The following is a 115,343-nucleotide window of genomic DNA, read 5'->3' as shown; positions in this document are numbered from 1 at the left end:
CAGGACGATGCTGATTCCATGCAGGATGTAAACCGCGGTGGTGATTCACAGGCCAGCAAGCTCTATCCACAACGCAGAAATGAGGTTTTCAATATCGAGTTCGATGGTGTGATACAGGCTGAAGGCGTGTTGGAAATGATGCCCGACGGTTATGGATTCTTACGCAGCAGCGACTACAACTATCTTTCCTCTCCCGATGACGTGTATGTAAGTCCTTCACAGATAAAATTATTTGGTCTGAAGACAGGGGATACGGTGCATGGCGCCGTTCGTCCTCCGAAGGAAGGTGAAAAATATTTTGCCTTGTTGAAGGTAGAGACGATCAACAGCAAAGGTCCCGAAGAAGTGCGTGACCGCGTACCTTTCGATTACCTGACACCGCTGTTCCCTTTCGAAAAGCTGAACCTTTTCACAATACCCAGCGACTACTCCACGCGTATCATCGATCTGTTCACGCCTATTGGTAAAGGCCAGCGTGGCCTGATCGTGGCGCAGCCCAAAACGGGTAAGACGATGTTGCTGAAAGCCGTGGCAAATGCCATCGCGGCCAATCATCCGGAATGTTACCTGATGATCGTGCTGGTAGATGAGCGTCCTGAGGAAGTTACGGACATGGAGCGCAGCGTAAAAGCGGAGGTGATCGCTTCCACTTTTGACGAGCCTGCTGAAAAGCATGTAAAAGTTTCTACCATTGCCCTGCAAAAGGCCAAGCGCCTGGTTGAGTGCGGCCATGATGTAGTGATCCTGCTGGATTCCATCACGCGTCTGGCCCGTGCGCACAATACGGTGGCTCCCGCTTCCGGTAAGGTCCTCTCCGGTGGTGTCGAAGCCAATGCTATGCAGAAGCCCAAACAATTCTTTGGCGCCGCCCGTAAGATCGAGAATGGCGGCTCGCTCACTATCCTGGCTACGGCCCTTATCGACACGGGTTCCAAGATGGACGAAGTGATCTTCGAGGAGTTCAAGGGAACAGGTAATATGGAATTGCAGCTGGACCGCCGCCTGGCCAACAGGCGTGTCTATCCGGCGATCGACCTCGTGTCCAGCTCTACCCGTCGTGACGACCTGCTACTGGAAAGGGAAGTATTGCAACGGATGAACCTCTTACGGGTTTACCTGAACGATATGAATCCGGAGGAAGCCATGAATGAGCTGCTGAAGCGCATGCGGGGAACGAAGAGCAACGAAGAGTTCCTGGCGAGCATGAATTCGTAAGATCTGAAATTTATCATAGGAAACCACTCCCCTACGGAGTGGTTTTTATTTTGTCGATCTTTTTAGCCAGGGCGCGGTCTTTATCGGTGACGATGTTACCTGCGTCATGCGTGGATAACCAGATCTCGACCTGGTTGTAGACATTTGTCCACAAAGGGTGATGGTCCATCTTTTCCGCCGCCAGGGCCACCCGGGTCATGAAGGCAAAGGCTTCCGAGAAGTCTTTGAACTCGAATTTGCTATAGAGGCTGTTGTTTTTTTCTTCCCACATACTAATAGCGTTTAATTTTAAACCCGCAAAAGCTTCGAGCTTCGAGCTGTGAGCCGCGAGCCTGGATTTAAAGGTACAAGGTTCGAGCCAGAAACAGCTGTGAGCTACAAGCTACAAGCTGCAAGCGACTAGCCAGGGACTTAATTAAGCCAACTTGTAGCTTGTAGCTTGCCGCTTGCAGCTAAAAGATCAGGTGTCCTTTATTGCGGATCTTGTCCTGTACCAGCTCGGTCACTAATTGGACGGCGGGCATGGACTTAATGCAATTGATCAGGTCGTTCAGCTTTTCGTCTGTCACCAGATCGCCTTTGAGGAGCCATAAAAAATCCAGGTGCTTGAATTCGGGCAGCAGGTACTCTCCGTCGCACTGGTTGTTATAAAGAAAATGCTGCAGGGAATTATTCGTCTCCTGGAACTCGTAGACACCGAAGAAATATTTCCGCTGTTTTTTTGTGAGCTGGATCTCTATGTCGTGGTTGATGCGAAAGTCAAACCGCAGCCGGTTGTTCAACTGCCAGCAGAACTGATAGTCCTTCACGGGCGCGACCACGCCCAGCAGGCGGGTGCCTTCGAAGAACTCTCCCGTCATGTCCTCTATGTTTAATTTCAGCTTCATGTCGTGTTGCGGTCAGAATTGTACGGCTGCCTGGAGGACCTCATTGCCACGCCGGTATTTTACAGTGGTGGTATCTCCTTTCTGGAATTTCGAGAGGGCTTCCATGTATCTTTCCATTGAAGGTACCGGATAATCTCCCAGCTGCACGATGACGTCGCCAGCTTTTATTCCAGCTTTCTGGGCGGGCCTTCCTTCGCTGATGCCATCGGCCCGGACGCCGCTGCCGCTGAAGGTGTAATCCGGCATGATGCCCAGGGTGACGGTGAACCGGGGTCCGCCCATCTGCATCTCTTTGGTTTTCGTGAAAGCCAGCTTGCCTTTTTTGTTGAGTGCTTCCACTACCTCGTACACAAACTTCACCACCTGGAGCTCGCCGGTGTAATTGATCTTATCGGCATCGTCCGTTGGTTTGTGGTAATCTTCGTGAAGGCCGGTGAAAAAGAACAGGACGGGGATGTCTTTCCTGTAGAAGGACGTATGATCGCTGGGCCCTACCCCACTGCTGTCATAATGAAAGGCAAAGAATTTTTTGTCCTGCGCGTTGTTGCAGGCCTCGGCCCAGATGGGGGAGGTGCCGTAGCCGCCGATGTTCAGGGCATGGGTGCTGTCCTTCAGCCGGCCGACCATGTCCAGGTTGATCATATAGTTCACCTTAGCGAGGTCGACGGTGGGATGGTCTACAAAATATTTCGATCCGAACAGGCCCAGCTCTTCGCCGGAAAAGGCGATAAAAAGATAATTATTGGCTTTCAGGGTGGATGCTTTCAGCAGCCGGGCCAGTTCGATGACGGCTGCCACGCCGCTGGCATTATCGTCGGCCCCGTTGAAAATTTGTTTTTCGGTCCCTCTGTACAGGCCGTTGCTGTCCTCTCCGTATCCCAGGTGGTCATAGTGCGCCCCGATGATGACCGTGGTGGCGGCTCCGTTGTCCAGGTAGCCGATGATATTATGGCCGGTGCGCTTTTTCTCAGTAAATCCCACCTTCAGTCGTATCTCCAGGCTGGCGGACTCGTCCTTCAGGTATTTTCTCCTTGCTTCCCGGGTGATGTAAAACAGGGGGAAGACGGCCGGTTCGGAGCGGTCTTTCGGATCGAAGGCCAGGTTATCGGCTATTTTGGAGGTATTATACAGAATGAGGGCGGTGGCTCCCTTTTTGGCGCATTCCTTTGCCTTGGCGCGGATGGCGGCAGGCAGGTCGAAATGCGGATTGCCTTTATTGGTCTCCAGCAGCTCTTTCAGGTCCAGGAACCAGGGGTCTCCCTTTTCCTGCAGGGCAATGGCGGGGCTGCCGGAGACGGCTCCCTCAGCGCTGTAGGCCAGCGGAAAATATTCTTTGTTGAGGATCAATGCTTTGTCGTCGATGGTAAAAGAGGTCTGGTCGCTGATCTGCCGGCCTTCGTTGACTTCGAAGGACTGTTTCCAGCCATTATTGTCTCCTTTCGGCTGGAGGCCGGACCTGGCAAAACCGATGCTGATATAGTCGCCTGCAGCCAGTTCGCCGGGAGTACCCGTGCGTCGTCCTTCGAGCTTGTCGTCGGCCAGGAACCGGATGTGGGTATCCAGGTTGGCAAGGGTGACCTTATCGGCTTTTTTCAACTTTTGGGCAGATAGGGTCAGGAAGGGTAAAATCAGGGTAAGTGTGACGATCTTGATACGAAAAAGCATAAAAATCGGTTTAACAAGATGTTCTGGGAATTTTACATCCGGTCTGGCAAAGGTAGGGGTCCGGCGGCCTTCCGGGTTAACCCAGGATTAATAATTGGTCAAAACTTTTCTACACTCGTCTTTTTTCCTTTAGTTTTGCAGATTGCCCTTGCCGGATTGGGACGGGAGTTACTCTCTCCGAAGAAAAAGGGTATATTGTCAATCAACGATATGGCATTACCGCACCTTATTAAGTATGTGTACACCAATGGGACCGACGAAGTGATCCGCCGGGGGAAAAAGATCCATGCTATTGGTTATGTCGAACTGGTGGAATACGATGAGCTATTCGAATCGGTGACCTTCCGGGTGAAGGACGATAGCTATTCGACGTATTACAAGGTGTACGTGCAGAAGTTCAAGGACGCCAAGACGCTTTCCATCCGATGTAGCTGTCCGTATAACCTGGGTGATATCTGCCGCCATGAAGCCGCGGCCCTTATCCAGCTGCAGGAGCTGTTGGACAGGAACATGCTGAAGGCGGAGGAGGTATTATACGACCAGCAGCATACGGTGGTGAAGATGAAGTTCATCGACCTGAAAAGCATCCGGCTGCTCTGCAGTGCGGAGTCCCTGGGGGAGGCGGAAAAATACCTGCGTACGCAGAAGGCCAAGATCGAATATGCCAAGGAGGAGACCGTAAAAGCTACGGTAGAGCTGGATGGGTCGGTGTACCAGGTGGTGCTGCGGAAGAACGAGGAGCGGAATTTCGATACCAGCAGCGATTACCCGGATACGGCGCACCCGTTGTGCCTGCCTAAGGTGATCGTTTTCCTGCAGCTGCTGCACGCGCACGGCGCCCATTATTTCGACAGCATCCGCAACTGGGATAAGGAAAAGAACAAGCTATTAGAAGCATATGGGTATTCTCTTTCGGATGACCTGAAAGGGAAATTTGAATTTACCTACAAGGACGGCAAGCCATTCCTGCGGGTGCTGGACATGTCCATCAAGCGGGTGGCGCCTATTGCTTCAGGCCGTGCCAGGCCGGTGGAGGCGGAACAGCCTGCCACCCTGGTGACAGAGGAAGAAAAGTCCGTCGGAGTGGCCCAACGGCTGGGCATTGTATTTAATTTTAATCATGCCAGCTTCCCGGGTTTTGCGCTGGATGCCATTGCGGGGGAAAGTAACGAAGAGCAATCGGCCTATTCTGGGAAGGTGGAAAAGATGGACCTCACCAAGTTCGTCAATACGGACTCGTTCTCCGAGTTCGATAAGCAGCTGATCCCCTCCCTCCGTAAGATGCAGGGGCCGGAGATCAGCAAATATCTCAACCGTAACTCTCCTTTCAGCGGTATCTGGGAAAATATCATTCATCACGAGGAGGACGATCTTCCCGAGGAGACGAAAAAGCTGATGGTGGAATACCTGCATCCCAAGCTGAAGAAGCTGTTTGCGGAAGTAAATGCCAATCCTTTCATTTTCTTTCTCAACGGGCACAAGCCTTTTAAAACGACCAATCTCCAGCCCATCGGGCTTTCCGGGGACGCTGTCACGCCTTTCTTCAGCGTATCTGCCGGGAAGGACGGCTTTGAGCTTACCTGCTATGTAAAGATCAACGGGCAACCGGTGGAACTGGCTCAAAATGAGTGTAAGAGCAGCCTGGTCTTTTCCTACAACAACAACCTGTATTGCTGGAACAAGCCGGAAGATATCGCGCTGATCGAAAGGTTCTCCGGGAAGGAGAAATGGGTGATCGAAAAAGCGGACTGGGCAAAGCAATTAAAGGAATTCATTCTGCCCCTGACCCGGGAGTACCATGTGGATTTCGACAATGCCCTGGTGAAAGAGGTGAAGGACGGGGAGCCGGAAAAGAAGCTATTGTTGCAGGAGAAAGGCGATTACCTGGTGTTCCAGCCGCTGTTCTCCTATAAGGGCTTCGAGACCCGGCCGGGAGGCAAGGACGAGATCATCGTGCCTGACGGCGACCAGGTGCTGATCGTGCATCGCAACAGGGAGGCGGAGCTGCAGTTCTTCCGCAAGCTGGAATCCCTGCATTCGCAGTTCCTTCACCCGGAAAGCGCCCATTCCCTGGCGCTGAAGGGGGCTGACGTGCTGAAGAATAACTGGTTCTTCCTTTTCGTGGATGCCATGGAGGAAATGAAGATACCGGTGTATGGATTTGAGGCGTTGAAGAACTTCCGGTTTAATACCGCCAAGCCGCAGACGAAGATACATATCAGCAGCAATACCGATTGGTTTGATGCGCGGGTGGACATTGTCTTCGGTGACCAGAAGGTGACGATCGCGGACGTAAAGAAGGCGTTGGCGAATCGCCAGCAGTTTGTGCCGCTGGATGACGGTACGTTAGGGGTCCTTCCGGAAGAATGGATAAAAAAATACTCTCTCCTGTTCCGCGTGGGTGAAGGAAAGAGCAACCAGCTTCGACTGTCGAAATATCATATGAGCGTCATTGACGAGCTGTATGACAATCGCAACGAGGAAGAGCTGATCATCCGCCTGGAGGAAAAATATGAGCAGCTGCGGGAGTTCAACCGGATCCGGGAGATCCCTGCGCCGGCTCACCTGGAGCCCATTCTCCGGCCATACCAGGTACATGGGTTCCACTGGCTGAATTATTTGCAGGAGGTGAATTGGGGCGGCATCCTGGCGGACGATATGGGTCTTGGTAAGACGATCCAGGCCCTTTCTTTCCTGCAGCATTACAGGGATGCGAATGGCCGGCTGAGCGCCCTGGTGGTCTGTCCCACCACCCTGATGTTCAACTGGGAGAATGAAATAAAGAAGTTTACCCCGGAGCTGACCTACCATATCCATCATGGGGGCGACCGGACGAGGAATAAGCAGGCGTTGAGCGAATACAACGTCATCATCACCACCTACGGCACTTTGCGCAGCGATATCAAGCTGCTGCTGGAGATTGCTTTCGACTATGCGGTGCTGGATGAATCGCAGGCGATCAAGAACCCGGGCAGCAAGGTGACGAAAGCGGCCTGCCTGCTGCATGCCAAACACCGGCTGTGCATGAGTGGTACACCTCTTCAAAATAACACGTTTGATATATTTGCCCAGATGAACTTCCTCAACCCGGGGATGCTGGGCAGCATCGAATTCTTCCGGCAGGAGTTTGCCGTGCCCATCGATAAGTTCGGGGAGCAGGACAGGAAGGATCATTTGCGCAAGCTGCTCTATCCCTTTATTCTCCGGCGAACCAAGGAGCAGGTGGCGAAGGACCTGCCTGAAAAGACGGAGACCATTCTCTTTTGCGAGATGGAAGACGAGCAGCGGAAGGTGTACGACGCTTACCGCAATGACTACCGGGACAAGATCCTGGGCACCATCGAGACGCAGGGTATCCAGCGGAGCCAGCTCACCATCCTGCAGGGCCTGATGAAGCTGCGGCAGATATGCGATTCTCCGGCGATCCTCAATGAGCAGGACCGCTATCCCAACCATTCCATCAAGCTGGACGAGCTGGCCCGCGAGATCACGGAGAACATCGGCGATCACAAGGCGCTTATCTTCTCCCAGTTCCTGGGTATGCTGGCGCTGATCCGTGAGCGACTGAAGGAGCTGGATGTTAAGTTTGAATATTTTGACGGCAGCACATCGGCAGTGGAGCGGGAAAGGGCGATTCAGAGCTTCCAGGGAGATGACAGCTGCCGGGTATTCCTGATCTCTCTCAAGGCCGGCGGCGTGGGTCTGAACCTCACGGCCGCGGACTATGTCTATATTGTCGATCCATGGTGGAACCCTGCCGTGGAGCAACAGGCTATCGACCGGACCCATCGTATCGGTCAGACGAAGAATATCTTTGCCTATCGTATGATCTGTAAGGACACGATCGAGGATAAGATCCTGCAATTGCAGGAAAAGAAGCGAATTCTCGCGAAGGATCTTATTGCAGATGACGATGGTTTTGTGAAGAGTCTGACCAGGGCGGATGTGGAATATCTATTCTCTTAGTATGGAATAAGTATCTGGTTTATTGCATTAATATTGAGCCCAATTGGCCAAGCCCAATTGGGCTCAGCCATCTAATGTCTGAGTCCATCGTCGGAGCTGCTTCGACACGCTCCTCCTCGGCAGAGCTACGGTCGCAACACTGTTGCGACCTTGCCCGCAACCTTCGCCCTGCTCGGTTGCCTTCGCTGCTCTCGGTTACGGACAACGAACCTCCGGTTCGTTCTATTCACCGACAAAAATTGGAAGATGTTGGTACGGTTCACCCTGCCGGCAGGCTATTTTGCCATTGGTATATCCCCGATTGCAGGGGAGTAAACCGGCTATTACTTTTGAGGTCCATGAGAAAGCACCGCTAAATAAAAGAAAGGATATGATCAAGTATTTACTTTTTGTAACAATAGCTTTGTGTTTTCTTACAACCGCTTCATTTTCACAGACTAAGATCAAGGGGTCCGTGAAGGGCACCCTTGTGGACACGGTGGGGGGATCCCAGGTCCTCGGCAATGCCACGGTGGCGCTGACGCCTGCCAAAGGGGATTCCACCGATACGGATTTCATTATCACCGACAAAAAAGGAACTTTTGCGTTCAAGGGGCTGGATTCCGGCGTCTATCGCCTGGAGATCTCTTACCAGGGATATGCTCCTATCCGCAGGACCATTACCATCGATGCGGCGACACCGGACCATGACCTGGCGGTGCTGTATATGAGCCGCAGCAATGATATGATGGAGGCAGTGGTGGTGCAACGGCCGCCTATCAGCATTAAGAAAGATACGGTGGAGTATACCGCCGGGATGTTCGCGACGAAGCCCAATGCGGTGGCGGAAGACCTGTTGAAAAAGATGCCGGGTATCCAGGTGGATAAAAGCGGCACTGTCACGGCGCAAGGCGAGACGGTCTCCCGGGTGCTGGTGAATGGCAAGCGGTTCTTTAGCGATGATCCGAAGATGGCGACGCGCAACCTGCCGCCGGACATCATCGACAAGATCCAGGTCTTCGACGATCTCAGCGACCAGAGCAAGTTCACGGGTTTTGACGATGGCAACCGGGTGAAGACGATCAATATTGTCACGAAGAAGGATAAAAGACAGGGCTATTTCGGGAAGGCGGTGGCGGGAGCCGGGACAAATGAGAACTATGATGCCAGTGTCAACATGCATCGGTTCGATGGGGAGCAACAGATCTCCGTCCTGGGACAGGCCAATGACATCAATAAGCAGAATTTTTCCCAGGCGGATATTTTTGGATCAGGTGGCGGACGTCGTGGTGGCGGCGGGGGTTTTGGCGGCGGCGGTGGCGGTGGTAGCAGCGGAGGAAGTGGTATCACGACCGTTTGGGCGGGCGGGGCCAATTACCGGAATGCGCTGAGCCCCAAGACTGATCTGACGGCCAGTTATTTTTTCAATCAGCAACACGTCTCCGTCGCGCAGTCGGACAGTGTCATTAAGCCCATCAATACGGACACCACTCAAACCAGCGCGGGCGGCAATTATAGTTTATCGAGAAGTGAGAACCACCGGATCTTCATGAACCTGGAAGAGCGATTTGACAGCAGCAATTCGCTGGTGTTCCGGCCGAACGTCACTTTCCAGCACAGCAGTCCCACTGCTACTTCCTCCAGCTATGCGGTGGACAATTTCGGCAACCCGATCAACCGGAGCGTCTCCCGGAACAACAGCTATACGCATGGGTTCAATATCAATGGCACGAACCTCCAGCTGCGGCATAAATTCAAAAAGCCGTTCAGGACGATGTCGCTGGACCTGAATGTCTCTTCCAACGTGAATAACGGCACGGGTTTCAACAATGCGGTGAATACCCTGTACAAGCTGGGTGAGGTGGACACGCTGAACCAATATTATGTCAATTCTTATCACGGTACGACCCTCAGCCCCACCCTGTCGTACACAGAGCCCATTGCCAAGGACCAGATCCTGGAGTTCAATTACAACCATTCCTATACGAATAACAAGACCCTGAACAATACCTTTGATTTTTCCGATTCGACGCACAGCTATAGCAGATTTGACAGCCTCTTCAGCAATTCCTACAAGTTCGTATCGAACTCGGACAGGTTTACCCTGAACTACCGGATCCAGAATATCAAATATAATTTTTCCGCCGGGTCGGGGATCCAGTTCACCCATTACAATAGCGACAACCTTACAAAGGGCATTACCGTGGCGCGCAATTATGTGAACCTCACTCCTACGATGAATTTCCAGTATCTCTGGTCCCGGACCTCCCACCTTCGGGTGAACTATTCCGGCAGGACGGGGCAGCCATCGGCCTCGCAGCTGCAGCCACTGACGACCACGGGCGACCAGATCAGCTATACGGTGGGTAACCCGGACCTGAAACCGCAGTTCACCCATAGTCTGCGGGTGCTGTATACGAATTTCCAGCCCGCCAACCAGCGGGTGCTATTCGCCACGGTGAATGCCAGCACCACGGTGAATGATATCCAATCCCTCTTCTGGTATAATGCAAAGGGCGGTCAGACCACCACGTATGTCAACCTGGGGGGGACCTGGAATGTATCGGGCTATTTCAATTATGGATTTCCCCTGAAAAAGCCGAAGTCGAATGTGAACTTCATCACGAATATCAACTATTCGCAAAGCCAGTCTTTGTGGGCGCAGGATTCCCTGGCGGCGTTGTCTCACGAGGTACAGCATCTTTTTGTGCACAATACCACCATGACGGAGACGGTGAGCTGGACGACGAATATCAAGAAGAACTTCGACATGAATTTCAGCTCTGCCACCACGTATAATATCGCCAGGAGGCAGTCGGCCATTATTGCCAAGAATGCGGGCGGGGAGAACAACAACAACCTGAATTATTTTACGGAGGTCCTTTCGGCGGAGATCACTGCTTATACCAATAGCGGGTGGCTGATAGCTACTTCTTTCGACTATACCTATACCAATAACCATTCCAGCGGGTATAATGCCAGTGTACCTTTGCTGAATCCCAGCATTGCCAAACAGCTGTTCAAGAAGAAGAATGGAGAGCTTCGGCTGACGGTGTTCGATCTGCTAAACCAGAATGTCTCCGTTACCAAGTCGGTGGGGAACACCGGGCAGATCACGTACAACAGGACCAACGTGCTGACGAGGTATGCCATGCTGACCTTTACGTATAATCTCAACAATTTTGCCGGGTCCAACCAGCGGCGAATGCCCGGGTTCTTCCCTGGCCGCAGAGGTGGCGGTGGATTTCATGATGGAGGGGGAGGCGGGTTCCGCGGGGGGCCGCCGGAATAAGCTTATGTAAGAAATTCCAGGAGGTGAAACGTATAAAAAACCCCGCTTTACGGCGGGGTTCCTGTTTTAGTATCTTTTTTGTGTCACCGGCGATTGGCCAACCAGGATGACGGACAATATCGTACCCAGGAATCTGGAGATCTTAGAAGAAGGGCGATATATGTCCTTGTAAATCTTTGTGTTACGTGTGTCGAAAGACATATGGGTCTTGTTCATCGGCATTGGGTTTAAGATTGTTTTTTAGTAGTTTGATCAGAGTTTAACGCTATATAACGGTGAATATACGATTTTATTGTACATTTTATCCACAATAGTTTGTTAAACGCCGTAAATTTCCTATTGCGGGGGGATAAGAATATTTGTACTTTGGCTGAAATCCTTTCTATGAGAAACACCATTCTCACGATGGTTGCGGTGTTACTTTCGGGTGCACTGACAGCGCAGGGGGTTTTTTCCAACAAGACCCAATCCATACTTGAAAAAGTCATCCAGGATTATCCCAATCATTTTCATAACATCAGGGGTGAGCTGGTGAGCCAGGCTCATCAGACGGCGACATACCGGTCTACCGTGCAGCTGCCGGGCAGTCCTTCCTGCATGGTGCTGCTGACCGGCGGCGGCTCCAATGGGACAGCGGCGGGTGAAGGGTATAGCTGGGCCTGTACGGTAATGGAGGCTGAGAGCTTCGAGAAGGCGCGGGAGCGTTTTCACGATATCTATGGGCAGCTGAGCAATAGTATTATCCATTCGGGTGCGCAGAAGACGTTTATATTGAGCGGGCAGTATGAGGAGCCGTCGGCTGAGCGGAAAGATACGCATGTCGTGTTCTCGCTGTTGCCGGGCGTCGGGGAGATGAAGCAGCTGCGGGTGGAGCTGTTGCTGCAGCAGGATGCAGCGGGCAGGTGGAAGATCCTGCTGTCGGTGAATGACCGGGAGCCAATGATGGGGGTGGTGACGGTGAATTAGGCTTTTGGGGTTTATATAGGTTTTTCTGGTTTTCTTGCTGTTTCGGCAGCTATATGGCCTTCCGTCGCTGTACTTTCCATCTCCGATGAAAATTATTACTACTGGGAACGATAACTATAACCAGGCATCAACATATGACCGCTACCGTAGGAAAGTAAGGCGCCTTCAGGCATATAGCTGCCTAAGGATTTTCTGTCAGGGCGTGCTGCAGCTATTCCTTTAGCTGGATTGTTTAGGTGCCCCTTTTTAACCTTCCTTAACCTTAAATCAAAGCTGGTTAACCCGATGCGGGGGTGGGAGCCGCTACATTCGTTGCTTATACGGCAACGATATGAACCACCTTTACCTTTTACCTTTTTTATTATGTATTATGGCGGGTCTGCCGGCTTTGGGCCAGGCTGATGGTAGTGTGCGGGGCACGTTGAAAGACACGGCTGCGCATGTGCCTGTCGGCGATGCCACGGTGACGGTGTTGGATGTGCGGGATTCTTCGCTGGCGGGCTTTGGCCGGAGTTCGGCGTCCGGCGGTTTCGAGGTATCGAGGCTGCGCAGGGGGGCTTACCGGCTATTGATCTCGCATGTAGGCTACCGGCCGGCGAGCCGGAATTTTGAGATTACGGAGCAGGCGAAGGAGGTGGCGCTGGGGGAGATCGTCCTTACGGACAAGAGTAGTACGTTGGATGCTGTCACGGTACAGCAGGAAGCGCCGCCGGTGTCGATGCGGCATGATACCATCGAATATAATGCGGGGTCGTTCCATGTCAAGCCGAATGCAGTGGTGGAGGATCTGTTGAAGAAGCTGCCGGGCGTGCAGGTGGATAAGAATGGAAATATCAAGGCGGGCGGGGAGCAGGTGAAAAAAGTGCTGGTGGATGGGAAAGAATTCTTTGGCAATGATCCGAAGATCGCGTCGAAGAATCTTCCGGCGGATGCGGTGGACAAGGTCCAGGTGTTCGATAAGAAGTCGGACCAGAGCCAGTTCACGGGGTTTGACGACGGCAATAGCCAGAAGACGATCAACCTGACGATCAAGAAGGACAGGAAACATGGCTTGTTCGGGAAACTGACGGCAGGGGGTGGCCGGGATGCGGGGAATGCCGCGGGAGGTTTTGGGGATGATGCTGTCCGGGATAGCCGGTGGGAAGCAAAGTTCAACCTGAATCAATTCCAGGAGAACCGTCAGCTCTCGGCGCTGGGTATGTGGAACAACACGAATAAGCAGGGTTTTTCTTTCCTGGATGTGCTGGGTTTCAACAACGGGGGCGGTATAGGCGGCGGCATGGGAGGCGGTGGCGGCAGGACCTTGTTGGACGGCGGCTCGGGCGTTCCGCTGCAGGACCTGGCACAAAGCAGCCAGGCAATTACCACCACTAAGGCCGGGGGACTAAATTTTTCCGATTCCTGGCGGGGCGGGGCGGAAGCCGGCGGCAATTATTTTTTCAACCGGGCAGACGACAAGGTACGGCAAAAGGAAGCGAAACAATACCTGTCGCCGCAAAACAGCTACAACCAGGACCATGCCGGTGTTACAGACCGGAGCAATGAGAACCAGCGGCTCAATGTCTTTTCCGACATCCGGCTGGACAGTTTCAACTCGGTGAAGTTTACCAGCGCATTTACCTATCAGCGCAGCAACAGCCTGTCTTCGGCCATTGACAGCTCCAGGTCCCGGGATGGCAACGAGCTGCTGAATACCAGCGCATCCAATACGCTGGCGAATAACAGCGGGTATAACTGGAATAGCACTGCGCTGCTGCGCCATCGATTTGCCAGGAAGGGCCGGACCTTCTCGGCGAACCTTTCCTTTGGGCTCAGCGACAATTCGGGCGGCGGAAAGCTGTATTCCGTCAATCACTTTTACAAGGCAGGCGGAGCGGATACGTTGAACCAGGTATATGATCTGTCGGGTCACGGCAATAATTATGGCGTTGTCCTCAGCTATACGGAGCCATTGTCGAAAAGATCCCTGCTGGAGGCGAACTATAGCTTTTATCAAAGCCATAACCTGACAGCCAAGCAAACCTTTGACGCGGACCTCAACGGTAAATTTACGCAGCCCAACCAACAGCAGACGAACGACCTGCGGAATACGTACACCTATCACCGGGAGGGGCTGGCTTTCCGGCATCAGCGGACCGGTTTTAATTTTGCGTTGGGCGCCACGCTGCAGCAGGCCGCGTCCGTGAACAGCTTTGGGTATATCGCCAAGGATAGCCTGTTGCGGCAGTCTTTCCGGAATGTGTTGCCGAACGCGCTGCTGCAGTATGAGATCACGAAATATCAGCATCTGCACCTGCAATATATTACCTATACCAACCAGCCGTCCCTGACCCAGCTGCAGCCTGTGCCGGACAATTCCGATCCATTGAATATCAAGGCGGGCAACCCGGGCTTGTTGCAGGAGTATTATCATTCATTGCGGCTGAACTATGGCTCTTTTGACCCTTTCCGGCGCACCAGCTTTATCGCCATGCTGGGCTACAACGGGATCAGGCACCGGATCGTGAATGACGACGAGCTCGACAGTGTTGGCGTTCGCACTTCCCGGCCTGTGAACCTGGATGGGCTTTACCAGGTGAATGGCTTTATATCCTGGGACTTTCCCCTACGTTCCATCCGGAGCACGGTGAACCTGAAAAGCGACCTGAGCTATGATCATAACGCGAGCCTGGTGAACGGAGCGCGGAACAACGGGAATACCTGGACGGTGGGGCAGGGCGCGGATCTGCAATTTTCCTATAAGGGGCTGCTGGATATCAGCGGGGGCGCCAGGGTGGAATACAATGATGCCCGGTATTCGCTGCAGCCGGGGCAAAACCAGCATTACTGGACGGAGACCTATACGCTGGACTTTAACTGGTACCTGACGAAAGTGTTCAGTCTTGCCAGTGACCTCGACTACACGCATCGCAGCGGTTTGCCGGCGGGCTATAACAGCAGCCCGCTGGTGTGGAATGCGGGGGCGGCTGCGCAGGTGGGTAAGCATAAGCGGGGGATGTTCCGGCTGCAGGCGTTCGATATCCTCCGGCAGAATACGGGATTCTCCAGGAATACGAGCCAGAACTACATTGACGACGTGTCCTACCAGGTGCTGAACAGGTATTGGCTGCTGAGCTTTACATATAGTATCAGCCGGTTTGCGGGGAAGGCGGTGAAGGGCGGGATGGAGAGAATGGGGCCGGATATTAAGTTCGTAAGGTAGGAGTGACAGGGGGAATAAGTCCGGAGAAGATGGGAGGTGGAAGATGTAAGTCAAGGGATGTCCAGTGACCGGGGAAGAAATATTCGCGTAATTTCAGGGTACAACCTGCTATTATGCTCAAGCATTATTTCAAGATCGCCTGGCGCAAGATCAGCCGGCATAAGATCTATACTGTCATCAATGTGACGGGACTTGCGCTGGGGATCTGCACCTGTATTGTGGTCTTTTTGATAACGGACCATGAATTCAGCTACGACAGGAACCATCAGGAGGGAGATCGGATCTACCGTGTCATATCGGATATCCGGCTGCGCGGGGGCAAGGAAATGCATCTCAATTCCCCCTATTATAATTTACCCGCCGGATATGAGAACGAGCTGCCTGGTTTTGAAGCAAAAGCCGCTTTTCGCAGCTATGGCGCGGCGGCGCGGATCCCCGATGGGAACAACCCGCTCAAAAAATTCGATGGCAGGATGGCGGGCACCTCTTCGCCTGCCACCATCATCACCTCTCCTTCCTATTTCGATATATTCAGATATGACTGGCTGGCGGGGAACCCGGCGTCGCTGAACGAGCCGTTTAAGGTAGTGCTGTCGCAAAAAAGGGCCCGGCAATATTTTGGAGATGTCCCGATCGGCCAGATGATGGGACGAAAGGTGATCTATGGCGACAGCCTGCAGGTGACCGTATCCGGCATTGTAGCGGACTGGCCTGGGCTCACAGATCTTGGTTATACGGATTTTATCTCTCTCCGGACAGCCGCGCATAGCGCTTTAAGAAGTGTGATTGCTTCCGAGCGCTGGACCGATGTGTGCAGTGATTCGGCCATGGCCTTTGTCAGGCTGTCGAAGGGGACGCCGGTGGAGTCGGTGAATCAACGGATAGCGGCCTATATAAAACAAAAAGCGGATTACGGCACCATGGTCGCTTCCGTCCATATGTGGCTGCAGCCATTGTCCGACATTCATTTCACCAGGGACTTTCACCGTCCCAATGACGGAGACGCTTTTCGCAAGGCGTACCGGCCGACGTTGTATGTGCTGACGGGCGTTGCCATCTTTATCCTGCTGCTGGCGGCAGTGAATTTTATCAATCTGTCCACGGCTGTGGCCATCCACCGGGCGAAGGAGGTCGGCGTGAGAAAGGTGCTGGGTGGCAGGAGGCGCCATATCATTTTCCAATTCCTGGCGGAGACATTTATCGTCACGCTTTTCGCTGCAGGGGTCTCCGTTGCATTGGTCATTCCGGTGTTTCACGCTTTCAGGGATTTTATCCCGGAAGGATTGGTCTTTTATCCTTTCCAGATGAGGACGCTGCTTTTTCTCCTGGTGACGGTGACAGCGACTACCTTATTGGCGGGTTTTTATCCGGCCAGGGTGCTGGCTTCCTGCCTGCCGGCGCTCACGCTGAAGGGCGTTGGTCCGGGAGGAAGCAGAGAGAGAATAGGACTACGAAAGAGCATGATCGTATTTCAGTTCACCATTTCCCTTCTATTCATTGTTGCGGCCATGACCATTGGCAAGCAAATTAATTTTATGAAGCGCGCCGACATGGGATTCAGCCCGCATGCGATCATTACGATCGATGCCGGGTTTGGTAAGTATGGGCAGCTCGCCGTGCTGGCACAACGCATACGGCAGCTGAAAGGGGTGGACCAGGTACTCCTGCAGGGCAATGCCCCCATGACCCATGACAGGGTATTGATCATGCATATGAGCTATAACGGAAAGGAGAAAATGGAGGTGGAACCGATCCTGGAGGCCAGTGAGAAAGGGTATATTCCTTTTTACCGGATGAAGCTGATCGCCGGCAGCAATCTCCCGGATGACGACAGCCTGAAGGAAGTGGTGGTCAATGAAACGCTGACAAGGATCATTGGTTTCCGGCGGCCGCAGGATGCCGTGGGCCAGCTGCTGCATTCCGATGGAGGTCACAAAACGCACCGGATCGTAGGCGTCGTGGCGGATTTTCATCAGCGGTTCCTACATGATGCCATTGCACCTGTGGTGATCGGGCACGCGCCTGCATTTGTACGCGGTGTCGCCATCAGGCTGACGGCATCCGATAGAAATGCCATGGACGTCAAGGCTGTTTTATCCGGCCTGGAGCGGGAATGGAAGCAGCTGTTCCCGGAGGAAGCTTTTCAGTGCAGCTTTCTGAACGAATCGATCGCTTTTTTATATGGGCAGGAAGAAAAGACGGCATGGCTGACCAATGTGGCCATGGGCATCACCATTTTTATTTCCTGTATGGGCCTTTTCGGCCTGGGGATGTTCACGGCTGAAAGGAGGACAAAGGAGATCGGCATCCGCAAGGTGCTGGGAGCAAGCGTGGCGGATATTGCCCTTATGCTGAACCGGGATTTTGTGATCCTCGTACTTATTGCCTTTATTATTGCCGCCCCTGTTTCCTGGTATTTCATGCACCGGTGGCTGCAGGACTTTGCCTACCGGACGTCGATGTCCTGGTGGATCTTTGCCGTGGCTGGTCTGTCGGCGCTTGCGATCGCATTGCTGACCGTTGGCTTCCAGGCGTTGAAAGCGGCTGTGGCCAATCCGGTGGACAGTCTGCGCACGGAGTAGGGACCGGGCAGGCGTCTTCATTAGTTGGTATGATGGGAGCCGGACAGCCAGTGTATCGCCAGCGGACAGGTATTTTGATTTGATCCGGCACATTTCATTGACGGACAAGATGCTACCAATCCGGCATTTTTTTCGTGGGACCTGGGCAGGGAGCCCACTACTATGATTAAAAATTACTTCAGGATCGCCTGGCGCAATATCAGCCGGCATAAAGTTTATACTGCCATCAATGTCACAGGGCTGGCTTTAGGGATCTGTGCCTGCATGGTGATCTACCTGGTAACGGCTTATGAGTTCAGCTTCGACCGGGACCACCCGGATGGCGACAGGATCTACCGTATCGCGGGGGAGGCGAAAATGCCCGATGGCAATACATTTTTTCTGAATTCGGTGCTCGGCGACATGGGCATGGGGGGGCTTGAAACGCAGATCCCGGGCTTCGAGGCAAAGGCGGCTTTTTACGACTATCCGGCGGGCGTGAGCATTCCGGATGGCAAAAACCCTCCGAAAAGATTCGACAACCGCATCGCGGGCTCGTATGCGGCCACCACGATCATCACTAATCCTTCCTATTTCGAAGTTTTTCACTATCAATGGTTGGCGGGCGATGCGGCAGTGCTGAATCACCCTTTCACGGTGGTGCTGTCCAAAAAAAGGGCGGAAAAATATTTCGGGGACCTGTCTCCGGAGAAGATTGTCGGGAAAACGGTGATCTATGACGACTCGTTGCAGGTGACAGTAGCCGGCGTGGTGAATGACTGGGCCGGGAATACCGACTTTGGCTATACGGATTTTATTTCCATCGGGACGGCCACGCATAGTTTTTTAAGGGCCCGGATCCCTACGGAAGATTGGAGCAGCCTGAGGATCCACTCTTCCATGGCGTTTGTCAGGCTGGCAAAGGGTACGAAGGCGGCAACGGTGAATGCCCGCATGAATGCGTATGTAAAAGATCATTTCCCTGGTCAGGGTCCGAAAATAAGCCTGTGGCTGCAGCCTTTGTCGGATATTCATTTTTCCAGGGCCTTCCACCGGGGGGATGATGGAGATGATTTTCGCAAGCCGTATCTGCCCACCTTGTACATGTTGATGGGAGTGGCACTTTTTATCCTGGTCATCGCGGTAGTGAACTTTATCAATTTATCCACGGCCCAATCCATCCAACGGGCCAAGGAGGTAGGGGTGCGGAAGGTGCTGGGCAGCCGGAGAAAAAATATCATTTTCCAATTTCTTGCGGAGACCCTGGTTCTTACCATTTTTGCCGTGCTGCTGTCTGTAATGCTGGTGAAGCCTGTGCTGCATGCTTTTAAGGATTTTGTCCCTGAAGGAGTGAGCTTTCATCCTTTCCAGACAAACACATTATTGTTCCTGCTGATCATCACTGGGGCGACTGCTCTTATGGCAGGCTTCTATCCTGCCAGGGTTTTGTCCTCTTATTTGCCCTTGCTGAGCCTGAAAGGGGCGGGAATGCATAAGGGGACGGAAAGGGTCGGACTGCGGAAGGCGTTGATCGTATTTCAGTTCACTATATCCCTGATCTTCATTATAGCCGCGCTGACCATCGGCAAGCAAATGAATTTCATGAAGAATGCGGATAAGGGGTTTAACACGGATGCGATCATTACCATTAATAAATGGGGCGACAAGCAGGGCAGGCTGAAAATGTTTGCAGCGAATATTCAGAAGCTGAAAGGCATCGATAAGATCGTGTCACAGGGAAATGCACCCATGGGTTTTGCGAAAATGACCATGGGCCTGACCTATAAGGATATAAGGGAAGTAAAATTTGAGGCTGTGGGAGAATCCGGTAACGAGGGCTATATCCCTTTTTATAAGATGAGATTAATTGCCGGCAGGAACCTTTTGCATAGCGATAGCCTGAAAGAATTTGTCGTGAATGAAACGCTGACCAAGACGCTGGGTTTTAAGCATCCCGCGGAAGCGCTGGGTAAACGACTGAATGTGGGAGACAGGTCCTATCCCATCGTGGGCGTTATCGCTGATTTTTACCAGGGGTCGTTCCATGACGCCATTCAGGCCGCCGTTGTTGGAAATATGCCAGAAGAGCAGCATAGTCTGGCTATAAAGCTAACGACGGCTGAAAGGAATTCGAAGGATGTAAAAGCGCTGTTGGCCGGCATGGAGAAGGAATGGAAAAAAGTATTTCCATCGGATGATTTTCGGTATAGTTTTCTGAACGAGTCGATCGCCTTTCTTTATGGCCAGGAGGAAAATACCGCCTGGCTGATCAATGTGGCGATGAGCATCACCATTTTTATTTCCTGCATGGGCCTCTTCGGGCTGGGGATGTTCACTGCCCAAAGGAGGACGAAAGAGATAGGTATCCGCAAGGTGCTGGGGGCGAGCGTTTCGGATATTGCCGTCCTGCTGAACAGGGATTTTGTCGTCCTGGTAATTATCGCCTTTATCATTGCCGCCCCTGTCTCCTGGTATTTTATGCATCAGTGGCTGCAGGATTTTGCCTACCGCACACCGCTGTCCTGGTGGGTGTTCGGGGTGGCGGGAATCGCTACTGTACTGATAGCGCTGTTGACGGTGAGCTTCCAGGCTTTCAAGGCGGCTGTCGCCAATCCCGTGGACAGCCTGCGGACAGAGTAGCTTTATTGCCGGATGATGCGGATAGTGGGCCTGCCGCCGGGTCCGCCATCGCCGAACTGCTCTTCCATCATTTTTTTGAAAGCTGCGCGGGTGATCTTTTTACCATCGGTAGGCGCCTGCACCAGCTTGCGGTCGAATGTGCCGCTGATCTCCACGGCCGTGTAGACCATTTCTCCGTCATTGCTGTCAAGCTGAAGGATCAGGCCGGGCAGGCCGCCGTAGACTTCGGGGCCGGAGGGTGACTGCAGGTCTTCGGCGTACCAGGCGACGATGGCGTTGCCTTGCTGACCCTTGCAGGCGGCTTTCTTGCAGAGATGGCCATGGATGGTCTGGGTGTCGGCCTCCAGCTTCCAGGTTTGGCGGGGGAAGCTGTCTTCAAAAATGTATTTTTTGGGGCCCATCTCCCGCTGCTGGATCATTTTTTCTTCGCTGTAATTTTTGTATGTCTGGTCGTCGCCGCCGCCGAAGCGCATACGGATCATGGGGCCGTTGTTGTCCTGTCCTGCCTGGTCGCGGATGTCCTCTTCTTCCTTGATATTGCGCCAGAGGGATTGATCCGAGGAAAAGAGCAGCTCCACTTTGGAGATACTGAATTCCGGCACCATGCTTTTCATGCTGGGGTCTTCCAGGCGGCGGTGCATGTTCACTTTCCGCTGATATACGACGCGGCCTTCTTTTACCTGGGCGTGTGCGGCCAGGAGGCTGGGGAAGAACAGGACAGTCAGCAGTAATTTTTTACCAGGGGTCATGAGTGTGGTTTTAAGTCACAAATCTATTTTTGGGACGGGGTAAAGGAGGTTAAAGGCCATTGGTTTAATGTTAATTAAGGTTAATGCTTTGACGGCGGCAAGCGCCTTTTTTCTACTTTTAGCAAAAGGAACCGTAGGTTCGTTGTCCCGTGAACAAGCTCAGGATATCCATAACGCTGATGGTGCTCACGATCGCTGCGATCGTGCTTTTCCAGGCATACTGGCTGAAAAAAAGCTATGCGGAGGAGAGCAAGGTGCTGACCCTGCGTACCCAGCTGCTTTTCCGGGAGACCCTATTTAAGCTGCAGGCCACCAAGCTGCATTTCGATACTACCTTCCATATCATGCCGGATCCTTCGGGTCTGCAAAATATGGCGACTGTCATACGGGACAAGGTGACGATGGACAGTGCGGGGAAGAAACGTCGTGCCGTGGTGGTGAGCGTCAGTGGAAGGGCCGGGGCGAGTGAGGGCGTCGATGATCTGCCGGATTCAGGTATGCACCGGATATTCTACCGGGCGTCCGGTCCTGGAGGCGGCGCCGGAATAAGCGTCGCCGACTTCCTGTCGGGAGTGGATTCGCTGCAGGATTCTGTTACGGTGAAGGAGATCGACGCAAAGTTCAGACAGGTGCTGGACCGTGAAGGTATCCGGACGCCTTTCACGGTGCTGGTGGGTCCGGTGGACAGGAAGAAGAATATTTTTTTTCAGGACAGTGCGGAGCAGCGGGTGATCCTTGGATTTGCCAATCCCATGAGCTATCAGCTGCGGCTGGGCGATACTTTCTGGCTGACGGCGCGGCGGCTGGGTCCGCAGGCGTTGTTCTCCCTGGTGCTGGTGGGAGTCACCATCTTTTCTTTCCTTTTACTTTACCGCAACTGGCGGGGGCAGCAAAAGCTGATCCTGCTGAAGAATGATTTTATCAGCAATATCACCCATGAGCTAAAGACGCCTATTGCGACGGTGAGTGTGGCGGTGGAGGCGTTGAAGGAATTCGATGCCCTGAAGGATCCGGTGCGTACCAGGGAATACCTGGAGATAAGTACGCATGAGCTGCAGCGGTTGTCCCTGCTGGTGGATAAGGTGCTGAAGCTGTCGCTTTATGAAAGGCAGGAGATCGAGCTGAGGAAGGATGAGTTCGATATGAAGGTGCTGGTAAAGGATGTAATGACTTCGATGCGGCTGCAATTCGAGAAATCCAAGGCCACGGTCCGTTTGACAGCGGGACCTGAAGAGCCGGGAATCAGAGTGGTGGGACCGGGAAGGAATAAGATCGGGGACGACGGGGGGAAGGCGGCGGAAGGCGCTGAAGAGAGCGGCGATACGGGAAAAGGAAAAGTGGAACCTGCGCATATCCGTACGGACAAATACGTTCTGCGAGCGGATAAGCTGCATTTTACCAGTGTCATTTTCAACCTGCTGGACAATGCTTTGAAGTATGGAAAGGCTGCTCCCATCATGGTGCTGATCAATATCCACTGGGAGCCGGACTTTCTTCTGCTGACCGTCGGGGACAATGGCATCGGCATTCCCGCGGACTATAAGGACCGGATCTTTGAAAAATTCTTTCGTGTGCCGATGGGGGATCAGCATAACGTCAAAGGGTATGGTCTCGGCCTCAGCTATGTGGCGTATGTCGTACAGCGGCATGGAGGAGAGATCATGGTCCGCAGCAAGGAAGGCGTCGGAAGTGAGTTCACTATTAAAATTCCCCGTGGATATGCGTAAAATAAAAGTGCTGTATGTTGAAGACGAGCTATTCCTGGGCAAGATCGTAAAAGAGAGCCTGGAAAGCCGGGGGTTCGAGGTGGTCATGGAAAATGACGGGGCGAAGGTGCTGCCTTCCTTTACGAAGCTGCGTCCCGATGTATGCGTACTGGATGTCATGCTGCCCAATAAGGATGGCTTTGAGATCGCGGAGGAGATCCGCGGCCTGGACAAGGAAGTGCCGATCCTTTTTGTTACGGCCAAGGGGAGGACAGAGGATGTGGTGAGGGGGTTTACCCTGGGGGGTAATGATTATATCCGGAAGCCGTTCAGCATGGAGGAGATGATCGTACGGATCCACAACACGCTGCGAAGCAAAGGAGGTGCTGCTGTTGCGTTATCGGATGGCCCGGTGAGCATTGGAAAATACCGGTTTCTCTGGAAGCGGCAGGTGCTGGCGCTGGGTGATGCGGAGCGGAAGCTATCTTTCCGGGAGAATGAGCTGTTGAAATTCCTGTATGCGCACCGGGATAAGGTGATCGACCGGAAAGATGTCCTGCAATTGCTCTGGGGCAATGACAGCTTTTTCAACAGCCGTAACCTGGACGTATATATCACCAAGATAAGAAGCTACCTGAAAGAGGATGATTCGCTGGAGATCATTACTATCAAAGGGGTAGGCTACCGGTTCATACTATGAACGGCGGTCATACCATGAGGATGTAGGCGCGCAGCACTTCGTCGATCTCCTCCAGGCGGAAGGGCTTGGAGATATAGTTATTCATGCCGGCGTCCAGACATTTTTCCCGGTCGCCTTTCATCGCATCGGCGGTGAGGGCGACGATGGGGATATTGCAATAAGGCTCCGGCATATTGCGGATGGCGCGGGTGGTGGCATAGCCATCCATTTCGGGCATATTGACGTCCATGAAGATGATGACGGGCTCACAGTGGGGCAGTCTGTCGAGAGCGTCCCTGCCATTGCTGACCTGTATGACCTCGAAACCCATCCTGCGCAGGACTTCGGAGATGAGCAGCATATTGATGGGGTCGTCATCGGCCACCATAACGCTGGTGGGTTCGGTGATCTTTTCCACGTTGTTGGGGAGGGAGGGGTGCAGGCTGTCGTTCTGCAAGTTCTTTTCGAAGAGGGAAAGGAGGGTGGCGTGCAGCTCATGCATTTTCACGGGCTTCGAGAGAAATTTATTGATACCAGCTTTTACCGCCTCGCTTTGGTAGATGTTTTTTTCCGGGGATGACAGCATCAGGATGAACGACTGTTCCTGGCCGCGGAACGCCTTTTTCATTTCTTTCACCAGGGTGATGCCATCCATTCCCTGCATGAGGTGGTCGGTGACGACGAGATCATAAGGTTCCTTTTTCTCTATGGCTTCTTTCATACAGGCCAGAGCGGCGGCGGCGTTGGGGACCGCATCGGCGGGGATGTTGAAATATCCGAAGTTCTCTTTCATGAGCTCCCGGTTGGAGCTATTATCATCCACGATGAGCACTCTTCTCAGCAGCGGATCTTTCGGCAAGAGGACTTCGGGCTGCTGGTTGGCTACTTCCAGGGTGAGGTGCAGCGTAAACGCGCTGCCTTTAGCGGGCTCGCTTTCCACTGTCAGGTGGCCGCCCATCAGCTCCGAGAGGCTCCTGGAGATGGTGAGGCCCAATCCCGTGCCGCCGTATTTGCGGGTGGTGGAGGTGTCGGCCTGGGTGAAGCTTTCGAAGATCTTCTGCAATTTCTCCTTGCGGATGCCGATGCCGGTGTCTTGTACCCGGATGGACAGCTTCATATACTGTTTGCCTTCGTGCTGATAAGTCTCCCCTGCCTTTTGGATGGACACGAGGATCTCCCCGTCGCCGGTGAACTTGATGGCATTGCCCAGGAGATTTACCACGATCTGCCGGATGCGGACGGGGTCACCCAGGAATTGAGAGGGGATGGAAGGGTCGACCTTGTACAGCATTTCCAGCTTTTTTTCAAAAGCTTTAAGGGTAAGCATGTCGATGGTCTCTTCTATCAGCTCGTCCAGCTTGAAGAGGATATGATCGATGAGCAGCTTGCCGGCTTCGATCTTCGAGAAGTCCAGGATATCATTGATGATGCCCAGCAGGCCATACGCCGATTTCTTTACATTCTGCAGATAATCGCGCTGGGCTTTTTGCAATTCGGTGGTCAGCACCAGGTCCGTGAACCCGATGATACCGTTCATGGGCGTACGCAATTCGTGGCTCATATTGGCCATGAATTCGCTCTTGGCATGGCTGGCGGATTCGGCCAGCTCTTTTGCCTGCACCAGCTCCACCTCGATCTGTTTACGCTCGATCGCTGCGGCAAGGGAGGAGGCATAAGAGCGGAGGATGGAAAATTCTGCCTCGGACCATTCCCTTTCCTTTTTCAATTCGTCGAAACCTACAAAGCCCCAGAACTCGTCCTTCAGAAAAATCGGGACGGCGACGGAGGACAGGACGGTGCTGCGGTTGTAGATCTCCACCAGCTGGGGATCTCCCTCTTTGCTCTTGTAGCTGACGAAGGGTCGTTTGGCCAGCAGGGGCTGGATGATCATTTTTATGCTGTCGAAGGGGATATCCTTTACGTTGGACTGGTGAATGCGGAGCTTTGCGGGGTCTTCCGTCCATTCGTAAGTCTCAGTGGTGAACCATTGCTGTTGAGGAGCGTCGAAATGGTTCTGGAATACGTAGACCCTGTCGACAAGGGCTTTGTTACCCAGGGTCTGGATGGATTCTTTGATGGCCTGGTCCAGGTCGGTGTTGATCAGCAGCGAGTGGGTGGCCTGCGCTACGGCATGCAGCAGCTGATCTTTTTTCTTCAGCTTTTCCTGCGCGATCTTCCGGTCCGTGATATTGCGGGAGGTGCAGATGACCTTCACCAGCTCTTCTTCATCCACGATGGGCTTGATGATGGTCTCGAGCCAGATGTAGCTGCCATCACTGCGGAGAATGCGGTAACGAACGATGATGCTGTCCTGGCCGGAGAAGGAGGGCATTTGATCCGCCTTGAGGAATTTCTGGCGGTCGTCGGGATGGACATAATATTCGAAGGACCTTCCGATGACGTCGTCCACTTCATAGCCCAGGACGGTCTTTACGGAGGGCGAGAGGTACCAGATGGTGCCGTCGATGGCATGAACGCTGATGATGTCCTCGGAGTTCTCCGCCAGCAGGCGGAATTTCTGCTCGCTGTTGAGCAGGGCATTTTCCGATTCTTTCTGGGAAGTGATGTCCTGTGCGATGCCGAACTGCACCTGTTCGTCCGTCACCCTGCCTTTTATGGAAAGGTACCGCATCCATCCCTGTTTGGTGATGATGCGGCAGGAGAGGGCGTTCTCGTAACCCGTGTTCTCTTTGTGCTGCATGGCCCTTGCCAGCTCATCGGACACCAGGGTGAAGTCTTCCGGGACTACGTAGGTGTTGAGGAAGGTGTCCATAGAGATCTTATCGGGATCTTCTTCGTCCATGGCCAACAGCGCTTTGAATTCCTTGCTGAGGGAAAGCTCGCCGGTGACGAAGTCCAGCTTCCAGGAGCCCATTTTTGCGTAGGTCATGGCGTAGGAGAGCGTGCGGATGGCGTCTTCCTTTACCTGCTGCGTTTGCAGCTTTTCCGAGACATTGAGCCCGATGCCCTGGATCTCGTTGACCTGTCCATCTTCGTCCTGGAGGGCGAGGAATTCCCATTCTGTCCAGAGGAACTGGCGGGACTGGCCGATCGGCTTGCGGATCAGCAGGCGGGAGATCTTCCCGGGATTGTTCCAGCATTCGTTGGCAACCTGCTTGCAGCGGGCCAGATCCTTTGGAAAGATGGTGTTGTAGAAGAGAATATGCTGCAGGTCCTGTTCCGTATATCCGAAGGTTTTGCGAAAAGCAGGATTGGTATAGGTGAAATGGCCGTTCCGGTGGATGCGGATGACATAGTTGGTTTGGGATTGCAGGATAGAAGCCAGGAATTTCTTTTCATTCAGCAGCTCATTGCGGGCTTTTTGAAGCTCATTATAATTGGTTTCTCCTTTTTTGAACGCTGGCTCCAGTACCAGGAGGGCCATGCAGATGATGGCGATGACCAGGGAAATGAACTTGCCGGTGTCGATGGTAGACACCTCGCTGTTCTTATCGTTCGCCAGCGCTGAATAGTAGGCGGTGACCTGCTCCATCAAGGCGCTGTATTGCTCCTCGCTGTGCAGCAGGTCGCGCAGGTAGAGGTGTTTGTTGATGGCTATCAATGCCGAATCGCCCTGGGCAAGCTCCTGCCCGACGGCCATCAGGGATTGATAGGACTGCTGGGAGCTGGATAATAACAGCTTGATCTGGAAGATCTTATCCGGGACGGGCGGCTTGGCGCCGCCGGCTTGCTTTTGCAGGAGCTCCCGCCCTGCCTGAAAGGCGGCCAGGTGGCGGGAAAGAGAATCCCGGAGTACGGGCATCGCTTTTTTCCCGGGATCGTTCAGCAGCAGGATGCATTCCCTGGTGATGAGCTGGCTAAGGGACTGTTGCCGGCCCGACTGGTTGATGGCCTCTGTTAACTCCCTGTTTTCTAATGATTTAAGGTGATTTATGTAGTACCCGAAGAAATTGAACAGGAGTACCAGCACAAACAAAATGACCGATATACGTATAAGTTTGCGGAACGGGCTTTTCATGGATATTGTAAAGCTGTTCTTAACAAACGTAAAATTCTCCGTTTAAGTTTCCGGAACTACAAAAAAACAAGGGTAAATACTTAGCCCATGACTGTTAGTAGTTTATGACCTGCTCTTCCATGGCTGCCGGCAGGGGACGCCATTCGTATTGCTGGTTGCGCAGCTGGGGCTCGAAACCTGCTTCCCGGATAGCCTCCTGGATACCTTTGGCGGTGAAGCGGTGAGGGGCGCCTGCGGCGCTTACCACATTTTCTTCCAGCATGATGCTTCCGAAGTCGTTGGCGCCTGCGTGCAGGCACAGCTGGGCGGTCTGCTTGCCTACAGTGAGCCAGGATGCCTGGATATTCTTAACATTTGGGAGCATGATGCGGCTGAGCGCGATCATGCGGATGTATTCTTCCGGGGTAGTGAGATTGTGTACGCCCCTTATGCGGGTGAGCAGGGTATCGACGTCCTGGAAGGTCCAGGGTATAAAGGCAAGGAAGCCTTTTGCTTCGGCGGGTTTCCTGGACTGGACCTCCCGGATCTTCACCAGGTGTTCGAATCGTTCGTGGAGGGTCTCTACGTGTCCGAACATCATGGTGGCGGAGGTGGTGATATGCAGCTTGTGGGCTTCGTGCATGATGTCCAGCCATTCCTGCGAACCGCATTTGCCTTTGCTGATGAGGCGTCGTACCCTGTCCACGAGGATCTCGGCGCCTGCGCCGGGCAGTGAGTCCATTCCTGCTTTTTTCAGGGCAGTCAGCACGTCATGGTGGCTCATTTTTTCTTTCTTGCAGATGTGGGCTACCTCGGGAGGTCCCAGCGTATGCAGCTTCAGGGTGGGGTAAAGCTCTTTCAGCTGGCGGAACAGGGTCGTATAGAATTCCAATCCCAGCCCTGGGTGATGTCCTCCCTGCAGGAGAAGCTGATCTCCTCCCCAGCGAAAGGTCTCTTCTATTTTCTTTTTGTAGGTAGCGATGTCGGTGATGTAGGCATCGGCATGACCGGGAATGCGGTAGAAGTTGCAAAATTTGCAGTTGGCGATGCAAACGTTGGTGGTATTGACATTACGGTCGATCTGCCAGGTGACCTTTCCGTGCGGAACCTGCATTTTACGCAGCTCGTCTGCCAGGTACATCAGCTCGGTGAGGGGAGCGTTCTGAAAAAGGAATACGCCTTCTTCGATGTCTAAGAATTCGCGGTCGTAGGCTTTTTTATATAGGTCGGGAAGATGCATTGCCAGATGAATTATTTTGTAAAGGTAGGGCAGGGATATGGAATTGCAAGGTGTCGGCAAAGACGGCTGGTCCATGGGTGGGAACCTTGTGTCCATTGAAAACAGCAGTTCGTAGAAAAATGCATGTCGGCTGAAGTTTATTGAAGCCAGGCTGCACGCGGTTGAAGGCCGATTTACGCCTGTTTAAAAAGAGGATGAATGGCTTGTCATAACGGTAAAATGGTGATATATTTAGTCTTCCGAATCACGCCAGCTATGCTTTGCCAGAAAAAACACCTTTTCTCCATGCCTTATCATCCGATCAGATTTTTCCGGTGTCTCGTGTTCTTTTTAATCCCATCGGTCTTTTTTTCAAATCGTCCCCTGCAGGCACAGGAGAAATTCGTGCCGCCGCCTGCCAAGCTGATCACCAGCTTTCCTTTTACCGTATTTACGGGCGGTGTGATCCTGATAAGGGCTTGCGTCGGTGATTTCCCGGACAGCCTCAATTTCATCCTGGATACCGGGAGCGGGGGCATCTCGCTGGATTCGGCTACCTGTCAGCGGCTGAAGATAGTTTCTCTGCCTTCCGATAAGACGATCCTGGGCATTGCCGGCGTGCGCCAGGTGAAATTCATATATAATGAGACGCTGCACCTGCCCGGCCTGCGGGTGGACAGTCTCAACTTTCACGTGAACGATTACGATATACTGAGCAGCGTATATGGGGAGAAGGTAGACGGCATCATTGGCTATAGCTTTTTCTCCCGTTTTATCGTCCAGATCAATTATGACAGCTCCAAGGTCTATGTATACAGCAAAGGGACTTTCAAGTATCCGAAGGGCGGCCACCTCCTGAAACCTGTCATTGCCAGCCTGCCGATCCAGGGCGCAACGGTGCGGGATGGAGAGACCATCGACGCGCGTTTTTATTTTGACACGGGGGCGGGGCTTTGCATGCTGCTGTCTTCCGATTTTGTGAATGACAGCAGTGTATTCGATCCCAAGCGGAAGTTCTTCAAGACCCAGGCCCAGGGACTGGGCGGCAAGGCGAATATGACGCTTACCACTTTGAAGGAGGTCAGGTTAGGCCCATACCGGTTCCGCAAAGTGCCTACCTATGTTTTTGATGACGATTATAATGTGACCTCCTATCCCAACCTGGGGGGCCTGCTGGGTAATGATATCCTCCGCCGGTTCAACGTGACCCTGAATTACGACCGGAGGGAGATCTTCCTGTTCCCCAATAGCCACTACCGGGATCAGTTCGATTATTCCTATACGGGACTGGGCATCTACTGGCTGGAAGGGGAGATCCGGGTCGGGGATGTCATGCCGGATTCGCCCGCGGAGAAAGCGGGCCTGAAGCTGGATGATGTGGTGATCGCCGTGAACAACAACTTCAGTAATAATATCCAGGTCTACAAGAACATCCTGCAAAGCGTGGGCGAAAAGGTGAAGCTCATCATCAAGCGGGATGGGGATCTTCAGGAGCATGTCATGCGCGTGAAGAGTATTCTTTAAACTTTCCGTAAATTTGCCCTCCCCCTAGCAAACCAAGGGTAAAGGAAAGGAATCATTTATGATACAATACGATCGATTTCAGCTGTCCAATGGACTGAGGGTTTTGGTACATGAGGATCATTCCACTCCCATGGCGGTAGTGAATGTGCTGTATGATGTAGGGGCCCGGGACGAGGATCCGAAGAAGACAGGCTTTGCCCATTTATTCGAGCACCTGATGTTTGGCGGCTCCGTGAACATTGAAGATTTCGAGACGCCCCTGCAGCTGGCGGGGGGAGAAAACAACGCATATACCACCAACGACTTCACCAACTATTATATCCAGCTGCCCGCAGAAAATATCGAGACGGCTTTTTACCTGGAGAGTGACCGGATGCTGTCCCTTGCTTTTAGCGAGAAGAGCCTGGAAGTGCAGCGGAAGGTGGTCTGTGAAGAATTCAAGGAGCATTATATCAACAAGCCCTATGGGGATGTATGGTTTAAGATGCGGGAGCTGGCCTATAAGCAGCATCCTTACCGTTGGATGACCATCGGCAGCAAGCTGAGCCATATCGAAGATGCGCGACTGGAGGATGTGCGGCAATTCTTCTTTAAGTACTACCGCCCTGTGAATGCCATCCTGGTAGTGGCCGGTAAAGTGAAGACGGAACAGGTGCGCACCCTGGCGGAAAAATGGTTTGGGGATATTCCTTCCGGAGAGAAGTATGTGCGCAATCTGCCGAAGGAGCCTCGCCAGCAGGAGGTAAGAAAGCTGGAAGTGACGGCCGACGTGCCGTTGGACGCCTTGTATAAATCCTATCACATGGCTTCCCGGCTGGAGCAGGGCTATTACGTGGCAGACCTGATCACGGAGGTGCTGGGTGGAGGAGGTTCTTCCCGCCTGCACCAGGCTTTGATCAAGGAAAAGAAATTATTCAGCCAGATCGAGTGTTATCACACGGGCTCCGTCGATGAGGGCCTGGTGGTCATCGAGGGTAAGCTGATCAAAGGCGTGAGCCTGGAAGCCGCGGATAAGGCGGTAGAGGAAGAGTTATTGAAGATGCAATCGGAAAAGATCTCTGAAAAAGAGCTGACGAAAATAAAGAACAAGACGGAGTCCGCCATTGTCTTTGAAGACATGAGCGTGATGAACCGCGCCAATAGCCTGGCTATTTATGAGCTGCTGGGCGACGCAGGGATGATGAACACGGAGCTGGGAAGGTACCAGGCCGTCACAGCCGAAGAGATCCTTTCCACCAGCCGGCAATTATTTGATCCCAACAACAGCAACACCCTTTACTATCACAGTGGTCAGCCCAAAGGAGGGGTTTCCCATGCTCAATAGAACGATCGCACCCCCTATCAAGGATGCAAAGGATTTCAATTTGCAATTGCCGCTGTATCGCAAGCAGGTGTTAAGCAATGGCGTGGAGGTATATCTCATTGACCTGGGCACCGAGGATGCCCTGATGATCGGCTGGATCTTCGATGCGGGCAACTCGCATGAGTCGCGGAACGGGGTGGCTGCGGCGGTCAGCGCCTTACTGAAGAACGGCACTTCTACCCGCAGCGCTTTTAACATCAACGAGCATTTCGAATATTATGGCGCTTACCTGAGCCGTGCCGCCCATCATGAGACGGCGGATATCACCTTGCATTGCCTGAACAAGCATGTATCCGAGCTATTGCCTGTGGTGGCGGAGCTGATCTCGGACTCTGTCTTCCCGGAAGAGGAAGTGGCTATCTATAAGAAGAATGGGCAGCAACGTCTCCAGGTGAACCTGAAAAAGAGCGATTTTGTCGCGGGCCGGCTGATCGAGTCCTATCTATACGGGCCGGAGCATCCCTATGGAAAATATTCCCGGCTGGAGGACCTCCAAAACCTGCAACGCGACGAACTGCTGCGCTTTTACCACCAGCACTATAGTCATGGCGCCTGCCGGATCATTGTTGCCGGGAAGCTGCCCCCTACCCTTTCCGAAGAGCTGGAGCGTTATTTCGGGGTGTTGCCGCTGCGTGCCCCTGTAGCCCCGGACCCTGCCGCATTGCCTGTCATTACGCCGGCGACGCAGCGGAAGTATGATATCGTGAATGATCCGGAAGGCGTGCAGGCCTCGATCCGGATCGCGCGGAATTTTCCCAACAGGCATCATCCGGACTTTCAAAAGGTGCAGGTGCTGAACAATGTCTTCGGGGGATTTTTCGGGTCCAGGCTGATGACGAATATCCGTGAGGATAAAGGATATACCTATGGCATCCACAGCTATCTCCTGAACAACCGGCAGGAGAGCGCGCTGCTTATCACGACGGAGGCGGGAAAAGAAGTATGCAGAGCCACTATCGAAGAAGTATATAAAGAGATGGAGCTCTTACGGGAGGAACTGATCGATGAGGAAGAACTGGCGATGGCCCGCAACTTCACGATCGGCAGCATCCTGGGGGACCTGGATGGACCTTTCCAGGTGGCCAGCAGATGGAAGAACCTGCTGCTGAATGGGCTCGACGAGCACTATTTCTATGAGGGCATCCGGATCGTCAAGACGATCACTCCCGAAGAGCTGCAGGAGCTGGCGCAGCGATACCTGGACCCTGAAGCTTTCTTCGAGCTGGTGGTGGTGTGAGGAGGTACCGGCGAGCGGCAAGCGACGAGCTGTGAGCTGCAAGCTTCAAGCTACAAGCTGCAAGCGGTGGGCTATGAGTTGTGAGTTGTGTTATGAATAGGAAGTGATAGGTGCTGAAAATGAAATAGTTAAGATGCTGTTCCTGGTTGCTTCCAAATAGATTGGAAGAATATTGCCTACAAGTGTTAAATTGAATGCAAATAAGATTTGCATGAACTTTCTCCTCCGCATCCTTATAACGGCCATCGTTGCTTTCGGCCTGTCTGCGGTGATGAGAGGTGTCTATATAGATACCTTTTGGACGGCGCTGGTATTTTCCCTTGTGCTGGCCATCCTTAACGCATTGCTAAAGCCGATCCTGATCATCCTTACCTTACCGATCACGATCTTTACATTCGGATTGTTCCTCTTTGTTATCAATGCCGCCATTGTTCTGCTGGCCGGGAATTTTGTAAACGGATTCCGGGTCGCCAGCTTTGGGTGGGCGCTTTTGTTCAGCCTGTTATTATCTATTCTTACGTCTATTCTGTACAAGGATGCGAGAAGGGAGCGGCGGGAAGATTAGGTCCCATGCAGGCTGGTAGACGGCTTTTATAATTATCGTATGAATTTTGACAGAAAGAATTTTAACAACGACGAGCTTATTCATTTTTACAGGAGCATTTTACTGCCGCGGATGATAGAAGAGAAGATGCTGTTGCTGCTGCGCCAGGGAAAGATCAGCAAATGGTTTAGCGGCATCGGGCAGGAAGCCATTGCCACGGGCGCTACTATGGCGATGGAGGCGGATGAATGGATCATGCCTTTGCACCGGAACCTGGGGGTGTTCACTACCCGGAAAATGCCATTGGCCAGGCTGTTCCTGCAGTGGCAGGGAAGCAAGGATGGATATAGCAAGGGCCGGGAGAGGAGCTTTCATTTTGGCAGTAAGGAATATGCTATTTGTGGGATGATCTCGCATCTGGGGCCTCAGCTGGGGATTGCGGACGGCGTGGGATTGGCGTATAAGCTTGGCAAAAAGAATAAGGCGGCGCTTGCATTCACCGGGGAGGGCGGCACCAGCGAGGGAGATTTTCATGAGGCGTTGAATACGGCATCGGTGTGGGACCTGCCTGTCATTTTCCTGGTGGAGAATAACGGCTATGCGCTGAGCACGCCTGTATCGGAGCAATACCGCTGCGAAAGCCTCGTGTATAAGGCTGAAGGGTATGGGATGCAGGGGGTGCGGATCGACGGGAACAATATCCTTACGGTCTATGATACCCTGCGGGGCGTCAGGGAATACTGTATAAAATATCAACGGCCCTACCTGGTGGAATGTATGACGTTCCGGATGCGGGGGCATGAGGAGGCCAGTGGTCTCAAATATGTTCCGCCGTCCTTGCTGGAAGACTGGGGGCGTAAGGATCCGGTGGTGAATTTTGAGGGTTTTTTAAGGGAGCAAGGTGTGTTGAATGATGATAGGGTGGGCAGTATACACGAGGAGATACGGCAATATATAGAAACCGAGCTGGCCGTGGCGTCTGCTGATACGATGGTGGTGGTGCCTGATACGGGGGCTGAGCTGAGGGATGTGTATGCGGGGGAGCTGCGAGCGACGAGCGATGAGCTACAAGCTGCAAGCGACAAGCTGAAAGGGGAAGGGGAGCTACAAGCTGCAAGCTACAAGCTGCAAGGGGAAGAGGAGCTGCAAGCTGCAAGCGACAAGCTACAAGTGGAGATTAGTGAAGCGTCGGATGGGGATGGTATGATAAAGGGCGATGAAGGTGATCTGTCGGCGGGGACCGGGTCTCCTTATGAGCGGTCGACTTTCCGGAGGAAGCCGATCCGGGAGATGGCAAAGTCTGCTGCGGTGCAGGCGCCCGCACCTGTGGCTGTTGCGGCGGCGTCCGTGCCGAGGTCTGCCCTGGCGGTCGAGTCTTTGCCGGCGGCTTCTGCGTCGCCTATGGGGCCTGTTTCCGAGAAGCGCCTGCTGGATGCTGTCCGGGAAGGGCTGCGTCAGTCCATGCAACAGCATGCCCGGCTGATATTGATGGGGCAGGACATTGCCGAATATGGCGGGGCATTCAAGATAACGGAGGGGTTCCTGGAAGAATTCGGGAAGGAAAGAGTGAGGAATACGCCGCTGTGCGAGAGCGCCATCGTTGGCTGTACCCTGGGGTTAAGCCTGGAAGGATATAAGAGCGTGATGGAAATGCAGTTTGCCGATTTTGTGACATCGGGGTTTACGCAGATCGTCAATAACCTGGCTAAGATACACTATCGTTGGGGACAGCAGGCGGACACGGTGATCCGGATGCCGACGGGTGCGGGCGTAGGGGCCGGGCCTTTTCATTCGCAGAGCAATGAAGCGTGGTTTATGCATACGCCGGGATTGAAGGTAGTGTACCCGGCTACGCCGGAGGATGCCAAGGGCCTGCTGATCGCGGCGATCAATGATCCAAACCCCGTCCTTTATTTCGAGCATAAGATGTTGTATCGTAGCATCAGCGGCCCTGTGCCGGAGGCTTACTATGAGACGCCGATCGGGAAGGCCCGGCGGGTGCGATCCGGTGGGGATATTGCGATCATCACCTATGGTGCGGGGGTGCATTGGGCGGTGGAATATGCGGAGGCGCATCAGGATATTTCTTTCGAGATCCTCGATCTGCGGACGTTGCTGCCTTTGGATCATGATGCGATCCGTGCGTCGGTGGGAGTGACGGGAAAGGTGCTGGTGTTGCATGAGGATACCCTTACGGGTGGGGTTGGTGCGGAGGTGGCTGCATGGATCGGGGAGCATTGTTTTGCGTTGCTGGATGCGCCGGTGCTGCGATGTGCGTCGTTGGATACGCCGGTGCCTTTCAATATTGAGCTGGAGAGGAATTTTTTGGCGAAGTCGAGGTTGGATGAGTATGTGAGGAGGTTGATGGAGTATTAATTCCTGCCGGGGACCTTTAGCGCATATTCTCCTGCAACACTCTTATAAAGTTCCCGCCTAATATTTTCTTTATGTCCGTTTTACTATAACCGCGCTTTAATAATTCCCGCGTGATCAGCGGATACGTCGTCACGTCATCCAGCTCGCGGGGGGCGGATTCGATGCCGTCGAAATCGGATCCCAGCCCTACGTGGTCTGCGCCGATGAGCTTTACGATATAATCGATGTGATCGATCAGCAGGGACAAGGGCGGCCTAAGGGCGCTGCTCTCCTGTGGATAGGTGTGTGCGAAGTATTCGTTGATGGCATAGTCGGGCGTCCTGGCTGCTGTCAGGGAGTCCAGCTCTCTCCTGTGGGAAGCGGTGAAGGCCTGCATTCTTTTCATGTAGGTACTGTCGAGGAAGCCGGAATAAAAATTCACCTGGATCACGCCTCCATTTTTGCCGATGGCTTTTATCTGGTCGTCTTTCAGATTGCGGAATACGGGGCACAAGGCGTAGACGGAGCTGTGCGATACCAGGACGGGTTTGGTCGTGGTGTGGATGGCATCCCAGAAAGTTTGTTCGCCGACGTGGGAGAGGTCTACCAGCATGCCCAGCTCATTCATGCGCCGGACGATCTTTTTGCCTTTGTCGGTAAGTCCGTAAGGGGTGACGGTCCATGCGTGGTTTGTCTCGTCCCTGGCGGAGGTGGCCCAGGAGGTGCTGTTGTTCCAGGTGAGGGTCATGTAGCGAACGCCTCTTTTAAACAGGCTGTCCAGGTAGTCCAGGTCGTCCTCGATCATGTGTCCGCCCTCAACGCCCATCATGGCGGCCAGCCTATGGTGGCGGATAGCGTCCCGGAGGCCTGCGGGATCTTTGACGATCTCCATGGTGCGGGGATTGCGGCCGGCAATGGCATACAGGGAGTCTATTTCCTGCAGCGCCCGGCGAAAGGCGGTGCCTTTACCGAAGCGGTCGTCGCAAAAAACAGAGAATACCTGTACATCCACGCCTCCCTTGCGGAAACGGGCGAGGTCAGAATGGGTCCGGCCGGTGAGGTCCTTTTCGATATCCATTCCCTGCATGACGACGCCGGAGAGTACATCATTGTGGGTATCAACGAGAATGGCTTTATTATGCAGCTTCTGGTAAGATTGGGCAGAAATAGGTCCGGAGAAGAACAAAAGGAAGAGGAAGCGAAAGTTCATGAACCGCAGGTTTGGTAGCATTAAAAATAAGCAAACGTTTGCATAAGTGGAAGTTTTGCACTTTTCTTGCACAATTCTTGAAAATTTCTTGCAATTCAACTATTTTTAACGCTAATAGGATAAGGTTTAATGGTAATGGAACTGATTAGAGCAACCTCCCCAACGGGGAGGTTTTTCTTTCCGGAAAATCATTCCCCACTCCCCTTCTCTCCCACGAACCATTGTTCTTTATTACGAAACAGCACATTGAAGGTGGTGAAACTGCCGTAAATGCGTGTGATATATTGCTGCAGATTGATCTTTTCCTCATCGCTCAATCCTTTGTGGCCATTGATCTGCTGCTCCAGGACCCGGAGCCTGTCGCGGGCCATGACGATCTTATGGAAGAAGGCGTCGATGGGAACTTCTTTTGGCTTAATGGAATTGTCGGAGGACTTCAGGATCAGGGTGCCGCCGCGCCACTTATCGCCGAGAGGGACATTCTCGGAGATCCCTCCCCAGAGGCGCAGGATCTTTAGCAGGGACCGTTCTACATCGGAATGGGTTTCGATCTCTTCGGTGACATTTTCCGGAATGATCTCGTCCAGGTGGGTGTCATTCTTGTCGACTTCCTTGATACCGTGATTGATGAATGAAATGAGATAGGTGGCGAAGCGGATGCCGACGATCACGCCGGGTCCGTACTGGGTATGCTGCAGCCGGGTGCCTATGCCGAGGGTTAGCTGGTCCATAAGTTCGGAGGGTTTTTTGTGACAAATATAAGCGCTAGGGGCGTTTGATGAATTCGTAAGGGGTGTACTCCACGAAGTCGGCCACTTTCACGGTAACGGATCTTACCTTATTGCCCTCTACAGCAAAGGGGAAGACGGCTTTGCTGAATTCGGGGTCTGAGAATGTTGCGTAGAAGCGGTTGCCACCCAGGGGTTCCAATCGTGCAAACATGTCGGGGTGGTGGGCAAACACCATACGCAGCTGGCCTTTCTCCAGCACTACCTGCATGTCCCCATAGACCTCGCTGGCATATTGTCCCGCATAGGCCGCCAGGGGAAGCGCCGGGGATCTGTGGAGGGCGACGGAATCGCGGTAGCTTTTATCTTCTTTCGCCTCGGCCTCTCTTTGCCGCAGGCTGCGCTGCAGGTAGACCTTGCTGTAGTTGCGATAGGGTAATTTGAGCCAGGCGTCGAGGATCTCCCATTTCAAGGCTTCGTAGAAAGCATTCTGGTCGGTGTTAGTGAGCACGACGATGCCGAGGTTCTCCTCGGGCAGGAGGGTCACGCTGGTGACGAAGCCGTTGACGCCGCCCGTGTGGGAAACGATCTTTCGCCCGTCATATTCTTCCAGGAACCAGCCCAGGCCATAAAGGGCGAAATGTCCTTCATTGTACTGGTGTCCGCCGTTGCCCAGGATGGAATGGGGCCAGCGGGTCTGTGCGATGGCCGAGGAGGGAACCACCTGTCTGCCTTCATATTTCCCTTTGTTCAGCTGCATGATGACCCATTTACTCATGTCGCTGACGGAGGAGCTGATGCTGCCTGCCGGGGCGAGGTTGTCGATGCTGCAATAGGGGATCCGCATTAGCTTTCCATCGGCCATGGTATAGGGGGCGCATTTGTTGGGGGCGCCGGGAAGGTCTTTACTAAGTGCGAGTGAATGGGTCATGCCCAGCGGCGTGAAGAGGCTGTCCTGTATGAATTGTTCCCAGGTGCGGCCACAGGCTTTGGGGATGATCTGGCCGGCGGTGAGGAAGGCGGCATTGGTGTAGCCCCAGGTGGTCCGGAAGGGGTAGACTGCCTTGATATGGGACATCTTTTCGATGACCTGCTCCCGGGTGAGGTTGCTGGTCCAATACGTGAAATCGCCCTGGAAGGTCATAAATCCCAGGCGATGGCAAAGGAGATCCCGGATGATGGCCTGTTCGCCGGCGGCCTTGTTGTCCAGCCTGAATTCAGGCAGCCATTGGGTGACCTTGTCATCCAGCGAAAGTTTTTTACCGGCGTCCAGCATGGCCAGGGCGGTGGCCGTGAAAGCCTTGGTGTTGCTGCCGATCATGAATAAAGTGTTGGTGTCTACCTTGTCGGGCCTGCCCAGCTCTTTTACGCCGTAGGCTTTCATCAGCACTACCTGTCCGTCCTTTACCACGCAAACGGCGACGCCGGGGATCTCCCAGTCGGTGAGGGCCCGCCCGACGTAGGTGTCGAGGCTGTCGCGGAGGAAGGACGGGAGGGTGTCAGTGGCAGGGGAAGAGAAGTGAACGGCAGCGATAGGGTTGCACCAGGAGCGGATGGCAAGGGCGGTTGGCTGGCCGTAAAAGCAGGCCGCGACCAGCAAGGTGAGGAGCGGCCGGCAGAAATGCTTGTTCATGGGAAAGTGTTTTGGTTTCGCTAAGGCTGGTCTTTTCGATCGACCTTATATTGTTTGAATGCGATCTTAATATAGTCAAAGAAATCGTAATCGGTGGCTTTGACACAGAATTCATAGGAGGGCCTGTATTTTACCATAAAGCTGTCCAACTCGTCGCCTGTGAGATGCGTGATCTTTTTGACGGTGTATTCGGTGAAACGGTGGTCCACAAATTTTTCTTTTTCCTCATCCACGAGCCGGCCCTGGAAAGCCAGCATGCGCCGGGTGCGCTGGCGGCGAAAGACGTTGATCAGCTCGTCGAGGTCCACTCCCGCACCCAGGCCGCCGCTGGTGGTGGGGCTGGTGAGCTTGAAGCCGGGTTTCCTGAAATCGAAGACCTTGGCGTAATCCTTCCGGTTCTGGAGGGAGTCCATATGATAGTTGTGGGGCATGACCCTGACCTCTTTCAGCTCCAGGGGATCCACGTGGAGGGCGATGTCGAAGCCTGTAATGCTGTTGATGTCTTTGACGGGGAACATCTGCGTGGCCCTGCCCAGGTAGGAGAAAGAGATGGAGTCGGTGAGCGAGAGCTGGATGGAGTAGTTGCCGTTGGAGTCGGTAGCCGTGCCCTTCCCCGAAGCGGCCATTACGCTGACTCTTTCCAGCGGCCGGGTCCTGTACATATTATATACGGTCCCGTGGATCGTCACCTGTTGGCCCCAAGCCTTCCCACAGGCGAGGAAGGTGAAGGATAAAGTCAGAACCAGTAATGCTTTATGGGTAGAATGGGCCAAAAGACGATTATTTTTGCGGTGATATTACTACCAAATCGGGAAATAATGGTGCAGGGGTCGTTGGTTTAACGTTTTTTTGATCAGCTGTCGCCCAGAAGGACCTGCTCGATGATCCGGGGAAAATGTTCGTGCTCCAGCAAGTGCACTTTCTGTGCCAGGGTCTCGGGGGTATCGTCTTCGTCGATGGAACAGGAGGCCTGGAAGATGGTCTGGCCATGATCGTATAATTCGTCGACATAATGAATGGTGATGCCGGATGCTTTCTCTTTTGCGGCAATGACGGCTTCGTGCACGAGGCGGCCGTACATTCCTTTCCCTCCGTATTTGGGCAGGAGGGCCGGGTGGATATTGACAATTTTGCCTTTGTAGGACTGTACGAGCGCGGAGGGAACCTTCCACAAAAAACCTGCTAGTACAATGAAGTGGATGTTTAGCTCCTTTAGCACAGGCACGTACGCATCGCCCCGGAAGAACCTTTCCTTTTCGAGCAGCAGCGTTGGAATATGCTCCCTGGCGGCAATATTCAACACGCCGGCGTCAGGTTTGTTACAAACGACCAGGCTTATTTTAATGGAAGAATGATGCCGAAAATGGTCTATGATACGGGCTGCGTTTGATCCGGCGCCCGAAGCGAAAATGGCAATCTGCTGCATCTGCAAATGTATGGAGCAGGCGGAAAATAAAAGCGTTTATGTAACGTTTCTGGGAAAGTCCCGTATTTTTGGGACTGCTTCATCGATTGCCGGAACTAAAAAAGTTCCCCTTCCCCTCCCGATTTGAACATTGAATTTTGTTCAAAAATCCCGCTGACAGTAATATGACAGAAGGTCATAGATCGTTTGTACAATTCGCTGAAACCCACGCCAAATACGGGAAAAAAAATTTCGACGATGTTGATATATTGTTAAAATCCTGGCTTATTTTTGCAACCTGTTACAGATGCCTGGGGCTCTGCAAAGAGATTTTTCCACATTATACAACAGATTGTATATATGATCCATCATAGACCGATTGTAAAAACGTTTATCTTCAGTATCCTCCTCTCCTCGCTGGTTTCAATGGGTAATACGGGTTATGCACAGGATGCGACAAAGGGTAAGACCCTTTTCCAAACGAATTGTGCTTCCTGTCACAGCCCCGTAAAGCAAGTTCTCGGACCGGCTCTGAAAGGAGTGACGGAGCGGGTGCCGGACAAGAAGCTCCTGCATGACTGGATCAAGAACAACTCAAAAGTGCTTCAAAGCGGCAACCCGTATTTTACTGCCCTCTATGCGCAGTTCAATAAGGCGGCGATGAACACTTTTCCCAATCTGTCTGATGCGGACATCGACGACATTCTGAAGTATGTGGAAACGTACCAGGCTCCTACTGCAACACCGGGAGAGGGCACGCCCACCCAGAAGGAAGAAGGGGATAATACGCTGCTGTATGGCATCCTCACCCTGATCCTGGCCATCATCATGATGGTGCTGTTGCAGGTGAACAGCAGCCTGAAGAAGCTTTCCGACGATAAGGAAGGCATTCCCGCGCACGAGCCCATCCCATTCTATCGCAACAAGGTCTATATTACTTTCGTCATACTCATCCTCTTTATTCTTGGTGGATACTGGGTTGTTCAGGGCGCCATCGGCCTGGGACGTACGAAGAACTACCAGCCAGTGCAGCCGATCTTCTATTCGCACAAGGTGCATGCGGGGATCAACCAGATCAGCTGTCTTTACTGTCATACCAATGCCTGGGAGAGCAAGCATGCTACCGTACCTTCTCTCAATGTTTGTATGAACTGTCACGCGGCGATCAACGACTACACCAAGGGCCCGAAGCTGTACCGTGAGGACGGCAGCGAAGTGAATGGAACGGATGAGATCCAGAAGCTCTACAGCTACACCGGCTATGATCCCAAAACGCAGCGTTACTCGAATGCGGCAAGCGCCAAGCCTGTAGAGTGGGTGAAGATCCACAGTCTCCCTGACCATGTATACTTCAACCATTCCCAGCATATCCGTGCCGGCAAGGTACAATGCCAGACTTGTCATGGTCCTATCCAGGAAATGGACGAGGTGAAGCAATTTGCCGACCTGAGCATGGGCTGGTGTATCAACTGCCACCGTACCACGAAAGTCAATTTCGGCGATTCCACGGGCAATGGCAACAAGTTCTACAGCATTTACGAGAAATTCCATAAGGATTTGAAGACAGGCAAGATGGACAGTGTCACCGTTGAGAACATCGGTGGTACGGAGTGCCAGAAATGTCACTATTAGTCTCTGCGCAAAGCTTAAGAAGAAGATCAAGACCTATTATATATATAATGTAAAATTCAAGCCCCTTAAGGCTCTGTCCGGGATCGTCCGGAGACCGGGGTGAAATTTCTCAAATATGAGCGACAAAAAGTACTGGCAAAGTTTCGGAGAGCGCAATAACAGTGAAGCGTTTCAGAAATCAACGGAGAATGAATTCAAAGAGGATTTACCGTTGGAAGGCCTGGATGGAAAAGGATTGCTCGACGCGAAAGCCCCCCGGAGGGATTTCTTGAAATATTTAGGGTTCAGCACGGCTGCTGCGACGTTGGCTGCCAGCTGCGAGATCCCTGTTAAAAAGGTTGTACCCTACCTGAACAAGCCCGAGAATATGGTGCCTGGTGTGGCTGACTGGTATGCCACTACTTACAACGTCGGCGGGGATATCGTTCCTGTCGTCGCCAAGGTAAGGGATGGCCGGCCCATCAAGCTGGAGGGTAATGAGATGTCGTCCATTACCAAAGGCGCTACTTCCGCCCGTGTGCAGGCTGCCGTACTGGACCTGTATGATACGGCCCGTCTCCGCTTCCCCGTGCAGATCGTCGATGGCAAGCCCCAGGAAGTAAGCACATTCGAGGCTTTCGACAAGCTGGTGAGCGATGCGCTGGCAGGTGCTGCCGGAGCTCCCCTGGTCCTGCTGACAGGAACCATCACCTCCCCTACTACCAAACAGATCATCAGTGAATTCTTAGCAAAATATCCCGGCAGCCGTCATGTGCAGTATGATGCTGACAGCTACAGCGGTATGCTGCTGGCCAACGAGACCACTTATGGTAAAAAGGCGCTGCCTTCCTACCGATTTGAGAATGCAAAGGTCATTGTGAGCCTGGGCGCCGATTTCCTCGGTACCTGGGGTGCCCACCTGGAGTATAGCATTGGATATGCCAAGAACAGGAAGATCGACGAGAAGAACCCGTCGATGAGCAAGCACTACCAGTTTGAAAGCCTTCTGTCCATGACGGGCGCCAATGCGGATGACCGCTACACCCACCGTCCTTCCGAGGCTGGCGCTGTGGCGTTGGCCCTGGCGGCTGAGCTGGGCGTAGGCGTTACTGCTCCTGCTCTCGATGAGAAGCTAAAAGCGGGTGTGAAGAAAGCAGCGAAGGACCTGTTGGAGAACAAGGGCAAGGCCCTGGTCGTCAGCGGCAGCAATAATCCTGATATACAAGTGGTGGTGAATGCCATCAACGAAGCGATCGGCGCCGGCGGTTCGACCATTGACTGGTCGACGCCCCTGCAGACCCGCCAGGGTATTGACAGCGAGATGAACACGCTGGTTGCCGACCTGAATGGCGGCAGGGTCGGTGCGCTGCTGATCTACGGCGTCAATCCTGTGTATGACTATTACGACGGCGCCGGCTTCAAAGCTGCGCTGGCGAAAGCGAAGGTCTCTATATCTTTCAACGATCGCCTGGATGAGACTTCCGAACTGGTGAAGTTCGTGCTGCCTGCCCCTCATTTCCTGGAAAGCTGGGGTGATACTGAAGCGAAGCCCGGTCATTACAGCTTTATCCAGCCGACCATCTCTCCCCTGTTCAAGACCAGGGCTTTTGAAGATTCCCTGTTGAAATGGAGTGGAAGCGCCACTACTTACGAACATTATTTTACACAATATTGGACGAGCAAGCTGGGCAGTGTCGAGGCGTATGAGAAGGCCCTGCAGGAAGGTGTGGCGGAGCCTGCCACGGCTGCTGCTGCTGCCGGTGCCGCCTTCAGCGGCGCCAAGCTGGCCGAGGCTGCTGCTGCCATCGGCAATACTAAAAAAGGCGCTGGCTTCGAGCTGGTGATCTACCAGAAGATATCCATGGGCACCGGCGCACAGGCCAACAACCCCTGGCTGCTGGAGCTGCCGGACCCTGTTACCAAGGCTACCTGGGACAACTATGCTGTCGTGTCCCCCAAGTTTGCCAAGGAGAACTGGAAAGATATGGACCTCGCAGACCGTCGCCAGGCCGACGCGTATGAGGTACATCCGAAAAAACAGCTGATCAAAATAAAAGTAGGCAATAAGGAGATAACCTTGCCTGTGGTGGTCGTGCCCGGCACGGATAATAACGTGATCGGGGTGGCAGTAGGTTTTGGCCGCAGCAGCGCCAAGCCAGAAAATACCGCTGATTTTATCGGAAAGTCTGTCGTGGGTGCGGGTTGGAATGCTTTCCCTCTGCTGAGCTTCAACGGGACCACAGTGGAATGGAGTGCGCCTATTGCCGGTATCGAAAAGCCCAAAGATAGTTTCTATGACATCGCGCAGACGCAGATGCACAACACGTATGAAGAGCGTACCCAGGTGGTGAAGGAAATTACGCTGGACCAGTTCGTCAAACATCCTGAAGAGCTCCAGGAAGAGCGGGAGAAGGAGCTGAAGCCTTTCGGCGGGATCGAAAACTTTGATAAAGAGGGGACTTTGTATCCCATGTATGACAAGCCCGGCATTAAATGGGGCATGTCCATCGATATGAATGCCTGCTATGGCTGCGGCGCCTGTGTGGTAGCGTGCCATGCGGAGAACAACGTCTCTGTTGTCGGCAAAAGCGAGGTGCTGCGCTACCACGATATGCACTGGATCCGGATCGACCGTTATTTCAGCGGCGACCTGGACGACCCGAACAGTATCCAGACGGTGTTCCAGCCGATGCTTTGCCAGCATTGCGACAATGCCCCCTGCGAGAACGTATGTCCTGTGGCTGCAACGAACCACAGCAGCGAAGGGCTGAACCAGATGGCTTACAACCGTTGTATCGGTACCAGGTATTGCGCCAACAACTGTCCTTATAAAGTACGTCGTTTCAACTGGGCTGATTACACGGGGGCCGACAGCTTCCCGAACAACCAGGACCAAACGACTGTCGGCAAGCTGGATCCCACAGTGTTCCAGATGAACGACGACCTGACCCGCATGGTGCTGAACCCGGATGTTACCGTGCGCAGCCGCGGGGTGATGGAAAAATGTTCCTTCTGCGTACAGCGTTTGCAGGAAGGCAAGCTGAAGGCCAAGAAGGAGAACCGTCAGCTGAAAGATATGGAGGACGTACGGACGGCCTGCCAGCAGGCATGTTCTTCCGACGCCATCGTATTCGGCAATGTCAACGACCATGCGAGCCTGGTGAGCCGGACGAGGAAGGAGAATGCGCAACGCCTGTTCTATGTCATCGAGGAAGTGCATACTTTGCCCAATGTCAACTACCTGGCCAAGGTCCGTCATACGGATGTGATCAGGGGCGTAAAAGAAGAGCTGCAGGCAGCGGAAGAGAAGCATGCTTAAGCAGTATAAAAAGGTATTATAACCAGAGAAGAATTAAACAGCGGGCCCCGGGCCTGGCTAAAAGCTCAAAATACTATGGCATCATTAAGGTACGAATCACAGGTAAGACCAGCCTTGGTTGAAGGTCAGAAAGGTTATCACGAAGTCACGGAAGATATTGTGCGTCCAATAGAGGCCACTCCTTCCCGTGCATGGTGGATCGGGTTCCTTATCTCGGTGGGTTTGCTCATTTTCGGTATCATCTCCGTCACGCATGAGGTGATCTTCGGGGTCGGTCAGTGGAACCTGAACAGGACCATCGGCTGGGGCTGGGATATCACCAACTTCGTGTGGTGGGTCGGTATCGGTCACGCCGGAACCCTGATCTCTGCGATCCTGCTGCTGTTCCGTCAGGGATGGCGTACAGGGGTGAACCGTGCGGCGGAAGCCATGACGATCTTTGCGGTGATGTGCGCCGGCCAGTTCCCTATCTGGCACATGGGCCGTGTGTGGATGGCTTTCTTTGTAATGCCTTATCCCAATACGCGCGGACCCCTGTGGGTGAACTTCAACTCACCGCTGCTGTGGGACGTATTCGCTATCTCGACTTACTTCACCGTATCGCTGCTGTTCTGGTATTCCGGCTTGCTGCCTGACCTGGCAACGGTGCGGGACAGGGCCAAGCTGAAATGGAGGAAGATGTTCTATGGCCTTACTTCTTTTGGCTGGACAGGTTCTGCCAAGCACTGGCAGCGTCATGAGGCTTTGTCGCTGGTGCTGGCGGGTCTCAGTACGCCCCTGGTACTTTCCGTACATACCATCGTATCCTTTGACTTCGCCACCTCTGTCATTCCCGGCTGGCATACGACCATCTTCCCGCCTTATTTCGTTGCGGGCGCCATCTTCTCCGGGTTCGCCATGGTGCAAACGCTGCTGCTGGTGACCAGGAAGGTATTGAGCCTGGAAGAATATATTACGCTGGAGCATATCGAAGTGATGAATAAAGTAATTGTACTGACGGGCTCTATTGTGGGCGTTGCCTACCTGACGGAGCTTTTCATTGCCTGGTATGGCCAGAACCCCTTCGAGAACTGGGCCTTCATGCAGAACCGCGTGAACATCTTCAGTCCCTATGGCTGGAGCTACTATTTGATGATGGGCTGTAACGTGCTGTCTCCGCAGATCTTCTGGTTCAAGAAGATGAGAAGGAACCTTACCGTGACTTTCTTCATGTCCGTGATCGTGAACATCGGGATGTGGTTCGAACGTTTTGTGATCATCGTTACTTCCATCTACCGGGATTATCTTCCCAGCTCCTGGTCTACGTATTACAGACCTACTATTTGGGAGATCGGTTTCTACATGGGAACTTTCGGGTTGTTCTTCACCTGTTATTTCCTGTTCTCGAAGTTCTTCCCTGTCATCGCCATCGCCGAGATCAAGCATATCCTGAAGAAATCAGGGGCTATCTACAAGGAAAAGATGGATGGGATCGAAAAGGTGTCCGTGGAAGAGTTTGCGAGCGAGCATGCGCACGTGCATGAGCATGCTCCTCATGCGGCGCACTAATGCTTTTGCTTAAATAAGAAGATGATCATTATATAATAAAAGATTATGGCAGTAAAAAAATTTGTAGTAGGATATTTCGAGGATGAGCCGGAGCTGTTCGCCGGAGTGAAAAAGATCCGTTCCGCTGGCTATAAGATCCATGATGTATATACGCCCATGCCGATCCACGGATTGGACAAAGCGATGGGGCTGCGGGATACCAGCCTGCATACGGCGGGATTCATTTACGGCATCACCGGGACTACGACAGCGCTGAGCGGCATCGGGTGGATCTTCAATTCCGACTGGCCTATCAATTTCGGCGGTAAGTCGCATTTTGACCTGCCGGCATGGATACCTATTACATTCGAGCTGACCGTATTGTTCTCTGCTGTAGGGATGGTGATGACATTTTGTTATCTCTGTAACCTGGCGCCTTTTGTCCGCAAGCATCATTTCAATCTGCGGAGCACGGACGACCAGTTTACGGTGGTGCTGGAGCTGACGGCTAAGAGCAATGAAGGGGAGATCCAGGCCTTTCTGGCATCCATCGGCGCCAAGGGGATCAATACACAGGTGGCGGAGTCGGGCTGGTGGCTGGGCCGTTATGATAAGGATAAGACGCCGATCGGGACGTCGTTAGCTTAAGTAAATATTGAAAAAAGGACAGTAAGACATTAATTGCAGATGAAAAAAATATCCATTTTATCGTTTTTAGTAGCCGCGGTTGTGCTGATGGCCAGCTGCGACGGCGTAAGGCGCAAGCCCGGTAGAGTCTATATGCCTGATATGGCCTACAGCCGTGCTTATGAGACTTATTCCGTCACGGAAGAGGTGAAAGCGGAACTGTTAAAGAAAGGCATTCATTTCAGCAATGCGCCGGTGGCTGGCACGATCAAGAGAGGCGAGCTGTTCCCTTTCCTGCTGAAGAAGGATGCAGACGGGGATAGCACGAACTATGCGGCTTCCCGGCTGGTGAAGAACCCGCTGACCTCCATGGATACGGTGGAAGCTGCCCGTCTGTACCTGGTGAACTGCGCTATTTGCCATGGCGCCAAGATGGACGGCAATGGCCCGCTTTACAAAGGCGGTGATGGTCCTTTCCCTTCCAAGCCGGCGCAACTGGTGGGAGACGCTCGCTATGAGGCGATGCCCGAAGGTCAGATGTTCTATTCCGCTACTTACGGAAAGAATAAGATGGGAAGCTATGCTTCGCAGCTGAACACGGAGCAACGGTGGATGGTGATAGGTTATATCAAGTCGCGACAAGGGGCGGGTAAGACGACGGCTGCATCGGCCAATGCGCCCGTACCTGTGAAGAATGCCGATTCAACTGCCGCCAAGAAATAATAAGGATTAAAGAATACATTAAAACATTCTCGAATGTCATCGATTAAAGAGCATTTTGAAATACCCGGACGGTTCAAACAGTGGTCCCTTGGTCTGATGGGCGTGGGTATACTTTCTCTGATCATTGGGTTCATCATGTATGGTAATGTCGATCACGGAACACGTTTCTGGGCTACATTGCTGCAGAACAGCGTATACTTTTTGCTGATCGTCAATGCGGCCATGTTCTTCATTTGCGCGACCACCCTGGCCTGGGGTGGTTTCCAGATGACATTCCGCCGGGTGACGGAAGCCATTTCCATCTCTGTGATCCCCATCGGCATAATCACATTCATTATACTGATGTGTATTGTTGTTGGCGGTAAGGAAACCATTTACGAATGGCTGAACAGAGATCATGTCGCTCATGACGAGATACTCAAAGGGAAGAGCGGCTTTCTCAGCCCTACCTTCTTCACTGTCTGGAGCATTCTGACCATCGGACTGTGGATCGTTCTGGGGATGAAGATGCGCAGTCTTTCCCGCAGCATCGACAATACGCCGCTGACCATCGAGCAAGGCAAGAAATATATGTTCAATAATACCGTATGGGCGGCGATCTACATCGTATGGTTTGCCCTGACCGTGGCTTCGGTGACACCCTGGTTGTGGCTGATGAGCATTGACGCGCATTGGTTCTCCACGATGTACAGCTGGTATACGTTTGCGAGCTCTTTTGTTTCCGGCATGGCGTTGATCACGTTGTTTGTGATCTACCTGAAGAATAAAGGCTACCTGGAATTAGTGAATGAGGAACACCTGCATGACCTGGGCAAATTCCAGTTTGCGTTTTCGATCTTCTGGACCTATCTCTGGTTCGCGCAGTTTATGCTGACCTGGTATGCGAATATTTCCGAAGAGACTATTTATTTCAAACCCCGGTTGATCGGTGCGTACACGGGGATCTTTTATCTGAACCTTATCATCAACTTCCTTGCCCCGCTGCTGATCTACATGAGCAGGAACGCCAAGCGGAACTATGCAACGGTGACCTTTATGTCGATATTGATCATTTTCGGACATTGGCTGGATTTTTATCAGATGGTTTTTCCGCATCATTATCCCGACCATGTTCCTATGAACCTGTTCGATTTCGGTATCGCGCTGGGATTCGTAGGGCTGATCATGTGGCGGACAGGGCTGGCATTGGCCAAGTATCCGTTGCTGGCGAGAAATCATCCTTTCCTGAAAGAAAGTATCATCCACCATACTTAAAAATCGTTTAATAGATTATCATGTCAACTCTTTTTCTGTTACTGATCCTGTTATTAGGTTTCCTGATCACCTTTCAGATCGCGAAGGCAAGTGAGTATGTGGGTGTATTGAAGGGCGAAAAGAAAAATTTTGAGGCGAATAACCGTATCAACGGCTTCCTGATGATCGCATTCCTGGTGCTGGGTCTGATCGGAGTATACTGGTGCAACGAGCTGTACAGGGGCAAGATCCTTGGAGAGTCCGCCTCCAAACATGGCGAGCAGATCGACACCATGATGTATATCACGATCGCCATCACGGGTGTGGTATTCGTCATCACCCAGATCCTGCTGTTCTGGTTCGCATATAAATACCAGTATTCCGAGAAAAGGACGGCGTATTATTTTCCCCATGACAACCGCCTGGAGATCATCTGGACGGTGGTGCCGGCCATTGCGCTGACGGTCCTGGTGGGTTTTGGCCTGTTCTACTGGTTCCGCATCACGGGCGAGGCTCCTGCCGATGCCGCGCAGGTGGAAGTAACGGGTAAGCAGTTTGGATGGATCTTCCGTTATCCGGGCAAGGACGGCGTATTCGGAAAGAAATATTATAAGAACATCGACGAGGCGGCGGGTAATTCCCTGGGACTTATCTGGGATGATCCTTCCGGGCATGACGATGTGGTGGTCGGAAATGAAATGTATATCGAAGTACTCAAGCCGATCAAGCTGATCATCAATTCCCGTGACGTGGTACATGACGTAGGCCTGGTACATTTCAGGCAGAAGATGGATGCGGTGCCTGGCACGCCCACGACGATGTGGTTCACTCCCAAGTTCACGACGGATGAGATGAAGAAGAAGCTGGGCAATCCTGACTTCGAATATGAGCTTTCCTGCGACCAGATGTGCGGAAAGGGCCACTTTACCATGCGCGCTGTCGTAAAGGTGGTGACGCATGACGAGCTCATCCTGTGGAAGGCCAAGCAAAAGGCGGCTTATGTGCTGGCGTTCCCCGATAAGGATCCTTCTGCGCAGCCGAAGATCGACACATTGCCGAAGAACCCTTCCACTGCGGGGATCAATTAGGCAATAAAAGAAAAAGAAAGAATAAGCTATCATAGCAGCGACGGGTTATCAATAAAATTTTTTCTCATGAGCAACGAAGCAACATTACACGGACACGCAGCTACATCGCATGATGCCGATGTGCACCATGACGAGCATGGCCATCACCACAAAGAAACCTTTATTACCAAATATGTGTTCAGCCAGGATCATAAGATGATCGCCAAGCAGTTCCTCATCACGGGGATGATCTGGGCGATCCTGGGCGGGTTGATGTCAGTGTTGTTCCGTCTGCAGCTGGGGTATCCTGATGCGCATTTCCAGATCCTGGAGGACCTGCTTGGCAGCAAGTGGGCCAAAGGCGGTCAGATCCAGCCGGAATTCTATTATGCGCTGGTGACTATGCACGGTACGGTACTGGTGTTCTTCGTATTGACGGGTGGATTGAGCGGCACGTTCGCCAACTTCCTCATTCCCCTGCAGCTGGGCGCCAGGGATATGGCTTCTCCCATGCTGAACATGCTGTCCTACTGGTTCTTCTGGCTGGCCAGCGTGACGATGCTGTCTTCGCTGTTCGTAGAGACCGGTCCTGCCAGCGGTGGATGGACGTCTTATCCTCCTTTAAGCGCCCTGGGTGATGCATCGGAAGGCTCCAAGATAGGGATGGACCTGTGGATCATCTCGATGGCGTTGTTTGTTGTCTCTTCGCTGCTGGGAGGTCTGAACTATATCTCCACGATCCTCAACCTGCGTACGAAAGGTATGAGCATGACGCGGATGCCATTGACGATCTGGGCGTTGTTCTTCACCGCCATCCTGGGCGTCCTTTCATTCCCCGTACTGCTGTCCGGCTTTATCCTGCTGTTGTTCGACCGTCATGGCGGCACCAGCTTCTACCTGAGCGATATTTATATTGCTTCCGGCAAGGCACTGCCCAACGAAGGGGGCAGCGCTATCCTGTACCAGCACTTATTCTGGTTCCTGGGTCATCCGGAAGTGTATATCATTATATTACCCGCGATGGGTCTCGTGTCCGAGGTGATGTCCGTGAATGCACGGAAGCCCATCTTCGGTTATATGGCCATGGTGGGATCCATGTTCGCCATTGCCGTCCTTGCGTTCCTGGTATGGGCGCACCATATGTTCGTAACGGGGTTGAATCCTTTCCTGGGATCGGTGTTCGTGCTGCTGACGCTGCTGATCGCCGTGCCTTCCGCGATCAAGGTATTCAACTGGCTGACGACATTGTGGAAGGGGAATATCCGCTTTACGCCGGCCATGCTTTTTGCCATCGGCTTTGTAAGCATGTTCATCTCCGGTGGTCTGACGGGTATCTTCCTGGGTAACTCTACGCTGGACATTCAATTACATGATACGTATTTTGTTATCGCGCACTTCCACATCGTGATGGGGGTTTCGGGGATACTGGGCATGTTTGCCGGTATCTACCATTGGTTCCCGAAGATGTATGGAAGGTATTTGAACAATACCATGGCGTACATCCATTTCTGGATCACGCTGGTGGGTGCGTACCTTATTTTCTGGCCTATGCACTATGAGGGTCTGGCCGGCATGCCGCGCCGTTATCTCGACTACAGCGGCTGGCTGTCGTTCAACCAGTTCGGTGGCCTGAACAGGTTCATCTCCACGGTGGCGATGATCGTCTTTGCCGCACAGCTGCTGTTCGTGTTCAACTTCTTCTATTCCATTTTCAAGGGAAGGAGAGTGATCACGCAAAATCCCTGGGGAGCAACGACGCTGGAATGGACAGCGCCGATCCGTCCGGGACATGGCAACTGGCCTGGCGAGATCCCCGAAGTGCATCGTTGGGCTTATGATTATGCCAAGGACGGGAGGGATTTCATTCCCCAGACCGAGCCGCTGGGCAGCAATGAAAGCGCTCATTAATGGGCGCGTCAAGCTCTTTCAAATTATCCGGCAAGCTGCAGGATTACAAGCTGCTGATCAAGTTCAATCTCAGCTTTATGGTGGTGTTCTCGGCGCTGATCAGCTATTTGCTGGCGCCGAAAGTAAAGGAGTATGACCTTGTCTCGATCCTGCTGTTCTTTTTGGGCGGGATGCTGGTGACGGGCAGCGCCAATACGATCAACCAGGTGGTGGAGAAAGATACGGATGCGGTGATGAAGCGGACGGCTAACCGGCCGGTGGCATCCGGAAGGATGAGCACGGGAGAGGCCTGGGGCTTTGCGGTTTTTGCGGGGCTGGCAGGGGTGTTGATCCTCTGGTGGCATTTCAACCTGCTTTCCGCCGCACTGGCTGCCTTCAGTCTTTTTGTATATGCGTTCATTTATACGCCGCTGAAGAAAGTGAGCTCGATCTCTGTGCTGGTGGGCGCCGTACCGGGTAGCCTACCCTGCCTGATCGGCTGGGCGGCGGGAAATGATGATCTGAGCGTTGGCGGCTGGGTCCTGTTCGCCATCCAGTTCTTCTGGCAGTTTCCCCATTTCTGGGCAATTGCCTGGATCGCTCATACGGATTACACGAAGGCCGGCTTCAAGCTGTTGCCGTCCAATGAAGGGCCGACGAAGTATTCCGCCATACAGGCCATCATCTATTCGTTGCTGCTGCTGCCTGTGGGCGTACTGCCTTACTTCACGGGGATGAGCGGGATCGTGAGCCTGGTGGTGGTGTTGATCGCCAACCTATTCATGGTGGGACAGTGTGTAAGGTTGTACAGGGAGATGACGGTGAAGGCGGCGCGGCGGGTGATGTTCAGCAGTTATATTTATTTACCAGTAGTATTACTGGCCTTATTAGCGAATAAAGTTTCCTGAGGTGATTGAAGCAAACATAAAAGTGAACGAACAGAGAAAGAAAATACATCCCCATAAATTCACGTTATGGGTAGCACTGGGCAGCATTGTCATGATGTTTGCGGGGCTCACCAGCGCCTATATCGTCAAGCGGGATGCACCGGGCTGGACGACGTTCTCCATTCCCCGGGCGTTCTGGTATTCCACGGGGGTCATGCTGCTGAGCAGCGTGACGGTGCAGATGGCGCTGAAGGCGTTCAAGGAGCGGGAGATGATGAGGTACCGCAACCTGATCACCTTGACGGCTTTCCTGGGGGTGGCTTTTGTGGGACTGCAGTGGATAGGGTTCAAGAGCATCTGGAACAGTGGTATTACGCTGAAGGGTTCGGGAGGCGGGCAATTCCTCTACATTATTGCAGGATTGCATGCGCTGCACGTGCTGGGTGGGATCGTTGCGCTGATCATATTGTTTATCAAAGCCTTTGCGTCAAAGGTTCGCCGATATGACAGTATCCCGATTGAGTTGATGAGCACTTATTGGCATTTTGTGGACTTGTTATGGATCTATTTGTTCATTTTCTTTATGGGCATAAAATAATATTCGTCAATAGTTAAATAACTTTACAAACCAACTAAAATAGCAACATGGCACATAGTGTACCAGCAGGACAAAAATGGTGGAGCGGCGGGAAGAGTCCGTTCAATGTGGAGTATGGGAAGCTGATGATGTGGTATTTCCTGATGAGTGATGCTTTCACATTCGGCGCTTTTCTTATATCGTATGGCTCTATCCGGTTTGCCACCAATGGCTGGCCTGACCCCAACGAGGTCTTCAGGGCTTTTCCGCTGATGGGGGATACCCACCTGCCGCTGGTGTTTGTGAGCCTGATGACGTTTATCCTGATAATGAGTTCGGTGACCATGGTGCTGGCGGTGGCTGCGGGCCATCAGAACGACCGGAAGAAAGTGACCTTTTATATGATCCTCACGATCATTGGCGGACTTATGTTCTTAGGCTGCCAGGCCTGGGAATGGACGCACCTGCATAGCGAGGGCGCCTGGTGGGGCAGGAATCCTTTTGTGAATGCCGACGGCAGCGCTGCCACGACTAACTTTACGAACTTCTTCTTTACCATCACGGGGTTCCATGGATTCCATGTATTCTCGGGGGTGATCATCAATATCATCATGCTGATAAAGAACCTGCGGGGTGATTTTGAAAAGAGGGGCCATTACCTGATGATCGAGAAGGCTGGTCTTTACTGGCACTTTGTGGACCTGGTATGGGTGTTTGTATTCACTTGTTTTTATCTGCTTTAAAAAAATAATAGCGAACCACAGGTTCGCTGGCCGAAGGCCCATCATTAGCCGTGCGACGGGGATGGGTTAGTTTTCAGGATAAACCATAACCGTCGCACAAAAATAGAATAGTATGGAAAATATTCAGACAGCCGGCAGTCAGCATCACGAACCCGAATTCAACACGAAGCCCATCTGGAGGACGTTCTGGATATTGCTGGGTATCACGCTGGTGGAACTGGTGCTGGCGACGATCCACCTGAAAACGGGTTTCCCCCCCAAGTATGTGCTGAATGGGGTTTACCTGATCCTCACCTGTGCGAAGGCATTTTATATTATTGCGGAGTTCATGCACCTTCGTCATGAGCTGAAGAACCTGATCATGACGATAGCCGTCCCTGCGACCTTATTTATATGGTTCATCATTTCTTTCCTGTATGAAGGTAATTCGTACAAGAACCTGCGCAACAGGTATGACAGGCATCACCTGGAGATGAGCAAGGAGAAAGCGCCTGCGGCAGAGGGAGAGCATGAAGGGCACGAGCCTGCAGCGAAGAAGCCCGGAGCGGCTGAGTAGCCCTACGGCGGTGTTTAGAATTAATTAAAATTATATAACCATCGCTAACAGCGATGGTTTTTTTATTATGAACAGAAAAGCGTGGTTGGCAATAGCGGTAGCGGTCTTTCTTCCCCTGGTGTTCTATGCGGTGGCCAGCCGTTATAATGTGGAGATGCCCAGGAGGTATTACCCGGACTCGGTGGTGACGAAGATAAAGAACGGCAAGGAGGTCTCCGACACATTGTGGCATCAGGTGGCCAATCTCAGCCTGCAGAACCAACTGGGCGAGCAGGTGTCCCTGGACCAGGAAAATGGGAAGGTCTTTATCGTCGATTTTTTCTTTACGCATTGCGCCAGCATTTGCCCGGTGCTGACGCACAATATGCGGAAGCTGCAGGATGCGTTGAAGATCCGCAACGAGGTGAAGCGGGTGGACACGACCTTCGTCCGCTTCTTATCCCTGACGGTGGACCCCCTGAGGGATAGCGTGCCGGTGATAAAGAAATATGCCGATAAATATGGCGTCAACCCGGAGGTTTGGTGGATGCTGACGGGCCCGAAGAAGACTATTTACGACTTTGCGCTCAACGAGCTGAAGCTGGGACTGCAGGACAGTGTCAGTGTCGATTCGGACTTTGTGCATACGGACTATGTGGCTCTGCTGGACAAGGACCGGGTGGTCCGGGGGTACTATCATGGGACGGATACGGTGGAGATGGCCCGGCTGGCGGAGGACATCGTGTTTATCATGCTGGAGAAAGATAAAAGAAGAAAGTCCATTTTTACGGAGCTGAGGCCGCTGATGATCCCCTTTGCCATCGTAATTTTGGGAACCATTGGCGCAGTGGTGTATTTTTCCCGCAAACAGAAAAAGAGAGAATATATATGAATCGCAACCTTACCGTACCCATTATTATCGTCAGCATTGCCATTCCGGCGGCTGTGGCGTTCCTGATCCTGGTACCGCAGGTGAAGGTCGACTTTGGGTTCAATACGCATTTCCTGCCTTTGTTCCATGCCATCCTGAACTCGAGCACGGCGATCCTGCTGCTGGCCAGCCTGTATTTTATCAGGAATGGGCAGGTAGCGGCGCACAAGCGGGCGAATCTTACTGCTGTCGTGCTCAGCAGCATTTTTCTCATCTCCTATGTGATCTATCACGCTTCGAATCCTTCCACGCTGTATGGGGATGTGAACCATGACGGCATTGTCAGCGTCGATGAAAAGGCGCAGGCGGGGCCGTTGCGGTATGTGTATTATTTTATCCTCAGCTCACACATCATACTTTCCGGTATTATCATTCCTTTGGTGTTGTTCACCTTGCAGCGCGCTTTCCAGGAAAAGTTCGACAAACATCGCCGGCTGGCGAGGATCACCTGGCCGATCTGGCTGTATGTGGCGGTGACGGGAGTGGTGGTTTATCTGATGATCAGCAGGTATTATTGATTTACATGTATATTTTTACAAGCTGACCTGTGATTATTGCGATGCCTATGCTGAAAAGCGTTCCAATCACAAGGTATTCTGTTGTTTCCTTATCGTGAGAGCTTTTTTACAGCGGTGTTTGCTAAAAGGGATTTCATTTGTTGAATGGCCACTTCGTTTAGTTGTTGTAACCTCTCAGTTTGCGAATACCCTTTCCGTATTAAAAGTGCATTGATGCTTTCCAGGTTAGTCAATACCACCAATTGTTCCAGTGAAGCTTCATCGCGGATATTACCTTGTTTACCCTGATTTTGGTCTCGCCACTGCCTGGCTGTTTGGCCGAACAAAGCTACATTGAGCAGGTCAGCTTCGCTGGCATATACTGTAGTGCTCTGCTCTTTGGTAATTACAGGAGGAATCAGCGTTTCTTTGATAGCATCGGTATGAATACGATAATTGATCTTGGAAAGGGTACGCTGCAGCGTCCATTCCTGTTTCTTTACGCTATTTTCTTCGTCTTTGAGACGTTGGAACTCCATAATGAGATATAACTTGAATTCTGCACTAAGCCAAGCTGCAAATTCAAAAGCAATATCCTTGTGCGCATATGTGCCTCCAGTATTACCGGGCTTGGATATAATTCCGATAGCATGGGTATTTTCGATCCATTTAGTAGGTGATAATACGAAAGCATTGCTGCCTGCTTCCCGAACAAAGGAGTCGAATTCGACCCCTTTGAACTTCGGATTATGCAGTTTCTCCCACAGGCCTAAGAATTCAATGGTAGTTTTCGACCGCATCCAGTTCTTAACAATATCTTTGGGCTCATTGGGATTCTTGTGTCTCGCAATATTAGTCAATGAAATATAGTCCTGTTGATTGACCTGCATTATGGTAATGGGCGTACCTTTTACTTCTATCGTTTGTTTTTTTTCTGGCATACAATATGGGTTTAAATGCATATCAGGTTATCGACCTCCTGACCTATAGGCTTAAGTTATACCTGAACTTGTTTAAATTTAAATTAGGTTTTCATGAAGCCACATCGCATTTGGCCTTCGAGTAGTAACAAGCAGGAATAATTCCCAATAAGTTCAACAATAGAAGAAGCGCAGAGACTGTACAAAAATAAAAGAAATTATATTCCAAAAATTAAAAATCCCTTGCCATTGCAATAACGGTCCCAAGGCTTATCATTAAGGAATATTTACGCTCCCGGATTGGATTCAAACCTTAAATGAGTAATACTTAATAACTTGCAAAAACATATACTAAGGACGCAACTGGAATCCAGGTTCGGGGGACTAGTGGTTCGTATAAAGGTGCGAATATTGGGTGAGATTCGTACAAAGGTACGAACTACGCAAGATAAGATTAATACTTGTCCCGGCTTTTGCCTCGCTCTGCAAGCAGCTGCGAGCGGCGTGGTTCCGGTACGTTCTTGTAATCATAAGGGCAATGCCTGCATCCATTGCCGCAGCAATATCCTTTTTTCAGGTGATATTTTGCGGTGAGGACCATCAGGCCATTGGGATCGTAGTAGAAGTCTTCTCCTTCTTTCAGCTGGTTCATTGTCCGGCGATTTGGGGTGCATCGGGCTCCATTTCGCGGACCTTTTCCTGCAATGCTTCATCCAGGTCTGGCAGGGGCGTTGCGGGAAGTGTGAAGAGAAGGTAATGTACGCGATTGCTTTGCGCGATGTCGAGGCTTTCGTAATGGGTCTTTATTTTCAGTTCTTCTTTGATAGGGCCGGCGTGGATATTATCCGAGCTTTCGAGAAGGGTGAGACCGTACATATCGATGACGAGGCGGGTGAAATTATAGAGGACGGGTGAATCTGTTTTCAGGTGAATGCGCCCACCGGGGACGAGGATCTGTTGATAGAGGCGGAGGAACTTGGGATGGGTCAGTCTTTTCCGGGCTTTGGATTTTCGCAGCTGGGGGTCCGGGAAGGTGAGCCAGATCTCGGACACTTCACCGGGCTGGAAATAGGTGGGAAGGCGATCGATCTGGGTACGGAGAAAGGCGGCGTTGGTAAGGTTTTCCCGCAGGCTTGTCTTTGCGCCGATGTAGATGCGATTGCCTTTCAGGTCTACGCCCAGAAAATTCCTTTGTGGGTACATCCTGGCCAGTCCGACGGTGTATTCTCCTTTACCGCAGGCCAGCTCCAGGGTAAGGGGGTGATCATTCTTGAAGAATTCCGCCCATTTTCCCGCCATGCCTTCAGGGTATTGGAGGACGTTGGGGAAGGTGAGGATAGCAGCGAAACGGATCAGCTTTTTTTGGCCCATGGGGCAAAATTAAATAAAGTTGGGCACTGTCGATGGGGGAGGCCAAGGTTTGACCAAGGATAAAAAAAAACCCCGCAATTGCGGGGTTTTTGTGAGAGGGGTTTTCATTACCAGCCCGGCGTTTGTTTATAGACGCCATTGCTTAAGGAAATCTCGTCGGGATTGATGGGCCATGCCATATGTTTGGCTGGGTCGAAATTACGTGCGGGCCAGACCTGCTGAATGGTATAAGGAGAGGCTGGATCGGTCTTAATAGTATGGATGCGGCCGTGCAGGGGGGCATTGATGGTGGCAACATCGCCCCATCTTTTCAGGTCTTCGAACCTATCGGTCCATTCGCATGCGAGCTCACAGCGGCGTTCGTGTTTCAGGTCGGCCATGGTAGGCGCTGCGATGGGGCCAAGTCCTACCCGTGCGCGTACTTCATTGAGCGGGGCGGCGGCATCGGCGCTCTTGCCTTGCTGAATAAGGGCTTCGGCCTTGAATAGCAAGATCTCGGCATAGCGCATCAGCGGCAGGTTGAGCCGTGTGGTGGGATAGTTGCCGTCCTGGTTGATCATGGGGTTCGTGGACGCATCTCCATTGGAACCATAGCTATAGGGCTCCATATACTTATTGATCTGGAAGCCTGAGAGGCTGTTGGTGGAATAATAGCTCCGGTTTTGCCCGAAGTAGGTGAATTGGTCTCCGAATTTCAGGATGGTGGCTTCCCGCCGGGGATCGGTGGCTTCGTATTCATCATAGAGCTCTTCCGTGGGTTGGAAATAACCCCAACCGTTGTAAATGCCCCAGCCTGTGTTTTCCAGCACTACACCCACGAATTCCGAACCGCCCTGGGTACCGGAAGTGACGGACCAGATGTATTCGGAGCTCCAGTTGTTGGCGATCTTGAAAACGGCCTTGTAATTGTCTGCAGGGTTGGCATTTCCGGTGATCAATGCCCTACCGCATTCGTTCTTTATCCTGTCGCAGAGATCGGGGATCAGCGCCCATTTGCTGGGGTCGTACTGGGCCCAGTAGGCATAGGTCTTTACCAGGTAGCCAAGGGCGGCTGCTCTATGCGCCCTGCCTTTATCGGCATCGCCATAGGTGCTGAACAAGGGTAGCAGATCTGCTGCCCTTTGCAGGTCGGCCGCAATAATGGCATAGTCGTTCGTAACCGACGGCAGCTGAGGGGCGATGCGCAGTCCGTAATGGACGTCTTCGGCACTGTCGTAAGGGACGCCCTGGTTTTTATGGCCCCAGAGGTAAGCGATCCAGAAATGGACAAAGCCACGCATGAAATAGGCTTCGCCTAAACTGCGATTCTTGAAGTCAGTGGACAGGCTGGTGGAAGCCTTGATCCCAACCACCGCCTGATTGGCTTTGCTGAGCATGGAGTAGAGATCGCTCCAGCCGCCGGCCATATAATCTTCATTGCCTGTACAGACAAAATTCTTGATATTCTCTGCTTTGGCCTTGGGTCTGCCTACGATGAGGTCGTCGCTGGCGTTTTGCATCCAAAAGAGGTTGCGGCCCCACGTAGGTTCGTCCTTCATCGCCACATACAGGGCGGCGGTACCTTTAATAGCATCGGACTCATTATCCCATAAATAGGCGGACGATGCGGTGCCATTGGGCTTGGTATCTACCCAGCTCTTACTGCATGAACCGAGGCCAAGCACTGATAGAATGAATAAGTAGTTTAATATTGTCGATTTCATATCCTGATCGATTATAAAAATTAAAAAGTAAGTTTTACGCCGGCAGCGTATATCCTTGATACGGGGAATTGTCCCCCGTCCAGGCCTATACCGCCTACTTCGGGGTCCATCCCGCTGTAATGGGTAAACGTCAACAGGTTGTCGCCGCTGACATAGACCCGTAGGTTGCAGTTCTTAAGAAGCTGCGGAAAATTGTACCCGATAACCACGCTTTTTACGCGCAGATAATCCCCATTCTCCAGGTACCAGTCGGAAGCGGTACCGAAATTATTATTGTGGTCGCTGGCGGAAATGATGGGGATGTTGGAGTGAGGGTTGGAGGGGGACCAAGCGTCCAGGATCTTATCCCACCTGTTGTAGCCTTGCTCCGAGCCATTAAGGGTGGATTCTTTGAAAGCATGGAACAGCTTCACACCGCCCACGCCCTGCAGGAACATGCTGAGGTCAAAGCGTTTCCATTGCAGGTTAACTGTAAATCCATAAGTGAATTTGGGGGCGGCGCTGCCCATGTATACCCTGTCGGAATCGGTGATCTTGCCGTCGTGGTTTTGATCGATGAATTTCAGGTCACCTGCTTTGGCATTGGGTTGAATGCGCGTACCATTGGGGCCTACGTAGTCCTGGGCTTCCTTATCGGTCTGGAAGATGCCGGCACTTTTCACCAGCCAGTAAGAATAGTAAGGTTGTCCAACAGTAGAACGGTAGGGGTTAAGCGAGCCACTTCTCCAGGAGTCGCCATGCGCCCAGTATCCATCTGGTTTCCCATTGATGTACTCCACTCTGTTCTTCAGCGTGGCTATGTTGCCGCCGACCTCATATGCCAATTTCCCGGCTGTGCCTTTCAGGGTGGCTGTGAGCTCAATGCCCGAGTTCCTGATATTTCCCTGATTGATGAACGGAGGATTTAATCCCATGGTAGAGGGCCAGTTAGGCAACGTCTGTATCAGGTCATAAGTGTGCTTATTAAAATAATCCACGGTGAATAACAGTCTTTCTTTGAACAGACTGATATCCAGACCCAGGTCTTTTTGTTCGGACGTTTCCCAGCTGAGATTGGGGTTCACGGCCTGTGCCATGTAAAAAGCCGGTGTATGGGGCGCGGCATCGCCTACCTGGTAGGTATAGTCGGGCGTAAGTGTTGGATAGCCATAATAGTAACCGATTGAACCCAGGTTACCGATGCGGCCCCAGCTGGCCCTTATTTTTAACAAGTCTACCATTGGCACATTAAAGAATGGCTCTGAGCTTATTTTCCAGGCTGCGGTGGCGCCGGGAAGTCCTTTGCCCCGATGACCGGGGGCCAGCCTTCCTGCAATATCATAGCGGTAGCTGCCTGTCAGGAAGTAGCGGTCGGCCCAGCTATAGGATAATCTACCGACATAGGACGTGTTGCGGTCTTTCGTATCCCAGTCGTTGGGGTTGATGGCTGTAAAGTCGCCCGCATTGACAAAGAACTGTGCCCAGTTGGCTTCATTATCAAAAGTCTTAGCAGAGGCGGAGAAACCCATGTCGGCTACTTCCTGTGAAGTGGTGGAGGCCATAGCACCTATGCTATGTCTTCCGATGTTGCGGTTGTAGTTAGCGGTGTTTTCCCAGATCCAGCTATGGGTCTTATGCGTGGTATAGTCCAGCTCGTTGTTATTGTTCGGTTTGCCCGGCTCTGTACGTTTGGGGGTGAAGTTCTTATACAGCGAGCTGCCCTGGCGATAGGAGAAGCGTGTGAAGAAGGAGAGCCCGGTGATGACATTGGCGATCCTTAGCTCTGAAACAGATTGCATGTCTGTGGACTTGTTATAGGGCTTGTTGCGCAGCAGGGTGGCCACAGGGTTGACGGCATCGCCATGGATACCTGCGTAGGTAAGTGCATCCCGGGGGACGGTGCCTCCGAAAGTCCCATCAGGATAATACACGGTGGCTGAGCGGGGCATGTAAATGGCGGAGAGGATGGTGCCGTCGTAACCGCTTTCCGTACTGGTGCCCCTGTTGTCGTTGTTGTTTAAAAACACATCCTGCCTGAATTTTATTTTCGGACTGAATGTGTAGGAGGCGTTGAAGCGACCGGAGATATTCTTGCTATAGGTATTCAACAGCGTACCCTGGTTCTCCTCATACCTGCCTGCGAAGAGGGTGGAGAACTTATCCGTACCTGAATTGATGACAATGTTATGCCTTTGAACGAGACCGGTCCTGAAGATGGAGTGGACCCAGTCGGTGCGGGTTACCTGGTCGTATGGATTTTTAGTAGCATCCCACCCATCCAGAGGCGTTAAGCCGGCGTTGTTATAGGCCAGGTTGGCCACCTGGGCTGTTTTATCTGCTGTCAGCGACTGGGGCAGTCTCCAGGCTGTCTTCGCGCCGACAAAGCCGGAATATTCTATGCTGGGCTTGCCCTGGGTGGATTGAGCCTGGCGGGTAGTGATCAGGATGACGCCGGCGGATCCGGAAAATGCTCCATAGATCGCGGCTGAAGCGGCATCTTTTAAGATGGTGACTGATACCACATCGGCTGGATTATAGGGTGCATTCGGAACGCCGTCCACTACAAACAATACGTCTTCGGGCCCCTGGGAGCCTTTGCCCCTGATGACGATGTTCGGGGTCTTGTCAGGATGTCCTCCCTCGCTGACCACGGTGACGCCGGGGACCTTGCCCTGTATCATATTGGCCACATCCAACACCGGTCGCTCTTTGATCTGATCCATGTCCGGCACTTCGGCTACGGCGGCAGAAAGGTCCTTTTTACGTATAGCGCCATATCCAATTACCACCACCCTATCCAGGGCTGAATTTTTATTTTGCAGGACAATGCTTAAAGAGATGCGGCCATTCTCCTTCATTTCATATCCGGATAAGGTATCGTTTTCATAACCGATGGAGCTGAGGATAAAGCGGTAGTTGCTGCCTGCCGGTACATTGCTGATACTGAAGATACCTTTGCTGTTGGTTGTTGTGGCGCTTTTAAATGCATTCGAAGCGTTGTCCAGGCGAACGGTGACGCCCTCCAGTGCTTCGCCCTTTTCGTTCTTTACAATGCCCGTGGCCATGTTGGCGGCGGGCTGGGCCATCGCCTGCAACGAGCAGGCGAGCAGTAGTAAGACCCATGTTAGCATTCGATTCATAAGCTGATGTTTGTTTTAAATGTTTAGGTTTTTTAAAGTTGGAACAATAGCCTGCCTTGCGCATATTTTAATGCGCTTTGTCATCGATCTGAATATGTGTTTGGGTTATTTTACCTGAATAGAGAAACTGTTGTCGCTGATTTTTTTAAGGGATAGTTCATTAAGATCGCAAAGGGTGTTTAAGAATGATTCCAGCGATTCCTTGTCCTTGTTCAGGCTGCCCGTAAAGGTCATGTTCTGCAACGTTGCCGGATCGAAAGAAATGGAAACATTATATTCCTTTTGCAATAGAGAGAAAATCTCTTCCAAAGGACGGTTGGTAAAATTCAGGATCTGCTGCGGCGAAGACTGGACGGGAGCTGCGGGAGCTTTAGCGACCAGGAGGGGAACGGTGTTCTTTATCTGCACGGAAAAATCCTCTTTGTTAATAACCAGCTGCTGACCGGGGACCAGGTAAATATTCCCGAATGAACCGCCGCGTTTTCCTTCTTCCTTTTTGATCACGATCCTTCCGCTGAACAGGTGGACTGTGGTAAACAGGCCGCCTTTATCGCTGACGCTGAAGACGGTGCCCAGGGCGGTGGTGGAGATATCTTTTGAATGAACGACAAACGGTCTTACGTTGTCTTTCTTTACTGTGAAGACGGCCGTGCCCTCCAGGAATATGTCTCTCTGGCCATTGATGAACGCGCTGTCGAACGAGAGGGTGCTGTTGGCGGATAATTCCACCTTGCTGCCATCGGGCAGGAAGAAGGCCTTTGTTTTAGACGAGGTGTTGCGTATATCTTTCAGCAGGGGCTGTGGTTTTGCCGGAGGAGGGGTTGCACATGCGGTCTCCGGCTTTGTATTGTCGCTTTTATTCTTATAAAGCAGGAAGAAGAGGGCGGTCAGGGCAATGACCGCGGCTGCTGCCACCCAGCCATACCCGATCCTTCTCACCGGCGTGGGCATTTTGCCAATCTCATCTTCGATGGCCTGGCGCATTTTTTCCGTTGGCGCTTCGTGGAGAGCATTGGGGGTGAAAGCTTCCCAGCTGTCTTCGGTAAGGTATTGCGCTAACTTTTCAGGGTTGTCGTTGAAAAACGCCTGTACCTGCTGCCGTTCTTCTTCGGTGCAGCCGCCCTGGAAAAAACGCTCTATCAATTGATCTGGGATGCTCATATATTGTATTCGTATGAGCGGGGAATATCCCCCGGTCTCTGCGAAGATTTTTTTTAAAAAAGGGAAATGAGGCCTTTCCTGAGGTATTTCAGCGCCCTGGTGATGTGGCCTTCAATGGTTTTGGGAGAGATGGAAAGGTGCGCGCTGATCTCTTTGTGGGAAAGGTCGCCGAGGCGGCTTAATTTAAATACCTGCCTGCTTTGGGCGGGCAGCTGTTCTATAGCGGAAAGGACATGCTGGAGCTCTTCTTTATAGGAGTACTTTTCATGCTCCTGAGGACCCGCGATGAACGTATCTGAAAGTTCCTGTGTTTCCCGGACCTTTTCCTTGCGAAGGAGGTCGATGAGGGTGCTTTTGGCGATCCTGAACAGTTGGGTGGAGATGTCGTATTGTTCTGACAGACCTTCTCTTTTTTCCCATAGTTTGACGAAGGTAAGCTGGACTGTCTCTTCTGCGAGGTAGGCGGATTGGGTATATCTATATATGTACTGGTAAAGTTTAAGATGGTATTCCTCAAAAACTTTACTGTAGATTAATCTGTTGCCTTCTATTATCTCTTTCACCTGGGTCATAGCAGTGGCGCAAAGTTCTGGTCAAATGTCCGGATCTCGCAATCGTGTTTGGTTATGTTTATATTAAGAGTGTATGTGGGATATGGTTTGGCTAAGATATGGAGAAATTTGATTATGTGCGTGGAGGGGATGTTAATGTGTTTGGGCAAGGGAGGATTGCCTTCGGCGATCCTCTTAGGGGGGAGGCTAAACGTCAATCGATAGCCCAGGCGCTGGCGCGCCTGGAGATTTTTCATCCCGTCCGCTTTGGTGAGCGAGCTCACCCAGCTCCCGGAATGAAAAATCCCCGCCTTTTCAGGCGGGGCTATCGATTAAAGTTTGCTGTAGAGGGAGGATTCGAACCTCCACGGGGCAGTTAGCCGTAGCGCAATCTGTGGTGGTCAACCCCAGTCGAATCCGGTGGAAGCCGGACCCGGCATTACACTATGTTTATCCTGGATCCCCACCCCCGAGACAAGAGGGCATGTCTGCCAAGTTTCATCACTCCACATTGTGATATTGGTGGACCCTGCAGAGGGTCCGGTGGCTGTAGGAGGAGGACTCGAACCTCCACGGAGCGGTTAGCTGTAGCGCAATCTGTGGTGGTCAACCCCAGTCGAACCCGGCGTGAGCCAGATCCGGCATTACACTATGTTTATCCCGATTCTCCACCCCCGAGACAAGAGGGCATGTCTGCCAAAGATTCCATCATCCCACAGTATCGGCTTCTAAAAAGAGCTGCTTTGATGTAAAATTAAAGAAATAGGCCAATTTTTCGTGTTTTTTCAATAAAAATTTTTGTGTTTTCAAAATTATTCAAATATTTGCATTCTGCTGTAGAGAAAATTTAAAAACACTATTCAAGATGGCGGTAAAATTGAATCTCGACAAATTGGATTTGCAGATAATCCATGAAATGATGGACAATGCGGAAATCTCCTATGCGGAATTAGGCAAAAAACTATTCGTTTCGGGAGGTACAATCCATGTACGGATCAAGAAATTACAGGAGCTGGCTGTCGTTAAAGGTACAAAATTACATGTAGATCTGAAACAATTGGGGTACGATGTCATCGCCTTTATTGGGATCTACCTGGAAAAGAGTTCTTTATATGACAGTGTTGCCCGGGAACTGCAAAAGATACCGGAGATCGTGCGGTTGAACTACACGACGGGGAATTACAGCATGTTTGCGGAGATCGCCTGTAAGGATATCAACCAGCTGCGTTATGTGCTGCATGATGAGCTGCAGAAGATCAAGGGTATCGAACGTACGGAGACCTTTATTTCCCTCGACGAAAGTTTTAGCCGGAATGTACAGGTCTTTAAAGAATAGTCGTTAAATTGTCTGATCAATACGATTCACTTATGAAGCAACGATTTGCCTCAAAAGGCATACTGGCCTTACTGATCATTGCGCTGGTCCCCATGGTATGGGGCTGTGGCGGCGGTAAAAGCACCCCTGAAGCTACCCTGGCAGTGACCATGAACCCGGCAAACGGCACTGTTGTGGCTCCTGCCCTGGCGCCCTTCAACCTGAATGTAACCATTACATCCACGATGCCTGCGGCTGGCGTTACTATTTCCGTTGCAGCAGCAAAGGACGGCAGCTCCACCACTTTCTTTTCCACCTCGAAGAGTACGACGACGGCCTCCAATGATTTTACCATTACGGGTCAGGCCCTGGGCGACCTGAATGTTGTTACCGTCACGGTGAAATCCAACAGTACGCCTTCCAATACGTGGACGGGCAGCTATCGATTTACACAAAAAGGTTAGGTCCTTACATCCAGCGCGTCGCGCAGTCCATTTCCCAGGAGGTTGAATGCCAGCACCAGCAGCATGATAGCCAGTCCCGGCGCCAGCGCCAGCATGGGGTTATGGGTGATGATGAAATTATAATTCTCCTTGATCATCAGTCCCCAGCTGGGTTGAGGGGGCTGTACGCCTACGCCTAAGAAGCTCAGGCCGGCTTCGATGACGATGGCGGAGGCGAAATTGGAGGCACATACGACCCAAACGGGTCCCATGACATTGGGCAGGATATGAAGAAAGAGTATGCGGCTGTGGGAATAGCCCAGGGCGCGGGCGGCTTCTACAAATTCTCTTTCTCTGACGGCCAGCACCTGGCCCCGGATGATCCTGGCCACATTTACCCAGAGTGTCAGTCCAATGGCGATGAACACCTGCCAGAATCCTTTCCCCAGCATCAGCGTGATGGCAAAGACCAGCAGCAGTGTGGGGATGCTCCAGATGACATTGATCAGCCAGAGGATGGTCTCGTCCACCTTACCCCGGAAATAGCCTGCCAGGGCGCCCAGCAGCACGCCGACGCTGAGTGAGATCAATACCGTGACCAGTCCTACGGCGAGGCTTACCCGGACGCCAACGAGCAACCTGCTTAAAATATCACGGCCATACTTATCCGTGCCGAGGAGAAAGGTGCGGGTTTCCACGTTGTAAGGGTTGCGGAAAGGAGCGCTGTTGATCCTGATGATGCTCATGGGGAAGCTTATTCTTTCTTCCACGCCTTCGTCCACGTATTTCTGCACCACGAGGCTGTCCGATTGGGCGGTGTAGCTGTTGATGGGGATGTAGTAATATCGGTCCGCCTCGCCGGAGAGCAGCTGTTGAAAAAAAGAAGGGGGAGACTGTCTCCTGTCCTTTGGCAGCCGCAGGAATTGTTGTTGGAAGCCTGGTTTGCGTCCACCTATCTCGACGATCATACGATTGGCATCGGGAGAGGAGTCAGGGGCGATGAAATAGGCAGTGACCGCCACGACAAGGGCGGCACCGATGATGATCAGTCCAAAAATAGCGCCTTTGTTGCGGAGCAGGCGGCGCCAGGTATTTCGATTAGCACTCATTTCTTTACTTTTCGGTCTTTCCATTTATAGCTGCCAAACTGGCCCAGCCACCCGATGATAACAGTATAGGCTATGTGGAATGGCTGCAAGGCCGGGAAATAGACCATCAGGCGCTGTTGTCCGAAGAAGCCTGCGACGGAGCGGACGAAAGGGTATTCAAGAAAAGTCTTTACCAGGCCCAGCAGCAGCAGCAGCCATAGATACCAGGTATTCCACCAGGCGGCCAGCAGGAGGACAGGGAAAAGCAGGTTGATCAGGTACACCAGCAACAGCACCCAGAAGATCCGCCGGTCGTCATAGCTGGCGGCTTTGCTTGCCCAGCGGATGCGTTGGTTGACGAAGCCTTTCCAGCTTCGTTCCGGCTGGGTGGACACGATGGCGGGTCGGCTTTTCAGGAAGAAGACCTTGTCAGGATGCCGCAGGTAGATCTTATGCATCAACAGCATATCATCTCCGGAGGGCAGCCGATCGATGTCCCTGAAACCTTCCACCTCTTCAAAAGCTTTTTTCTCATAGGCCAGGTTGGCGCCATTGCACATGGAATGGAACCGGCGGGCCACGGAGGCTGCGGTGATACCCTGGAGGGTAATGAAGTCGAGGGTTTGCAGGAGGAACAGGAAGCCGGAATGGCTCCTGCCGCTGCGCTGGTATGCGATGCGGACGGGAGCGGCTATGAATTTTGCGCCGGTGGCCTCGTGATAAGCGGCGATCGTCTTCAGCCAGTCGGGGGTGAACCAGCAATCGGCGTCGGTGGTGACGATGAGGCTGCCCCTGGCGGCGAGGACGCCGGTCTCGATGGCGAACTTTTTATAGGCAAGGACAGGACCCGTATGGTCTGAGAGCGAGCGGCAGGTGAGTGAAAAGGGTGCGGTGGCGGCAAATTCCTTTACCAGCCGCGCGGTGCTATCCGCAGAATGATCGTCGATGACAATGACGTCAAACAGGTGGCGGGGGTAGGATTGGAGGGAAAGGGACTGGAGGCACGTGAGGATATTCTTTTCTTCATTGCGGGCGGGCACCAGCACGGTGATACGGGTCTGCGGGGGCTTTGCCGTGGCCGGCGGCGACCATTGGGGCGTGGTGCTCCATGCCTGGCGGTACCACAGGATCAGCCCACCGTAAAGGGTTAGCAGCAGCAGGGATATGATGGTGAGGACAAACATGTTACCGGGGGGTAAATATAGGCGAACTTGTCCTTAGGTGGATGGGTGGCTTATTCTTTTAGGAGGGAAAGCAGCGTCTCCAGGTGCCGGGCCTGCAGCAGGCGATGGCCGACGTCGAGCACCTCCAGCTTGCAGAAGGGGGCGATGGCTGCACAAAAACGCCGTCCTGTCTCCACCCGAATGACACGGTCATAGCGGCCATACAGCAATCGTACGGGCAACTCCTGCCTGCGAATGTAGCTTGTAACGGTGTCGATATGGGGTCTGAAGCTGTGGAGGGAGATCCAGCGGCTGTAAAGGTCCCTGCGCACCTGTGCATCTCCGATATAGGAGACGACGAACTTGTAGATGCTGAGGTTCACCAGCCGAAGGGCATTGCCTGCGCGGAGTGTTGCCAGGAACCAGCCGGGGTGATGGATGGTCCACCGGAAGAGCCGCCGTCCCGGGCCTGTTTGTGTGGCCAGCCAGTACCAGAAATTCAGCTTTAGTCCATCCGGCGCCACCAGGATGAGGCGCTGGATCTTTTCCGGCATTTTCTCCATCAGGCTGAGCGCGATGCGGCCGCCCATGCTATAGCCCATCAGCCACCATGATGCGGACAGCGGCTGGCCGGCCGTCATGACAGTGAGGAGCGTTACCAGGTCATCGATGGTAAAAGAAAGCCCGTTCTGCCATTCCGTGGAGCCGTGAAAGGGAAGATCGATGGCGAAGACGGTGAACGCATCGCCCAGCGCCTCTCCGAGAAAGGAGAAGCCGGCGGCCGACTCGCCATAGCCGTGAAAGCAGAGCAGCACCTGAGGGCCGTTGCCCCACCGGGAATAGCTGACCCTGGATGATCCGAATGTGATAAATGAGGTATGCATATTTAACCGTTACTGCGGGTTAAATCTACATACTTGTAATGAAATGCTCACGGTCGGAAGGCAAAAGACTGTACGATCTGGTCTCCGTCGGCCGTGGAGATCTTCAGGAAGTAAACGCCGGCGGCGAGCGGCGGTAAGTAGGCCGTGAGCATGGCCGAGGGCGCCCTGCACGTGTAGGACTGTTGCTTCACGGGCCGGCCGGTGGCGCTGAGAATGGTGAGCAGGATCACCTGGTCTTTTGGAAGGCTGATCTCGGCGTTGACGCTGCTGTATCCATCCCGGGTGTAAAAACGTTGAATGCCGAATTTTTTATGGTCGGGATCAAAAAGGACAACATTTGAGAAGGCGGGCGTTCCATCGACCACGATCTTCAGCCGATAGAAAGCCCGGGTGGCCAGCGGGACCTTGTCCGTAAAGGAATATTCCTGTGCGGGTGCGGAGGGCACTGCTTTTTGATCGTCGATATCACGGTAGGGCGATCCGTCCTCGCTCCGTTGTACGATGAAATCTTCCGTGCTGCCCTGGGCGGCGGCTTTCCAGTCCAGCTCGATGCCTTGTTTTGTCCGGTGGCCGGCGAAGCTTTCGAATAAGAGGGCCAGCGGCGGGATCGGCGGCAGGATATTCGCGCTCAGGACCACCTGGTAAAGCAGGCGGTGACCGGCATTGTTGGGATGAATGCCATCGGGTGTATAGATCGGGTTAATGTCCAATGAACTCGGGGCTACCAGCGGATCGAAGAAATCAAAACTATGACCGGGAAATTCAGCCAGGATGGAGTCTTTTCCTATTTGCAGCGTGAGCTGTTGCCCGTGGTTGGAAAGGTTCCGGGGCTGGGTGGAGCACACATAACATTTTTTACCGGCGGCTACCACGATGTTGTACATCGTACGGAGATTGGCGAGATACGTCGACAATGGAATGTCGGCTACGGCATCATTGGTCGGGTAGCTGATGAGAACGATGTCCGGATTAAAGTTCACTGCATGGGTGATGTTACGGGTCGTGTCGGCGGCGCCAGGCAATCCATTGAAAGTAGTTGTTCCTCCCAGGGCGCGGTTGTCCAGGGAGTCCAGCCTGCCCAGGGACTTACAATAGGCTTTAAAGCGGTTGACCCAGGAACTATCGGCCGGAGAGGCGCCTGTGCCTGCTGCGGTGGAAGAACCGATGACAGCGATCCTAAGCTTTGTCTGGGCGGAGGAAAAAATGGGCATAATAATGCCTAGTGCGATAATGTACAGGTAATTACGCATAGCGAAAGGTTTTTAGGGTTGCAAGAAACAGAAGGGAAGGATATTTAAATATATGCTTTGACCACGCAGTCAAAATGCAGTCGCGGCCACCTCCAAAAAATTTTTTCGACCACTTTGCCGATCCGGAAAATAGTAGTAATTTCATTTAGTTGTTTAACTAACTATATGCCAAACAACCAGTTTAAGAAAGGTGAATTATATAGTTTCATTACGGGGAAGGCCAGCACGGCCATTGCCCGCAACCTGCAGAAGAAGTTCAATACGGCGGGCCTGAAGATCACCATCGAGCAGTGGAGCGTATTGTACCATTTATGGAAGGAGGATGGTAAAAGCCAGCAGGAGCTATGTAATGCCACATTCCGGGACAAGCCCAGCATTACGCGGCTGGTGGACAACCTGGAGAAGCTGCAGTTGGTGAAGCGGGTGCCTTCCGGCAATGATCGCCGGATCAACCTTATCTACCTGACGAAGCAGGCGCAGAAACTGCAGGAGGAGACGATGGGGTTGGCGGAGGCCACGCTGAACGAGGCGTTGGAAGGTGTGCCGCAGGACAGGATAGAGATCTGTAAAGAGGTTCTGCAGGTAGTGTATGATAACCTTCGGTAAAGGATCGGAATCAATTTTTTCATTCAATAAACTGTTTTCTTATGGGCGCCTCAACCGACAAAAAACAAGCTCTCAAAGGAGCTGAATGGCTGATAAAAGAAAGCAATGCTTTTGAGACCTTCATTCCTGAAGATTTCAACGAAGAGCAGCAAATGGTGAAAGATATGTGCAATGCTTTCCTGGATACGGAAGTTTTGCCTGTCATCGATCGTATAGACAAGCTGGAGCAGGGGCTGATGCCTTCGCTCATTCAAAAGGCCGGTGAGCAGGGACTGCTGGGGGTGGCGGTGCCGGAGGAGTTCGGGGGATTGGGGAAGGATTTTATCACGGCTACGCTGGTGAATGAAGGACTGGGCGGCGGCTTTTCTTTTTCCGTAGGGGTTTCCGCGCATACGGGCATCGGCACTTTACCCATTCTTTATTTCGGCACACCGGAGCAGAAGAAGAAATATATCCCCAAGCTGGCCAGCGGTGAATGGAAGGGCTCGTATGGATTGACGGAACCCAACAGCGGCAGTGACGCGCTGGGCGCCAAGACCACGGCGAAGCTTACTGCCGACGGGAAGCACTATCTCCTGAATGGTCAAAAATGCTGGATCACCAATGGCGGCTTTGCGGACGTATACACTGTCTTTGCAAAGATCGACGGGGACAAGTTCTCCGCGTTTATCGTGGAGAGAGGCTTCGAGGGATTTACCCAGGGACCGGAAGAGCACAAGATGGGGATCAAGGGCAGCAGCACGGTGCAATTGTATTTCCAGGACTGCAAGGTGCCGGTGGAAAACCATTTGGGAGAGATCGGAAAGGGACATGTCATCGCATTCAATATTTTAAACATAGGCAGGCTGAAGCTGTGTGCTGCCGCGCTGGGTGGAGCAAAGCGGGCGCTGAGCATTACTGTCCAGTACGCCAATACCCGGGAACAGTTCAAGACGGCGATCGCCAATTTCGGCGCGATAAAACATAAGCTGGCGGAGATGGCCATCCAGATCTGGACGGGGGAAAGCGCCCTGTATCGTACGGCTAAATGGATCGACGACAAAGAAGTGGAGCTGGTGGCTGCGGGCAAGCCGTTCAACGAGGCGCTGCTGGGCGCCGCGGAGGAGTACGCCATCGAGTGCGCCATATTGAAAGTATTCGGCAGTGAAGCGCTTGACTTTGTCGTGGACGAGGGTGTGCAGGTGCATGGTGGCAATGGGTACAGCGATGAATATACCATTTCGAAAGCCTATCGTGACAGCCGGATCAACCGGATCTACGAGGGTACGAACGAGATCAACCGGCTGCTGACGGTGGATATGGTGCTGAAGCGTGCCATGAAGGGCAGATTGGATATCATGGGCCCTGCCATGGCGGTGTCGAAGGAATTGATGAGCATACCGGAATTCGGCAACGATGATGAAACGCCTTTTGCCAGGGAGAAGAAGGCGATCCGCAACTTCAAGAAAGCTATTTTGATGACGGCCGGCGGAGCTGTGCAGAAGCTGATGACAAAGTTGGAAAATGAACAGGAGGTATTGATGAATATAGCGGACATGGCGATGGCGACCTTTATCGCCGAAAGCTCCCTGTTAAGGGCTGAGAAGCTGGTGGACCAGCGGGGAGAGGCGGCCTGTGCATTCGAGCTGGATATCGTGCGCACCTACCTGTACGACGCGGCCGACCAGATCAATAAGGCCGGCCGGGATGCCATCAACGCATTTGCCGATGGAGATGAGCAACGCATGATGCTATTGGGGTTGAAACGGTTCACCAAGACGGAGCCTTTCAACAGCAAGGAAGCCAGGAGGAGGATCTCGGCAAAGCTGATAGCGGATAATAAATATCCTTTATAGTTTTTTAACGCCCCTTTGAGCGGGGTGATAGGCGAGTCACACATGAGAGCGATGAGGCCCCCTACTAAATAAAGTAGGGCGGCCTTTTTCGTTTGCAGGTATTATCTTTGAAGATGCGGTTTGTCGTATTTTACCTTCTTTTTTTGCTGAGCGGACTGTCCGTCTATTCCCAGGACAGCGTATGGTGGGCCCGTACTACGGGGAAATTCCCTTTTATGGAATATGGCATCGGAGACGATCGACTCGGGGGCGCCAAGCTGGGTTTTCTCGACTCGAATGTCCTGGTGAAGATCGTGGACAGCTTTGGTACGGATTATAAGATCCAGCTGTCTGCCGCGCATTCCGCATATATAGCCAGGACGAGTGTTGTCCCTTTCTACAAGCAGCCTGTCCGTCGTGCGGCGCACAATACCCATCTCAGCGGCAATATAAAAGTTTACGGGGATACCGCTGTGGATCTTGTCGCGATCAGCCTGGACGAGCGGATGCCTTATCATGCTTTTCAAATGATCGATCCTTCCAGGATCGCGGTGGATATTTTTGGCGTCACCAGCAATACCAACTGGATCTCGCAGCTGCGTACGGTGAAGGAGATAAAGAACACCTGGTATGAGCAGGTGGAGGATGATGTATTGCGGGTGTATATTCAGCTGAAGCATAGCCAGCACTGGGGTTTCAGCCTGGAATATGACAGCACGGGCAGGAGGCTGATGGTAAGGGTAAAGCGTCAGCCCGCGGTGCTGGATATCAAAAAGCTACGGATCGCCATAGATGCGGGCCATGGGGGTGATAATGCAGGCGCCGACGGCGTCAACAGCCATGTCCTGGAGAAGAATTATACATTGCTGATCGCCACCGAGGTGCAGAAAACATTGAAGAAAATGGGGGTAAAGAACGTCTTTATGACCCGCACGAAGGATACTTCCCTGTCCATGCCGGAGCGGATGGAAATGTTGAAACAATTCAACCCGCATCTGCTGGTGAGTATCCACCTCAATTCCGCCAGCCATGATACCGTACAGGGTACGAGTACCTATTACCGGTATATCGGCTTCCGCCCCCTGAGCGTGACGATCTTGAATCAAATGCTCTCCTTGAAGCTAAAGGAATACGGCAATGTGGGAAATTTCAATTTTTCGCTCAGCGGGCTCACGGACTTTCCAAACGCCCTGGTGGAAGTGGCTTTTCTCAGTAACCCGGAAGACGAGAAGAAGATCCTGAGCCCGAAATTCCATAAAGCGGTGGCGGGTAAGATCTACCTGGGCATCGTGGACTGGCTGAACCAATTAAAATAAACGTATGAACGGATACCTGATGCAGGAGTTGGACCTTGTTCCGGGGGAGGACAATTTTTTGGAAAGTTTTTCTCCCGAGAACCAGTTTGGGGTGGTCTTCGAGGATGACGGAGAGACCGGCTATTTCTATGCCGTGGAGAAGGATAAGGAAGGTGGCGGGTTGCGGATACTGGATGCGCTGCATATTTATGAAGGCAATGAGATCGGCAGGTCCAAGCTGATGATCGTATGGTCGAAGGACTGGCTGAAATGCGCCCTGGTGCTGGATGGGTATTGTCATGCCGTCTTTGATTTTGTCGCGCAGGGCGGGTATAATATCAATGAGTTCCCTCCTCCCAACGCGATATGGACCAAGGGAGAAAGGAAGCTGACGAATGAATTGATCCAGGGGCTGTTTTAAATACCATTATATGTTTGTACATCATGTTTATTTCTGGCTGCAGCACCCGGAGCGGGTGGAAGACCGTGCAGCGTTGGTGGCCGGGTTGCGGAAGCTGTCGAAGGTGGGCACTATACGGCAGCATCATATCGGTGTACCGGCCGCTACCGACCGGGGTGTCATCGACAATAGCTATTCCGTCAGCTGGATGCTGATCTTCGATACGCCGGAGGACCAGGACAGTTACCAGGTGGACCCTATCCATCTGCAATTTGTAAAAGAGTGTTCGCCTTTGTGGAGTAAGGTGGTGGTTTACGACTCGATAGATGCGTAAGGTTATGGCTTAATATTTGTTATTCCGAAGGTTATATTTTGAAAACTGTAATTACCATCATTGTTACGTACAATGGTCTTAAGTGGATAGATGATTGTCTGAAAAGTGTTCAGCGCAGTATTTATCCCAGCCGTATCCATATCATCGACAACGGGTCGACGGATGGTACGATCGATTTTATCCGGGAGCGTTACCCCGAAGTGGAGGTGACGGCGAGCCCCCGTAATCTCGGGTTTGGACAGGCGAACAATATCGGGATGAAAAAGGCGGTGGACGAGGGGGCGGACTATGTGTTCCTGCTGAACCAGGATGCTTTCGTGGAGCCGGAGACGATCGGGGCCCTGATCGGGGTGCATGCTGCAGACCCGTCGCTGGGGATCATCAGCCCGCTGCATCTCAACGGGAAGGGTACTGCGATGGACGCCAATTTCCTGGAATATTTTCTCCGGAGCGCTGTCACGGACTGGGCGGAAGGCATCCTGCTGGAAAAGGGAGAGCAAACGCTTGTGCGGACGGATTTTGTCAATGCGGCTGCCTGGTTGATCACGGCTGATTGTCTTCGGCGGACGGGCGGCTTCGATCCTGTCTTTTTCCATTATGGGGAGGACGACAATTATGCGCAACGTGTGCGCTATTGGGATTTTGGCATCGGCGTTTTTACGAAGGCCCGGATCCGTCATGACCGGGAGTCGCGTCCCGGCGCTGTTACTTTGCCGCAACAGATGAAAAAGGAGTGGGTGAGGATCCTGATCTATGCGTGTAACATCCGCAGGCCGGGCTATCGCGCCTTTATTGCGCGCCGTACGTTGCGGCATGCTGTGCGGGCAGTCCTTGCCATCTGCACCTTGAAGCTGCCCATGTTCCGATACCATATTACCCTGGCGGCCAGGACGTTGGGACATATGGGCAAGGTCGGGGACTGCCGGCGCCGGTCCCTGGGCGGAGGATGGTGGTCCTGGTGGGCGGGTGATCAGGACAATTCTGCTGCTGCCGCGTCGTCCACGAACCAGTGAAGCTCGCCGGCCTGCGGCATGATGGTTTGTGACGGGTACAGGTCGGGATGATATTCTCCTTTCAATACTTCTTTTAAAGCGTGGGCTTTTTTGGGTCCTGTCGTCAGGAAGGCGATGCGTGCCGCCCTGTTTACGATGGGGCGGGTGAGCGTGATGCGATGCATGTCCTGGGCTTTCAGGAAAAAGGAGGTCACCCAAACCTTTTCTTCATGCACCACGGCTGTTCCCGGGAAAAGGGAGAGGGTGTGGCCGTCGTCACCCATGCCCAGCAGGACGAGGTCGAAGCTGGGGCCTTTCTCTCCAAAATATTGATGCAGGATCTTTTCGTATTCGGTGGCCGACTGCTCGGGTGAGATGTCGGTGCGCATGACATGGATGTGCGCGGCCGGCACGGGGACATGGTTCAATAGCGTCTCGAAAGCCATCTTCGCATTGTTGCGGCTGTCCTGGAAAGGAACGGCCCGTTCGTCACCCCAGAAGATGTGCAGCTTCGACCAGTCGATCTGCTCTTTATACGGAGCGGCGGCCAGGATCTTATGGAGGCGTTCCGGCGTGCTGCCGCCCGAGAGGGCGATGGTGAACCGGGGTTGTCTTTTCAGCGTCGCCGCGATGACGTCTGCGATCCATTTGGCGACGGCTTCACTTAAGGCTTCGGCATCCCTGAATTTGTGTAGCTCCACTGGTAGTAGTTTTAATTTGTTATACCTATTGGGCCGGGGGCATGGTGATCCAGTTGTGCCCGTCCCTGGCGATGAGCGCTTCAGCGTCTTCGGGTCCCCATGCATCCGGCGTATAGTTGGGAAAATCCACCGGAGGGCGGCTTTCCCAGGTTTCCAGGATGGGCATGACGATCTTCCAGGCGGCCTCTACCTGATCGGCGCGCATGAACAGGGTAGGATTGCCTTCCATGACATCCAGCAGCAGGGTCTCGTATGCTTCGGGCTCGTGTGCGGATTCGGAGCTGAAGACCATGTCCACGGGGTCCAGGTTCATGGACTGGCCGGGGCGTTTGGCCTGGAAGCGCAGCCGGACTTCCATTTCAGGCTGGATGCTGATGGTGAGCCGGTTGGCCCTCCATGTATCCGCCGCTTCGGGGGGGAAGGCGTAGCTGGGTGCGGTCTTGAACTGGATGGTGATGTTGGTGGTCTTCTGGTTCATGCGTTTGCCTGTGCGAACATAGAACGGTATGTCCTGCCAGCGCCAGTTGTCGATGTAAAATTTGACGGCGGCGAAAGTTTCGACGGCGGAACTGGGATTGACGCTTTTTTCCTGTTTGTAACCGGGTACTTTTTGTCCTTTCATCCAACCTTCGGCGTATTGTCCACGCACGGCGTAGTGATTGACGTCCTCTTTTGCGATCTTGCGGATGGCGTGGAGCACGTCCACTTTTTTATTGCGGATCTCGTTGGCATCGAAAGATACAGGGGCTTCCATGGCGATCATGCACATCAGCTGAAGGATATGGTTCTGCACCATGTCCCGCAGGGCGCCGGACTGTTCGTAATAGCCGCCGCGGCCTTCCACGCCTACCGTTTCGGCAGCGGTGATCTGTACGTATTCGATGTAGTTGCGATTCCAGATGGGTTCGAAGAGGGCATTGGCAAAGCGCAGGGAGAGGATGTTCTGGACCGACTCTTTACCGAGGTAGTGATCGATGCGGTAGATCTGCTCTTCCTTGAACATACCCATGAGCAGCTCGTTCAGCTCGTGCGCGCTTTTAAGGTCATGCCCGAAAGGTTTTTCGATCACAATGCGGGTGGTGCGTGTGTCGGAGCAGAGGTTGAGGCCTCCCAGCTTTTGGGCGATGTCGGGCATCAGCTGGGGCGCTACGGAAAGATAGAAGATCACATTGGGGTGTATGCCGAACTCTTCTTCTTTTTTCTTCACCACATCGGCAATTTTTTGATACTCCTCCCCTTTTTCCGCGTCCATCTGGAGGTAGGACACGTGTTGGGAGAATTCATCCCATTGTCCGTTGCCTTCGCCTTTCCGCCGGCTGAATTGCTGGATCCCTTCATAGAGACGTTTGCGGTAATCCTCGTCATTGTATTTGCTGCGGCCGATGCCGATGATGCCGAATTTCTCCGGCATCCAGTTATCGATGGCTAAATTATATAAGGCGGGGGAAAGCTTTCTGAAGTTCAGGTCGCCGCTGCCCCCGAAGATGAAGATGAGGGAGGCGGGCGGTCTTTTATGGTTTTGCATATACTATCTATTGATTCTATAATGTGCGATATTTATTTGTTCCATTCCGAATGGAAGACCCCTGGTTCGTCGATGCGCTGGTAAGTGTGGGCGCCAAAATAATCTCTTTGCGCCTGAATAAGGTTGGTCGGCATGCGTTCGCTCCGGTAGGCATCGAAGTAGCTGAGGGCTGCCATCAGGCCGGCCACGGGATAGCCCATGTGGATGGCGTGGATGATCACATTGCGCATGTTCTGCCTTTTGGCGGACAGCAGCGTGCAGATATCTTCATCCAGCAGGATGTTGGGCAGGTCGGGATTTTTTGTGAAGGACTGATAGAAAACTTCCAGGAGGGACGAGCGGATGATACAACCGCCTCTCCATACCCTCACCACTTCCGGCATGGGGATCTCCATGCCCAGTTCTATGGATGCCTTGTGCAGCATGGCCAGGCCTTGTGCGTAGCTGATGATGGTGGCAAAGTAAAGGGCGTCGTGCACTTGCTGGATAAATACTTCCTGGGGGATGGGCATGTCGACGGTGGAAGTCTTATACATGGTGGCGGCCTTCGTTCTTTCCTCCTTATAGGCGGAGAGCTCGCGCATGGAGACGGCCATGTCGATGACGGGGATGGGCAGGCCCAGGTCCATGGCATCCTGGGATGTCCATTTGCCCGTGCCTTTGGCGCCGGCCTTGTCGAGGATCATGTCCACCAGGCGATTGTCGGTTTTTTCGTCCTTTTTGAGGAAGATATCGCGCGTGATCTCCACGAGGAAGGATTGCAGCTCGCCTTCGTTCCAGCTTTTGTAGATCTTGTACAGCTCGTCATTGTCCAGTTCCAGTCCTCTGTGCAGGAGGTCATATGTTTCGCTGATCAGCTGCATGATGGCGTATTCTATCCCATTGTGCACCATTTTTACATAGTGACCCGCGGCGTCTTTGCCCAGGTGGGCGACACAGGGAGAACCATTGACCTTTGCGGCTACGGCTTCCAGCAGGGGTTGTACGTGAGTATATGCTTCGGGATCTCCGCCGGGCATGATGCTGGGGCCCGTGCGGGCTCCCTGCTCACCGCCTGAAATGCCTACACCCATAAAGTGGAAGCCTTTTTCCTGCAGCAGTTTGACGCGACGTAAAGTATCTGTATAATGTGAGTTTCCTCCGTCGATGACGATGTCCCCTTTATCCAGCAGGGGGATGAGATCGTTGATCACATCATCTACAGGCTTCCCGGCGGGGACCAGCATCATCAGCCTGCGGGGCTTTTCCAGCGCCTGGATCATTTCGGCCAGTGTATTAACTCCTTTTACGGTGGTGCCGGGCGTAGCGGTGGATTCGAGCGTGGAAGTCTTCTGTGTGTCCTTGTCGAAGCCGACGACGGGGAAACCGTGGTCAGCCATATTGAGCAACAGGTTGCGACCCATAACGCCGAGGCCGATCATTCCGAACTTAAATGAATTGTTTGCCATGATGTGAGTTGTTTGTACGCTTAAGAGCGGGTAAAATTAGGCAATTTATTATTCTAAATAATGTCTTGGGGAGGACAAGGAGGCTCGTGGGGTAGATGAAAACAGGATAAAGAAGGAATAGTATAAGGCAAAAGCGCACGCCCTTTTGCATGAGCGTGCGCTTTTATGAATAAATGGTTATTTCTCTTCCGGATGGGGGTTGCCGCGATGGCAGGTCATGCAGGTGACGGTTGGAACGGCATTGCCTTTGTCATCCTTGTCAAAGTTGAAGTATTTCTTATTGATCTTTCCCGTCATTTTAAACATGTGGCGGGCTACATCTTTTTCGGGCTTGGCATCGCTGGCAAAGTCCAGCCTATGGGAAGTGCTGTCCTGGGAAGGGGCGTGGCAGAAATTGCATTTCACGCCCAGGGCGGCTTTCCAGTTGTCCATTACCTTGTCGAGGTCTTCGTGACTGATGTTTTTGGGCAGGACCTTGAGGTTTTTGTGGGGCTTGTCGGCCAGGGGCTTTTCCGCCGGGCTGCCGGAGGGACGGGTAGCGGCCATACCAATGATCATCAGAGCTGAAAGTGTCAATGCGACGGCTATTTTTTTACCATGCAACATACATAACTGTTTAAGAGCCGAATTTAAAGCATTGACTTTATAAAAAGCTCTTTTTTTGACAATATTTTGACAATCGGGGCAATGACGTTGTGGCGTTCGGCACAATCGGGTTAAGTTTTGCAGCGCACGATCGCGCTCAATGGTGACGGTGTATCTTTGCGGTCAATATGGGAGCATTAGAAGAATCATTAGAAAATGTCCGGAAAACGGATTCTCCAGAAAATGTAAACCGTTTTCCGGAAAAATTTAATGTCAGTCCTCCGGACAACGAACCTCCGGTCCGTTTGGAGGATCAGTTGCCGAAAGGGCTTATTGTATTGATGGCTGTTTGCACCGGGTTGATCGTAGCGAATATTTATTATTGTCAGCCGTTGATCGTACTGATCAGCAAGGGATTTGGGGTACCAGAGAGCAAGGCCGGGCAGGTCGCTTTTTTTACGCAGGCGGGCTATGCGCTTGGTCTATTATTCTTTGTACCATTAGGGGACAAGATGGAGCGAAAGAGCCAGATCGTGTGGATGACGGCCGGTGCGGTGGTATGTTTGTCTTTTGCGGCGCTTTCGCCGAACCTGCTGTGCCTGGAGATCGCCAGTCTGCTGATTGGGGCCACCTCTGTCATACCGCAGCTGATATTACCGCTGGCGGCCTATCTCGCCTCCCCTGCCCGGACGGGGAAGGTCATTGGCACGATCATGAGCGGACTGCTGGTGGGGATACTGCTGTCCCGTACGCTGAGCGGGCTGATCGGCGCCTGGCTGGGGTGGAGGGGGATGTTCTGGGTAGCTGCCGGTCTCAGCTTTATCCTGCTGCTGACCATGCGGAAGGCTTTTCCCCGGAGCGTACCTGCTTTTTCGGGGTCTTATGCGTCACTGATGCGGAGCCTGGGCACGCTGGTGCGGGAGCAGCCGGTGTTAAGGGAGGCTGCTTCGATCAATGCATTGGGGTTTGCTACTTTCGGCATGTTCTGGACTACGATGGTACTGCACCTGGCGGGTCCTCCCTTTCATTTTAAGAGTGATCTCATCGGGTTGTTTGGATTGGCGGCGGCGGCCGGGGCGTTGGCGGCGCCCCTGGTAGGCGGGGCGGCAGATAAGCGCAATCCGCGTATTGCCATCGGATATGGTCTGGGCCTGCTGTTCGTATCCTTTATTATCTTTTATATATGTGATACTTCGGTGGTGGGACTTGTCGTGGGGATCGTCCTGCTGGACCTGGCGATGCAAGGTATCCATGTGTCGAATCAAAGCAGGGTCTATGCTTTGCTGCCCGGAGCGCGCAACCGGCTGAATACCGTGTACATGACCGTGAGCTTCACGGGAACTTCCCTGGGTTCATTCATCGGGCTGTCTGTATGGGAATGGGCCGGCTGGAAAGGGGTATGTGTGACAGGAATGGTCCTTGCATCGCTTGCTTTCGTCGTATTTTCCGTAACGAGCAGGAAAATGAAGCCCTCGTTAACAAATTACTAATTAGCCGATTCGGGGATATTTTCCGCTTGGTTTTTGATTACAATATTGTATCTTTGTGAAGTAAATTTGAGCTTACAGCATTAGTAATTGAATGATCGCTTCCGCTAAACCATCTCCGGTAATCGTTAGTTTTCTTTACTCCCTGCTATATTTTCTCAGATTGGTATTATTTATTTTTTTTAACCAGTTAGTTAATTTATGAACATTTACGTTTCTAATTTAAGTTTCAACGTCACGGACGAAGACTTACAAGATTATTTTGCAGAATACGGAGAAGTATCTTCTGCTAAGGTTATCATGGACAAATTCACCGGCAAATCCCGCGGTTTTGCATTTGTGGAAATGTCTGATGATGCTGCTGCCCAGAAAGCCATTCAGGAACTGGACGGTGCATCTGTCGATGGAAGGACCATCGGCGTATCCGTAGCTAAGCCAAGGGAAGACCGTGGCAATGGCGGCGGTGGTAACAAAGGAGGCGGCGGCTTTCAACGCAGGAACAACAACTATAGCAATAGCAGATATTAATAGTTTTTTTCCAGGAGGAAGGGGATCCGGTAGGGTCCCCTTTTTTCGTTTTAGGAGGTGGCCTGCTAGGCTGCGTTCCTGATCGTAAGGGCAATGGTGGTGCTGGTATTGCCCGTATAATCGATGCTGATGGTGCCGCCCAGTTTTTCGGCGGCGTATTGCACCTGACGGAAACCGTGGCAGACGGTGCGATAAAAGTAGGTGCCTGCGTTCCGGACGCGGATGAGCGTGGTATCGCCTTCCGTTACGGACTCGATATGGATACATTCATTTTGCGTGCTATTGACGGCGCGGTCCAGCAGGTTCCACAGGACATACGCTAACATGTTCTCGTCGGAACCTACCTGCAAATTCCTATCTATTTGATTAATAATTATTGATTTCCGGCTAACGGCCAAAGGTAACAATCCCAGGGTCAATTCATCTACGAAATGGTGCAGCGAGATCTGGCTGTGCATGGTTGAGGGCATATATTGGATTTTGAAGATATTAAATGTCAGTATAACAGCAATAAAATAACAACGATAATACGGAGATTGGTGAAAGAAATTGTGAAAAAAGTACCAATTGAGGCTATGGATTACCATCAGGTAAAGGCTTTCACTTAATGAAAAGCCCGATAGGGGTATAAGATATCCTTATCGGGCTTAAATGACGTACTTTATCTCCAGCGTCCCCTGTTCCAATGGTAGCCTCTGGGACCATGGTCCCAGTGACCTGCCCGCCAGGTGCGGCCGACCCTGGCGCGGCGCCAGTAGCCGGGGTGGTAGTTGTATCTTCCTCCCGTATATATCCAGTCTCCTTCGATCCACACATAATCCGGGCCGGGTGCCAGGGGCCGGGTGTAAACCACCTCCGCCGGCTGCGTTTCCACATAGCCGTCCACTGCGCAGCCGGTGAGGCCCGTCAGGCTGCCGGCGATGGCGATGGTCAACAATAGCTGCTTTGTCATATATGTAGGTTTATCTATGAGGGTGTCCAATAGCATGCCACCGCAACAACCTGATAGGTGATTTTCCTAAGGTTGAGAATCAATTAATTGATGCCAAAACAGGAGTATGGCATATCCTTTGTTTCCAAGGGGTAAAATCTCTACAAATGAAAGCCTTGCGTTACAAAACCCTAAAAGAGAAAATTATGAACCCGAGCAAAAATGTATGTTTCCTGACCCTGATCTGCCTGTCCTGCAGCCTTTCCCAAGCCCAAAATATCATCCCTGGCTTTAAAGGAGGATTGAATGTAGCCAATATCTCCAACCTGTACGGCGACAACCGGATCAGCGGACACGTGGGATTTTTCCTGCATACGAGCATTGCCAAACAATGGGCTTTCCAGCCGGAAATATTGTACAGTGGGCAGGGGCAGAGATACTGGGACAGGGACGTCCGGTTTACCTGGGCCCTGAACTATATCACTATCCCCCTGATGTTCCAGTACTATCCTGCGCGGAGGTTCTACGTGGAGGCGGGGCCTCAGCTGGGGATTCTCGCCGCAGCGCGGAATAAGGGGCCGAATGGGTATAATGCGGATATTAAGGACGGATTTCACAAGACGGATGCGACGTTGAACCTGGGCATGGGCTATTATGCCAACCGCCAGGTGGGTTTTTACCTCCGGTATGGACTGGGATTGTCGGATCTGACGCCGGATGACAATTACAGCTATGCCAACCGGGTGTTACAGCTGGGTATGGAATTGCGATTACATTAGTACCTTTGGGGTATTATGAGCGCAACAACTACAGTTACCCCGCAGCCCCTAACGGCAAAAGATTTTGCTACTGACCAGGAAGTGCGCTGGTGTCCGGGATGCGGCGATTATTCCATACTGGCACAGGTCCAGAAGATCATGCCTACGCTGGGGATCCCCAGGGAAAATATTGTTATTATATCGGGAATCGGCTGCAGCAGCCGGTTTCCTTATTATATGAATACCTATGGGATGCATTCCATTCATGGGAGAGCCACGGCTATTGCATCCGGACTGAAAGCTACCCGGCCTGAGCTGAGTGTCTGGGTGGTCACGGGTGATGGCGACAGTCTCAGCATTGGAGGGAATCATACCATCCATCTGCTGCGCAGGAATTTCGATATGAATATCCTTTTGTTCAATAACCAGATCTATGGATTGACAAAGGGACAGTATTCTCCTACTTCGGAAGAGAATAAGGTGACCAAGTCTACTCCTTTCGGAAGCATCGATCATCCTTTTAATCCACTGGCGCTTGCTATGGGAGCCGATGCGGGCTTTGTCGCCAGGAGCATGGACCGTGACCCCAAGCATCTGCAGCAAATGCTGTTGCGTAGTGCGGCTCATAAGGGTGCGTCTTTCCTGGAGATCTACCAGAACTGTAATATTTTCAACGATGGGGCTTTCGAAGTGTTTACGGAAAAAAGCTCGAAACCCATGGAGGCCTTGTTCCTCGAGCAGGGTCAGCCCCTGGTATTCGGGGCTAAGCAGGAGAAAGGGATCCGACTGGATGGCTTTAAGCCGACGGTGGTTACGCTGGGGGAAGGGTTCAGCAAGGATGACCTGTGGGTCCATGACGAGAAGGATTTTTACAAGGCGCAGATACTGGTGCGCCTGTTCGACGACGTGCGTGTTGAAGGCCATTTGCCCAGGCCTTTTGGCGTATTTTATGAGACGGAGCGTCCTTGTTATGAGGAGATGCTGAATCTTCAAATTGAGGAAGTGGTGCGCAGCAAGGGGAAAGGCGACCTGGATAAGTTGCTCCGGGGTAATGAGACGTGGACGATCGTTTAGATATTCGTCTCCATAAGGACATACATAAAACGAAAAAGAGGCGGCTCTGTTTTTTTACGGGTCAGGAGCCAGCCTCCCTCTGAAATACGAAGTATTTCAGGACATAAAACGAAAAAGAGGCGGCTCTGTTTTTTTACGGGTCAGGAGCCAGCCTCTTTTTATTTTGGTTTTTTCACAGTGAAATCTTTTAACTTTTTGGCCAGTGAAAGAGGCCGCTAAAGCGTCCGGGGATTAGTACCGGAGAAAAAAAGAGCCAGCGATAGACATCGCCGGCCTGTGCTTACCTCTGAAACCACAAAAAGAAAGAGATCGAATATATTTTTATTGAACGCATGTTGACTTGTTGGCGCTTGTCTTTTATTCAAAAATTCCACTTTTCCGCATAAGCCTTTCCGTAATATTGGCCTTGTTCAACCAGAATATTTTTGCCGGATACATCCTGGTCTGTCAAATTCAGTTACAGTAAAACCGAGGGTAAGATCGTTTGGGTAGAGGCCATGAGCCAGAACACCAGGACATTATTCAAAAGGGTATGGAAATAATATGCGATAGGACACAAAGGATCAGTAGACTAAACAGCATGAAAGACGTTACCCTTCATACACTCAATGCAAAACCGGATATTTTTTGGAAATTGGAATCTTGGGACGGAAATTGGATAGTCGGAATGTGGAAATTGGATCGGATCAGATTCTTGTGGGTGAGCGTTAATAAGTTAAACGCTTTCAGAGTATAAGCGGGGTAAAAATAAAGACGATTTCGTTAAAAAGCAATATTTTTTTTAAAGTTTTTTAAATATGGGCAAGGGTTTCCTGCACATCTGTCTACCGAAAGACACCTAAATACCTTAAGGAGCAAAGGTTTCGAGCTCTTTGTTAGCTGCCTTGAAGGTTTTTTCTTTTTTGAGGTTGAACCACCATTCCGGGGCCGTTTTTTTCATCAGGGTATCGATATTGCGCATTCCGAGCAGGTACCAGGCTCCTTTTAGCTTGCCTGTCAGCGAGGTCTGCAAAGCCCGCAGACTCATGGCAAAGCCGCTGTCCAGGTACTCCATATGGTGCCAGTATCCCGCCGGCATGAACAGGGTGTCCCCGTGATCCAGGATCACTTCGTATCCTTTTGCCAGCTTTAGGGCGGGAAATCTATCGATCTCCAGCTTATTGTTGCAATCGTCAAAATAGTGCTCGAAATTGACAAAGCTCAGGACTTCCCAGGGCTTGCGGTAAAGTTTATGCTGTTCTTCGAATGGGAAGAGCAGGACTCTTTTACGGCCACCGAACTGGGTGTGCATGATATGGGAAAGGTCGATGTCGAAATGCATGTGGGTGATGGATCCTTTACCCCCGACAAACAGCATGGGGTATCGTTTTACGAAGCCTTTCATCAGGTCCTCCGGCCATTCGAAGTCAGCGGTGATCTGCGGGGCGTGCTCGAAAATATTGAAGAGGAAGATGCGCCATTCGGCAGGTCCCTTCCTGACCATATCGATGTAGTCGCCGAACTTCATATAGTCGTCCGCAGTATTGATAGGGGTATAGGCGTCGCTTTTGATATTGTTATACAGGCCTACTTCCACATTGCCTACAATGGATTTGAAAAAATCCCAATTCCATTTTTGATAGGCAGGCCATTGCTTTGAGAGGTTGGTGATCACCAAAGGCTTCATTGGGGTGTAGTACTGGTCCCTGAAATCTTCAGGACTGATACTGTCCACCCGATCGACCTTATGTAATTGCATGGGGTCCAATTTCCGCAAAAATAGTACTAAATTCAGGTTAAGAAAACCTTGTTAATTTCTTAGCGTTGGCTTAACATTTTTTCGGTATATTTCCACATGCTCCTGCATCTCCATCCGGATAATCCTCAGCCCAGAAATATAAAGACCATTGTGGAATGCCTGCTGGACGGGGGTGTCATTATTTATCCCACGGATACCATTTATGGCCTGGGGTGTGACATCTTCCAGCACAAGGCCATCGAACGCATCTGCCAGATCAAGCAGGTGAACCCGGCCAAGGCCCAGCTGTCTTTCATATGCTATGACCTCAGCGACCTGAGTAAGTATACCAAAAGTATTTCCACCCCATTGTACCGGATGCTAAAGAACTATTTACCAGGACCTTATACATTTATCCTCCCGGCGAGCAAGCAGGTGCCCAAGATCCTGAAAAGCAAGAAGGATACCATTGGACTGCGGGTGCCGGATAATAATATTGCATGTGGGCTGGTGAGGGAGCTGGGGCATCCTATTCTCAGTTCTTCGTTGCCAGGTGACATGGTGGAGGAGTATACCGACCCGGAGATCATCCATGAGAAGTTCAATCATATCGTGGATATCGTGGTGGACGGGGGCATCGGGGGGATCGTTCCTTCGACGGTGGTGGATTGTACGGGAGAGGAGCCTTCGGTGATCAGGATGGGACTAGGGGTGTGGGAGCTGGAGGAGCGGTGAGGGCGTCTTCGGGCTCGCGGAGTTGGTCCGCTTCATCCAGTTGGTCTGGCTCGCCGGGCAGGATATTAAAGCTTTTCCGGTGGTATTTGCACAGGCCGAACTTTTCGATGGCTGTCCGGTGTTCCCGGGTGCCATATCCTTTGTTACTGTCCCAGCTATAATGTGGAAATTCCAGGTGGAGGGTTTGCATGTATTCGTCCCGCCAGGTTTTGGCCAAAATACTTGCGGCGGCGATGGAGGCATAGATGCCATCGCCCTGGATGATGCAATGATGAGTGATACGCCTGTATTTGACAAAGCGGTTGCCGTCGATGAGCAGGAGCCGGGGGCGCTTTTTCAGCTTATCCAGCGCCAGGTGCATGGCTTTGAAAGAAGCCTGCAGGATATTGATCCGGTCTATCTCCTCATGATCCACCATGCCTACGCCGTAGGCCAGTGCGTTGGCCTCTATAAAAATGCGGAGCTCCTGCCGGTCTTCGGGGGTCACCTGCTTGGAGTCGTTCAATAATGGGTGGTAGAACCCATCGGGGAGGATGACGGCGGCGGCAAATACAGGACCGGCATAACAACCTCTGCCGGCTTCGTCACAGCCTGCTTCAATGGCGCCCTCCTTGTAAAAAGCCTTTAGCAAATCCGGATTTTTTTCAAAAATACAGGGATTGGATAAAATGAAGGAGTATCTTTTGTCCACATGATAATAACTTCGTCCTCTTACAATATGGTTTTTTATGCAAATAATGGAATGGTTAAGGCAGCCCTGGCCCTGGTATGTTGCGGGCCCGTTGATTGGGCTTGCTGTCCCTACCCTGCTGATCATAGGGAACAAGGGTCTTGCGGTCTCTTCGTCACTCCGTCACATCTGTGCTGCCTGTCTGCCGGGTAAAGCGCCTTACTTTCAGTATGACTGGAAGAAGGAGGCCTGGAACTTGCTTTTTGTCGCGGGTATTTTGGCCGGGGCCTGGGTAGCTGTACATGGATTGGGGAATCGGGCGCCGATGGTGGTGGATGCGAGGCTGGTCCTCGAGATGAAGGGTTATGGGGTACAGGGTTTCGGAGACCTGATGCCCGGAAGCTTGTTCAGCTGGGGGGCTTTGTCGACCCTGAAGGGCTGGCTGTTGATGGTGATGGGGGGATTCCTGGTAGGGTTTGGCACCCGGTATGCGGGGGGATGTACTTCGGGGCATACCATTATGGGGCTATCTACCTTACAGTGGCCTTCGCTGGTGGCGACCGGCTGTTTCATGGTGGGAGGATTTGTGATGGCAAATTTTATTTTACCGATGATCTTACAGTTATGATGGAAAAAAGAGAGATCAATATGGATGTCGAAGTGCGCAGCCTGGATGTCACCTCCGGGGGTCAGCCGGATCAGGTGCAGCAATCGCGCGGGCCTTGGTGGTACCAGCTGAAGTATCTCCTGACGGGGATGTTTTTCGGCATCGTCCTGGTGAAGGCGGAGATCATTTCATGGTGGAGGATCCAGGAGATGTTCCGATTGCAAAGCTTTCATATGTATGGGGTCATCGGATCGGCGGTGGTGGTGGGTATTTTGTCGGTGTGGGTGATCAGGAAATATAAGATCCGTACGCTGGCGGGAGCGCCGATCGTCTTTTCGGTGAGGAAGTTCAATAAGGGCCAGGTGTTCGGCGGGTTGCTGTTTGGATTTGGATGGGCTATTACGGGAGCTTGTCCGGGGCCATTGTTTGCGCAGATAGGGGCAGGGTTTACGGCGGTGAGTGTGACTTTGCTCAGCGCTGTTGCCGGGACGTATGTGTATGGGGTGGTGCGGGAAAAATTACCGCATTGAAAGTCCGGCACGTACCTTTGCGCCGCTATGCAAACCTCTTCTTCTTCTTCCCGCCCCGTCGCAATGTGGGTGATGACCGGGGTCATCATGTTGCTGATACAGGTGATCCTGGGGGGTATTACCCGTCTTACCGGCTCGGGGCTATCCATCACGGAATGGAATATTGTGACGGGTGCGCTGCCTCCGTTGAACCATGCGCAGTGGCTGGAAGCCTTTGACAAGTACCGGCAGACGCCCCAGTTCCGGCTGATCAATGCGGATTTCACCCTTTCTGATTATAAGTTCATTTTTTTCTGGGAATGGTTCCACCGGCTGTGGGCACGGCTGGTGGCGGTGGTATTCGTAGTGGGCCTTGCCTGGCTGTTGTGGAAGAAAAAGATGCGGAAGGACATGATCCGTCCCCTGGTGATCTTATTTTTGCTGGGAGCATTGCAAGGCGCTGTCGGGTGGATCATGGTAGCCAGTGGTCTGACGGGAGATGCGATCTATGTACGTCCTACCCGGCTGGCCCTTCATTTTGTATTTGCATTGGGGCTGATCGTATATGCTTTCTGGTTTGCGCTGCAGCTGATGGTGTCTGAAAGGCATATCGTCAGGGCTTCTGCTACGGGGAAAGGCGCGGGCCTGCGTGGCTGGACTATCCTGATCCTGGTGGTGCTGTTTTTTCAACTATTGTATGGCGCCCTGATGGCGGGCAACAAAGCGGCAGCCATCGCTCCTACGTGGCCGACGATCAACGGGGACTGGGTGCCGGGCGCCCTGTTCAGCCAGCATCCCTTCTTACAGGACATCATCGGCAATACCATCACCGTCCATTTCATCCATCGCGGTATTGCTTACCTGCTGCTCCTCCTGGTAGTGATATGGACGTTCAAGGCCTGCAGGCTCCCGGGTGTGCCGAAGTATTTCCTTACATTTCGATGGCTTCCCCTGCTGTTGATCGGGCTCCAGGTTTTCCTGGGTATTTCCAGCCTGCTGGCCAGTCCGGGGATCATTCCCAACAGGTGGGTGGCTTTTGACTGGCTGGCCCAGCTGCACCAGATCACGGGACTGCTTTTTTTACTGACAATAGTAGAGATGTTGTACATTGTGAGACCTGTAAGTCATTCTGTAACCGTATGATGCGTACGCTTAAATCGATCTATCATTTCTTCCCTGTACAACTGCTGTTGCTGCACATTAAGAAGTTCCAGGTGCTGCTGGTGTTTTGGTTCATTCTGTTCAGTACGTTGAACGGCGGATTTATGAAAAGTTATGGTGCAGCAGCCCTTTTCCTCTCGCCGGAATATCTTGGAGAAGTGAGCTGGGCCAGCTTTGCCATTGTGGGATTGGCAACAGGCATCTTTATCATGAGCTGGAATATCACCACGTTCATTCTTTTTTGCCGTCATTTCAGGTTCCTGGCCACTACGACCAAACCTTTTCTGAAATATTGCATCAACAATGCCATCCTGCCCCTGTTCTTTTTGATATTCTATTGTATAAAGGCGGTGCAGTTCAGCAGCACCAAGGAATTGCTTCCTGCGGGCCGGATCATTTGGCTCAGCATGGGGTTCATGCTGGGTTTTATGTTCATCATTGTCGTGTCGCTGCTGTATTTTTTCGGTGCCGACAAGAGTATCATCAGGCGGATGACGCCTGTGATCAGCAATCCCAGGCTTTTCAAGTCACAGTTCCGCAAGGAGGAGGTAAAGCTCAATGAGAGCCGGCTGATGCGGGTGAAATGGTATATGAATTCGCCTACCACGATCAGGAAGACGCGCGATGTCTCCCATTATAGCAAGGACTTCATCGAGAATATATTCAACCGCCACCACATTTCTGCGGTGCTGTCTATTTTCGTGGCGTTCATATTTTTGATCGCCGTGGGGTTTTTCATGGACAGCCGTTTTTTCCAGCTGCCGGCAGCAGCCAGCATCCTGATCTTCTTTGCTATCCTGATATCCCTTTCCGGCGCCTTTACCTACTTTCTTCAGAGCTGGAGCATGCCCTTCTTTGTTGTGGTGTTCCTGGTGCTGAACCTGTTGTACCGATTTAATGTCATCGATCCTACCAATAAGGCGTATGGGCTGAACTATACCAATGAGGAGAACCGGCCATTGTATGATAAGCTGACCTTATTGGAACTGTGTTCGGCCCAGCATGTCGCTGCCGACAAGGCGAACATGCTGAAGATCCTGGAGCGCTGGAAAGCCCGGCAAACGGAGGCGAAGCCGGTGCTTTTTCTGGTGAACACCAGCGGCGGCGGCAATCGCAGCGCTACTTTCACCATGAGCATATTGCAGCGGCTGGATAGCCTCTGCGGAGGCAAGCTGATGCGCAAGACGTTCCTGATCACGGGCGCTTCGGGAGGGATGCTGGGGGCTGCTTATTTCAGGGAGCTTTCACGCATGAAGGAGGCCGGCAATGCGGCGATCCGTCTGCAGGACAGGCATTACGTGGACGACATTTCCGGCGACCTGCTGAACACCCTGTTCTCTTCTTTTGTGGCGAGAGACCTTGCTTCGCCGGCGCAGAAATTCAAGGTGGGCGATTATGAATACATCAAGGACAGAGGTTACGCCTTCGAGCAAAAGCTGAATGCCAATACCGAGGGGGTGCTGAACCGGCAGATGAAGGACATTGCCGTGGATGAGGCGGCGGCGAGGGTGCCGCTGATGTTCTTCAATCCTGTCATTACCCGCGACAGCCGGGCATTGATCATCAGCAGCCAGCCTGTCAGCTTTTTAATGCGGCCACGTTTTGACAGCAGCAAGCTGCCCGGCATGGACCCGGATGCCGTGGACTTCGGGGCCTTGTTTGCCCGGCAGGGTCCTGAGAACCTGCGGCTGCTGACCGCCCTGCGTATGAATGCTACTTTCCCCTATGTATTGCCGAATGTCTGGCTGCCTACTGTCCCGGTGATCGATGTGATGGATGCCGGATTCCGGGATAATTTTGGCGAGATGAATGCCATACGGTTCCTGAATGCTTTCCGGGAATGGATGCAGGAGAACACCAGCGGGGTGGTCCTGCTGCAGATACGGGATCGTAAGACCGGCGGCTGGGAGAATCCTTATGAGTCCGTGAATGTCACCGAGATCATTACCAAGCCGGTGTTATTGCTGCAGGACAACTGGTACAAGATGCAGGAATACAACCAGGATGACTTACTGAGCCTGGCGCAAAGCGGCATGGGATTTCCATTCCACAAGCTGGTGTTCCAATATGCGCCCAAGTCGGAAGACGCGGGGGCTGCGCTCAATTTCCATCTTACCACCCAGGAGAAGCTGAATATCATCAGCTCCCTGGATAACCTGGAGAATCAAAAGAGTTTTGGACGGTTCAGGGAATTTGCAAAGGGCCAATAGTGCATTCATTTACGGGCGACATCTATTTACTCCGTTCTCAAACTCTTTATAGGATTAACTATTGCTGCTTTTACAGACTCAATTTATATACACTGTTCGTATATGCTACTGCGTATGTTCGTTTTCAAGAGAATGATTGCGCCCCGGGAACGACAAATTGTAAGATGGCAGCCCGATGCAACAATGGTCAAGGCTGTATCAGCTGAATTATTTTCGGCAGGATGCGGATGTTAAATTCCGGTGCAGTTGCCTGGGGATCGCCGTCAATGTGTAAGGGTGCGAGGTCCCTGTTGACGATGCGTAAAGTGGGTGTTTGGAAATAGAGGATATTTTTGGGCCGGCTGCCCATTACCTGGCGGAGGACGGACAGCAGGGTGTGGAGCTTATTCATTTTTTTTACGATGACGATGTCTAACAGGCCGTCGTCGAGCCGTGCCCGGGGAGCGATGGTGAAGTGGTTGCCGAACTGGTTGGCATTGGCTATACTGATGAAGAAAGCTTCGGCATGGAGCTTTTCCGTGGGAAGGTCGATCTCGAAGGGCCAGCATTTACCGGAGAAGAAATGCCGGAGAGTGACCCTTACATAGGTCTGCAGTCCTCTTGTCGGCTGCTGGGCGAAGGAATGCGCCACCTGTGCGTCGAAGCCAATGCCGCATAGCATGCAGGAAAAGCTTTCGTTGATCATAAAACCGTCGATCGGGGAAGCTTTGCCGGTGAAAACGATATCCAGCGCTTTGGACGGGTCTTTGGGAATTTTTGCTGCGAAGGCCAGTCCATTGCCGGATCCCATCGGGATAATGCCGACCCGGACGGGGTTGCCTTGTAAGGTGGCTGCCACAGCGTTGATGGTGCCATCGCCTCCACAGATGACGACGTCTGTCACTTTCTCCCTTTCGATCAGCGTGGGTAAAAGATCGTATTTGCCTTCCGCATTGGTGGGAAGGATATCGAAATCGATGTGCCGTTCCTTTGTCCTGCGGGTGATCAGCTCCTTAAGGGAGGATTTGCCGCGTGTGCCGGAGATAGGATTGATAAGGAAAATTATTTTTCTTGCAACCACTCGATATATTATTTCCGGGGCAAAGATCGAATATTCCGGCTAATGTTGGAACGCTAATGTGTATTCATTGTCTGTGGTTTAGCTGCCAGCAGATCGGGTGTGTGGGGAATGGGCGACAGATGAAGGATCGCCGTCATGAAATGGTCGATGCCTTTTTTCACGCTTTCGACATCATGGCTGCGAATGGAAGAGCCGATGACATGGCTGCCTGCTTCGGGAACAGGCTGTTTGTATTTAAGGTTAGCGGGTGTACCCAGCTGATCGAACATTTCCAGGGAGGCGGACACTTTCACGGTGCTGTCCTGGTGGATCTTATCCTTGTAGTAGTATAACATGGCCACTGGCTGCCGGACCTTTTCAAATGTTTTCTTTACCATCGCCGTCTCCAGGTATTCTTCGAGGGCTACGACGGCTTCCGAACGATATTTTGGATACCAATACTGTCGATAGAGCGGGCCGAAGTCTTCCTTGCTGACGATGTAAGGGGAGCCTGTCACCATATGGGCGACCTGGAGGCCCCAGTGGTTATTCGCTACCCAGGCATTGGGATCGTTGATGGCGATGTTGGGTGACATCAGGATCAGCGCGGTGACCTTATCGGGATAGGCGGCTGCCAACTGCAGGGCAAAGCTTCCGCCCGTGGAGGTGCCCATAAGGATCACCTTTTTGCCCAGTTGTTCCCCGATGGCCAGGGCTTGTTTGGCGGACTCCCAATATTCGTCAGCCGTGAGGTTCACCATGGCCTCTGTGGTATCGATGCCGTGTTCCGCCATACGGGAGAGGTAGAGGTTACAACCATAGCGTTGGGCGATATAGCGGTGTACCGGATCGCCTTCTCCCTGGCTGGCTGAAAAGCCATGGAGGTAGACGATGGCATATTCCGTGGGGGACTTTGCCGAATCGTTGGCCCAAACGATGCGGGCTTCATTGTCGGGCTTTAGTTTGTGCTGCGCTTCATTGTCACGGATATAGGTTTCCAGGGCTACCGGTGCAGCAGGTACGACGGGCATCTCCTGCCGGTAGACGGGGGTGGAAGGGCTGGGGCCGAGCAGGTAAAGAATGATAAGCAGAACAGGAATTAGCAACAACCATTTTTTACGCATGACTCAAATTTGGCCTGAATTTATAAAATAGGGGGCATATAATACGGTAACGAAGGGAAAAGGTCCATCTTTTTCAGGGGGATCGGACAGATGCTATGTGTTTTTTGTGTTATTTCCGTCCAAAGGTTCGTTTAAGCTAGGAAGTTCGGGTGTTTTGACGTACTTTTGCGGCTTTAAACCGACGGGTAGTCGGTTTGGCCGAACGGCCAGACAAATAGATGTTTCGTGCTGAAGATCAATATTTTGAGAAGGATTTGAAGCGCGAATCACCACCGACGGACAGAACAGGTAGGCCAGGTTTGGCCGGAGAAAGATAACATTATGGAAATCAGAAATATAGCAATCATCGCGCACGTTGACCATGGTAAGACTACCCTGGTAGACAGGATCTTACATGCCACCCACGTATTCCGTGATAACCAGGAGACGGGGGAGTTAATCATGGACAGCAACGACCTGGAAAGGGAAAGGGGTATCACCATCTTCAGCAAGAATGCTGCGGTGGAATATAAGGGTGTAAAGATCAATGTGATCGATACACCGGGTCACTCTGACTTCGGTGGTGAGGTAGAGCGGGTGCTGAAAATGGCGGACGGGGTGCTGCTGCTGGTGGATGCCTTCGAGGGTCCGATGCCGCAGACGCGTTTTGTCCTTCAGAAGGCCCTGCACCTGAACCTGAAACCTATTGTGGTGATCAATAAGGTCGACAAGCCCAACTGTCGTCCTGACGAGGTGCATGATGCTGTATTTGAACTTTTCTTCAACCTGGACGCTACGGAAGAACAGTTGGACTTCCCCACGTTCTATGGCAGCGGCAAGAATGGCTGGTTCAACAGCAAGAACGAGCAATGTGAGGATATTACGCCTTTGCTGGATGGTATCCTGCAATATGTACCTGCTCCGAAGGTGTCGGAAGGTCCGTTGCAGATGCAGATCACTTCGCTGGACTATTCGTCTTTCCTGGGCCGTATCGCGGTGGGAAAGGTAGCAAGGGGCTCTATCAAGGAAGGTCAGAACATTGCCCTGATGCAAGCCGATGGTGTCATCAAGCGCAGCAAGGTAAAAGAATTATATACTTTCATGGGCATGGGTAAGAAGAAGGCTGCCGAGGTCATGGCGGGCGATATCTGCGCTGTGGTCGGATTGGAAGACTTCAATATCGGGGATACCATCGCCGACGCGGAGAATCCGGAAGCATTGCCGGTGATCAGCGTAGACGAGCCTACGATGAGCATGCTGTTCGGTATCAACAACTCGCCTTTCTTCGGTAAGGATGGCAAGTTCGTTACCTCCCGTCACCTTCGTGACCGGCTGATAAAAGAGACGGAAAAGAACCTGGCCCTGCGCGTAGAGGATACGGACAGTGCGGATAGCTTCCTGGTGTACGGACGTGGGATCCTTCACCTGGGTATCCTCATCGAGACCATGCGTCGTGAAGGCTTTGAGCTTACCGTGGGCCAGCCCCAGGTGCTGGTGAAGGAGATCAATGGCAAGAAGCATGAGCCTTTTGAAATATTAGTAGTGGACGTACCGGGCGATTACAGCGGAAAGGTCATCGATATGGTGACGCAGCGCAAGGGCGAGATGCTCGTAATGGAAAGCAAGGGCGACATGCAGCACCTTGAATTCGAGATCCCTTCCCGGGGTCTGATCGGTCTGCGTAGCAATATGCTGACCAATACAGCCGGTGAAGCTGTTATGGCGCACCGTTTCCTGGAATATAAGCCATGGAAAGGTCCCATCCCCGGCAGGAACAACGGCGTATTGCTTTCCAAGAACCAGGAGAAGACGACGGCCTATTCCATCGATAAATTGCAGGACCGTGGTACTTTCTTCGTCGATCCGGGCGAGGAGGTCTATGTCGGGCAGATCATTGCCGAGCATATCAAGCCGGGCGACCTGATCGTTAACGCTACGGAAGGCAAGAAGCTGACCAACATGCGTGCCAGCGGCAGCGACGACTCCGTCCGTATCATCCCCAGAAAGCAAATGACCCTGGAAGAGTGCATGGAATACATTCAGCAGGATGAGTGTATCGAAGTGACGCCGAAGAAGATACGCCTGCGCAAGACGATCCTCGACGAGAACGAACGCAAGAGACGCCAGACTGCGATGAAGACGGAGGCGTAACCAGCGGCGGCGTGCGGGGACGGCAGGGATTGAATTATGTCGTAACTTTGGTCAAAAGGAGGTAGTTATGATGAGACACAGACGGGTGTTTTTTATAATCCTTTTCTTTTTGTTGACGACGGGCTCTGTCCGCGTGGAGGCGCAGTGCTCCATTTGTACGCGGTCTGCGCAACAATTGGGCGAAAGGCCTGCCAAGGCTTTAAATAAAGGGATCCTTTATCTGGCTTTTACCCCTCTGGCTATTTTCGGCCTCATCGGCTATCGCTGGTGGAAGCATAACCAAGCAGATTAATATATTTGATAAGGAAGAGGTTGTCCGCCGTTGGGCGGATGACCTCTTTGCGTATATTTATGTTTTTATGGTGAGATAAACCGATCGTATGGTCTCCAATGAACTTTATAAGAGAAGCAAGCTGAAGAGAGTCCCTATCCAGCATGTCTGCGAGGTAGGGGTTTATTCGCCTGAGCTGTCGAATATCCTGGATTTTATTACCAGGGATCGTGTCCGGACCACGCTGGTGGAGCCGGGGCCGGAGAATATCGCCGCGATTGAAAAAGCATTCGGTAAATATGCGCATGTCCATCTTTATCCTTTCGCCATTTACGACCATCATGGCGTGCTGGAGCTGGCGCAGCTGGGTGAGTCCACGTTTGCCACTTCGCTGCCTTTCAGTCCCGCGATGATCAACGATAGCTATGTCGTGAAGAACGAGGATACTTTTAGCGTAGCATGCGTGAGGTTCGACGAGATAGATGATGGCACCATCGACTTGCTGAGCGTGGATACGGAGGGCTGTGAATGGTATGTGCTGAAATACATGAAGAGCCGGCCGGCCATCATTTCGCTGGAGACGCATGGGAAAGTGTATTCCAATCCTTACCTGCCAGAGATCAACGCCTGGATGGCCTCCAATGGATATAAGCGCTGGTTCATCAACCGGACGGATACCGTTTATTACCGGGAAGGGACATTGGCGACTGACTGGAGGGAAGCCTTCCAGCTCTGGTGGCGGGAGACCGGCGTCAAGCTCCGGAAGGTGAGAAAGAGTATCGGCAAGAAGCCGGCCGTGAAGACGGCATGAGCCGTACAAAGAGAAGGTATGTCCCATCAAAACAGAACGTTTATTGTAAGCCGTGCTGATGCTATCGGCGATGTGGTGCTGACCCTGCCGGTGGCAGGGGTATTGAGGGAATTATATCCGCAGTCGCGGATCATATTTCTCGGCAGCAACTATACGCAGGAGATCATCAGGGCCTGCAAGCATGTGGATGCGTTTCTCAATTGGGACGAACTGAAAGAGATGGAAGAGGCCGAACAAGCCCGGGCGCTGGCGGCGACGGGCGCCGATACCATCATTCATGTCCTTCCCATGCCGGCCATCGCCTGGCTGGCAAAAAAGGCGGGTATCAAGCTCCGTATCGGTACCACCAACCGGGCGTATCACTGGTATACCTGTAATAAGCTGGTGCGACTGTCCCGGAAGAAATCCCACTATCATGAGGCCCAGCTCAACCTCCGTCTGCTGACGGTGCTGGGCGCCAAACCCCTGTATGAATTGGCGGAGATCCCCTGTTATTATGGACTGACAAAGCTATCACCTCTGCCGGCGGATGTTGCCGGACTGCTTGACGAGGGAAGGTTCAATCTCATTCTGCACCCGAAATCCCGAGGGAATGGGAGAGAGTGGGGCATCGATAATTTCATACGGCTGGTGAAAATGCTACCTCCCGAAGGATTTAAGATCTTCGTTACGGGTATGCCGGCGGAACGGGCGGCATTGGAGCCGCTGCTGAAAGCGTGTCCGACCGTGACGGATCTCGTGGGAAAGCTAAGCCTGCCGCAGTTCCTGGCTTTTATTGCCCGGGCAGACGGGTTGCTGGCTTCCGGCACTGGTCCTTTGCACGTAGCCGCAGCCGTGGGTATCCACGCATTGGGGCTATTTCCTCCCTTACGGCCTATCCATCCCGAGCGCTGGGCGCCACTGGGACCCAAGGCAATGGTCTTCTCCCTGGAAGGGCCCTGCAAGGGCTGTCCGGGCGTACATGACTGTGCATGTATGCGGGATATAAGCCCCATAAAATTGAAGGAATACCTGCTGTCTATCAGTAACCGGCAATAAACTGGTAAAGGTTGAAGTTTCCGGCGGCTGACAGCTCCCTGATCTTTTGGGTCATCGCTTCACGGTCGATGTCCTGCATGCGGCGCCGGCTGATCAGTTGCAAGGCCCTTTCCGTGAGCAGCCAGTACTTTTTATCGGAAGTGAAAGGCTGCTGCAGCTGCTGTTGCAGCTGGCGGATCAATTCCTGGAGCCCCTTTTTTTCGGATGCGATGGTCTTCATGACGATTGGTTCCCGCCCCGGCCGGGAGAGCATGAGCCGGAGCTGCCTGGCGAAAAGATCCGCGTCGGGCCGGTCGCTTTTATTCACGACGAAGATATCGCCGATCTCCATCAGACCTGCTTTCATGGCCTGGATCTCATCACCCGCCTCGGGTACCAGCACGACCAGGGTAATATCGGCCAGTGCGGCGATCTCTATTTCATTCTGTCCCACTCCTACCGTTTCTATCAGTATGTGATCGAAGCCGCCGGCCTTCAGCAGCTCTGTTATATTGACAATGCCTGGGTGCAGGCCTCCCAATGTTCCGCGGGAAGACAGGGAGCGGATGAACACATCGGGGTGATTGTACCATTCACTCATGCGGATGCGGTCGCCCAGGAGCGCACCGGAATGGAAAAAGGAGGAGGGGTCCACGCAGAGGACGGCGATCTTTTTTTTTGCATCGATAAACGCTCCGATCATCCCATCCACGAGGGTGCTTTTTCCGGCGCCGGGGGGGCCGGTGATGCCAATGATGGATCCGGGAAAAGGCGGCTGGTCCTGCAATTGAGCAAAGAAGTCCGTGACTTCATTTTCTATATACGAGATGCCCCGGGCCAGTGCCCGGGAATTGCCTTGCCGTATGTCCCGGAAAAGAAGGGATGCTTTGTCAGTCATGTTGATTGACAAACCTACATTAATATGGTCAATCTCCAAAGAACAGTCGAATGGCCGGATCCGCTGCCGAATGGTCGGATGCTGTGGGCCAGGTTCATCTTCGCCATTTTAAATGGCATTAACAGGAAGATAAATATACCGATCTTTACAACCATGAAGATATCGGTCATCATTGCTTTTTATAAGAATTTACCCTTTCTCGATCTCGTCTTTGCAGGGCTACAAAGACAGGTGTATGATGATTTCGAAGTGATCATTGCGGAAGACGATGACGCACCGGCCACGAAAGAATATATAAAAAAAAGATCCGGGGAGCTGCCATTTTTAATAAAACATGTTTGCCAGGAGGACAAGGGGTTCCGGAAGAACAGGATATTGAATGCGGCTGTCCGGGCGGCTGACGGTGAATTGCTCGTGTTCTTCGACGGGGATTGCATCCCCCACCGGCGGTGCCTGCAGGAATATGCATTAATGGCAGGAGAGGAAAGCGTGCTGATGGGCAGGCGTGTCATGATGAGCGAGGCGCTGACCCAAAAATTACTGGCCACCGGCGATCGAACGTTGTTGTCTTTTTACAGCCACCTGAAGTATGGGTCACAGCGGAAAGAGGATGGTATTTATATCCCTTTTTTCCGGAAGAAAGTCAAGAAGGGGGGGATCATGGGCTGCAACTGGGGTGTCCTGAAGAAGCATATCATAGCGATCAACGGGTATGATGAAGATTATGTCAGCGCCGGCGTTGGCGAGGATGTGGATATAGAGTGGCGACTCCTGGCAAATGGGCTGCGGCTGCAATCCATGAAGCACCGGGCTATCGTGTATCATCTTTATCACAAGGCCCATTATTCTTTGGAAGAAGCGGAAGTGAACTATAAATTATTGAGAGACAAGCAGGCTGCCGGGCATGTGTATTGCATAAACGGGTTGGATAACCATGTCAATTTCAGATAGACAAATTTCCCGCGTTTTCGGCTATGAAGATATCAGTCATCATTGGCTTTTATAAGAATCTGCCTTTCCTCGACCTGGTCCTGGACGGTCTTCAAAGGCAAAACTTTAAAGACTTCGAGGTGATCATTGCGGAAGACGACGATGCACCTGAGACGCCTGCGTATCTGGAAAGAAGGTCGCATGACCTGCCATTCGTACTGAAGCATGTTTGTCAGAAGGACGATGGTTTTCGCAAGAATAAGATCCTGAATGCAGCGATACGGATATCTGAGGGAGAATTTCTCACGATCCTGGACGGTGACTGCATACCGCATCGCAGCCTGGTGAAAGAGTATGCGCGCATGGCTAAGGAGGGCACCCTTTTTTTTGGCAGAAGAGTGTTGATGGGCGAGCAGCTGACCCAAAAGCTGGTGGCTTCGCGGGACCCAGGGCTGCTGTCCTTGTATAGCCAGTTCAAACACAGATCCAAAAGAATAGAAGATGGGATCTATCTCCCCTTTTTTCGTAAGCGGAACAAAACCAATGGCCTGTTGGGCTGTAACTGGGGGATCTTCAAAAAACATATCCTGGAGGTCAACGGATATGACGAAGACTATGTGACGGCCGGCGTCGGCGAAGACATAGATATTGAATGGCGGCTGCTGGCGAATGGAATCAAAAAGCAATCCATGAGGCATAGGGCCATCGTCTATCACCTGTATCATATCGCTCACTATTCCCAGGATGCACCGGTGAGTAAGGCGCTGTGGCGGGCGAAAGAAGCCGCCGGGCGCATTTATTGTGTCAACGGATTGAATAAGCATCATTAAATTTGCAGCGTGGACGATGAGTCCGCACCATTAAAACATGACGAATTTTATTCCTGTATTTCCCCTGGGCATCGTAGTCTATCCTGGCGAAACGGTGAACCTGCATATATTCGAGCCCAGGTATAAGCAACTGGTGAATGAATGTTACGCGGAGGGCAAGCCTTTTGGCATTCCTACCGTCATAGACAATAAGCTGAACGAAATGGGCACCCTGGTGAAGATCACCGAGGTGGTGAAGGTGTACGACAATGGTGAGATGGATATCCGGGCCCAGGGCCAGCGCGTTTTCAGGGTTTTGGAAGTGATAAAGGTCGTACCTGACAAATTATTCAGCGGCGCCATTGTCAACTATCCGGAAAATGTAGAAGGCCCCGGCAAGCGGGAGCTGATGCAAAAGGTGCTGAATGCCGTCCGGGAATTGCACCGGCTGCTGAATATCACCAAGGATTTCCATAAGCCCGACGCCGAGCTGGCCGCCTATGACATTGCCCATCATGCGGGGCTTACCCTGCAGGAAGAATATGAGCTGCTCGGCCTCATGCGGGAAGAGCAGCGGCAGGAATACCTGAAACGCCACCTGGGAAGGGTGCTGCCCGTCATTGCCGAAATGGAAACCCTGAAGGAAAGAGTAAAGCTGAATGGTCATTTCAAAAACCTATCTTCGTTCCAATTCGAAGATTAAATCCATATGGCGACCACCCTCTGCTTTGATTTTGGAAATACCCGAATGAAATGTGCCGTATTTACTGACGGCGAATATATCTGCGAGCATGTGTTGGACAACGATCAACCGGCAACGATCCAGGCGCTGATAGACCAGTACCACCCTACAAAGTCCATCCTTTCCTCTGTCATTGAGCATAACCCGGAGATGGAGAAGGTGCTGGGCGCAACCACCCGGTTTCACAAGCTCGGTCATCTCTCACGTCTGCCTGTCACCACTCCTGTCGGCAAGCCCGAGACCATCGGCACGGACCGCCTGGCGCTGGTAGTGGCGGCTTCGCACTATTTCCCGGGGAAGAACAATCTTGTCATCGGATTGGGATCTGCGATCACGTATAATTATATCAATAAATACAAGGAGTTTATCGGGGGCGGTATTTCCCCCGGCATGGAAATGCGTTTCAAGTCCCTTCAGGCTTTCACTGCCAAGCTGCCGCTGGTAAAGCCGGATTGGAACTTTCCCCTGGCGGGCTATGACACGCGGACCAATATACTCAGCGGGGTGATCCTGGGCATGGCCAAGGAGATAGACGGTATTGTAGCGGCCTATGAGGAGAAATATGCGAACTTTAACGTGCTTTTAAGCGGCGGCGATGCCGCGTATTTCACCCGTCACCTGAAAAAGCAATATTTTACGGACCCATATTTAATCTATAAGGGGTTATATGTCATCAGCGAATACAATGATCAATAGCTTTTCTCTATCGGGCTTCTGCGCTGTCGTGCTGGCGGTGGCTGCGTCAGTGCTGCTGCCATCCTGTGAGAATAAAATCAAGAGTACGCCCTCCACGGGGCCAAGGGTACCGATCCCGGAGGAGGCTAAGAATATCGAAAGCTATCTGAGCGAAGGCGCCAAGGTGAAAGGGAAGCTCACCTCTCCCTATATGCTGCGTTTTCAAAAGGCGGATACGCCTTACTCTGAATTTCCCCGTACGCTGCATGTGGACTTTTACACCGACAGTCTCCAGATCGAAAGCCAGATGGATGCGAAATACGGAAAATATCTGCCCAATCAGAATAAGGTCTTTCTCCGGGACAGCGTGCGGGTGAAGAATATTCTGAAGGGGGACACGCTCCATTGCAGATCTTTGTGGTGGGACCAGCAGACACAGAAATTCACGACGGATGATTCGGTGGCGATCTATCAAAAGGATAAGATCCTCTTCGGATATGGCATGGAAGCAGACCAGAATTTCCGCTGGTATACGATCACCCATTTCAAGGGCAGTATCCTTACTTCCCAGGGGGCTGTGCCTAAGTAAAATATGAGCGGGCTGGTCGTGGGCCCGTAATTTGCAATCTTTGTACTTTCAAACAAAAAAATATGGAATATCGTCGTTTGGGCAGATCCGGTTTGCAGCTGAGTGTATTATCTTTTGGCAGCTGGGTGACCTTTCACGGGCAGGTGGAGGACAATACGGCTGATGAGCTGATGGGGATCGCCTATGAAAAGGGCATCAACTTTTTTGATAATGCGGAGACCTATGCCAATGGGGAAAGCGAGCTGATGATGGGGCGGGTACTAAAAAAGAAGAATTGGGACAGGACGTCTTATATCGTTTCTTCCAAAGCGTATTTTGGATCGCGGGATAAGCCTGTGCCCAACCAGACGGGATTGAGCCGCAAACACCTGGTGGAGGCCTGTCATGAGGCGCTTAAGCGGCTACAGCTGGAATACCTGGACCTTTATTTTTGTCATCGTCCGGATCCGAATGTCCCCATCGAAGAGGTGGTATGGACCATGCATAACCTGGTCCAGCAGGGGAAGGCCTTGTATTGGGGCACCAGCCAGTGGAGCGCTGCGGAGATCATGGAGGCGCATAAGGTCGCGCAGCAGTATTGCCTGATCGGACCTGTCATGGAGCAGCCGCAATACAATATGTTCGAGCGTTTCAAGATGGAGCAGGATTATCTGCCTGTGTTCCGGAGCGTGGGATTGGGTACGACTATTTGGAGTCCATTGGCGGCGGGTTTTCTTTCCGGGAAATATCTGAATGGTATTCCGAAGGATTCGCGGTTTGCCATGCCTGGATATGAGTGGTTGGTGAAGCGGTGGCTGCAGGAGGACCGGATCGCTAAGACGGGGAAGCTGGCGGAGTTGGCTAAGCGGCTGGGGGTTTCGTTGCCTGCACTGGCCATTGCCTGGACGGTGCGGGATGCGGCGACGACTACTACGGCTATATTAGGTGCTACGCGGAAGGAGCAGCTGCTGGAAAATTTGAAGGCGCTGGAGGTGCTGCCGCTGTTGACGCACGATGTTTTGGAGGAGATTGAGAGGATATTAGATAATAAGCCGGTGTTGGATTTGGCATAGGAGTTATAAGTTTATTTATGTGCTGGAGGCCGTCTTAAGTTATTAGGGCGGCCTTTAGTTTTTCCCTTTTTCATTCCCGACAGCTATGCGCCTTCCGTCGCTGTACTTTGGGGATCGCCCACGGATTGGGCCAGCGGGGATTTGACAAGTGAGACGAGTTCGGAAGTGTAAAGGCGGCGGCTTGCAATTCAGTGGCCTTGAGGTTGACCCTGCCCTGGAGGAGCCTTACTTTCCTACGGTCGGGGATTTTTGCTGATGGTTGGCCTTAGTTATCGTTCACAGTAGTAATAATTTTCATCGAAGGTGGAAAGTATAGCGACGGAAGGGTTAGGGTCGCCGACAAAAGCGGAGAATGGAAATCTACCAAACGCCTAGAAAACCCAAAAAAGTCGAGCAAGGCCCCGACAGCACAAGTGACTGACACAACGGAAGTTAGATAGCATTCCTCCCGCTGGCGAGCAAGGCGATCCAAAAAATATTCAATTAAACGTTTGTTTAATTCAAACGTTTGTTTAATTTTGTGTCATCAATTCTTTGATATGGCAGCAGATAAAAGAGAACATATCCTCACGGTGGCGGAGGAGCTTTTTGGGGATAACGGGTTTGACGGAACGTCCGTGCGGGATATTGCCCAGAAGGCCGGGGTAAACCTGGCAATGATCTCTTATTATTTTGGCTCCAAGGAGAAACTCCTGGAGGCCCTGATCGAGTTGCGGGCGGGTTATTCCTTCGGCATCCTGGAAGAGTTGAATAAGGACGAGACGCTGAGCCCCTGGGATAAGATCGACCGGCTGGTGGAATTTTATGTCGAAAAGGTGCTGAACAACCTGCGTTTCCACAGCATCATGTACCGGGAGGCTACCAATGTACGATCTGAAGAGATCCGGGACAGGATCATCAATATAAAGCTCCGTAACCTGGAGCAGATCACCAAGATCATCCAGGACGGACAGCAAAAAAAACTTTTCCGGGAAATTGACATCCCTATGACGATGGGCTCCCTGATGGGAACCATCTCATCCTACACCCAGGCGAGACCGTATGGTTGCCAGGTCCTTGCCCTTGGATACGATGCTAACGACGAAGCTTATCGCTCGAAGCTTGCCCCCAGGTTGAAGGCCCACCTTAAACAGTTGTTACGGGCGCATCTGGACATTGCAAACCTTGGTTCGCCCTCTAAGGGGTAGACCTAAGATGATGCGCACCGGAGGGTTGATTACAGATAATCTATAAGTGCGCATTGAATGAGGGAATAAAATAAAATATAAACTGATGAACGCGATTAAGACATTCTCAGTGGCCTTAAGCCTCCTGATATTGACTGCTTATGACCTGTCCGCACAGACGCCCACCAGGACACTTACCCTGGATGAGGCCGTGCAGCTGGGCATACAGAACAGCAAGCAGCTGAAAAGGAGCCAATACAAGATCGACGAGGCCCTGACCCGTGTTGCGCAGGCGAAAGATGCAGCCCTGCCCAGCGCCAAAGTTAGCTTTCAATATCTCCATGCCCTGATGCTCTCCCGTCTCATCGAGATCCCTGGTGTGACAAAAGAACCTATAAAATTGCCGTTTGATTTTCCGGCTTATATGGGTACGCTGTCCGTCTCCGAGCCCATCTTCGCAGGCAATCAATTCAAATATGCCCGCCAATCAGCTGATCTGATGGTGCAGATGAGCCGCCTGGATGCCGACAAAGACAAGGACGATATCACCTGGGTGGTCATCAGCTCGTACATCAATTATAACAAGATCCTGCAGAACCAGCTGATCGTAGCGCAGAATATGCAGGACGTACAAGGTAAGCTGGAAGAGATCACCAAATACGAAGGTCAGGGACTGGCCACGAAGAATGACGTGCTCCGGTATCAGCTGCAGCAGTCACAGCTGCAATTGACGGAGATAGAGCTGGAGAACAACAGAAGGATCGCCAACTACAATATGAACATATTGCTGGGCCTGCCGGATTCCACGCAGATCATTTTGCCGGCGCCCAGCTATAAGCTGGATCAGAACCCTGTCTTTACCGACCTGGTGCAACAGGCCGAGACCAATCGCCGCGAGCTGCAGGACCTTTCCTACCAGACCAAGCTGGCCGACGTCACGGTGAAGCAGATCCATGACAAGCGTCTGCCGACGGTGTCAGCGACAGCAGGAATGTATTATATCAATCCTACAGGCCAGGTGATCCCTACCCATAATAACCTGATCGCCCCCGTTACCCTCGGTATCGGCGCTTCCTGGGATATCGGCACCCTATATACGAATAAAAACAAGGAAAGGGAGGCTTCGCTTCAACGGCAGGAATTGAATACGGCAAAAGAGCAGGAGCTGGATGAGATCCATAAGGACGTGAACAAGAATTTCATTCTTTACCGGCAATCCCTGGAAAGGATAAAAGTCCTGCAGGATGCCGTCACACAGGCGGAAGAGAACGAGCGGATCACTGAATCGAAATTCCGCAATAACCTGGTGAATACGACGGACCGGATCGATGCGCAGACCTTGCTGTACCAGGCCCGGGTGAACCTGGAGCTGGCCAAGTCGGACGCTACCATCGCCTGGTATGATATGTTGCATGCAACGGGTAAGATCAGCTTATAAAAGGATAATTTTTAAACAACTGCATTTATATAGTATATGGAACAAAATAACACTCCAAAAAAAGGCAAAAAACTCATCTTCCCCATCATCCTGGCGTTGGTGCTGGTAGGAGCCCTGATCTTTTCGGCCAAGGAATATTTCTATTTCCAAAGCCATGAAGAAACAGATAATGCCCAGATAGACGCGGACATCAGCCCTGTGGTGGCCAGGGTCGGCGGCTATGTCAAGGAAATAAGATTTGCCGACAACCAATTCGTGAAAGCGGGTGATACGCTGGTGGTCCTGGACGACCGGGATTACCAGGTGAGATTACAACAGGCGCAGGCCGCCCTGACGGCTACCCGTCAGACGGTGGATGTTTCCGAGACGCAGGTGTCGGAAGCCAGGACGGGTATCGCCACAGCACAGGCAAATGTGCAGGCTGCCAAGGTGAGGGTATGGAAGGCGAATGAAGATTTTAACCGTTATCAAAACCTTTATAACGACCACGCGATCACCAAGGCGCAGTTTGATGATGCGAAAGCTGAAAAGGACGCTGCCGAAGCCGCGCTGAACGTTGCACAGACGCAGGTGCCTGTACAGGCAAGGCGCGTCAGCACCAACAGGAGCCAGGTCGGCGCCGCCGCCAGTGTGATCGCTTCCCGTCAGGCGGATATCGACTTTGCAAAGCTGCAGCTTTCCTATACCGTCATCGTCGCCCCAACCAGCGGCGTAGTATCCAAACGCAATATCCAGCTGGGCCAGCTGGTGCAGGCCGGACAATCCCTATTTGCTATTGTCGATGACAAAGGGATCTATGTGACGGCAAATTTTAAAGAGACACAATTAGAGCACCTGAAGATCGGTGAGAAGGTAGACATTCACCCCGACGCCTATTCCGATAAGACTATACAAGGCTCTGTAGAATCTTTTGCCGGGGCCACGGGCGCCAAATTCTCCCTGCTGCCTCCGGACAATGCCACGGGTAACTTCGTAAAGGTGGTACAGCGAGTGCCGGTGAGGATCAAGCTGGAAACGGATACTGTTACGAAGAGTCTGCTGCGTGCGGGGATGAGCGTAAAAGTCGTTGTGTATACAAAATAGGCCTGTGTTAAATGGCACTTTGCCGACCGGAAGACAGGGTGCCAACCTCTGTAATTTATTAAACTGTGTGTCATGGCTGAACATGGATTTAGAAAATGGATCATTACCATCACGGTGATATTAGCTTCTCTGCTGGAGCTGATCGATACCACGATCGTAAACGTGGCCTTACCTGACATTATGGGCAACCTGGGCGCCACCCTCGAAGATGCCGGCTGGATCGTCACGGGCTATGCGGTGGCGAACGTAATTATCCTGCCTATGTCGGGATGGCTGGGCGACCGGTTTGGTAGAAAGAACTATTTTATCACTTCCATCCTCGTCTTTACTTTCGCCAGTTTCCTTTGCGGACAGGCGCATAGCCTTACCGAGCTGGTGTTGTTCCGTATATTACAAGGGCTGGCCGGGGGTGGTCTCCTTTCCACTGCCCAGGCTATCCTGATGGAAACCTGGCCCCGGGAAGAGTTGGGTATGGCGACGGCCCTTTTTGGTCTGGGCGCCGTAGTAGGCCCCACCGTAGGTCCTACCATCGGGGGGTATATCACCGACCATTTCAGCTGGCCCTGGATATTTTATGTGAATATACCAGTGGGCGCCATTGCCGCCTTTTTTGTCTCGGCCTTTGTGCGGGAATCTCCCCGCTATGCTAAAGGGAAGCCCATCGACTGGTGGGGTATTGCCCTGCTGGCGGCCGGCGTAGGCAGCCTACAGGTGGTGCTTGAAAAAGGAGAAACGGAGGACTGGTTTGCAACGCCATATATTTCCGCGCTTACGTTAACCACTGTGCTGGCAGGCATTGCCTTTATCTGGCGGGAATTGAGCACGGATCATCCTGTCGTGAATTTCAAGATCCTTAAGAACAGGAGCTTTGCGGTGGGTATCCTGACCTCATTCATACTGGGCTTTGCCCTGTATGGTTCCGTGTTCATTTTCCCTGTCTTTTGCCAGAACCTTTTGGGTTTTTCCGCCCAGCAAACAGGCGTTATCATGTTCCCCAGCGGAGTGGCGACCATCATGCTGATGCCCTTTGTGGGGATGATGCTGAAAAGAGGCATACCCGGTCAGTTTATGGCGACAGGTGGCTTCTTCCTTTTCTTTGTCTTTACCTGGATGCTGTCCAATTCGACCCTGCAATCCGGTACAGGAGACTTCTTCTGGCCCCTGGTGATCCGCGGGATCGGCATGGCCATTCTCTTCGTGCCATTGACCACCCTGGCGCTGCAGGAGCTGAAGGGGCCTGAGATCGGCCAGGGCGCCGGCCTGAACAATATGATGCGACAGCTGGGAGGGTCTTTTGGGATCGCCATCCTGACGACCCTGATCCATACCAAGTCGGGAAAGGTGCGTACTGCGTTGCTGGAGAATATCAATCCCTATAATACGGAGTATGTGCAGCGGAATGGCGCCATGGTACAGAACTTTATGAGCAAGGGCCATTCGGCGCTGGATGCCCAGCAAATGGCCAACAGGGCCATGGAAGGCAATATCATCAAGCAGACCTTGCTCGTCACCTATGATAATCTTTACCTGATCATCGGGTTATTTGTACTCTTCAGCATCCCGATCGTCTACTTGCAGAAGTTTAAAAAGAGTGTCGCAATGCCTGTCGATGCGCACTGATGACAATATTAGAATTACAGACTGGATATATATAAGCAGGGTTGAATACAACAGAGCGGATTTAGAACCGGAATAGTCGTCGAGAAAGGAAATACGAACCATTAGAACGGCCCTTGCGTCCCATGCGCCGCGCCAAGCCTGTCCCCGAGGTTACTCAGGGACGGGCCCCGCGGAAAAAAAGAGATCGGCTTTGCCGATGAGGTAAAAAAAGAAACGTCCTGAATCTCTTCAGGACGTTTCAACATTTTTGTACGATACCTAACCAACATTTTCGCGGCCATCAATAGGTACAAATTTTAATTCACGGCTTGTTCGTAGGATTGGATCTGTTCGGATTTGGATTTTTTAAACGGATAAGTTTTGATTGATCTAGGAATCAGGGCTTTTCTGGATTTTGAATTCTTTTGGATTTTTCAGGATGTTTGGATGTTGGCTTTTCTTCGGAATTGGATCTTGGTTTTTCTTTGGATTTTCATTCATTCATTCAGTTCGGTCTTTCTTCGGATAAATTGGATTTTCTGGTCCCGCGCATCAATCATACTTAACAATACAAACATACAATCCAACGGCCTATACCGCAAGAGAAGAAACGCTATATTTAAAGGATGCAGTATTTACTGCTGTTGTCGTAGATTTACGATATACGCTGTTGGTATGGTGACAGCAGATTTGGGATAGCGCATAAATTGACCTATTTTGTAGTTCCTAATTCAGTAGTAATTATACCTTTATCTATGACAGGCTTCTCAAACAAAACAGTACTCATTACGGGCGGGACCCGGGGCATCGGCAAGGCCATTGCCATTCGGCTGGCTAAGGAAGGTGCGAATATCGCGATTGCGGGCAAGACAGCCGAGCCTAATCCAAAGCTGGAGGGGACGATCTTTACCGCGGCGGAGGAGATTGCCGCCGCCGGAGGGGGTAAGGTGCTCCCTATCCAGGGAGATATCCGCTTTGAGGACAGCATCAAGCATATCGTTCAGGAGACAGTGAATGCTTTCGGGGGGATCGACATCCTGGTGAACAATGCCAGCGCTGTCAATATCGCGCCAACGGAGCAAACCGAGTTCAAACGATGGGACCTGATGCATAATATCAATATCAGGGGCAGTTTTTTTATGAGCCAGGCTTGCATACCCTATCTGAAGGAGGCGCATAATCCCCATATATTAAATATGTCGCCGCCCCTTAACATGGACCCGCGCTGGTTTGCCCCTCACCTGGCCTATACGATCAGTAAATATGGTATGAGCATGGTGATCCTGGGTCTGGCGGAGGAATTGAAGCAATATAGGATCGGCGCCAACGCTCTCTGGCCCAAGACGACCATCGCTACTGCGGCGGTGAAGAATTTGCTGGGGGGAGATTTTTTGATTCAGCGAAGCCGTACACCGGAAATTGTTGCTGATGCGGCGTTCTACATATTACAAAAACCTTCTTTTGAAAGCACGGGCAATTTTTTTATAGATGAGGACGTTTTAATTGAAGCCGGGATTTCGGACTTTTCCAAGTATGCGATCAATCCCGAGCACAAGTTAATGAACGATTTATTTCTATAAGACGTAAGACGCGACCCATTAAATTTTTTTCATTTTTAATCCTGGGTAAAAGGCAACATCCTCCTCCCGTTCAAAGGCGGGAGGATTTTTTTTGCCAGATCCGAGCACAGGAGGTAACCGAGCGATAGCGAAGGTTATGAACGTACCTGAGCGTAGCGAAAGGTACGAACGAGGTAAAGCGAGGAACGCAGCTTTGCCGAAGTTCTGAGCGAGGAATGCAGCTCCGCCGAAGTTCCGAAGGACAATAGGTTAGAGTCTAACTAAACATCGGCCGTCAGGCCGATCAGCGGACGTTCGGTCCGCTTCATCTGCCGAAAAGAGAATGGCGCACCGGATCTGTGGTCCGCCACAGTTAATTTAGGCGTGGTCCGGTTTTGCGGGTCCACGACAGAATGGGGCCTTTGGCCCGATTTTGCTTTTTAGGCGTGATAAGGATTTTGCAACGGCCTTGCGGTTCTAATGCCGGCTGGCCACCAATAATGCGGCGGCTGCCAGGCCAGTGTCTTTGATAAGGTTGACCATGGGGAATCTCCTGGCACTTTCATCAGGAGCATTCAGTACGGCCGGCAAATGGACCGTCAATACAATCAATAACAGGAAAAGGGCCAGCAGCAATCCCGCCAATCGGGTATACTTGTTGATGAGAAAAGAAATAGCTGCTAAAAGAAGAGCTGCGCCTGTGAGATATACCCAGATTTCTCCTCCCGGGAGGAACCTGGGTACCATTTTTGCCATGCCTGTACCATTCATAAAATGATTGAGGCCAAAAAAGCCAATAACCAAGGCATAGAAAATGGTTCCGATCTTAGAGATGGTTGCATTATCCATATGGCAATCGTTTATACCTACAATTTAACGAAAAATTAGGTAACGGCCCCGGACAATCTTTGCACATAGGCTTTCCGAAGCATGAGCTCCTTTGTAAAGATCCTGTTTCCTCGGCTATCCGTTAGCAGGAGGGTATCGGCGCCTCAGGGAGGCTCTCCGGCAAGGGCAGGTCATGGCGAAAGCGGGCTTTTATTTGTGCATGGGGGTCAGACGGGGCGTTTTGGATGGATCGGACATCTTCTCCGGCCGCATTTATTCGTGAATCAATGTCTTTTCAATGGAACTCATGGATGCGGCTGTGAATCTTCCTGTTGATCGGCTACCTTCTCCGGCCGCATCTATTCGTGAATCAATGTCTTTTCAATGGAACTCATGAAACGAAGTTCGGCAGACACCGATGAAAAATCATGGAGAAGGTCTGTCAATTCGGCCCTTCTTCTTGATCTGTCATTTTTTCGGGCCTCATTTATTCGTGAATTAATGTCTTTTCAATGGAACTCATGGATGCGGCTGTGAATCTTCCTGTTGATCGGCCACCTTCTCCGGCCGCATCTGCGGGAACAGCAATACGTCCTGTATGCTGGTCTGGCCGGTGAAAAGCATCGCCAGCCGGTCGATACCGAAACCTATACCTGCTGTCGGCGGCATGCCGTATTCCAGGGCGCGAAGGAAGTCATAGTCGATGAACATCGCTTCGTCATCACCGCGCTCCATCAGCTGGAGCTGCGCTTCGAAACGTTCCCGTTGATCGATGGGGTCGTTGAGCTCGCTGTAGGCATTGGCGATCTCCTTCCCGTTGACGATGAGCTCGAAGCGTTCGACCAGGCCGGGACGACTGCGGTGTTTCTTCGTAAGCGGGCTCATTTCCACCGGGTAATCGGTGATGAAGGTGGGTTGAATAAAGTGATGTTCGCATTTTTCGCTGAAGAGCTCGTCGATCAGCTTGCCTTTACCCATGGTCTTGTCCACGGGGATATGCAGCTGCTGGCAGACATCCCTCAGCTGGTCTTCATTCATGCCGCTGATGTCGATGCCGGTGTATTCCCGGATGGCGTCGTACATGGTGATCCTCCGGTAAGGAGCTTTGAAGTCGATCTCTTTGCCGTCGACCGTCGATACGCTGCTGCCATTGGTGGCCAGGGCTGCGTTCTCCAGCAATTGTTCCGTCGTCTCCATCATCCACAGATAATCTTTATAGGCCGTATAGAACTCGAGGACGGTGAATTCAGGATTGTGTGTACGGTCCATCCCTTCGTTCCTGAAGTTGCGGCTGAACTCATATACCCAGTCGAAGCCCCCTACGATAAGTCTTTTGAGATAGAGCTCATTGGCGATGCGCAGGTAGAATGGAACATCCAGTGCGTTGTGGTGCGTGATGAACGGCCGGGCAGCGGCGCCACCGGGAATGCTCTGTAATACGGGGGTATCCACTTCCAGGGCTCCTCGGTCATTAAGGAAGTCCCGGATAGCATTGATCATTTTGCTCCTTTTAATAAATGTTTCTTTTACCTGCGGGTTGACGACAAGGTCGGCATAGCGCTGGCGGTAGCGGAACTCCGGATCGGTGACGGCATCGAAGGTTTCGCCTTCTTTCTCCCGAACAACGGGCAGGGGCTTGAGTGATTTTGTCAGGATGGTGAACTCCTTTGCATGGATGGAG

96 protein-coding genes (2 of these 96 only partly in view) are annotated in these 115,343 nt (G+C 52.2%); 60 read left to right on the top strand and 36 right to left on the bottom strand.

The window, feature by feature from the left end; translation table 11 throughout:
- Positions 1 to 1,215: the 3' portion of a transcription termination factor Rho gene (gene rho / locus Q4E93_RS27730; RefSeq protein ID WP_303590936.1), read on the top strand. It extends 528 nt beyond the left edge of the window; only the last 1,215 of its 1,743 coding nucleotides appear in the window; its start codon lies off the left edge, out of view; it ends in the stop codon at positions 1,213 to 1,215.
- Positions 1,216 to 1,246: 31 nt separating this feature from the next.
- On the opposite strand, the gene Q4E93_RS27725 is transcribed toward rho, so the two are convergent.
- The 3 genes from Q4E93_RS27725 to Q4E93_RS27715 form a co-directional block, all read right to left on the bottom strand.
- On the bottom strand, positions 1,247 to 1,492 hold the full coding sequence (locus Q4E93_RS27725) for a 4a-hydroxytetrahydrobiopterin dehydratase (RefSeq protein WP_368501904.1): 246 nt from the start codon (positions 1,490 to 1,492) through the stop codon (positions 1,247 to 1,249).
- 175 nt (positions 1,493 to 1,667) lie between these two features.
- A complete protein-coding gene (locus Q4E93_RS27720; protein WP_303590934.1) occupies positions 1,668 to 2,102 on the bottom strand; it encodes an IPExxxVDY family protein in 435 nt (144 codons plus the stop codon).
- Positions 2,103 to 2,114: 12 nt separating this feature from the next.
- Positions 2,115 to 3,767: a M20/M25/M40 family metallo-hydrolase gene (locus tag Q4E93_RS27715; RefSeq protein WP_303590933.1), complete on the bottom strand. Its 1,653-nt coding sequence runs from the start codon at positions 3,765 to 3,767 to the stop codon at positions 2,115 to 2,117.
- A 210-nt stretch (positions 3,768 to 3,977) separates the two neighbouring features.
- On the opposite strand from Q4E93_RS27715, the gene Q4E93_RS27710 reads away from it, so the two are divergent.
- Positions 3,978 to 7,733 (top strand): DEAD/DEAH box helicase, encoded by a 3,756-nt coding sequence (locus Q4E93_RS27710; RefSeq protein WP_303590931.1) that lies wholly within the window; start codon positions 3,978 to 3,980, stop codon positions 7,731 to 7,733.
- Positions 7,734 to 8,103: 370 nt separating this feature from the next.
- Positions 8,104 to 11,004, top strand: a complete 2,901-nt coding sequence (locus tag Q4E93_RS27705; RefSeq protein WP_303590929.1) for a TonB-dependent receptor — start codon at positions 8,104 to 8,106, stop codon at positions 11,002 to 11,004.
- Between the two features lie 66 nt (positions 11,005 to 11,070).
- Here the strand turns inward: Q4E93_RS27705 and Q4E93_RS27700 are convergent, their stop codons facing one another.
- Positions 11,071 to 11,220, bottom strand: a complete 150-nt coding sequence (locus tag Q4E93_RS27700) for a hypothetical protein (RefSeq protein WP_303590926.1) — start codon at positions 11,218 to 11,220, stop codon at positions 11,071 to 11,073.
- Positions 11,221 to 11,388: 168 nt separating this feature from the next.
- On the opposite strand from Q4E93_RS27700, the gene Q4E93_RS27695 reads away from it, so the two are divergent.
- The 4 genes from Q4E93_RS27695 to Q4E93_RS27680 all read left to right on the top strand — a co-directional run bounded on the left by Q4E93_RS27695 (position 11,389) and on the right by Q4E93_RS27680 (position 20,373).
- Positions 11,389 to 11,970 carry a hypothetical protein gene (locus Q4E93_RS27695; RefSeq protein WP_303590924.1) on the top strand — a complete coding sequence of 194 codons (582 nt, stop codon included), beginning with the start codon at positions 11,389 to 11,391 and terminating at the stop codon, positions 11,968 to 11,970.
- Positions 11,971 to 12,340: 370 nt separating this feature from the next.
- Positions 12,341 to 15,172 carry a TonB-dependent receptor gene (locus tag Q4E93_RS27690; protein ID WP_303590922.1) on the top strand — a complete coding sequence of 944 codons (2,832 nt, stop codon included), beginning with the start codon at positions 12,341 to 12,343 and terminating at the stop codon, positions 15,170 to 15,172.
- 113 nt (positions 15,173 to 15,285) lie between these two features.
- Positions 15,286 to 17,754, top strand: a complete 2,469-nt coding sequence (locus Q4E93_RS27685; protein WP_303590920.1) for an FtsX-like permease family protein — start codon at positions 15,286 to 15,288, stop codon at positions 17,752 to 17,754.
- A 162-nt stretch (positions 17,755 to 17,916) separates the two neighbouring features.
- Positions 17,917 to 20,373, top strand: coding sequence for an ABC transporter permease (locus Q4E93_RS27680; RefSeq protein WP_303590918.1), 2,457 nt, complete (start codon positions 17,917 to 17,919; stop codon positions 20,371 to 20,373).
- Between the two features lie 2 nt (positions 20,374 to 20,375).
- On the opposite strand, the gene Q4E93_RS27675 is transcribed toward Q4E93_RS27680, so the two are convergent.
- A complete protein-coding gene (locus tag Q4E93_RS27675; RefSeq protein ID WP_303590916.1) occupies positions 20,376 to 21,122 on the bottom strand; it encodes a GLPGLI family protein in 747 nt (248 codons plus the stop codon).
- A gap of 149 nt (positions 21,123 to 21,271) precedes the next feature.
- On the opposite strand from Q4E93_RS27675, the gene Q4E93_RS27670 reads away from it, so the two are divergent.
- Positions 21,272 to 22,849 carry a sensor histidine kinase gene (locus tag Q4E93_RS27670; RefSeq protein WP_303590915.1) on the top strand — a complete coding sequence of 526 codons (1,578 nt, stop codon included), beginning with the start codon at positions 21,272 to 21,274 and terminating at the stop codon, positions 22,847 to 22,849.
- Positions 22,842 to 23,528: a response regulator transcription factor gene (locus Q4E93_RS27665; RefSeq protein WP_303590913.1), complete on the top strand. Its 687-nt coding sequence runs from the start codon at positions 22,842 to 22,844 to the stop codon at positions 23,526 to 23,528. The genes Q4E93_RS27670 and Q4E93_RS27665 overlap by 8 nt, the downstream gene beginning before the upstream one ends.
- Positions 23,529 to 23,535: 7 nt before the next feature.
- Here Q4E93_RS27665 and Q4E93_RS27660 read toward each other — a convergent pair whose 3' ends face one another.
- A complete protein-coding gene (locus Q4E93_RS27660) occupies positions 23,536 to 27,486 on the bottom strand; it encodes a response regulator (protein ID WP_303590911.1) in 3,951 nt (1,316 codons plus the stop codon).
- A gap of 94 nt (positions 27,487 to 27,580) precedes the next feature.
- Positions 27,581 to 28,705, bottom strand: a complete 1,125-nt coding sequence (gene mqnC, locus Q4E93_RS27655; protein WP_303590909.1) for a cyclic dehypoxanthinyl futalosine synthase — start codon at positions 28,703 to 28,705, stop codon at positions 27,581 to 27,583.
- A gap of 285 nt (positions 28,706 to 28,990) precedes the next feature.
- On the opposite strand from mqnC, the gene Q4E93_RS27650 reads away from it, so the two are divergent.
- The 5 genes from Q4E93_RS27650 to Q4E93_RS27630 all read left to right on the top strand — a co-directional run bounded on the left by Q4E93_RS27650 (position 28,991) and on the right by Q4E93_RS27630 (position 35,728).
- Entirely contained in the window at positions 28,991 to 30,208 is a 1,218-nt protein-coding gene (locus Q4E93_RS27650; protein WP_303590907.1) for an aspartyl protease family protein, read from the top strand.
- Positions 30,209 to 30,266: 58 nt separating this feature from the next.
- Positions 30,267 to 31,532, top strand: a complete 1,266-nt coding sequence (locus Q4E93_RS27645; RefSeq protein ID WP_303590906.1) for a M16 family metallopeptidase — start codon at positions 30,267 to 30,269, stop codon at positions 31,530 to 31,532.
- Positions 31,522 to 32,808, top strand: coding sequence for a M16 family metallopeptidase (locus Q4E93_RS27640; RefSeq protein WP_303590905.1), 1,287 nt, complete (start codon positions 31,522 to 31,524; stop codon positions 32,806 to 32,808). The genes Q4E93_RS27645 and Q4E93_RS27640 overlap by 11 nt, the downstream gene beginning before the upstream one ends.
- A gap of 211 nt (positions 32,809 to 33,019) precedes the next feature.
- Positions 33,020 to 33,373 carry a phage holin family protein gene (locus Q4E93_RS27635; protein ID WP_303590903.1) on the top strand — a complete coding sequence of 118 codons (354 nt, stop codon included), beginning with the start codon at positions 33,020 to 33,022 and terminating at the stop codon, positions 33,371 to 33,373.
- A 39-nt stretch (positions 33,374 to 33,412) separates the two neighbouring features.
- A complete protein-coding gene (locus Q4E93_RS27630) occupies positions 33,413 to 35,728 on the top strand; it encodes an alpha-ketoacid dehydrogenase subunit alpha/beta (protein ID WP_303590901.1) in 2,316 nt (771 codons plus the stop codon).
- A 16-nt stretch (positions 35,729 to 35,744) separates the two neighbouring features.
- On the opposite strand, the gene Q4E93_RS27625 is transcribed toward Q4E93_RS27630, so the two are convergent.
- From Q4E93_RS27625 to purN, 5 genes are all read right to left on the bottom strand, one after another.
- Complete coding sequence (locus Q4E93_RS27625; RefSeq protein WP_303590899.1) at positions 35,745 to 36,917, bottom strand: dipeptidase; 1,173 nt, start codon at positions 36,915 to 36,917, stop codon at positions 35,745 to 35,747.
- A 188-nt stretch (positions 36,918 to 37,105) separates the two neighbouring features.
- Positions 37,106 to 37,648, bottom strand: coding sequence for a DUF8685 domain-containing protein (locus Q4E93_RS27620; RefSeq protein WP_303590897.1), 543 nt, complete (start codon positions 37,646 to 37,648; stop codon positions 37,106 to 37,108).
- Between the two features lie 34 nt (positions 37,649 to 37,682).
- Positions 37,683 to 39,278, bottom strand: coding sequence for a serine hydrolase (locus Q4E93_RS27615; RefSeq protein ID WP_303590895.1), 1,596 nt, complete (start codon positions 39,276 to 39,278; stop codon positions 37,683 to 37,685).
- 20 nt (positions 39,279 to 39,298) lie between these two features.
- The gene (locus Q4E93_RS27610; RefSeq protein ID WP_303590893.1) at positions 39,299 to 40,051 is read right to left on the bottom strand and encodes a carboxypeptidase-like regulatory domain-containing protein; all 753 of its coding nucleotides are present in this window, start codon (positions 40,049 to 40,051) and stop codon (positions 39,299 to 39,301) included.
- A gap of 80 nt (positions 40,052 to 40,131) precedes the next feature.
- On the bottom strand, positions 40,132 to 40,704 hold the full coding sequence (purN, locus tag Q4E93_RS27605; protein ID WP_303590891.1) for a phosphoribosylglycinamide formyltransferase: 573 nt from the start codon (positions 40,702 to 40,704) through the stop codon (positions 40,132 to 40,134).
- Positions 40,705 to 41,043: 339 nt separating this feature from the next.
- Between purN and Q4E93_RS27600 the strand changes: the two genes are divergently transcribed.
- The 14 genes from Q4E93_RS27600 (at position 41,044) to Q4E93_RS27535 (ending at position 56,868) form a co-directional block, all read left to right on the top strand.
- Positions 41,044 to 42,315, top strand: coding sequence for a c-type cytochrome (locus tag Q4E93_RS27600; protein ID WP_303590890.1), 1,272 nt, complete (start codon positions 41,044 to 41,046; stop codon positions 42,313 to 42,315).
- A gap of 115 nt (positions 42,316 to 42,430) precedes the next feature.
- Complete coding sequence (locus Q4E93_RS27595; protein WP_303590888.1) at positions 42,431 to 45,613, top strand: TAT-variant-translocated molybdopterin oxidoreductase; 3,183 nt, start codon at positions 42,431 to 42,433, stop codon at positions 45,611 to 45,613.
- Between the two features lie 75 nt (positions 45,614 to 45,688).
- Entirely contained in the window at positions 45,689 to 47,161 is a 1,473-nt protein-coding gene (nrfD, locus tag Q4E93_RS27590; RefSeq protein ID WP_303590886.1) for an NrfD/PsrC family molybdoenzyme membrane anchor subunit, read from the top strand.
- Positions 47,162 to 47,206: 45 nt separating this feature from the next.
- The gene (locus Q4E93_RS27585; RefSeq protein WP_303590885.1) at positions 47,207 to 47,788 is read left to right on the top strand and encodes a DUF3341 domain-containing protein; all 582 of its coding nucleotides are present in this window, start codon (positions 47,207 to 47,209) and stop codon (positions 47,786 to 47,788) included.
- A 39-nt stretch (positions 47,789 to 47,827) separates the two neighbouring features.
- Positions 47,828 to 48,490 carry a c-type cytochrome gene (locus tag Q4E93_RS27580; RefSeq protein ID WP_303590884.1) on the top strand — a complete coding sequence of 221 codons (663 nt, stop codon included), beginning with the start codon at positions 47,828 to 47,830 and terminating at the stop codon, positions 48,488 to 48,490.
- 33 nt (positions 48,491 to 48,523) lie between these two features.
- Positions 48,524 to 49,744 (top strand): quinol:cytochrome C oxidoreductase, encoded by a 1,221-nt coding sequence (locus Q4E93_RS27575; RefSeq protein WP_303590883.1) that lies wholly within the window; start codon positions 48,524 to 48,526, stop codon positions 49,742 to 49,744.
- A 20-nt stretch (positions 49,745 to 49,764) separates the two neighbouring features.
- A complete protein-coding gene (locus Q4E93_RS27570) occupies positions 49,765 to 50,811 on the top strand; it encodes a cytochrome c oxidase subunit II (protein WP_303590882.1) in 1,047 nt (348 codons plus the stop codon).
- A gap of 66 nt (positions 50,812 to 50,877) precedes the next feature.
- A complete protein-coding gene (locus tag Q4E93_RS27565) occupies positions 50,878 to 52,698 on the top strand; it encodes a cytochrome c oxidase subunit I (RefSeq protein WP_303590881.1) in 1,821 nt (606 codons plus the stop codon).
- Entirely contained in the window at positions 52,698 to 53,585 is an 888-nt protein-coding gene (gene cyoE / locus Q4E93_RS27560; RefSeq protein ID WP_303590880.1) for a heme o synthase, read from the top strand. The genes Q4E93_RS27565 and cyoE overlap by 1 nt, the downstream gene beginning before the upstream one ends.
- A gap of 22 nt (positions 53,586 to 53,607) precedes the next feature.
- The gene (locus tag Q4E93_RS27555; protein WP_303590879.1) at positions 53,608 to 54,162 is read left to right on the top strand and encodes a cytochrome c oxidase subunit 3; all 555 of its coding nucleotides are present in this window, start codon (positions 53,608 to 53,610) and stop codon (positions 54,160 to 54,162) included.
- Positions 54,163 to 54,209: 47 nt separating this feature from the next.
- A complete protein-coding gene (locus tag Q4E93_RS27550) occupies positions 54,210 to 54,884 on the top strand; it encodes a cytochrome c oxidase subunit 3 (protein WP_303590878.1) in 675 nt (224 codons plus the stop codon).
- A 112-nt stretch (positions 54,885 to 54,996) separates the two neighbouring features.
- Complete coding sequence (locus Q4E93_RS27545) at positions 54,997 to 55,440, top strand: cytochrome C oxidase subunit IV family protein (protein ID WP_303590877.1); 444 nt, start codon at positions 54,997 to 54,999, stop codon at positions 55,438 to 55,440.
- A gap of 67 nt (positions 55,441 to 55,507) precedes the next feature.
- Complete coding sequence (locus Q4E93_RS27540; RefSeq protein WP_303590876.1) at positions 55,508 to 56,311, top strand: SCO family protein; 804 nt, start codon at positions 55,508 to 55,510, stop codon at positions 56,309 to 56,311.
- The gene (locus Q4E93_RS27535; RefSeq protein ID WP_303590875.1) at positions 56,308 to 56,868 is read left to right on the top strand and encodes a DUF420 domain-containing protein; all 561 of its coding nucleotides are present in this window, start codon (positions 56,308 to 56,310) and stop codon (positions 56,866 to 56,868) included. Before Q4E93_RS27540 ends, Q4E93_RS27535 begins: the two co-directional genes overlap by 4 nt.
- 89 nt (positions 56,869 to 56,957) lie before the next feature.
- On the opposite strand, the gene Q4E93_RS27530 is transcribed toward Q4E93_RS27535, so the two are convergent.
- The 7 genes from Q4E93_RS27530 to Q4E93_RS27500 form a co-directional block, all read right to left on the bottom strand.
- Complete coding sequence (locus Q4E93_RS27530) at positions 56,958 to 57,788, bottom strand: KilA-N domain-containing protein (protein ID WP_303590874.1); 831 nt, start codon at positions 57,786 to 57,788, stop codon at positions 56,958 to 56,960.
- A gap of 433 nt (positions 57,789 to 58,221) precedes the next feature.
- A complete protein-coding gene (locus Q4E93_RS27525) occupies positions 58,222 to 58,419 on the bottom strand; it encodes a C1orf53 family protein (RefSeq protein WP_303590873.1) in 198 nt (65 codons plus the stop codon).
- Positions 58,416 to 59,138, bottom strand: a complete 723-nt coding sequence (trmB, locus tag Q4E93_RS27520; protein ID WP_303590872.1) for a tRNA (guanosine(46)-N7)-methyltransferase TrmB — start codon at positions 59,136 to 59,138, stop codon at positions 58,416 to 58,418. Before trmB ends, Q4E93_RS27525 begins: the two co-directional genes overlap by 4 nt.
- 107 nt (positions 59,139 to 59,245) lie before the next feature.
- Positions 59,246 to 60,841, bottom strand: coding sequence for a RagB/SusD family nutrient uptake outer membrane protein (locus Q4E93_RS27515; protein WP_303590871.1), 1,596 nt, complete (start codon positions 60,839 to 60,841; stop codon positions 59,246 to 59,248).
- Positions 60,842 to 60,861: 20 nt separating this feature from the next.
- Positions 60,862 to 63,960, bottom strand: a complete 3,099-nt coding sequence (locus tag Q4E93_RS27510; RefSeq protein WP_303590870.1) for a SusC/RagA family TonB-linked outer membrane protein — start codon at positions 63,958 to 63,960, stop codon at positions 60,862 to 60,864.
- Between the two features lie 105 nt (positions 63,961 to 64,065).
- The gene (locus tag Q4E93_RS27505; RefSeq protein ID WP_303590869.1) at positions 64,066 to 65,121 is read right to left on the bottom strand and encodes a FecR family protein; all 1,056 of its coding nucleotides are present in this window, start codon (positions 65,119 to 65,121) and stop codon (positions 64,066 to 64,068) included.
- 53 nt (positions 65,122 to 65,174) lie between these two features.
- A complete protein-coding gene (locus Q4E93_RS27500) occupies positions 65,175 to 65,693 on the bottom strand; it encodes an RNA polymerase sigma-70 factor (RefSeq protein ID WP_303590868.1) in 519 nt (172 codons plus the stop codon).
- Between the two features lie 844 nt (positions 65,694 to 66,537).
- On the opposite strand from Q4E93_RS27500, the gene Q4E93_RS27495 reads away from it, so the two are divergent.
- Together Q4E93_RS27495 and Q4E93_RS27490 are read left to right on the top strand one after the other, a co-directional pair.
- The gene (locus Q4E93_RS27495; protein WP_303590867.1) at positions 66,538 to 67,008 is read left to right on the top strand and encodes an Lrp/AsnC ligand binding domain-containing protein; all 471 of its coding nucleotides are present in this window, start codon (positions 66,538 to 66,540) and stop codon (positions 67,006 to 67,008) included.
- 32 nt (positions 67,009 to 67,040) lie between these two features.
- A complete protein-coding gene (locus Q4E93_RS27490) occupies positions 67,041 to 67,451 on the top strand; it encodes a hypothetical protein (protein ID WP_303590866.1) in 411 nt (136 codons plus the stop codon).
- Here Q4E93_RS27490 and Q4E93_RS27485 read toward each other — a convergent pair.
- The 4 genes from Q4E93_RS27485 to Q4E93_RS27470 are packed head-to-tail and all read right to left on the bottom strand — an operon-like array spanning position 67,448 to position 71,815.
- Positions 67,448 to 68,539 carry an ABC transporter permease gene (locus tag Q4E93_RS27485; protein WP_303590865.1) on the bottom strand — a complete coding sequence of 364 codons (1,092 nt, stop codon included), beginning with the start codon at positions 68,537 to 68,539 and terminating at the stop codon, positions 67,448 to 67,450. The genes Q4E93_RS27490 and Q4E93_RS27485 overlap by 4 nt on opposite strands.
- The gene (locus Q4E93_RS27480; protein ID WP_303590864.1) at positions 68,536 to 69,702 is read right to left on the bottom strand and encodes a glycosyltransferase; all 1,167 of its coding nucleotides are present in this window, start codon (positions 69,700 to 69,702) and stop codon (positions 68,536 to 68,538) included. The genes Q4E93_RS27485 and Q4E93_RS27480 overlap by 4 nt, the downstream gene beginning before the upstream one ends.
- 50 nt (positions 69,703 to 69,752) lie before the next feature.
- Complete coding sequence (locus Q4E93_RS27475; protein ID WP_303590863.1) at positions 69,753 to 70,565, bottom strand: alpha/beta fold hydrolase; 813 nt, start codon at positions 70,563 to 70,565, stop codon at positions 69,753 to 69,755.
- A 47-nt stretch (positions 70,566 to 70,612) separates the two neighbouring features.
- On the bottom strand, positions 70,613 to 71,815 hold the full coding sequence (locus tag Q4E93_RS27470; RefSeq protein ID WP_303590861.1) for an SGNH/GDSL hydrolase family protein: 1,203 nt from the start codon (positions 71,813 to 71,815) through the stop codon (positions 70,613 to 70,615).
- Positions 71,816 to 71,980: 165 nt separating this feature from the next.
- Here Q4E93_RS27470 and Q4E93_RS27465 point away from each other — a divergent pair, with 165 nt between their 5' ends.
- The 6 genes from Q4E93_RS27465 to Q4E93_RS27440 all read left to right on the top strand — a co-directional run bounded on the left by Q4E93_RS27465 (position 71,981) and on the right by Q4E93_RS27440 (position 77,277).
- Complete coding sequence (locus Q4E93_RS27465; protein WP_303590859.1) at positions 71,981 to 72,421, top strand: MarR family winged helix-turn-helix transcriptional regulator; 441 nt, start codon at positions 71,981 to 71,983, stop codon at positions 72,419 to 72,421.
- Between the two features lie 41 nt (positions 72,422 to 72,462).
- Positions 72,463 to 74,256, top strand: a complete 1,794-nt coding sequence (locus Q4E93_RS27460; RefSeq protein WP_303590857.1) for an acyl-CoA dehydrogenase FadE — start codon at positions 72,463 to 72,465, stop codon at positions 74,254 to 74,256.
- Between the two features lie 113 nt (positions 74,257 to 74,369).
- On the top strand, positions 74,370 to 75,551 hold the full coding sequence (locus tag Q4E93_RS27455) for an N-acetylmuramoyl-L-alanine amidase family protein (protein WP_303590855.1): 1,182 nt from the start codon (positions 74,370 to 74,372) through the stop codon (positions 75,549 to 75,551).
- A gap of 4 nt (positions 75,552 to 75,555) precedes the next feature.
- Entirely contained in the window at positions 75,556 to 75,951 is a 396-nt protein-coding gene (locus tag Q4E93_RS27450; protein WP_303590853.1) for a DUF2251 domain-containing protein, read from the top strand.
- A gap of 10 nt (positions 75,952 to 75,961) precedes the next feature.
- Positions 75,962 to 76,264 (top strand): Dabb family protein, encoded by a 303-nt coding sequence (locus Q4E93_RS27445; protein WP_303590851.1) that lies wholly within the window; start codon positions 75,962 to 75,964, stop codon positions 76,262 to 76,264.
- Between the two features lie 38 nt (positions 76,265 to 76,302).
- Positions 76,303 to 77,277 carry a glycosyltransferase family 2 protein gene (locus Q4E93_RS27440; protein WP_303590849.1) on the top strand — a complete coding sequence of 325 codons (975 nt, stop codon included), beginning with the start codon at positions 76,303 to 76,305 and terminating at the stop codon, positions 77,275 to 77,277.
- Here Q4E93_RS27440 and pgl read toward each other — a convergent pair.
- The 4 genes from pgl to Q4E93_RS27420 form a co-directional block, all read right to left on the bottom strand.
- A complete protein-coding gene (gene pgl / locus Q4E93_RS27435; RefSeq protein WP_303590847.1) occupies positions 77,235 to 77,957 on the bottom strand; it encodes a 6-phosphogluconolactonase in 723 nt (240 codons plus the stop codon). The genes Q4E93_RS27440 and pgl overlap by 43 nt on opposite strands.
- Positions 77,958 to 77,982: 25 nt before the next feature.
- On the bottom strand, positions 77,983 to 79,482 hold the full coding sequence (zwf, locus tag Q4E93_RS27430; RefSeq protein ID WP_303590845.1) for a glucose-6-phosphate dehydrogenase: 1,500 nt from the start codon (positions 79,480 to 79,482) through the stop codon (positions 77,983 to 77,985).
- 32 nt (positions 79,483 to 79,514) lie between these two features.
- Positions 79,515 to 80,930 carry an NADP-dependent phosphogluconate dehydrogenase gene (gene gndA, locus Q4E93_RS27425; RefSeq protein WP_303590843.1) on the bottom strand — a complete coding sequence of 472 codons (1,416 nt, stop codon included), beginning with the start codon at positions 80,928 to 80,930 and terminating at the stop codon, positions 79,515 to 79,517.
- Positions 80,931 to 81,107: 177 nt separating this feature from the next.
- On the bottom strand, positions 81,108 to 81,536 hold the full coding sequence (locus Q4E93_RS27420; RefSeq protein ID WP_303590841.1) for a c-type cytochrome: 429 nt from the start codon (positions 81,534 to 81,536) through the stop codon (positions 81,108 to 81,110).
- 320 nt (positions 81,537 to 81,856) lie between these two features.
- Between Q4E93_RS27420 and Q4E93_RS27415 the strand changes: the two genes are divergently transcribed.
- The gene (locus Q4E93_RS27415) at positions 81,857 to 83,005 is read left to right on the top strand and encodes an MFS transporter (protein WP_303590840.1); all 1,149 of its coding nucleotides are present in this window, start codon (positions 81,857 to 81,859) and stop codon (positions 83,003 to 83,005) included.
- A 198-nt stretch (positions 83,006 to 83,203) separates the two neighbouring features.
- Positions 83,204 to 83,530 (top strand): RNA-binding regulator, encoded by a 327-nt coding sequence (gene rbp / locus Q4E93_RS27410; protein ID WP_303590839.1) that lies wholly within the window; start codon positions 83,204 to 83,206, stop codon positions 83,528 to 83,530.
- Positions 83,531 to 83,595: 65 nt separating this feature from the next.
- Here rbp and Q4E93_RS27405 read toward each other — a convergent pair whose 3' ends face one another.
- Positions 83,596 to 84,000, bottom strand: a complete 405-nt coding sequence (locus Q4E93_RS27405) for a histidine kinase (protein WP_303590838.1) — start codon at positions 83,998 to 84,000, stop codon at positions 83,596 to 83,598.
- Positions 84,001 to 84,191: 191 nt separating this feature from the next.
- Positions 84,192 to 84,482, bottom strand: coding sequence for a hypothetical protein (locus Q4E93_RS27400; protein WP_303590836.1), 291 nt, complete (start codon positions 84,480 to 84,482; stop codon positions 84,192 to 84,194).
- Positions 84,483 to 84,667: 185 nt separating this feature from the next.
- Between Q4E93_RS27400 and Q4E93_RS27395 the strand changes: the two genes are divergently transcribed.
- Positions 84,668 to 85,240 carry a porin family protein gene (locus Q4E93_RS27395; RefSeq protein ID WP_303590835.1) on the top strand — a complete coding sequence of 191 codons (573 nt, stop codon included), beginning with the start codon at positions 84,668 to 84,670 and terminating at the stop codon, positions 85,238 to 85,240.
- Between the two features lie 15 nt (positions 85,241 to 85,255).
- Positions 85,256 to 86,293, top strand: coding sequence for a 2-oxoacid:ferredoxin oxidoreductase subunit beta (locus Q4E93_RS27390; RefSeq protein WP_303590833.1), 1,038 nt, complete (start codon positions 85,256 to 85,258; stop codon positions 86,291 to 86,293).
- Positions 86,294 to 87,140: 847 nt separating this feature from the next.
- Here Q4E93_RS27390 and Q4E93_RS27385 read toward each other — a convergent pair.
- Positions 87,141 to 88,031: a cupin-like domain-containing protein gene (locus Q4E93_RS27385; RefSeq protein WP_303590831.1), complete on the bottom strand. Its 891-nt coding sequence runs from the start codon at positions 88,029 to 88,031 to the stop codon at positions 87,141 to 87,143.
- Between the two features lie 96 nt (positions 88,032 to 88,127).
- Between Q4E93_RS27385 and Q4E93_RS27380 the strand changes: the two genes are divergently transcribed.
- Positions 88,128 to 88,745 (top strand): L-threonylcarbamoyladenylate synthase, encoded by a 618-nt coding sequence (locus tag Q4E93_RS27380; RefSeq protein ID WP_303590829.1) that lies wholly within the window; start codon positions 88,128 to 88,130, stop codon positions 88,743 to 88,745.
- Here Q4E93_RS27380 and rnhB read toward each other — a convergent pair.
- Positions 88,705 to 89,376 (bottom strand): ribonuclease HII, encoded by a 672-nt coding sequence (rnhB, locus tag Q4E93_RS27375; RefSeq protein ID WP_303590828.1) that lies wholly within the window; start codon positions 89,374 to 89,376, stop codon positions 88,705 to 88,707. The two genes, Q4E93_RS27380 and rnhB, sit on opposite strands and share 41 nt — an antisense overlap.
- 97 nt (positions 89,377 to 89,473) lie before the next feature.
- Here rnhB and Q4E93_RS27370 point away from each other — a divergent pair, with 97 nt between their 5' ends.
- From Q4E93_RS27370 to Q4E93_RS27355, 4 genes are read left to right on the top strand one after another with little or no spacing between them, the layout of a single operon-like run.
- On the top strand, positions 89,474 to 90,043 hold the full coding sequence (locus Q4E93_RS27370) for a YeeE/YedE family protein (RefSeq protein WP_303590826.1): 570 nt from the start codon (positions 89,474 to 89,476) through the stop codon (positions 90,041 to 90,043).
- A complete protein-coding gene (locus tag Q4E93_RS27365) occupies positions 90,040 to 90,552 on the top strand; it encodes a YeeE/YedE family protein (RefSeq protein ID WP_303590825.1) in 513 nt (170 codons plus the stop codon). The genes Q4E93_RS27370 and Q4E93_RS27365 overlap by 4 nt, the downstream gene beginning before the upstream one ends.
- Positions 90,553 to 90,579: 27 nt before the next feature.
- Positions 90,580 to 91,674 (top strand): COX15/CtaA family protein, encoded by a 1,095-nt coding sequence (locus Q4E93_RS27360; RefSeq protein ID WP_303590824.1) that lies wholly within the window; start codon positions 90,580 to 90,582, stop codon positions 91,672 to 91,674.
- Positions 91,671 to 93,902: a hypothetical protein gene (locus Q4E93_RS27355; protein WP_303590823.1), complete on the top strand. Its 2,232-nt coding sequence runs from the start codon at positions 91,671 to 91,673 to the stop codon at positions 93,900 to 93,902. Before Q4E93_RS27360 ends, Q4E93_RS27355 begins: the two co-directional genes overlap by 4 nt.
- 187 nt (positions 93,903 to 94,089) lie before the next feature.
- Here the strand turns inward: Q4E93_RS27355 and Q4E93_RS27350 are convergent, their stop codons facing one another.
- Together Q4E93_RS27350 and Q4E93_RS27345 are read right to left on the bottom strand one after the other, a co-directional pair.
- Positions 94,090 to 94,962, bottom strand: coding sequence for a diacylglycerol/lipid kinase family protein (locus tag Q4E93_RS27350; protein ID WP_303590822.1), 873 nt, complete (start codon positions 94,960 to 94,962; stop codon positions 94,090 to 94,092).
- 53 nt (positions 94,963 to 95,015) lie between these two features.
- Positions 95,016 to 96,065 carry an alpha/beta hydrolase gene (locus Q4E93_RS27345; protein ID WP_303590820.1) on the bottom strand — a complete coding sequence of 350 codons (1,050 nt, stop codon included), beginning with the start codon at positions 96,063 to 96,065 and terminating at the stop codon, positions 95,016 to 95,018.
- A 321-nt stretch (positions 96,066 to 96,386) separates the two neighbouring features.
- Here Q4E93_RS27345 and typA point away from each other — a divergent pair, with 321 nt between their 5' ends.
- The 4 genes from typA to Q4E93_RS27325 all read left to right on the top strand — a co-directional run bounded on the left by typA (position 96,387) and on the right by Q4E93_RS27325 (position 100,315).
- Complete coding sequence (gene typA / locus Q4E93_RS27340) at positions 96,387 to 98,195, top strand: translational GTPase TypA (RefSeq protein WP_303590819.1); 1,809 nt, start codon at positions 96,387 to 96,389, stop codon at positions 98,193 to 98,195.
- A gap of 67 nt (positions 98,196 to 98,262) precedes the next feature.
- Positions 98,263 to 98,487: a hypothetical protein gene (locus tag Q4E93_RS27335; RefSeq protein WP_303590818.1), complete on the top strand. Its 225-nt coding sequence runs from the start codon at positions 98,263 to 98,265 to the stop codon at positions 98,485 to 98,487.
- An 88-nt stretch (positions 98,488 to 98,575) separates the two neighbouring features.
- Positions 98,576 to 99,277, top strand: a complete 702-nt coding sequence (locus Q4E93_RS27330) for an FkbM family methyltransferase (RefSeq protein WP_303590817.1) — start codon at positions 98,576 to 98,578, stop codon at positions 99,275 to 99,277.
- A gap of 18 nt (positions 99,278 to 99,295) precedes the next feature.
- Positions 99,296 to 100,315, top strand: coding sequence for a glycosyltransferase family 9 protein (locus Q4E93_RS27325; protein WP_303590816.1), 1,020 nt, complete (start codon positions 99,296 to 99,298; stop codon positions 100,313 to 100,315).
- Here Q4E93_RS27325 and Q4E93_RS27320 read toward each other — a convergent pair.
- Positions 100,299 to 101,192 carry an ArgK/MeaB family GTPase gene (locus tag Q4E93_RS27320; RefSeq protein ID WP_303590814.1) on the bottom strand — a complete coding sequence of 298 codons (894 nt, stop codon included), beginning with the start codon at positions 101,190 to 101,192 and terminating at the stop codon, positions 100,299 to 100,301. The genes Q4E93_RS27325 and Q4E93_RS27320 overlap by 17 nt on opposite strands.
- A gap of 24 nt (positions 101,193 to 101,216) precedes the next feature.
- Here Q4E93_RS27320 and Q4E93_RS27315 point away from each other — a divergent pair, with 24 nt between their 5' ends.
- From Q4E93_RS27315 to Q4E93_RS27265, 11 genes are all read left to right on the top strand, one after another.
- Positions 101,217 to 102,143 carry a glycosyltransferase gene (locus Q4E93_RS27315; RefSeq protein ID WP_303590812.1) on the top strand — a complete coding sequence of 309 codons (927 nt, stop codon included), beginning with the start codon at positions 101,217 to 101,219 and terminating at the stop codon, positions 102,141 to 102,143.
- 23 nt (positions 102,144 to 102,166) lie between these two features.
- Entirely contained in the window at positions 102,167 to 102,952 is a 786-nt protein-coding gene (locus Q4E93_RS27310; protein WP_303590810.1) for a glycosyltransferase, read from the top strand.
- A gap of 37 nt (positions 102,953 to 102,989) precedes the next feature.
- Positions 102,990 to 103,634 carry an LON peptidase substrate-binding domain-containing protein gene (locus Q4E93_RS27305; protein ID WP_303590808.1) on the top strand — a complete coding sequence of 215 codons (645 nt, stop codon included), beginning with the start codon at positions 102,990 to 102,992 and terminating at the stop codon, positions 103,632 to 103,634.
- A gap of 6 nt (positions 103,635 to 103,640) precedes the next feature.
- On the top strand, positions 103,641 to 104,369 hold the full coding sequence (locus Q4E93_RS27300) for a type III pantothenate kinase (protein WP_303590806.1): 729 nt from the start codon (positions 103,641 to 103,643) through the stop codon (positions 104,367 to 104,369).
- Positions 104,341 to 104,937, top strand: coding sequence for an LPS export ABC transporter periplasmic protein LptC (lptC, locus tag Q4E93_RS27295; RefSeq protein WP_303590804.1), 597 nt, complete (start codon positions 104,341 to 104,343; stop codon positions 104,935 to 104,937). The genes Q4E93_RS27300 and lptC overlap by 29 nt, the downstream gene beginning before the upstream one ends.
- A 62-nt stretch (positions 104,938 to 104,999) precedes the next feature.
- Positions 105,000 to 105,989 carry an aldo/keto reductase gene (locus Q4E93_RS27290; RefSeq protein ID WP_303590802.1) on the top strand — a complete coding sequence of 330 codons (990 nt, stop codon included), beginning with the start codon at positions 105,000 to 105,002 and terminating at the stop codon, positions 105,987 to 105,989.
- Between the two features lie 539 nt (positions 105,990 to 106,528).
- Positions 106,529 to 107,176 carry a TetR/AcrR family transcriptional regulator gene (locus Q4E93_RS27285; protein ID WP_303590801.1) on the top strand — a complete coding sequence of 216 codons (648 nt, stop codon included), beginning with the start codon at positions 106,529 to 106,531 and terminating at the stop codon, positions 107,174 to 107,176.
- A gap of 85 nt (positions 107,177 to 107,261) precedes the next feature.
- Complete coding sequence (locus tag Q4E93_RS27280; protein ID WP_303590800.1) at positions 107,262 to 108,593, top strand: TolC family protein; 1,332 nt, start codon at positions 107,262 to 107,264, stop codon at positions 108,591 to 108,593.
- A gap of 36 nt (positions 108,594 to 108,629) precedes the next feature.
- Complete coding sequence (locus tag Q4E93_RS27275) at positions 108,630 to 109,676, top strand: HlyD family secretion protein (RefSeq protein WP_303590799.1); 1,047 nt, start codon at positions 108,630 to 108,632, stop codon at positions 109,674 to 109,676.
- A gap of 72 nt (positions 109,677 to 109,748) precedes the next feature.
- Positions 109,749 to 111,296: a DHA2 family efflux MFS transporter permease subunit gene (locus tag Q4E93_RS27270; RefSeq protein ID WP_303590797.1), complete on the top strand. Its 1,548-nt coding sequence runs from the start codon at positions 109,749 to 109,751 to the stop codon at positions 111,294 to 111,296.
- A gap of 734 nt (positions 111,297 to 112,030) precedes the next feature.
- A complete protein-coding gene (locus Q4E93_RS27265; RefSeq protein ID WP_303590796.1) occupies positions 112,031 to 112,855 on the top strand; it encodes an SDR family oxidoreductase in 825 nt (274 codons plus the stop codon).
- Positions 112,856 to 113,311: 456 nt separating this feature from the next.
- Here Q4E93_RS27265 and Q4E93_RS27260 read toward each other — a convergent pair whose 3' ends face one another.
- Together Q4E93_RS27260 and lysS are read right to left on the bottom strand one after the other, a co-directional pair.
- On the bottom strand, positions 113,312 to 113,683 hold the full coding sequence (locus Q4E93_RS27260; RefSeq protein WP_303590794.1) for a DoxX-related protein: 372 nt from the start codon (positions 113,681 to 113,683) through the stop codon (positions 113,312 to 113,314).
- Between the two features lie 498 nt (positions 113,684 to 114,181).
- Positions 114,182 to 115,343: the 3' portion of a lysine--tRNA ligase gene (gene lysS, locus Q4E93_RS27255; RefSeq protein WP_303590792.1), read on the bottom strand. The gene runs 392 nt beyond the window's last position; 1,162 of the gene's 1,554 nt are visible here — the last part of the coding sequence; its start codon lies beyond the right edge, outside the window; the stop codon is at positions 114,182 to 114,184.

It is taken from the genome of Flavitalea plasmicola, from assembly GCF_030546645.1.
Lineage (GTDB): Bacteria > Bacteroidota > Bacteroidia > Chitinophagales > Chitinophagaceae > Puia.
Note: the sequence above shows the minus strand (reverse complement) of the source record. Positions and strands in the feature narration are given on the sequence as shown.

Excerpts from the sequence above, each read along its gene's own strand:
- Q4E93_RS27720 (WP_303590934.1), bottom strand. The coding sequence starts at position 2,102 with ATGAAGCTGAAATTAAACATAGAGGACATGACGGGAGAGTTCTTCGAA.
- Q4E93_RS27715 (WP_303590933.1), bottom strand. The coding sequence starts at position 3,767 with ATGCTTTTTCGTATCAAGATCGTCACACTTACCCTGATTTTACCCTTC.
- Q4E93_RS27710 (WP_303590931.1), top strand. The coding sequence starts at position 3,978 with ATGGCATTACCGCACCTTATTAAGTATGTGTACACCAATGGGACCGAC.
- Q4E93_RS27705 (WP_303590929.1), top strand. The coding sequence starts at position 8,104 with ATGATCAAGTATTTACTTTTTGTAACAATAGCTTTGTGTTTTCTTACA.
- Q4E93_RS27700 (WP_303590926.1), bottom strand. The coding sequence starts at position 11,220 with ATGAACAAGACCCATATGTCTTTCGACACACGTAACACAAAGATTTAC.
- Q4E93_RS27695 (WP_303590924.1), top strand. The coding sequence starts at position 11,389 with ATGAGAAACACCATTCTCACGATGGTTGCGGTGTTACTTTCGGGTGCA.
- Q4E93_RS27690 (WP_303590922.1), top strand. The coding sequence starts at position 12,341 with ATGGCGGGTCTGCCGGCTTTGGGCCAGGCTGATGGTAGTGTGCGGGGC.
- Q4E93_RS27685 (WP_303590920.1), top strand. The coding sequence starts at position 15,286 with ATGCTCAAGCATTATTTCAAGATCGCCTGGCGCAAGATCAGCCGGCAT.
- Q4E93_RS27680 (WP_303590918.1), top strand. The coding sequence starts at position 17,917 with ATGATTAAAAATTACTTCAGGATCGCCTGGCGCAATATCAGCCGGCAT.
- Q4E93_RS27675 (WP_303590916.1), bottom strand. The coding sequence starts at position 21,122 with ATGACCCCTGGTAAAAAATTACTGCTGACTGTCCTGTTCTTCCCCAGC.
- Q4E93_RS27665 (WP_303590913.1), top strand. The coding sequence starts at position 22,842 with ATGCGTAAAATAAAAGTGCTGTATGTTGAAGACGAGCTATTCCTGGGC.
- Q4E93_RS27660 (WP_303590911.1), bottom strand. The coding sequence starts at position 27,486 with ATGAAAAGCCCGTTCCGCAAACTTATACGTATATCGGTCATTTTGTTT.
- mqnC (WP_303590909.1), bottom strand. The coding sequence starts at position 28,705 with ATGCATCTTCCCGACCTATATAAAAAAGCCTACGACCGCGAATTCTTA.
- Q4E93_RS27650 (WP_303590907.1), top strand. The coding sequence starts at position 28,991 with ATGCCTTATCATCCGATCAGATTTTTCCGGTGTCTCGTGTTCTTTTTA.
- Q4E93_RS27645 (WP_303590906.1), top strand. The coding sequence starts at position 30,267 with ATGATACAATACGATCGATTTCAGCTGTCCAATGGACTGAGGGTTTTG.
- Q4E93_RS27640 (WP_303590905.1), top strand. The coding sequence starts at position 31,522 with ATGCTCAATAGAACGATCGCACCCCCTATCAAGGATGCAAAGGATTTC.
- Q4E93_RS27635 (WP_303590903.1), top strand. The coding sequence starts at position 33,020 with ATGAACTTTCTCCTCCGCATCCTTATAACGGCCATCGTTGCTTTCGGC.
- Q4E93_RS27630 (WP_303590901.1), top strand. The coding sequence starts at position 33,413 with ATGAATTTTGACAGAAAGAATTTTAACAACGACGAGCTTATTCATTTT.
- Q4E93_RS27625 (WP_303590899.1), bottom strand. The coding sequence starts at position 36,917 with ATGAACTTTCGCTTCCTCTTCCTTTTGTTCTTCTCCGGACCTATTTCT.
- Q4E93_RS27620 (WP_303590897.1), bottom strand. The coding sequence starts at position 37,648 with ATGGACCAGCTAACCCTCGGCATAGGCACCCGGCTGCAGCATACCCAG.
- Q4E93_RS27615 (WP_303590895.1), bottom strand. The coding sequence starts at position 39,278 with ATGAACAAGCATTTCTGCCGGCCGCTCCTCACCTTGCTGGTCGCGGCC.
- purN (WP_303590891.1), bottom strand. The coding sequence starts at position 40,704 with ATGCAGCAGATTGCCATTTTCGCTTCGGGCGCCGGATCAAACGCAGCC.
- Q4E93_RS27600 (WP_303590890.1), top strand. The coding sequence starts at position 41,044 with ATGATCCATCATAGACCGATTGTAAAAACGTTTATCTTCAGTATCCTC.
- Q4E93_RS27595 (WP_303590888.1), top strand. The coding sequence starts at position 42,431 with ATGAGCGACAAAAAGTACTGGCAAAGTTTCGGAGAGCGCAATAACAGT.
- nrfD (WP_303590886.1), top strand. The coding sequence starts at position 45,689 with ATGGCATCATTAAGGTACGAATCACAGGTAAGACCAGCCTTGGTTGAA.
- Q4E93_RS27585 (WP_303590885.1), top strand. The coding sequence starts at position 47,207 with ATGGCAGTAAAAAAATTTGTAGTAGGATATTTCGAGGATGAGCCGGAG.
- Q4E93_RS27580 (WP_303590884.1), top strand. The coding sequence starts at position 47,828 with ATGAAAAAAATATCCATTTTATCGTTTTTAGTAGCCGCGGTTGTGCTG.
- Q4E93_RS27575 (WP_303590883.1), top strand. The coding sequence starts at position 48,524 with ATGTCATCGATTAAAGAGCATTTTGAAATACCCGGACGGTTCAAACAG.
- Q4E93_RS27570 (WP_303590882.1), top strand. The coding sequence starts at position 49,765 with ATGTCAACTCTTTTTCTGTTACTGATCCTGTTATTAGGTTTCCTGATC.
- Q4E93_RS27565 (WP_303590881.1), top strand. The coding sequence starts at position 50,878 with ATGAGCAACGAAGCAACATTACACGGACACGCAGCTACATCGCATGAT.
- cyoE (WP_303590880.1), top strand. The coding sequence starts at position 52,698 with ATGGGCGCGTCAAGCTCTTTCAAATTATCCGGCAAGCTGCAGGATTAC.
- Q4E93_RS27550 (WP_303590878.1), top strand. The coding sequence starts at position 54,210 with ATGGCACATAGTGTACCAGCAGGACAAAAATGGTGGAGCGGCGGGAAG.
- Q4E93_RS27545 (WP_303590877.1), top strand. The coding sequence starts at position 54,997 with ATGGAAAATATTCAGACAGCCGGCAGTCAGCATCACGAACCCGAATTC.
- Q4E93_RS27540 (WP_303590876.1), top strand. The coding sequence starts at position 55,508 with ATGAACAGAAAAGCGTGGTTGGCAATAGCGGTAGCGGTCTTTCTTCCC.
- Q4E93_RS27535 (WP_303590875.1), top strand. The coding sequence starts at position 56,308 with ATGAATCGCAACCTTACCGTACCCATTATTATCGTCAGCATTGCCATT.
- Q4E93_RS27530 (WP_303590874.1), bottom strand. The coding sequence starts at position 57,788 with ATGCCAGAAAAAAAACAAACGATAGAAGTAAAAGGTACGCCCATTACC.
- Q4E93_RS27525 (WP_303590873.1), bottom strand. The coding sequence starts at position 58,419 with ATGAACCAGCTGAAAGAAGGAGAAGACTTCTACTACGATCCCAATGGC.
- trmB (WP_303590872.1), bottom strand. The coding sequence starts at position 59,138 with ATGGGCCAAAAAAAGCTGATCCGTTTCGCTGCTATCCTCACCTTCCCC.
- Q4E93_RS27515 (WP_303590871.1), bottom strand. The coding sequence starts at position 60,841 with ATGAAATCGACAATATTAAACTACTTATTCATTCTATCAGTGCTTGGC.
- Q4E93_RS27510 (WP_303590870.1), bottom strand. The coding sequence starts at position 63,960 with ATGAATCGAATGCTAACATGGGTCTTACTACTGCTCGCCTGCTCGTTG.
- Q4E93_RS27505 (WP_303590869.1), bottom strand. The coding sequence starts at position 65,121 with ATGAGCATCCCAGATCAATTGATAGAGCGTTTTTTCCAGGGCGGCTGC.
- Q4E93_RS27500 (WP_303590868.1), bottom strand. The coding sequence starts at position 65,693 with ATGACCCAGGTGAAAGAGATAATAGAAGGCAACAGATTAATCTACAGT.
- Q4E93_RS27495 (WP_303590867.1), top strand. The coding sequence starts at position 66,538 with ATGGCGGTAAAATTGAATCTCGACAAATTGGATTTGCAGATAATCCAT.
- Q4E93_RS27490 (WP_303590866.1), top strand. The coding sequence starts at position 67,041 with ATGAAGCAACGATTTGCCTCAAAAGGCATACTGGCCTTACTGATCATT.
- Q4E93_RS27485 (WP_303590865.1), bottom strand. The coding sequence starts at position 68,539 with ATGAGTGCTAATCGAAATACCTGGCGCCGCCTGCTCCGCAACAAAGGC.
- Q4E93_RS27480 (WP_303590864.1), bottom strand. The coding sequence starts at position 69,702 with ATGTTTGTCCTCACCATCATATCCCTGCTGCTGCTAACCCTTTACGGT.
- Q4E93_RS27475 (WP_303590863.1), bottom strand. The coding sequence starts at position 70,565 with ATGCATACCTCATTTATCACATTCGGATCATCCAGGGTCAGCTATTCC.
- Q4E93_RS27470 (WP_303590861.1), bottom strand. The coding sequence starts at position 71,815 with ATGCGTAATTACCTGTACATTATCGCACTAGGCATTATTATGCCCATT.
- Q4E93_RS27465 (WP_303590859.1), top strand. The coding sequence starts at position 71,981 with ATGCCAAACAACCAGTTTAAGAAAGGTGAATTATATAGTTTCATTACG.
- Q4E93_RS27460 (WP_303590857.1), top strand. The coding sequence starts at position 72,463 with ATGGGCGCCTCAACCGACAAAAAACAAGCTCTCAAAGGAGCTGAATGG.
- Q4E93_RS27455 (WP_303590855.1), top strand. The coding sequence starts at position 74,370 with ATGCGGTTTGTCGTATTTTACCTTCTTTTTTTGCTGAGCGGACTGTCC.
- Q4E93_RS27450 (WP_303590853.1), top strand. The coding sequence starts at position 75,556 with ATGAACGGATACCTGATGCAGGAGTTGGACCTTGTTCCGGGGGAGGAC.
- Q4E93_RS27445 (WP_303590851.1), top strand. The coding sequence starts at position 75,962 with ATGTTTGTACATCATGTTTATTTCTGGCTGCAGCACCCGGAGCGGGTG.
- zwf (WP_303590845.1), bottom strand. The coding sequence starts at position 79,482 with ATGCAAAACCATAAAAGACCGCCCGCCTCCCTCATCTTCATCTTCGGG.
- gndA (WP_303590843.1), bottom strand. The coding sequence starts at position 80,930 with ATGGCAAACAATTCATTTAAGTTCGGAATGATCGGCCTCGGCGTTATG.
- Q4E93_RS27420 (WP_303590841.1), bottom strand. The coding sequence starts at position 81,536 with ATGTTGCATGGTAAAAAAATAGCCGTCGCATTGACACTTTCAGCTCTG.
- Q4E93_RS27415 (WP_303590840.1), top strand. The coding sequence starts at position 81,857 with ATGGCTGTTTGCACCGGGTTGATCGTAGCGAATATTTATTATTGTCAG.
- rbp (WP_303590839.1), top strand. The coding sequence starts at position 83,204 with ATGAACATTTACGTTTCTAATTTAAGTTTCAACGTCACGGACGAAGAC.
- Q4E93_RS27405 (WP_303590838.1), bottom strand. The coding sequence starts at position 84,000 with ATGCCCTCAACCATGCACAGCCAGATCTCGCTGCACCATTTCGTAGAT.
- Q4E93_RS27400 (WP_303590836.1), bottom strand. The coding sequence starts at position 84,482 with ATGACAAAGCAGCTATTGTTGACCATCGCCATCGCCGGCAGCCTGACG.
- Q4E93_RS27395 (WP_303590835.1), top strand. The coding sequence starts at position 84,668 with ATGAACCCGAGCAAAAATGTATGTTTCCTGACCCTGATCTGCCTGTCC.
- Q4E93_RS27390 (WP_303590833.1), top strand. The coding sequence starts at position 85,256 with ATGAGCGCAACAACTACAGTTACCCCGCAGCCCCTAACGGCAAAAGAT.
- Q4E93_RS27385 (WP_303590831.1), bottom strand. The coding sequence starts at position 88,031 with ATGCAATTACATAAGGTCGATCGGGTGGACAGTATCAGTCCTGAAGAT.
- Q4E93_RS27380 (WP_303590829.1), top strand. The coding sequence starts at position 88,128 with ATGCTCCTGCATCTCCATCCGGATAATCCTCAGCCCAGAAATATAAAG.
- Q4E93_RS27370 (WP_303590826.1), top strand. The coding sequence starts at position 89,474 with ATGCAAATAATGGAATGGTTAAGGCAGCCCTGGCCCTGGTATGTTGCG.
- Q4E93_RS27365 (WP_303590825.1), top strand. The coding sequence starts at position 90,040 with ATGATGGAAAAAAGAGAGATCAATATGGATGTCGAAGTGCGCAGCCTG.
- Q4E93_RS27360 (WP_303590824.1), top strand. The coding sequence starts at position 90,580 with ATGCAAACCTCTTCTTCTTCTTCCCGCCCCGTCGCAATGTGGGTGATG.
- Q4E93_RS27355 (WP_303590823.1), top strand. The coding sequence starts at position 91,671 with ATGATGCGTACGCTTAAATCGATCTATCATTTCTTCCCTGTACAACTG.
- Q4E93_RS27345 (WP_303590820.1), bottom strand. The coding sequence starts at position 96,065 with ATGCGTAAAAAATGGTTGTTGCTAATTCCTGTTCTGCTTATCATTCTT.
- typA (WP_303590819.1), top strand. The coding sequence starts at position 96,387 with ATGGAAATCAGAAATATAGCAATCATCGCGCACGTTGACCATGGTAAG.
- Q4E93_RS27335 (WP_303590818.1), top strand. The coding sequence starts at position 98,263 with ATGATGAGACACAGACGGGTGTTTTTTATAATCCTTTTCTTTTTGTTG.
- Q4E93_RS27330 (WP_303590817.1), top strand. The coding sequence starts at position 98,576 with ATGGTCTCCAATGAACTTTATAAGAGAAGCAAGCTGAAGAGAGTCCCT.
- Q4E93_RS27325 (WP_303590816.1), top strand. The coding sequence starts at position 99,296 with ATGTCCCATCAAAACAGAACGTTTATTGTAAGCCGTGCTGATGCTATC.
- Q4E93_RS27320 (WP_303590814.1), bottom strand. The coding sequence starts at position 101,192 with ATGACTGACAAAGCATCCCTTCTTTTCCGGGACATACGGCAAGGCAAT.
- Q4E93_RS27315 (WP_303590812.1), top strand. The coding sequence starts at position 101,217 with ATGGTCAATCTCCAAAGAACAGTCGAATGGCCGGATCCGCTGCCGAAT.
- Q4E93_RS27310 (WP_303590810.1), top strand. The coding sequence starts at position 102,167 with ATGAAGATATCAGTCATCATTGGCTTTTATAAGAATCTGCCTTTCCTC.
- Q4E93_RS27305 (WP_303590808.1), top strand. The coding sequence starts at position 102,990 with ATGACGAATTTTATTCCTGTATTTCCCCTGGGCATCGTAGTCTATCCT.
- Q4E93_RS27300 (WP_303590806.1), top strand. The coding sequence starts at position 103,641 with ATGGCGACCACCCTCTGCTTTGATTTTGGAAATACCCGAATGAAATGT.
- lptC (WP_303590804.1), top strand. The coding sequence starts at position 104,341 with ATGTCATCAGCGAATACAATGATCAATAGCTTTTCTCTATCGGGCTTC.
- Q4E93_RS27290 (WP_303590802.1), top strand. The coding sequence starts at position 105,000 with ATGGAATATCGTCGTTTGGGCAGATCCGGTTTGCAGCTGAGTGTATTA.
- Q4E93_RS27285 (WP_303590801.1), top strand. The coding sequence starts at position 106,529 with ATGGCAGCAGATAAAAGAGAACATATCCTCACGGTGGCGGAGGAGCTT.
- Q4E93_RS27280 (WP_303590800.1), top strand. The coding sequence starts at position 107,262 with ATGAACGCGATTAAGACATTCTCAGTGGCCTTAAGCCTCCTGATATTG.
- Q4E93_RS27275 (WP_303590799.1), top strand. The coding sequence starts at position 108,630 with ATGGAACAAAATAACACTCCAAAAAAAGGCAAAAAACTCATCTTCCCC.
- Q4E93_RS27270 (WP_303590797.1), top strand. The coding sequence starts at position 109,749 with ATGGCTGAACATGGATTTAGAAAATGGATCATTACCATCACGGTGATA.
- Q4E93_RS27265 (WP_303590796.1), top strand. The coding sequence starts at position 112,031 with ATGACAGGCTTCTCAAACAAAACAGTACTCATTACGGGCGGGACCCGG.
- Q4E93_RS27260 (WP_303590794.1), bottom strand. The coding sequence starts at position 113,683 with ATGGATAATGCAACCATCTCTAAGATCGGAACCATTTTCTATGCCTTG.